General features: G+C 59.8%; 100 protein-coding genes and 1 riboswitch (1 of these 101 running past the window's edge). Of the genes, 48 read left to right on the forward strand and 52 right to left on the reverse strand.

The window, feature by feature from the left end; all coding sequences use genetic code 11:
• Positions 1 to 332 precede the first annotated feature (332 nt).
• Entirely contained in the window at positions 333 to 1586 is a 1254-nt protein-coding gene (gene glyA, locus ACJ8HA_RS16825; RefSeq protein WP_025303922.1) for a serine hydroxymethyltransferase, read from the forward strand.
• Positions 1587 to 1742: 156 nt separating this feature from the next.
• The gene (locus tag ACJ8HA_RS16830; protein ID WP_148123685.1) at positions 1743 to 2888 is read left to right on the forward strand and encodes a 3-phenylpropionate MFS transporter; all 1146 of its coding nucleotides are present in this window, start codon (positions 1743 to 1745) and stop codon (positions 2886 to 2888) included.
• On the opposite strand, the gene csiE is transcribed toward ACJ8HA_RS16830, so the two are convergent.
• A complete protein-coding gene (csiE, locus tag ACJ8HA_RS16835) occupies positions 2889 to 4154 on the reverse strand; it encodes a stationary phase inducible protein CsiE (protein WP_049209552.1) in 1266 nt (421 codons plus the stop codon).
• A gap of 182 nt (positions 4155 to 4336) precedes the next feature.
• On the opposite strand from csiE, the gene ACJ8HA_RS16840 reads away from it, so the two are divergent.
• Positions 4337 to 4972, forward strand: a complete 636-nt coding sequence (locus ACJ8HA_RS16840) for a DUF1007 family protein (protein ID WP_028127507.1) — start codon at positions 4337 to 4339, stop codon at positions 4970 to 4972.
• The gene (locus ACJ8HA_RS16845; protein ID WP_164099444.1) at positions 4963 to 5985 is read left to right on the forward strand and encodes a nickel/cobalt transporter; all 1023 of its coding nucleotides are present in this window, start codon (positions 4963 to 4965) and stop codon (positions 5983 to 5985) included. The genes ACJ8HA_RS16840 and ACJ8HA_RS16845 overlap by 10 nt, the downstream gene beginning before the upstream one ends.
• Positions 5986 to 6041: 56 nt before the next feature.
• Here the strand turns inward: ACJ8HA_RS16845 and suhB are convergent, their stop codons facing one another.
• Positions 6042 to 6845, reverse strand: coding sequence for an inositol-1-monophosphatase (suhB, locus tag ACJ8HA_RS16850; RefSeq protein ID WP_025303917.1), 804 nt, complete (start codon positions 6843 to 6845; stop codon positions 6042 to 6044).
• A gap of 119 nt (positions 6846 to 6964) precedes the next feature.
• Between suhB and trmJ the strand changes: the two genes are divergently transcribed.
• The 22 genes from trmJ (at position 6965) to ACJ8HA_RS16960 (ending at position 27058) form a co-directional block, all read left to right on the forward strand.
• Positions 6965 to 7699, forward strand: a complete 735-nt coding sequence (gene trmJ, locus ACJ8HA_RS16855) for a tRNA (cytosine(32)/uridine(32)-2'-O)-methyltransferase TrmJ (protein ID WP_025303916.1) — start codon at positions 6965 to 6967, stop codon at positions 7697 to 7699.
• 193 nt (positions 7700 to 7892) lie between these two features.
• Complete coding sequence (gene iscR, locus ACJ8HA_RS16860) at positions 7893 to 8387, forward strand: Fe-S cluster assembly transcriptional regulator IscR (protein WP_004941404.1); 495 nt, start codon at positions 7893 to 7895, stop codon at positions 8385 to 8387.
• 54 nt (positions 8388 to 8441) lie between these two features.
• Positions 8442 to 9656 (forward strand): cysteine desulfurase, encoded by a 1215-nt coding sequence (gene iscS / locus ACJ8HA_RS16865; RefSeq protein WP_016929764.1) that lies wholly within the window; start codon positions 8442 to 8444, stop codon positions 9654 to 9656.
• Positions 9657 to 9680: 24 nt separating this feature from the next.
• Positions 9681 to 10067: a Fe-S cluster assembly scaffold IscU gene (gene iscU / locus ACJ8HA_RS16870; RefSeq protein ID WP_004941408.1), complete on the forward strand. Its 387-nt coding sequence runs from the start codon at positions 9681 to 9683 to the stop codon at positions 10065 to 10067.
• 54 nt (positions 10068 to 10121) lie between these two features.
• Positions 10122 to 10445 (forward strand): iron-sulfur cluster assembly protein IscA, encoded by a 324-nt coding sequence (gene iscA, locus ACJ8HA_RS16875; RefSeq protein ID WP_004941410.1) that lies wholly within the window; start codon positions 10122 to 10124, stop codon positions 10443 to 10445.
• Positions 10446 to 10507: 62 nt separating this feature from the next.
• Complete coding sequence (gene hscB / locus ACJ8HA_RS16880; RefSeq protein ID WP_025303915.1) at positions 10508 to 11029, forward strand: co-chaperone HscB; 522 nt, start codon at positions 10508 to 10510, stop codon at positions 11027 to 11029.
• A gap of 32 nt (positions 11030 to 11061) precedes the next feature.
• Positions 11062 to 12912 carry a Fe-S protein assembly chaperone HscA gene (gene hscA, locus ACJ8HA_RS16885; RefSeq protein WP_442515404.1) on the forward strand — a complete coding sequence of 617 codons (1851 nt, stop codon included), beginning with the start codon at positions 11062 to 11064 and terminating at the stop codon, positions 12910 to 12912.
• A 2-nt stretch (positions 12913 to 12914) separates the two neighbouring features.
• The gene (gene fdx, locus ACJ8HA_RS16890; RefSeq protein ID WP_004941417.1) at positions 12915 to 13250 is read left to right on the forward strand and encodes an ISC system 2Fe-2S type ferredoxin; all 336 of its coding nucleotides are present in this window, start codon (positions 12915 to 12917) and stop codon (positions 13248 to 13250) included.
• Between the two features lie 32 nt (positions 13251 to 13282).
• Positions 13283 to 13483, forward strand: a complete 201-nt coding sequence (gene iscX / locus ACJ8HA_RS16895; RefSeq protein ID WP_006327336.1) for a Fe-S cluster assembly protein IscX — start codon at positions 13283 to 13285, stop codon at positions 13481 to 13483.
• An 83-nt stretch (positions 13484 to 13566) separates the two neighbouring features.
• The gene (gene pepB / locus ACJ8HA_RS16900; RefSeq protein WP_043138092.1) at positions 13567 to 14862 is read left to right on the forward strand and encodes an aminopeptidase PepB; all 1296 of its coding nucleotides are present in this window, start codon (positions 13567 to 13569) and stop codon (positions 14860 to 14862) included.
• Between the two features lie 88 nt (positions 14863 to 14950).
• Positions 14951 to 15781 carry an enhanced serine sensitivity protein SseB gene (gene sseB / locus ACJ8HA_RS16905; protein WP_049204939.1) on the forward strand — a complete coding sequence of 277 codons (831 nt, stop codon included), beginning with the start codon at positions 14951 to 14953 and terminating at the stop codon, positions 15779 to 15781.
• Between the two features lie 161 nt (positions 15782 to 15942).
• Positions 15943 to 16368, forward strand: a complete 426-nt coding sequence (gene ndk / locus ACJ8HA_RS16910; protein WP_004941424.1) for a nucleoside-diphosphate kinase — start codon at positions 15943 to 15945, stop codon at positions 16366 to 16368.
• A 236-nt stretch (positions 16369 to 16604) separates the two neighbouring features.
• The gene (locus ACJ8HA_RS16915; RefSeq protein ID WP_004941426.1) at positions 16605 to 17801 is read left to right on the forward strand and encodes a bifunctional tRNA (adenosine(37)-C2)-methyltransferase TrmG/ribosomal RNA large subunit methyltransferase RlmN; all 1197 of its coding nucleotides are present in this window, start codon (positions 16605 to 16607) and stop codon (positions 17799 to 17801) included.
• A 98-nt stretch (positions 17802 to 17899) separates the two neighbouring features.
• On the forward strand, positions 17900 to 18649 hold the full coding sequence (pilW, locus tag ACJ8HA_RS16920) for a type IV pilus biogenesis/stability protein PilW (RefSeq protein WP_049204938.1): 750 nt from the start codon (positions 17900 to 17902) through the stop codon (positions 18647 to 18649).
• Positions 18639 to 19613, forward strand: a complete 975-nt coding sequence (gene rodZ, locus ACJ8HA_RS16925) for a cytoskeleton protein RodZ (protein ID WP_025303910.1) — start codon at positions 18639 to 18641, stop codon at positions 19611 to 19613. Before pilW ends, rodZ begins: the two co-directional genes overlap by 11 nt.
• 45 nt (positions 19614 to 19658) lie before the next feature.
• Positions 19659 to 20780, forward strand: a complete 1122-nt coding sequence (gene ispG / locus ACJ8HA_RS16930) for a flavodoxin-dependent (E)-4-hydroxy-3-methylbut-2-enyl-diphosphate synthase (protein WP_016929756.1) — start codon at positions 19659 to 19661, stop codon at positions 20778 to 20780.
• A gap of 139 nt (positions 20781 to 20919) precedes the next feature.
• Entirely contained in the window at positions 20920 to 22194 is a 1275-nt protein-coding gene (gene hisS / locus ACJ8HA_RS16935) for a histidine--tRNA ligase (protein ID WP_025303909.1), read from the forward strand.
• Between the two features lie 13 nt (positions 22195 to 22207).
• A complete protein-coding gene (locus ACJ8HA_RS16940) occupies positions 22208 to 22828 on the forward strand; it encodes a YfgM family protein (protein WP_025303908.1) in 621 nt (206 codons plus the stop codon).
• 11 nt (positions 22829 to 22839) lie between these two features.
• The gene (bamB, locus tag ACJ8HA_RS16945) at positions 22840 to 24021 is read left to right on the forward strand and encodes an outer membrane protein assembly factor BamB (RefSeq protein WP_025303907.1); all 1182 of its coding nucleotides are present in this window, start codon (positions 22840 to 22842) and stop codon (positions 24019 to 24021) included.
• Positions 24022 to 24276: 255 nt separating this feature from the next.
• Positions 24277 to 25767, forward strand: coding sequence for a ribosome biogenesis GTPase Der (gene der / locus ACJ8HA_RS16950; protein WP_004941442.1), 1491 nt, complete (start codon positions 24277 to 24279; stop codon positions 25765 to 25767).
• 99 nt (positions 25768 to 25866) lie between these two features.
• Positions 25867 to 26823, forward strand: a complete 957-nt coding sequence (locus ACJ8HA_RS16955) for an AEC family transporter (RefSeq protein WP_025303906.1) — start codon at positions 25867 to 25869, stop codon at positions 26821 to 26823.
• A 13-nt stretch (positions 26824 to 26836) separates the two neighbouring features.
• Positions 26837 to 27058: a zinc ribbon domain-containing protein gene (locus ACJ8HA_RS16960; RefSeq protein ID WP_049296119.1), complete on the forward strand. Its 222-nt coding sequence runs from the start codon at positions 26837 to 26839 to the stop codon at positions 27056 to 27058.
• Between the two features lie 4 nt (positions 27059 to 27062).
• On the opposite strand, the gene ACJ8HA_RS16965 is transcribed toward ACJ8HA_RS16960, so the two are convergent.
• The 3 genes from ACJ8HA_RS16965 to ACJ8HA_RS16975 form a co-directional block, all read right to left on the reverse strand.
• Complete coding sequence (locus ACJ8HA_RS16965; protein WP_016929750.1) at positions 27063 to 27404, reverse strand: protealysin inhibitor emfourin; 342 nt, start codon at positions 27402 to 27404, stop codon at positions 27063 to 27065.
• The gene (locus ACJ8HA_RS16970) at positions 27404 to 28429 is read right to left on the reverse strand and encodes a M4 family metallopeptidase (protein WP_049296118.1); all 1026 of its coding nucleotides are present in this window, start codon (positions 28427 to 28429) and stop codon (positions 27404 to 27406) included. Before ACJ8HA_RS16970 ends, ACJ8HA_RS16965 begins: the two co-directional genes overlap by 1 nt.
• 62 nt (positions 28430 to 28491) lie before the next feature.
• A complete protein-coding gene (locus ACJ8HA_RS16975; RefSeq protein WP_442515405.1) occupies positions 28492 to 29562 on the reverse strand; it encodes a LacI family DNA-binding transcriptional regulator in 1071 nt (356 codons plus the stop codon).
• A 359-nt stretch (positions 29563 to 29921) separates the two neighbouring features.
• Between ACJ8HA_RS16975 and ACJ8HA_RS16980 the strand changes: the two genes are divergently transcribed.
• Together ACJ8HA_RS16980 and ACJ8HA_RS16985 are read left to right on the forward strand one after the other, a co-directional pair.
• Positions 29922 to 31232 carry an MFS transporter gene (locus ACJ8HA_RS16980; protein WP_063990531.1) on the forward strand — a complete coding sequence of 437 codons (1311 nt, stop codon included), beginning with the start codon at positions 29922 to 29924 and terminating at the stop codon, positions 31230 to 31232.
• A gap of 11 nt (positions 31233 to 31243) precedes the next feature.
• A complete protein-coding gene (locus ACJ8HA_RS16985; RefSeq protein ID WP_442515406.1) occupies positions 31244 to 33610 on the forward strand; it encodes a glycoside hydrolase family 31 protein in 2367 nt (788 codons plus the stop codon).
• A 4-nt stretch (positions 33611 to 33614) separates the two neighbouring features.
• Here ACJ8HA_RS16985 and xseA read toward each other — a convergent pair whose 3' ends face one another.
• Positions 33615 to 34991, reverse strand: coding sequence for an exodeoxyribonuclease VII large subunit (gene xseA / locus ACJ8HA_RS16990; RefSeq protein ID WP_043138416.1), 1377 nt, complete (start codon positions 34989 to 34991; stop codon positions 33615 to 33617).
• Between the two features lie 170 nt (positions 34992 to 35161).
• Between xseA and guaB the strand changes: the two genes are divergently transcribed.
• The 3 genes from guaB to ACJ8HA_RS17005 all read left to right on the forward strand — a co-directional run bounded on the left by guaB (position 35162) and on the right by ACJ8HA_RS17005 (position 38905).
• Entirely contained in the window at positions 35162 to 36625 is a 1464-nt protein-coding gene (guaB, locus tag ACJ8HA_RS16995) for an IMP dehydrogenase (protein WP_038629838.1), read from the forward strand.
• A 102-nt stretch (positions 36626 to 36727) separates the two neighbouring features.
• Entirely contained in the window at positions 36728 to 38305 is a 1578-nt protein-coding gene (gene guaA, locus ACJ8HA_RS17000) for a glutamine-hydrolyzing GMP synthase (RefSeq protein ID WP_197768745.1), read from the forward strand.
• A gap of 297 nt (positions 38306 to 38602) precedes the next feature.
• On the forward strand, positions 38603 to 38905 hold the full coding sequence (locus ACJ8HA_RS17005) for a 4-fold beta flower protein (RefSeq protein WP_072270945.1): 303 nt from the start codon (positions 38603 to 38605) through the stop codon (positions 38903 to 38905).
• On the opposite strand, the gene ACJ8HA_RS17010 is transcribed toward ACJ8HA_RS17005, so the two are convergent.
• From ACJ8HA_RS17010 to ACJ8HA_RS17025, 4 genes are all read right to left on the reverse strand, one after another.
• Positions 38888 to 39277, reverse strand: coding sequence for a hypothetical protein (locus ACJ8HA_RS17010; protein WP_060445262.1), 390 nt, complete (start codon positions 39275 to 39277; stop codon positions 38888 to 38890). The two genes, ACJ8HA_RS17005 and ACJ8HA_RS17010, sit on opposite strands and share 18 nt — an antisense overlap.
• 268 nt (positions 39278 to 39545) lie before the next feature.
• Positions 39546 to 41576 (reverse strand): UvrD-helicase domain-containing protein, encoded by a 2031-nt coding sequence (locus ACJ8HA_RS17015; protein WP_442515407.1) that lies wholly within the window; start codon positions 41574 to 41576, stop codon positions 39546 to 39548.
• Positions 41569 to 43704 carry an ATP-dependent nuclease gene (locus ACJ8HA_RS17020; RefSeq protein ID WP_072270946.1) on the reverse strand — a complete coding sequence of 712 codons (2136 nt, stop codon included), beginning with the start codon at positions 43702 to 43704 and terminating at the stop codon, positions 41569 to 41571. The genes ACJ8HA_RS17015 and ACJ8HA_RS17020 overlap by 8 nt, the downstream gene beginning before the upstream one ends.
• A 1112-nt stretch (positions 43705 to 44816) precedes the next feature.
• Positions 44817 to 45191, reverse strand: a complete 375-nt coding sequence (locus tag ACJ8HA_RS17025; protein WP_060445265.1) for a winged helix-turn-helix transcriptional regulator — start codon at positions 45189 to 45191, stop codon at positions 44817 to 44819.
• Positions 45192 to 45313: 122 nt separating this feature from the next.
• Here ACJ8HA_RS17025 and ACJ8HA_RS17030 point away from each other — a divergent pair, with 122 nt between their 5' ends.
• Positions 45314 to 46147: an enoyl-CoA hydratase/isomerase family protein gene (locus tag ACJ8HA_RS17030; RefSeq protein WP_169541290.1), complete on the forward strand. Its 834-nt coding sequence runs from the start codon at positions 45314 to 45316 to the stop codon at positions 46145 to 46147.
• Positions 46148 to 46161: 14 nt separating this feature from the next.
• Here the strand turns inward: ACJ8HA_RS17030 and ACJ8HA_RS17035 are convergent, their stop codons facing one another.
• Both ACJ8HA_RS17035 and ACJ8HA_RS17040 read right to left on the reverse strand, forming a co-directional pair.
• Positions 46162 to 47943: a hybrid sensor histidine kinase/response regulator gene (locus tag ACJ8HA_RS17035; RefSeq protein WP_025303893.1), complete on the reverse strand. Its 1782-nt coding sequence runs from the start codon at positions 47941 to 47943 to the stop codon at positions 46162 to 46164.
• A complete protein-coding gene (locus tag ACJ8HA_RS17040; protein WP_043138047.1) occupies positions 47940 to 48572 on the reverse strand; it encodes a response regulator transcription factor in 633 nt (210 codons plus the stop codon). The genes ACJ8HA_RS17035 and ACJ8HA_RS17040 overlap by 4 nt, the downstream gene beginning before the upstream one ends.
• Before the next feature lie 175 nt (positions 48573 to 48747).
• Between ACJ8HA_RS17040 and ACJ8HA_RS17045 the strand changes: the two genes are divergently transcribed.
• A complete protein-coding gene (locus tag ACJ8HA_RS17045) occupies positions 48748 to 49062 on the forward strand; it encodes a hypothetical protein (protein ID WP_025303891.1) in 315 nt (104 codons plus the stop codon).
• A gap of 195 nt (positions 49063 to 49257) precedes the next feature.
• Entirely contained in the window at positions 49258 to 52320 is a 3063-nt protein-coding gene (locus ACJ8HA_RS17050) for an autotransporter outer membrane beta-barrel domain-containing protein (RefSeq protein ID WP_435967818.1), read from the forward strand.
• Between the two features lie 141 nt (positions 52321 to 52461).
• Here ACJ8HA_RS17050 and rluF read toward each other — a convergent pair whose 3' ends face one another.
• Both rluF and ACJ8HA_RS17060 read right to left on the reverse strand, forming a co-directional pair.
• Entirely contained in the window at positions 52462 to 53331 is an 870-nt protein-coding gene (gene rluF, locus ACJ8HA_RS17055; protein ID WP_025303889.1) for a 23S rRNA pseudouridine(2604) synthase RluF, read from the reverse strand.
• A 105-nt stretch (positions 53332 to 53436) separates the two neighbouring features.
• Positions 53437 to 53877, reverse strand: a complete 441-nt coding sequence (locus tag ACJ8HA_RS17060) for a winged helix-turn-helix transcriptional regulator (RefSeq protein WP_025303888.1) — start codon at positions 53875 to 53877, stop codon at positions 53437 to 53439.
• 95 nt (positions 53878 to 53972) lie between these two features.
• Here ACJ8HA_RS17060 and ACJ8HA_RS17065 point away from each other — a divergent pair, with 95 nt between their 5' ends.
• Positions 53973 to 55196, forward strand: coding sequence for an MFS transporter (locus ACJ8HA_RS17065; RefSeq protein WP_442515408.1), 1224 nt, complete (start codon positions 53973 to 53975; stop codon positions 55194 to 55196).
• Here ACJ8HA_RS17065 and ACJ8HA_RS17070 read toward each other — a convergent pair.
• The 4 genes from ACJ8HA_RS17070 to ACJ8HA_RS17085 form a co-directional block, all read right to left on the reverse strand.
• Positions 55193 to 55618: a GNAT family N-acetyltransferase gene (locus tag ACJ8HA_RS17070; RefSeq protein WP_099816852.1), complete on the reverse strand. Its 426-nt coding sequence runs from the start codon at positions 55616 to 55618 to the stop codon at positions 55193 to 55195. The two genes, ACJ8HA_RS17065 and ACJ8HA_RS17070, sit on opposite strands and share 4 nt — an antisense overlap.
• Positions 55619 to 55688: 70 nt before the next feature.
• On the reverse strand, positions 55689 to 57653 hold the full coding sequence (locus tag ACJ8HA_RS17075) for an FUSC family protein (RefSeq protein ID WP_049204873.1): 1965 nt from the start codon (positions 57651 to 57653) through the stop codon (positions 55689 to 55691).
• 4 nt (positions 57654 to 57657) lie between these two features.
• The gene (gene mdtN / locus ACJ8HA_RS17080; RefSeq protein WP_442515409.1) at positions 57658 to 58695 is read right to left on the reverse strand and encodes a multidrug transporter subunit MdtN; all 1038 of its coding nucleotides are present in this window, start codon (positions 58693 to 58695) and stop codon (positions 57658 to 57660) included.
• Between the two features lie 10 nt (positions 58696 to 58705).
• The gene (locus tag ACJ8HA_RS17085; RefSeq protein WP_025303884.1) at positions 58706 to 58969 is read right to left on the reverse strand and encodes a YtcA family lipoprotein; all 264 of its coding nucleotides are present in this window, start codon (positions 58967 to 58969) and stop codon (positions 58706 to 58708) included.
• A 217-nt stretch (positions 58970 to 59186) separates the two neighbouring features.
• Here ACJ8HA_RS17085 and ACJ8HA_RS17090 point away from each other — a divergent pair, with 217 nt between their 5' ends.
• The 4 genes from ACJ8HA_RS17090 (at position 59187) to ACJ8HA_RS17105 (ending at position 62159) form a co-directional block, all read left to right on the forward strand.
• Positions 59187 to 59801, forward strand: coding sequence for a TetR/AcrR family transcriptional regulator (locus ACJ8HA_RS17090; RefSeq protein WP_025303883.1), 615 nt, complete (start codon positions 59187 to 59189; stop codon positions 59799 to 59801).
• Positions 59802 to 59892: 91 nt separating this feature from the next.
• Positions 59893 to 59989: riboswitch (TPP riboswitch) on the forward strand.
• A gap of 35 nt (positions 59990 to 60024) precedes the next feature.
• Positions 60025 to 60816 (forward strand): hydroxyethylthiazole kinase, encoded by a 792-nt coding sequence (gene thiM, locus ACJ8HA_RS17095; RefSeq protein ID WP_025303882.1) that lies wholly within the window; start codon positions 60025 to 60027, stop codon positions 60814 to 60816.
• Positions 60816 to 61616, forward strand: a complete 801-nt coding sequence (gene thiD / locus ACJ8HA_RS17100; RefSeq protein WP_025303881.1) for a bifunctional hydroxymethylpyrimidine kinase/phosphomethylpyrimidine kinase — start codon at positions 60816 to 60818, stop codon at positions 61614 to 61616. Before thiM ends, thiD begins: the two co-directional genes overlap by 1 nt.
• A gap of 84 nt (positions 61617 to 61700) precedes the next feature.
• Positions 61701 to 62159 carry an inhibitor of vertebrate lysozyme family protein gene (locus ACJ8HA_RS17105; RefSeq protein WP_025303880.1) on the forward strand — a complete coding sequence of 153 codons (459 nt, stop codon included), beginning with the start codon at positions 61701 to 61703 and terminating at the stop codon, positions 62157 to 62159.
• A 39-nt stretch (positions 62160 to 62198) separates the two neighbouring features.
• Here the strand turns inward: ACJ8HA_RS17105 and gutQ are convergent, their stop codons facing one another.
• The 16 genes from gutQ to yegS all read right to left on the reverse strand — a co-directional run bounded on the left by gutQ (position 62199) and on the right by yegS (position 77870).
• Positions 62199 to 63170, reverse strand: coding sequence for an arabinose-5-phosphate isomerase GutQ (gene gutQ, locus ACJ8HA_RS17110; RefSeq protein WP_016926691.1), 972 nt, complete (start codon positions 63168 to 63170; stop codon positions 62199 to 62201).
• Positions 63163 to 63936 (reverse strand): glucitol operon DNA-binding transcriptional repressor SrlR, encoded by a 774-nt coding sequence (gene srlR, locus ACJ8HA_RS17115; RefSeq protein ID WP_033635559.1) that lies wholly within the window; start codon positions 63934 to 63936, stop codon positions 63163 to 63165. Before srlR ends, gutQ begins: the two co-directional genes overlap by 8 nt.
• Positions 63937 to 64019: 83 nt before the next feature.
• Complete coding sequence (gutM, locus tag ACJ8HA_RS17120; RefSeq protein WP_325976876.1) at positions 64020 to 64376, reverse strand: transcriptional regulator GutM; 357 nt, start codon at positions 64374 to 64376, stop codon at positions 64020 to 64022.
• 46 nt (positions 64377 to 64422) lie between these two features.
• Positions 64423 to 65202, reverse strand: a complete 780-nt coding sequence (srlD, locus tag ACJ8HA_RS17125) for a sorbitol-6-phosphate dehydrogenase (protein ID WP_025303876.1) — start codon at positions 65200 to 65202, stop codon at positions 64423 to 64425.
• A gap of 10 nt (positions 65203 to 65212) precedes the next feature.
• Positions 65213 to 65575, reverse strand: a complete 363-nt coding sequence (srlB, locus tag ACJ8HA_RS17130; RefSeq protein WP_004941520.1) for a PTS glucitol/sorbitol transporter subunit IIA — start codon at positions 65573 to 65575, stop codon at positions 65213 to 65215.
• A gap of 22 nt (positions 65576 to 65597) precedes the next feature.
• Entirely contained in the window at positions 65598 to 66578 is a 981-nt protein-coding gene (gene srlE, locus ACJ8HA_RS17135) for a PTS glucitol/sorbitol transporter subunit IIB (RefSeq protein ID WP_025303875.1), read from the reverse strand.
• A gap of 15 nt (positions 66579 to 66593) precedes the next feature.
• Positions 66594 to 67142 carry a PTS glucitol/sorbitol transporter subunit IIC gene (gene srlA, locus ACJ8HA_RS17140; protein ID WP_004941528.1) on the reverse strand — a complete coding sequence of 183 codons (549 nt, stop codon included), beginning with the start codon at positions 67140 to 67142 and terminating at the stop codon, positions 66594 to 66596.
• Between the two features lie 260 nt (positions 67143 to 67402).
• Positions 67403 to 67930: a hypothetical protein gene (locus ACJ8HA_RS17145; RefSeq protein ID WP_025303874.1), complete on the reverse strand. Its 528-nt coding sequence runs from the start codon at positions 67928 to 67930 to the stop codon at positions 67403 to 67405.
• A gap of 337 nt (positions 67931 to 68267) precedes the next feature.
• A complete protein-coding gene (gene fbaB, locus ACJ8HA_RS17150; protein WP_043137996.1) occupies positions 68268 to 69317 on the reverse strand; it encodes a class I fructose-bisphosphate aldolase in 1050 nt (349 codons plus the stop codon).
• A 206-nt stretch (positions 69318 to 69523) separates the two neighbouring features.
• The gene (locus ACJ8HA_RS17155; protein ID WP_025303872.1) at positions 69524 to 70210 is read right to left on the reverse strand and encodes a GntR family transcriptional regulator; all 687 of its coding nucleotides are present in this window, start codon (positions 70208 to 70210) and stop codon (positions 69524 to 69526) included.
• 98 nt (positions 70211 to 70308) lie between these two features.
• Positions 70309 to 71640 carry an MFS transporter gene (locus tag ACJ8HA_RS17160; protein WP_060434399.1) on the reverse strand — a complete coding sequence of 444 codons (1332 nt, stop codon included), beginning with the start codon at positions 71638 to 71640 and terminating at the stop codon, positions 70309 to 70311.
• Positions 71621 to 73126 carry a mannitol dehydrogenase family protein gene (locus ACJ8HA_RS17165; RefSeq protein ID WP_426880395.1) on the reverse strand — a complete coding sequence of 502 codons (1506 nt, stop codon included), beginning with the start codon at positions 73124 to 73126 and terminating at the stop codon, positions 71621 to 71623. Before ACJ8HA_RS17165 ends, ACJ8HA_RS17160 begins: the two co-directional genes overlap by 20 nt.
• Positions 73127 to 73178: 52 nt before the next feature.
• Positions 73179 to 74468, reverse strand: coding sequence for an MFS transporter (locus ACJ8HA_RS17170; RefSeq protein ID WP_025303869.1), 1290 nt, complete (start codon positions 74466 to 74468; stop codon positions 73179 to 73181).
• A 91-nt stretch (positions 74469 to 74559) separates the two neighbouring features.
• Positions 74560 to 75576 (reverse strand): Zn-dependent oxidoreductase, encoded by a 1017-nt coding sequence (locus ACJ8HA_RS17175; protein WP_442515420.1) that lies wholly within the window; start codon positions 75574 to 75576, stop codon positions 74560 to 74562.
• Positions 75577 to 75581: 5 nt separating this feature from the next.
• Positions 75582 to 76796, reverse strand: a complete 1215-nt coding sequence (gene manD / locus ACJ8HA_RS17180; RefSeq protein ID WP_025303867.1) for a D-mannonate dehydratase ManD — start codon at positions 76794 to 76796, stop codon at positions 75582 to 75584.
• Between the two features lie 168 nt (positions 76797 to 76964).
• Positions 76965 to 77870 (reverse strand): lipid kinase YegS, encoded by a 906-nt coding sequence (gene yegS, locus ACJ8HA_RS17185; RefSeq protein ID WP_043137977.1) that lies wholly within the window; start codon positions 77868 to 77870, stop codon positions 76965 to 76967.
• Positions 77871 to 77899: 29 nt separating this feature from the next.
• Between yegS and ACJ8HA_RS17190 the strand changes: the two genes are divergently transcribed.
• Positions 77900 to 78121 carry a hypothetical protein gene (locus ACJ8HA_RS17190; RefSeq protein ID WP_141998673.1) on the forward strand — a complete coding sequence of 74 codons (222 nt, stop codon included), beginning with the start codon at positions 77900 to 77902 and terminating at the stop codon, positions 78119 to 78121.
• Between the two features lie 216 nt (positions 78122 to 78337).
• On the opposite strand, the gene trhP is transcribed toward ACJ8HA_RS17190, so the two are convergent.
• Both trhP and ACJ8HA_RS17200 read right to left on the reverse strand, forming a co-directional pair.
• Positions 78338 to 79690, reverse strand: coding sequence for a prephenate-dependent tRNA uridine(34) hydroxylase TrhP (trhP, locus tag ACJ8HA_RS17195; RefSeq protein WP_025303865.1), 1353 nt, complete (start codon positions 79688 to 79690; stop codon positions 78338 to 78340).
• 178 nt (positions 79691 to 79868) lie between these two features.
• Positions 79869 to 80207 carry a YegP family protein gene (locus ACJ8HA_RS17200; protein ID WP_016926703.1) on the reverse strand — a complete coding sequence of 113 codons (339 nt, stop codon included), beginning with the start codon at positions 80205 to 80207 and terminating at the stop codon, positions 79869 to 79871.
• A gap of 337 nt (positions 80208 to 80544) precedes the next feature.
• Here ACJ8HA_RS17200 and ACJ8HA_RS17205 point away from each other — a divergent pair, with 337 nt between their 5' ends.
• A complete protein-coding gene (locus tag ACJ8HA_RS17205) occupies positions 80545 to 80808 on the forward strand; it encodes an antitoxin (protein ID WP_004941563.1) in 264 nt (87 codons plus the stop codon).
• A 3-nt stretch (positions 80809 to 80811) separates the two neighbouring features.
• Positions 80812 to 81201: a type II toxin-antitoxin system VapC family toxin gene (locus ACJ8HA_RS17210; RefSeq protein WP_025303864.1), complete on the forward strand. Its 390-nt coding sequence runs from the start codon at positions 80812 to 80814 to the stop codon at positions 81199 to 81201.
• 7 nt (positions 81202 to 81208) lie between these two features.
• On the opposite strand, the gene baeR is transcribed toward ACJ8HA_RS17210, so the two are convergent.
• The 6 genes from baeR to ACJ8HA_RS17240 are packed head-to-tail and all read right to left on the reverse strand — an operon-like array spanning position 81209 to position 92194.
• Positions 81209 to 81925 carry a two-component system response regulator BaeR gene (gene baeR, locus ACJ8HA_RS17215; RefSeq protein ID WP_004941568.1) on the reverse strand — a complete coding sequence of 239 codons (717 nt, stop codon included), beginning with the start codon at positions 81923 to 81925 and terminating at the stop codon, positions 81209 to 81211.
• Positions 81925 to 83307, reverse strand: coding sequence for a two-component system sensor histidine kinase BaeS (gene baeS, locus ACJ8HA_RS17220; RefSeq protein WP_049204856.1), 1383 nt, complete (start codon positions 83305 to 83307; stop codon positions 81925 to 81927). Before baeS ends, baeR begins: the two co-directional genes overlap by 1 nt.
• Positions 83304 to 84734 (reverse strand): MFS transporter, encoded by a 1431-nt coding sequence (locus tag ACJ8HA_RS17225; protein WP_049204855.1) that lies wholly within the window; start codon positions 84732 to 84734, stop codon positions 83304 to 83306. The genes baeS and ACJ8HA_RS17225 overlap by 4 nt, the downstream gene beginning before the upstream one ends.
• A gap of 10 nt (positions 84735 to 84744) precedes the next feature.
• Positions 84745 to 87825, reverse strand: coding sequence for a multidrug efflux RND transporter permease subunit MdtC (gene mdtC, locus ACJ8HA_RS17230; protein WP_197826836.1), 3081 nt, complete (start codon positions 87823 to 87825; stop codon positions 84745 to 84747).
• Positions 87822 to 90941 carry an MdtB/MuxB family multidrug efflux RND transporter permease subunit gene (locus ACJ8HA_RS17235; RefSeq protein WP_442515410.1) on the reverse strand — a complete coding sequence of 1040 codons (3120 nt, stop codon included), beginning with the start codon at positions 90939 to 90941 and terminating at the stop codon, positions 87822 to 87824. Before ACJ8HA_RS17235 ends, mdtC begins: the two co-directional genes overlap by 4 nt.
• Positions 90941 to 92194 carry an MdtA/MuxA family multidrug efflux RND transporter periplasmic adaptor subunit gene (locus ACJ8HA_RS17240; protein WP_442515411.1) on the reverse strand — a complete coding sequence of 418 codons (1254 nt, stop codon included), beginning with the start codon at positions 92192 to 92194 and terminating at the stop codon, positions 90941 to 90943. The genes ACJ8HA_RS17235 and ACJ8HA_RS17240 overlap by 1 nt, the downstream gene beginning before the upstream one ends.
• 272 nt (positions 92195 to 92466) lie before the next feature.
• Here ACJ8HA_RS17240 and ACJ8HA_RS17245 point away from each other — a divergent pair, with 272 nt between their 5' ends.
• Entirely contained in the window at positions 92467 to 93420 is a 954-nt protein-coding gene (locus ACJ8HA_RS17245) for an aldo/keto reductase (protein WP_049204848.1), read from the forward strand.
• A 68-nt stretch (positions 93421 to 93488) separates the two neighbouring features.
• A complete protein-coding gene (locus ACJ8HA_RS17250; protein ID WP_025303857.1) occupies positions 93489 to 94106 on the forward strand; it encodes a pyridoxamine 5'-phosphate oxidase family protein in 618 nt (205 codons plus the stop codon).
• Here the strand turns inward: ACJ8HA_RS17250 and ACJ8HA_RS17255 are convergent.
• Entirely contained in the window at positions 94103 to 94669 is a 567-nt protein-coding gene (locus ACJ8HA_RS17255; RefSeq protein WP_025303856.1) for a GNAT family N-acetyltransferase, read from the reverse strand. The two genes, ACJ8HA_RS17250 and ACJ8HA_RS17255, sit on opposite strands and share 4 nt — an antisense overlap.
• A gap of 51 nt (positions 94670 to 94720) precedes the next feature.
• The gene (gene yegD, locus ACJ8HA_RS17260) at positions 94721 to 96073 is read right to left on the reverse strand and encodes a molecular chaperone (RefSeq protein ID WP_442515412.1); all 1353 of its coding nucleotides are present in this window, start codon (positions 96071 to 96073) and stop codon (positions 94721 to 94723) included.
• A gap of 164 nt (positions 96074 to 96237) precedes the next feature.
• Between yegD and alkA the strand changes: the two genes are divergently transcribed.
• Positions 96238 to 97728: a DNA-3-methyladenine glycosylase 2 gene (gene alkA / locus ACJ8HA_RS17265; RefSeq protein ID WP_025303854.1), complete on the forward strand. Its 1491-nt coding sequence runs from the start codon at positions 96238 to 96240 to the stop codon at positions 97726 to 97728.
• A 6-nt stretch (positions 97729 to 97734) separates the two neighbouring features.
• Here the strand turns inward: alkA and ACJ8HA_RS17270 are convergent, their stop codons facing one another.
• From ACJ8HA_RS17270 to ppk1, 6 genes are all read right to left on the reverse strand, one after another.
• Entirely contained in the window at positions 97735 to 98088 is a 354-nt protein-coding gene (locus ACJ8HA_RS17270; RefSeq protein WP_049209521.1) for a DNA-binding protein, read from the reverse strand.
• Positions 98089 to 98281: 193 nt separating this feature from the next.
• Positions 98282 to 101611 carry a diguanylate cyclase gene (locus tag ACJ8HA_RS17275; protein ID WP_442515413.1) on the reverse strand — a complete coding sequence of 1110 codons (3330 nt, stop codon included), beginning with the start codon at positions 101609 to 101611 and terminating at the stop codon, positions 98282 to 98284.
• A 185-nt stretch (positions 101612 to 101796) separates the two neighbouring features.
• Positions 101797 to 103230, reverse strand: a complete 1434-nt coding sequence (mgtE, locus tag ACJ8HA_RS17280; RefSeq protein WP_442515414.1) for a magnesium transporter — start codon at positions 103228 to 103230, stop codon at positions 101797 to 101799.
• Positions 103231 to 103333: 103 nt separating this feature from the next.
• A complete protein-coding gene (locus ACJ8HA_RS17285) occupies positions 103334 to 103516 on the reverse strand; it encodes a YfgG family protein (protein ID WP_197811300.1) in 183 nt (60 codons plus the stop codon).
• Positions 103517 to 103697: 181 nt separating this feature from the next.
• A complete protein-coding gene (gene ppx / locus ACJ8HA_RS17290) occupies positions 103698 to 105248 on the reverse strand; it encodes an exopolyphosphatase (protein WP_025303850.1) in 1551 nt (516 codons plus the stop codon).
• A gap of 10 nt (positions 105249 to 105258) precedes the next feature.
• Positions 105259 to 107322, reverse strand: a complete 2064-nt coding sequence (ppk1, locus tag ACJ8HA_RS17295) for a polyphosphate kinase 1 (RefSeq protein WP_264383679.1) — start codon at positions 107320 to 107322, stop codon at positions 105259 to 105261.
• 396 nt (positions 107323 to 107718) lie between these two features.
• Here ppk1 and ACJ8HA_RS17300 point away from each other — a divergent pair, with 396 nt between their 5' ends.
• Genes ACJ8HA_RS17300 through pstB form a run of 3 tightly spaced genes read left to right on the forward strand, consistent with a single transcriptional unit; the run spans position 107719 to position 112377 of the window.
• On the forward strand, positions 107719 to 109890 hold the full coding sequence (locus ACJ8HA_RS17300; protein ID WP_368908424.1) for an ABC transporter permease subunit: 2172 nt from the start codon (positions 107719 to 107721) through the stop codon (positions 109888 to 109890).
• Positions 109887 to 111536: a phosphate ABC transporter permease PstA gene (gene pstA, locus ACJ8HA_RS17305; protein ID WP_049204838.1), complete on the forward strand. Its 1650-nt coding sequence runs from the start codon at positions 109887 to 109889 to the stop codon at positions 111534 to 111536. Before ACJ8HA_RS17300 ends, pstA begins: the two co-directional genes overlap by 4 nt.
• 28 nt (positions 111537 to 111564) lie before the next feature.
• The gene (gene pstB, locus ACJ8HA_RS17310) at positions 111565 to 112377 is read left to right on the forward strand and encodes a phosphate ABC transporter ATP-binding protein PstB (RefSeq protein ID WP_019452422.1); all 813 of its coding nucleotides are present in this window, start codon (positions 111565 to 111567) and stop codon (positions 112375 to 112377) included.
• A 65-nt stretch (positions 112378 to 112442) separates the two neighbouring features.
• Here the strand turns inward: pstB and ACJ8HA_RS17315 are convergent, their stop codons facing one another.
• Positions 112443 to 112934, reverse strand: coding sequence for a TIR domain-containing protein (locus ACJ8HA_RS17315; RefSeq protein ID WP_049296092.1), 492 nt, complete (start codon positions 112932 to 112934; stop codon positions 112443 to 112445).
• On the reverse strand, positions 112931 to 114099 hold the 3' portion of the coding sequence (locus ACJ8HA_RS17320) for an SIR2 family protein (RefSeq protein ID WP_049296091.1). The gene runs 286 nt beyond the window's last position; the window shows 1169 of its 1455 coding nt (coding positions 287-1455); the start codon falls outside the window, past its right edge — the gene reads right to left on this strand; it ends in the stop codon at positions 112931 to 112933. The genes ACJ8HA_RS17315 and ACJ8HA_RS17320 overlap by 4 nt, the downstream gene beginning before the upstream one ends.

Below are 114099 nucleotides of genomic sequence, written 5' to 3' on the forward strand. Positions count from 1 at the left end.
TGACGATAATTGTAATGATGCATTTTAAATGCATCTTATTGGGTTCCGCGTCGCTTGTAAATACCCTTGTTTTCGTTGCGGTGTTCTTCGGGCGTCGATCGCGCTCACAGAACATGAAAAAAGCGCATCGTTCGCATGAGGAAATGTCCGTTGATAAACGACGGCATTTAGCGGATCAAAGCCTTGCGCCACCTTATGCCAATCGTTTGCGTAAAAACCTCTGTCAAGACCTATCTTCGGTGGGGCGAAACGGTTTACACTGTGGCCCAGAACCCAAACGGGTAGTTATTTGGTGATTTTTTAGTTAGCTGATTTAAGTCAGGAGATGCCGGATGTTAAAGCGTGAAATGAACATTGCCGATTACGATGCGGAACTGTGGCGTGCCATGGAGCAGGAAGTGGTGCGTCAGGAAGAGCACATCGAGCTGATCGCGTCTGAGAACTACACCAGCCCGCGCGTGATGCAGGCTCAGGGTTCCCAGCTGACCAACAAATACGCTGAAGGCTATCCGGGCAAGCGTTACTACGGCGGCTGCGAATACGTGGATATCGTTGAGCAGCTGGCTATCGATCGTGCCAAAGAATTGTTCGGCGCCGATTACGCCAACGTGCAGCCGCACTCCGGCTCCCAGGCTAACTTCGCCGTGTACACCGCGCTGCTGCAGCCGGGCGACACCATTCTGGGCATGAACCTGGCGCACGGCGGCCACCTGACCCACGGTTCCCCGGTTAACCTGTCCGGCAAACTGTATAACGTGGTGCCTTACGGCATCGACGACAAAGGCCAAATCGACTATGACGATCTGGCCAAACAGGCGCAAACCCACAAGCCGAAAATGATCATCGGCGGCTTCTCCGCTTACTCCGGCGTGGTTGACTGGGCCAAAATGCGCGAAATCGCCGACAGCATCGGCGCTTACCTGTTCGTCGACATGGCGCACGTGGCTGGCCTGATCGCCGCCGGCGTGTATCCGAACCCGGTACCGCACGCGCACATCGTCACTACCACCACCCACAAAACCCTGGCGGGTCCGCGCGGCGGCCTGATCCTGGCGAAGGGCGGCGACGAAGAGCTGTACAAGAAGCTGAACTCCGCCGTGTTCCCTGGCGGCCAGGGCGGCCCGCTGATGCACGTGATCGCCGGCAAGGCGGTGGCGCTGAAAGAAGCGATGGAGCCTGAGTTCAAGGTTTACCAGCAGCAAGTGGCGGTCAACGCCAAGGCGATGGTGGACGTGTTCCTGCAGCGCGGCTACAAAGTGGTCTCCGGCGGCACCCATAACCACCTGTTCCTGCTGGATCTGGTCGATAAAAACCTGACCGGTAAAGAAGCGGACGCCGCCCTGGGCCGCGCCAACATCACCGTCAACAAAAACAGCGTGCCGAACGATCCGAAGAGCCCGTTCGTCACCTCCGGCGTGCGTATCGGCACCCCGGCCGTGACCCGTCGCGGCTTCAAAGAAGCCGACGTGCGCGAACTGGCCGGTTGGATCTGCGATGTGCTGGACAACATCAACGATGAAGCCACCATCGAACGCACCAAGAAGAAAGTGCTGGATATCTGCGCCCGCCTGCCGGTTTACGCATAATCCCGCTTTTGCCTGATAAAACCCGCTGCGGCGGGTTTTTTTGTGGCCGCTCGCGGTAAACTGTGAGCTGTCTGGCACTCTAACGCATTGAAGCGGAATGAAGATTGCGGGGCGGTGTGAGCTCTGTCAAAGTATTGCCCTCACTCCGGAGGGATCATGGTTCTGCAATCCACGCGTTGGCTCGCGCTCAGCTATTTCACCTACTTCTTTTCCTATGGCATCTTCTTACCGTTCTGGGGCGTGTGGCTGAAAGGCGAAGGCATCGCGCCGGAAACCATCGGCATATTGCTCGGCGCCGGTTTGGTGGCCCGCTTCCTCGGCAGTTTACTGATTGCACCCCGCGTTAAAGATCCCTCTCATTTAGTCTCCGCCCTGCGCCTGCTGGCGCTGCTGACACTGGCTTTCGCGGTTGGCTTCTGTTTCGGCAACGGCTGGGGCTGGCTGATGCTGGTGATAGCGGGGTTCAACCTGTTCTTCTCGCCGCTGGTGCCGCTGACCGACGCGCTGGCCGCCACCTGGCAAAAGCAGATCCGTATGGACTACGGCCGGGTAAGGCTGTGGGGCTCGCTGGCGTTCGTCATCGGCTCGGCGCTGACCGGGCAGCTGGTGGCGGTGTGGGGCCATAACGCCATTCTCTACAGCCTGATCTTCAGCGTGCTGGCGATGCTGCTGGGCATGTTGCTGAAGCCGAGCGTCATGCCGCAGGGCGAAGCGCGTACGCACAGCGATACCGAACGTTCGCTGTGGGCACTGCTGAAAGAGGGGCCGGTCTGGCGCTTCCTGTTGTGCGTCACGCTGCTGCAGGGGGCGCACGCCGGCTACTACAGCTTCGGCTCCATTTACTGGCAGGAGGCGGGCTATTCGGCCTCGACCATCGGCTATCTGTGGTCGCTGGGCGTGGTGGCGGAGGTGATTATTTTCGCCAGCAGCAACGTGCTGTTCCGCCGCTGGAATGCGCGCAACCTGCTGTTGCTCTCCGCCTGCTGCGGCGTGTTGCGCTGGAGCCTGATGGCCTATAGCACCGAGCTGGGCTGGCTGCTGCTGATCCAGATCCTGCATTGCGGCACCTTCACCGTCTGCCATCTGGCGGCGATGCGCTTTATCGCCGCGCGCCAGGGGCAAGAGGTGATCCGGCTGCAGGCGGTGTATTCGGCGCTGGCGATGGGCGGCGGTATCGCCGTCATGACGGTCATTGCCGGGTTCCTGTTCGAATATTGGCAGGGCGGGGTTTTCTGGGTGATGGCGGCGGTCGCGGTGCCGGCCTTGTTCATCCGGCCGCCGGCGGTCAGCGTCAGCCGCTGATTAAGGCGCTTCCAGCAGCGCGCGGATGGCCTGGCGCTGCCGGGTTTCCAGCGGCAGTTCGGTATAGATCAACGGCGGGTGCGGATCGCTGTGCACCGCCGCATAAGGGGTGATCACCAGCATGACGCCCTGCGGCGCTCCGCCGCGCAGATAGTCGCTCAACGGCAGATACTTGATGTTCAGCGGCAGCAGCGTGAGCTCGCGGATCTGGTATTCCACTTCCTCTTCCAACTGCGGGTTATCCAGCGTCAGCAGCAGCACCTGTTTCTCCTGCAGCGCGTTGTCCTGCATCAGCCAGGCGCCGAAGCTGATGGCCACCAGGCCCGCCTCCTCGTTGGAAAAATGCACGCCGTATTCCTGTTCCAGCGGTATCAGCGCTTCCTGCGTGGTGCGCATCAGCCGCGGGTATTTGCGCACCACTTCTTCCAGCAGCATATTGTCGATGCCGATGGCGAAACGGCAGCGCTCCAGCGCCGGCGCCAGATGGGCGAACAGCTGGCTGACCAGCTCCGTCTTGCTGCTGAAGGCCATGCCGGAAAGCTGCTGGAAACGCTCGACCATGCTGTCGATCGCCGCCATCAATCTCTGCTCTTGCGCCGAGTCATTGCTGTGGTAGCTGTGATTTTTCAACATGGTGAAGGTCAGCGCCAAAAAATCGCGCTCGTCTGCCTGCGGCGGCTGGTTAAACAGCCGGTTGCAGGCCTGATGCAACCAAGCGGCGGCCTGCTGCTCCGGCTTTTGCCGCAGCCAGTCGCGTTGAACGGCGTCGAAATGCGGATGGCGCTGCAGGCGATTTTGCCAGGCGCAGTAGAGCAGGTAATGCTGCAGGAATTGGCGGTCGCGCGCGTCAAAGTGGCGGCTGAGCAGTGGCTCGCAGGCGTCGATCGCTTGAGCCAGCGCAGACGCTGGGGCGGCATCGGCCGCCAGCGCGTGCCGCAGGCGCGGGGCGAAATCGTCTTCGACGAACCGCGGGCTGCAGCGCAGGGCCCGTCGCAGCCAATGGATCAGACACAGGCGTTGGTTGAGCGCGCTGCCCCGCAGTTGGTAGCCATGGTCGGGATCGACGGCGATCTCCAGGTGATGGAAACGCTGGATTTCACTGGCCACCTCGGCTATATCTTGCCGGGTTATCGGGGGGGCGACGCCGTTGATTCGGCTTAGGGTCTCCAGCTGTAACTCGGGCTCCGGCGTGTACAGCATCAGCAGCAGATGGCAGCGCCGTTGTTGTCCGGAGAGCGCGGGCACGGGAGAGGTGTCCAGGCTCATTATCACCTTCCGGCATAAAAGGTTGAGATTATGCCTAAGCATAGCAAAAGGCTTTGTGCCGGCAGGGTTACCGCGCGGCTTTTACTTCGGCTTACAACTTTCGTCACAAATATCGCCGGGAGAGGCGGGCCGTTCGGCAGTTATTTGTGTTACGTTATAACAAATACAGGTAAGGCAGGATAATGATGAAGTTACGTCGTCTTTTGGCTGCTTTCGGCGCCGTGTTCAGCGCCGGTGCGATCGCGCATCCACACAGCTTTATCGACATGAATACCACCTTCGTCGCCAAAGACCAGCGGCTGGTCGGCCTGAAAATGGTGTGGGTGATGGATGAAATCACCTCGGCGGATCTGCTTTACGATGCGAAAAACGCCAAGAGCGATTCGGAAGTGTGGAAAAAGCTGGCGGCGGAAGTGATGGCCAACGTGCTGGGGCAGCACTATTTCACCGATCTTTACCGCGACGGCAAGCCGGTGAAATACCTGAACTTGCCCAGCGAATATCACCTGTCGCGCCAGGGCAATCAGGCGGTGCTGGAGTTCGTGCTGCCGTTGGCCGAACCGCAGCCGCTGGCGGGCAAGCCGTTCGAACTTTCTACTTACGATCCGACTTATTTCGTGGATATGACCTATAAAGACCAAAATGCACTGCATCTGCCGCCGGAGATGGCGCAGCAGTGCAGCTACAAGCTGATGACGCCGCAGCCGAATGCGTCGCTGCAGGCCTATGCGCTGTCGCTCGACAAGAACGACTCGCCCGGCGAAGACCTGGCGCTGGGGCAACAGTTCGCCCAGCGGGTGACGCTGCAATGTCGTTAAATCTCTCGCAACCGACGACGAGCCGGCGTCACTGGGCCTTCGGCCTGTGGCCGCTGCTGCCGTTCACACTGGTGCTGGCGGCCGCCGCGCTGCTGGCGTGGCACTATTGGCCGCAGCTGCTGATGCAGAGCGTGGTGTGGCAAAAAGCGCTGCACCAGCAGATGGCGGGGCTGTTGCAGCAGGTGAAAGCCGCGCCGCAGCAGACCGGGCTGGCGCTGATGCTGTTCAGCCTCGGCTATGGCGTCTTGCATGCGCTCGGCCCCGGCCACGGCAAAGTGGTGATCGCCACCTACCTGGCCACCCATCCGGCGCGGCTGAAAAGCAGCCTGAAGCTGACCTTCGCGGCTTCGCTGGTGCAGGGCGGGGTGGCGATCGCGCTGGTCACGCTGATGCTGGTGGTGTTACAGCTCTCTTCGCGCCAGCTGCACCAAAGCAGTTTCTGGCTGGAGAAGGGCAGCTTTATTCTGGTGATGCTGCTTGGCGTGCTGCTGAGTTGGCGCGCGCTGAAACGCCTGTTTGCGGCGATCAAGGCGCTGCGCCCGGCGCCGGCGCTGCGCATCAACAGCCTGACGCCATTGGCGGCGGATCATGTGCACAGCGCCAATTGCGGCTGCGGCCACCGGCATCTGCCGAGCGACAGCGAGCTGCAGGCGGGAAGCGACTGGCGCACTCAGGCCGCCATCGTGCTGGCGATGGGCATGCGTCCCTGTTCGGGGGCGATTTTAGTGCTGCTGTTCTCCAAGGTGATCGGCGTGTTCGGTTGGGGAGTGATCTCCGCGCTGGCGATGGCGTTCGGCACCTCGTTGACCATCTCCATGCTGGCGCTGCTGGTGCATTACAGCCGCCGGCTGGCGGTGCGCCTCAGCCGTTCGCGCGCGCCCGCCGCCTGGAGCGCGGTGGCTTGGGGCTCGCTGGCGCTGGCCGGCGGTCTGATCCTGTTGGCCGCCGGGCTGTTGCTGTACGTCAGCGCGCAGCCGGAATTCGGCGGCGGCATCCGCCCCTTCTCCCGCTAACGGGCATAAAAAAAGCGCTGCATCGGCAGCGCTTTTTTTCGATTCGCTTCTGGCGATTAACGCTTCAGCGCTTCGCTCAGTTCTTCACGCATGGTGGCCAGCATGGCTTTCACCACGCGCGGGTTACCTGCGACCAGGTTACCTGAGCTGAAGTGGTTGTGGCCGCCGACGAAGTCGGTCACCAGGCCGCCGGCTTCACGCACCAGCAGCTCGCCCGCGGCGAAGTCCCACGGCTTCAGGCCGATCTCGAAGAAACCGTCTACGCGGCCGGCGGCCACATAGGCCAGATCCAGCGCGGCGGAACCGGTGCGACGGAAGTCTGCGCACTGGGTGAACAGCTTGCCGACGATGTTGATGTAAGGCGTTGCGTGCTGTTTGACTTTGAACGGGAAGCCGGTCGCCAGGATGGTGCCATCCAGATCTTTGGCGTTGGTACCGCGCAGGCGGTAGCCGTTGAGCTGTGCGCCCTGACCGCGCGTGGCGGTGAACAGTTCGTTGCGCATCGGATCGTAAACCACGGCCACTTCAGTACGGCCTTTGATGCGTACGGCGATGGAAACGGAGAAATGAGGGAAACGTTTGATGAAGTTTGCAGTGCCATCCAGTGGATCGATCACCCATTGCACATCGCGATCTTCGCCGATCAGCTCACCGCGTTCTTCGCTCACGATACTGTGTTGCGGATAAGACTTGCGGATGACGTCGATGATCAGATGCTCTGCATCGCGATCGACGTTGGTGACGAAGTCATTGGTCCCTTTCTGGCTCGCTTCTACAGCGTCAGGGGTTTCGTAGTTTTTGGCAATCAGGTTACCGGCCTTGCGCGCAGCGCGCACGGCGATAGTCAGCATCGGATGCATGGGTATCTTCCAACTAGGATGTTAAAGAACAGGAAACGGCGCGAAGTATAGCAGCTGTTCGGCAAATTGCCTACGGCTGTGTTAAGATGCTGCGATTTTCCGCCACGCTCAGAGTTTGTATGCTGCACAATATCCGCATTGTTCTGGTAGAGACTTCACATACCGGCAACATGGGCTCGACCGCCAGAGCCATGAAAACCATGGGGTTAACCAACCTTTATCTGGTTAATCCGCTGATCAAACCCGATTCTCAGGCCATCGCCCTGGCTGCCGGCGCCAGCGACGTGATCGGCAACGCCACCATCGTCGATACCCTCGATGACGCCATCGCCGGCTGTAGCTTGGTGGTGGGCACCAGCGCACGTTCTCGCACCTTGCCGTGGCCGATGCTGGAGCCGCGTGAATGCGGCGTGCGCGCGGTGCACGAGGGCGAGCACGCGCCGGTGGCGCTGGTGTTCGGCCGCGAACGCGTCGGGCTGACCAACGATGAATTGCAGAAGTGCCACTACCACGTCGCCATTCCGGCCAACCCGGACTACAGCTCGCTGAACCTGGCGATGGCGGTGCAGATCCTGGCGTATGAAGTGCGCGTGGCTTACCTCGATCGCCAACAGGCGGGCGCGCCGCAGCTGGAAGAGACGCCGTATCCGCTGGTGGATGACCTCGAGCGTTTCTATCAGCACCTGGAGCAGACGCTGCAGCGCACCGGCTTTATTCGCCCGTCCCATCCGGGCCAGGTGATGAGCCGCCTGCGCCGGCTGTTCACCCGCGCGCGCCCGGAAGGGCAGGAGCTGAATATCCTGCGCGGCATGCTAACCTCGATCGAGAAACAGGATAAACATCAAGGTAATTAATTGATGTGGCATAACGGTGGGCGACAATAGTATTAGTTATCCAAAGGTTATAACATGTATTTTATATACCTTTGTTCTTGCTAAGTTCAAAACGTGCTAATACTTGAGTCAATTACTAGGTTAAATAGTTGACTGTTTTACTCAGGAATGTCAGACTTTCGGCCATATTTGACCAACAGGTAACCATTGAGCTATGAGACTGACATCCAAAGGCCGTTATGCCGTAACCGCTATGCTTGACGTAGCGCTGCATTCCCAGGAAGGGCCGGTGCCACTGGCGGACATTTCCGAACGCCAGGGTATTTCGCTCTCTTATCTGGAACAATTATTCTCCCGTCTGCGCAAGAATGGCCTGGTGGCCAGCGTGCGCGGTCCGGGCGGTGGTTATCTGCTGGGTAAAGACGCGGGTGAGATCGCCGTTGGCGCTGTCATCACTGCCGTCGATGAATCGGTAGATGCAACCCGTTGCCAGGGCAAAGAAGGCTGTCAGGGCGGCGATCGCTGCTTGACCCACGCCCTGTGGCGCGATCTGAGCGAGCGCATCAGCGGGTTCCTGAACAACATTACGCTGGCAGAACTGGTCAATAACCAGGAAGTGCTGGTGGTGGCGGATCGTCAAAACAACGATACGCGCCGCACGGCCAACGGTCGTCCGCAAGAAACTATCAACGTTAATCTGCGCGCATAAGCAGCTGGCGAAATTATTTTAGTTTTTGGAAGTGATGTACGGAGCACAAGAGCAATGAAATTACCGATTTATCTGGATTACTCAGCAACGACGCCGGTTGACCCGCGCGTTGCTGAGAAGATGATGCAGTTTTTGACCCTGGACGGCACTTTCGGCAACCCGGCTTCCCGTTCCCACCGTTTCGGTTGGCAGGCGGAAGAGGCGGTAGACATCGCCCGTAACCAAATCGCCGAACTGGTGGGCGCCGACCCACGCGAAATCGTCTTCACCTCCGGGGCGACCGAATCCGACAACCTGGCGATTAAAGGCGCTGCCAATTTCTACCAGAAAAAAGGCAAGCACATCATCACCAGCAAAACCGAACACAAAGCCGTGCTGGACACCTGCCGTCAACTGGAGCGCGAAGGGTTTGAAGTGACCTACCTGGCGCCACAGAGCAACGGTATCATCAGCCTGCAGGATCTCGAAGCGGCGCTGCGCGATGACACCATCCTGGTCTCCATCATGCACGTCAACAACGAAATCGGCGTGGTGCAGGACATCGAAGCGATCGGTGAAATGTGCCGTGCGCGCGGTATCATCTACCACGTTGACGCCACCCAGAGCGTGGGCAAACTGCCTATCGATCTGAGCAAGCTGAAAGTCGACCTGATGTCGTTCTCCGGCCACAAAATCTATGGTCCGAAAGGCATCGGCGCGCTGTACGTGCGTCGTAAGCCGCGCATCCGCATCGAAGCGCAGGTGCACGGCGGCGGTCACGAGCGCGGCATGCGTTCCGGTACCCTGCCTGTCCACCAGATCGTCGGCATGGGCGAAGCTTACCGCATCGCCAAAGAAGAGATGACCGAAGAGATGGCGCGTCTGCGCACCCTGCGCGATCGTCTGTGGAACGGCGTGAAAGATATGGAAGAAGTGTATCTGAACGGCGATCTGGAGCACGGCGCACCGAACATCCTGAACGTCAGCTTCAACTACGTTGAAGGCGAGTCGCTGATCATGGCGCTGAAAGACCTGGCCGTTTCTTCCGGTTCAGCCTGTACCTCCGCCAGCCTCGAGCCGTCCTACGTGCTGCGCGCGCTGGGCATGAGCGATGAATTGGCGCACAGCTCGATCCGTTTCTCCCTGGGGCGTTTCACCACGGAAGAAGAGATCGACTACACCATTCAACTGGTGCGTAAATCCATCGGCCGTCTGCGCGATCTGTCCCCACTGTGGGAGATGTTCAAGCAGGGCGTGGACATCAACAGCATCGAATGGGCGCATCATTAATTCTCAGGTTTCAGGAGCAAGGTCATGGCTTACAGCGAAAAAGTAATCGATCATTATGAAAACCCGCGTAACGTGGGTTCTTTCGACAACGAAGATCCTACCGTCGGCAGCGGCATGGTAGGGGCACCGGCTTGCGGCGACGTGATGAAGCTGCAAATCAAGGTTAACGATGAAGGCATCATCGAAGACGCGCGCTTTAAAACTTACGGCTGCGGTTCCGCCATCGCCTCCAGCTCGCTGGTGACCGAATGGATGAAAGGCAAGTCGCTCGATCAGGCTGAAGCGATCAAAAACACCCAGATCGCCGAAGAGCTGGAATTGCCGCCGGTCAAAATTCACTGCTCGATCCTGGCTGAAGACGCCATCAAAGCAGCGATTGCCGACTATAAGAGCAAGCATAGCGCCAAGTAATTTGTCTGAATCGGCCCGGCCGCGCCGGGCTTTGATGTGAAGTGTGAGGTTGTGATGTCTATTACCATGAGCGACAGCGCTGCGCAGCGTGTTCAGGCGTTTTTGACGAACCGCGGCAAGGGTCTCGGCCTGCGTCTGGGAGTGCGAACTTCCGGCTGCTCCGGGATGGCCTATGTGCTGGAATTTGTTGACGAAGCCAACGATGACGACATCGTGTTTGAAGACAAAGGCATCAAGGTGATCATCGACGGCAAGAGCCTGGTCTACCTTGACGGCACCGAGCTTGATTTCGTTAAGGAAGGCCTGAACGAAGGCTTCAAGTTCAACAACCCGAACGTCTCAAGCGAGTGCGGCTGCGGCGAGAGTTTCAACGTCTGACAGTCCATCGTGCTCCCCCGTTTCGGCGGGGGAACTTCATCCGCTAACGCCCAGAGCACGCTATGGATTACTTTACTTTATTCGGGCTGCCCGTTCGCTACACCGTGGACGGCAGCCTGCTTGCGTCCCGCTTCCAGGATCTGCAGCGCCAATTCCACCCCGATCGTTTCGCCAACCAGCCGGAGCGCGAACGCCTGATGGCGTTGCAGCAGGCGGCGACCATCAACGAAGCCTACCAGTCGCTGAAGCACCCGTTAAAACGCGCGGAGTATATGCTATCTTTGCACGGCTTCGATCTGGGCAACGAACAGCATACGATGCGCGACACCGCCTTTCTGATGGAACAGCTGGAGCTGCGTGAAGAGCTCGACGCCATTGAGCGCAAGCCGGAGGCGGAAAGCCTGCTGGCCGATTTCGGCGCGCGGCTGGCCTCCTCCATCAAGCAGCGCAGCGCGCTGATGCTGCAGCAGTTGGACAGTGAACAGTGGGCGGATGCCGCCGACACCGTGCGCAAGCTGCGCTTTTTGGACAAACTCCAGCAACAGGTTGAACAACTCGAAGAAAAACTGCTGGGTTTTGAGTAACACCTTCTGATTCTGATTGTGGAAGCTTCAACATGGCCTTATTACAAATTAGTGAGCCTGGCCTCAGCGCCGCGCCGCACCAGCGACGCCTGGCCGCCGGCATCGACTTAGGCACCACCAACTCGCTGGTCGCCACGGTGCGCAGCGGGCAAGCGGAAACGCTGGCCGACGATCAGGGACGCCATTTGCTGCCTTCGGTGGTGCATTATCAGGCGGACGCGCAGCGCGTCGGCTGGGATGCGCGCCAACAGGCGGCGCAGGATCCGGCCAATACCGTCAGCTCCATCAAACGCATGATGGGTCGTTCGTTGGCGGACGTGCAGCAACGTTACCCGAACCTGCCGTATCAATTTCAGGCCAGCGACAACGGCCTGCCGCTGATCGTCACCGCCGCCGGCCCGGTTAACCCGGTTGGCGTCTCCGCCGATATCCTGCGGGCTCTGTCCGCGCGCGCGCAAGCGGCGCTGGAAGGCGAGCTGGATGGCGTGGTGATTACCGTTCCCGCTTACTTCGACGACGCGCAGCGCCAGGGCACCAAAGACGCGGCGCGTCTGGCCGGCCTGCACGTCCTGCGCCTGCTGAACGAACCGACCGCGGCGGCGATCGCCTACGGGCTGGATTCCGGCCAGGAAGGGGTGATCGCGGTTTACGATCTGGGCGGTGGCACCTTTGATATCTCCATTCTGCGCCTCAGCCGCGGCGTGTTCGAAGTGCTGGCCACCGGCGGCGATTCCGCGCTGGGCGGCGACGATTTCGATCACCTGCTGGCCGACTGGCTGCGCGAGCAGGCCGGCGTGGCCGATCGCAGCGATCACGGTGTGCAGCGCCAACTGCTGGACGCCGCCATCGCCGCCAAAATCGCGTTGAGCGATGCCGACAGCGTGTGCGTTGAGGTAGCCGGCTGGCAGGGCGAGGTGACCCGCGCCCAGTTCGAAGCGCTGATCGCTCCGCTGGTGAAACGTACGTTGATGGCCTGCCGCCGCGCGCTGAAAGATGCCGGCGTCGCCGCCGACGAGGTGCTGGAAGCGGTGATGGTCGGCGGTTCCACCCGCGTGCCGCTGGTGCGTGAGCAGGTGGGGGCCTTCTTCGGCCGCACGCCGCTGACGTCGATCGATCCGGATAAAGTGGTCGCCATCGGCGCCGCGATCCAGGCCGACATCCTGGTGGGCAACAAGCCGGACAGCGACATGCTGCTGCTGGATGTGATCCCGCTGTCGCTGGGCCTGGAAACCATGGGCGGTCTGGTGGAGAAAGTGATCCCGCGCAACACCACCATTCCGGTGGCGCGCGCGCAGGAGTTCACCACCTTTAAAGATGGCCAGAGCGCGATGATGATCCACGTGCTGCAGGGCGAGCGCGAGCTGGTGCAGGATTGCCGTTCGCTGGCGCGCTTCACGCTGCGCGGCCTGCCGCCATTGCCTGCCGGGGGCGCGCACATTCGCGTCACCTTCCAGGTGGATGCCGATGGTCTGCTGAGCGTCACCGCGATGGAGAAATCCACCGGCGTTGAAGCCTCGATCCAGGTCAAGCCGTCATACGGTCTGTCGGACAGCGAAATCGCCGGCATGATCAAGGATTCGATGGCCAACGCGCAAAGCGACGTGGGCGCGCGCAAGCTGGCGGAGCAACGCGTGGAAGCCGCGCGGGTGCTGGAAAGCCTGCAGGGTGCGCTGGCCACCGACGCCGCGCTGCTGAGCGAGGCGGAAAGCCAGGCGATCGCCGCCGCGACCCAGGCGTTGCAGCAGGCGGCGCAGGGTGAAGATCCCGCCGCTATCGAAGACGCCATCAAAACATTAGATGCACAAACGCAAGATTTTGCCGCGCGCCGCATGGACGATTCCATTCGCCGCGCGCTGGCTGGCCATTCTGTGGATGAGGTTTAACCATGCCTAAAATTGTTTTCCTGCCCCATCAAGACCTTTGCCCGGAAGGGGCGGTTCTGGAAGCCGAAAAAGGGGAGTCGATCCTCAACGTTGCGCTGCGCAACGGCATTGAAATCGAGCACGCCTGCGAGAAATCCTGCGCCTGCACCACCTGCCACTGCATCGTGCGTGAAGGCTTCGATTCGCTGGAAGAGAGCAGCGAGCTGGAAGACGACATGCTGGACAAAGCCTGGGGGCTGGAGCCGGAAAGCCGTCTGAGCTGCCAGGCGCTGGTCGCCGACGAAGATCTGGTGGTCGAAATGCCGCGCTACACCGTCAACCACGCGCGTGAGCATTAATTGTTAGCCGCAGCGTCAACCCGGAGATCATAATGGGACTGAAGTGGACCGACAGCCGTGAAATCGGCGAAGCCCTGTACGACCAATACCCGGACACCGATCCGAAAACCGTGCGTTTTACCGACATGCATCAGTGGATCTGCGATCTCGAAGAGTTCGACGACGATCCGCAGGCTTCCAACGAAAAAATACTGGAAGCGATCCTGCTGGTCTGGTTAGATGAAGCGGAGTAAATAGCGTAACGGGCTGCCATGGGCGGCCCGTTTATTTTGTATCCGACAAGATTAATAAAAGAATAATCCGGAGTAAGAAGGCTATGACAACAGAATTCATGCAGGTCACGCTGTCGCAACAACCTGCCGACGCCCGCTGGGGCGAGAAAGCGCTGCTGAGCACCAACGGTGAAGGGATGACCATCCACCTGACCGGGGCCGACAAGCTGGGCGCGATCCAGCGCGCGGGCCGCAAAATTGATGGCCAGGGCATCAAAAACGTCAAGCTGGCCGGCGACGGTTGGGATTTGGAAAACAGCTGGGCGTTCTGGCAAGGCTATCGCGGGCCGAAAGGGCAGCGCAACGTCGAATGGGCTGAACTGCCGGAAGCCGCGCGTCAGGAGCTGGATAAGCGCCTGAAGATCGTCGACTGGGTGCGTGACACCATCAACATGCCGGCGGAAGAGCTGGGGCCGGAGCAACTGGCGACCCGCGCTGTCGATCTGATGTGCGACGTCGGCTGCGATGCCGTCAGCTACCGTATCACCAAGGGCGAAGATCTGCGCGAGCAGAACTATGCTGGCATCCACACCGTCGGCCGCGGTTCCGAACGCCCGCCGGTGCTGCTGGCGCTGGACTTCAACCCGACCGGTAACCCGGACGCGCCGGTGTTCGCTTGCCTGGTCGGCAAGGGCATCACCTTCGATACCGGCGGTTATAGCCTGAAACAGAGCGCCTTTATGGATTCGATGAAGGCTGACATGGGCGGTGCGGCCACCATCACCGGCGCCCTGGCGCTGGCGGCGGCGCGCGGCTTGAAGCAGCGCGTGAAGCTGTACCTGTGCTGCGCCGACAACATGGTCAGCGGCAACGCCTTCAAACTGGGTGACATCATTCGCTACCGCAACGGCAAAACCGTTGAGGTGATGAACACCGATGCGGAAGGGCGCCTGGTGCTGGCCGACGGCCTGATCGACGCTTCTGAGCAGGATCCGCAGCTGATTATCGACTGCGCCACCCTGACCGGCGCGGCCAAAACCGCAGTGGGCAACGACTACCACGCCCTGTTCAGCTTCGACGATGCGCTGGCGCAGGAACTGTTGAGCAGCGCCGCCGCCGAGCAAGAGCCGTTCTGGCGTTTGCCGCTGGCCGAGTTCCACCGTAGCCAGCTGCCGTCCAACTTCGCCGAGCTGAACAACGTAGCCGGCCCGGCCTACACCGCCGGCGCCAGCACCGCGGCGGCCTTCCTGTCGCACTTCGTCAAGAATTACCAACAGGGCTGGCTGCACATCGACTGCTCCGCCACCTACCGCAAAGGCGCGGTGGATCAGTGGTCGGCCGGCGCGACCGGTTTGGGCGTGCGTACCTTGGCCAACCTGCTGCTGAGCAAAGCCAAATAATTGAACGCCCGCCGCATCGGGCGCTAGAATGCGCATTATCTTCGGGGCCCAGCATGCTGGGCCTCGCTATTTGATCCTGGAGTTTGCCATGAGTGCCCATCATCACGATGCCGCCCCGAGCGAGAACGAACTTGAACGCCTGCTGAAGCTGGCGGTGACGGAGCCGGCCCACCGCCCGGCGTTCTTCCGTGAACTGCTCGAGGCCACGGTGCTGATCCTCGGCGACAGCGAACAGGTGCAGCAGGACGGCGACATCACGCTGAACGCGGATACGCCGGTCAATATCCAGCATTGGGAAAAGCAGGACGGCGGCAGCATCATTCCGTTCTTCACCTCGCTGGAAGCACTGCAGAAGGCCGTTGAGGACGAACAGCCATTCATCGCCATGCCGGCGCGGGTGCTGTTCGAAATCACCCAGGGCGCGGATCTGTTCCTCAACCCGAAGGCGGAGTACGGCAAGGAGTTCTACCCGGAAGAGGTGGCGATGCTGCTGGCGACCGGCGGCGTCGTCAAACCGGTGGAGCATTACGTCGATAAAGAGACCCAAATTCTGCTGGGGCAGCCCGAGGAGTACCCGTCGGCGATGGTGGATGCGTTGACCACGCTGTTCAGCCAGCGCAAACCGGTGCGCCGCGCGTTCCTGGCGCTGATGCACGACCAGGTGGCGGACGAGAAGCCGAATCTGCTGATCGGGCTGGAAGTGGACGCCGAGCCGGCGGAGATCGAGGCGTTGATCAACGAGGCCGGCAGCGTCGCCAGCGAAACGGCGCCAAACGACGAACCGGTGGATTTCTGCCTGGTGTCGGAGAACGAGCGCGGCATCAGCCACTATCTGATCGCCCATACGCAGCCATTTTACCAGCGCCGCTGGGGCAGCTGGCTGCGCAATTTGATCCCGTCTACCGACAAGACCCAGTAGCGCCGCCGCGTGGTTAAAATGACCCATGAAGATCATATTTTTTTAATGAAATGTTGATTTTCCCGTAGGCAAGCGTTAACGGCGCACATATAATCTGCGCCACTTGAGAAGGCCGGCAACATTGCAGACCGGCCTGTTTTGGAAGTCATACAGAGGCCATCATGACCGTAGAACGTACCTTTTCCATCGTTAAACCAAACGCAGTAGCCAACAACGACATCGGCGCTATCTACGCGCGTTTCGAGCGCGCCGGTTTCAAAATCATCGCCGCTAAAATGCTGCGTCTGACTCGCGAACAAGCTGAAGGCTTCTACGCTGAGCACAAAGGCCGCCCATTCTTCGACGGTCTGGTTGAGTTCATGACCTCCGGCCCGATCATGGTGCAGGTTCTGGAATCTGAAAACGCCGTGCAGCGCAACCGCGACATCATGGGCGCAACCAACCCGGACAACGCACTGGCCGGCACCCTGCGCGCCGACTACGCGGACAGCTTCACCGCTAACGCCGTTCACGGTTCCGACTCCGTTGAATCCGCACAGCGCGAAATCGCTTACTTCTTCAACGAAAGCGAAATCTGCGCACGTTAATCGTGCATTTCTGAGCTGATAGCCAGGCATTCACCGGCTGAAACAATAAAAATGCCCTGAATGCCTTTCAGCCGTAGCCACCCGCTACTAAAATTTGTACAATGCCGCGCCCCTGATAAGACGACTTGTCAGGGGCGTGTTTTTAGTGCCGCCACCCGAATCATGCGGGCTGAAATGCACAACTTACTGTCCATTCTTTAGCGCCATAACGTGTAATAACGAGGCCAGAGATCATTATGTTAGAACCCATCACGTCCGAGCACACCGTGTCTGAAAATAATTCGCTGACTACCCCCTCCGTTAACGTGGAGCAACCGGCTGCGGCCAAAATCAACCTGCTGGATCTGAACCGCCAGCAAATGCGCGAGTTCTTCGCCGAAATGGGCGAGAAGCCGTTCCGCGCCGATCAGGTGATGAAGTGGATTTACCACTACTGCTGCGACGATTTCGAGCAGATGACCGACATCAACAAAGTCCTGCGCGGCAAGCTGCAGCGCGTGGCGGAAATCCGCGCGCCGGAAGTGGCGGAAGAACAGCGTTCGGCCGACGGCACCATCAAGTGGGCGATTAAAGTCGGCGATCAGCAGGTCGAAACCGTGTACATCCCGGAAGCCGACCGCGCGACGCTGTGCGTCTCCTCGCAGGTAGGCTGCGCGCTGGAGTGCAAATTCTGTTCGACGGCGCAGCAGGGCTTCAACCGCAACCTGCGCGTGTCGGAAATCATTGGCCAGGTGTGGCGCGCGGCGAAAATCATCGGCGCGCTGAAGGTGACCGGCCAACGTCCGATCACCAACGTGGTGATGATGGGCATGGGCGAGCCGCTGCTCAACCTGAACAACGTGGTGCCGGCGATGGAAATCATGCTGGACGACTTCGGCTTTGGCCTGTCCAAACGCCGCGTGACCCTGTCTACTTCCGGCGTAGTGCCAGCGCTGGACAAGCTGGGCGACATGATCGACGTAGCGCTGGCTATTTCGCTGCACGCGCCGAACGACACCATCCGCGATGAGATCGTGCCGATCAACCGCAAATACAACATCGAGACCTTCCTGTCCGCAGTGCGTCGCTATCTGGAGAAGTCCAACGCCAACCAGGGCCGCGTGACCGTCGAGTACGTGATGTTGGATCATATCAACGACAGCACCGACGATGCGCATCAGCTGGCGGAAGTGCTGAAAGACACGCCGTGCAAGATTAACCTGATCCCATGGAACCCGTTCCCGGGCGCCCCCTACGGCCGCAGCTCCAACAGCCGGGTGGATCGTTTCTCCAAGGTGTTGATGGAATACGGCTTTACGACTATTGTTCGTAAAACCCGTGGTGACGATATCGACGCCGCCTGCGGGCAACTGGCGGGTGAAGTGATCGACCGTACCAAGCGTACCCTGAAGAAGAAAATGGCCGGGGAACCTATCAACGTACGGGCGGTCTGAATCCTATAGCACCATTTTTTGTTATCTAACAGCCTGTTATGCGCAAGCATGTCGCTGGCGGGCGTTAGCTGACGGCCGATAAGGAAATGAATGCGGGCATGAAGCTGAAACTGTGGGGTATGTGGCTGGCGGCCGGGTTGTTGGCCGGGTGTTCCGGTTCAGCGCCGGAAAAGGAAGCACAAGTCTCTGAGGCGGGCCAGACGCGGTTGCAACTGGGCCTGGAGTACCTGCAGCAAGGCGACATGGACGCCGCGCGCCAGAACCTGGAAAAGGCGCTGGACGCGGCCCCGCAGGATTACCGCACGCAGTTGGGCATGGCGCTCTACGCGCAGCGGAACGGTGAAAACGCCGAGGCCGAACAGCGTTATCGGCAAGCGCTCAAACTTGCGCCGGGCAATGGCACCGTATTGAATAATTACGGTGCGTTTCTTTGCGGTTTAGGGCAGTATGTACCGGCGCAACAGCAGTTTAGCGCTGCGGCGCTGGTGCCCGATTATGGCCAGGTCGCCGACAGCCTGGAAAACGCAGGTTACTGTTTTCTCAAGGCCGGACAAAACGATGAGGCGCGCACGCTGTTGAGCCGCGCGCTAAAAGTCGATCCGGACAAAGGCACTCCGCTGTTGGCGGAGGCCGAAAAGCAATTTGGAGAAGGGAAGCGCGCCCAGTCGCAACTTTTATTGGATGTTTATCAGCATGTTCTGCCGGCCAGCGCCAGCAGCTTATGGTTACAGATTCGTTTCGCCGCGTCAGCCGGCCGCCAGGATAGCGTTCAACGCTATGGCAAGCAGCTAGCGCGAAGTTTTCCACAATCCAAACAGTACCAGCAGTTCTTAGCTAATGAATACTGAAGCCTCCCAAGATAAAACCGTATCCATGACGACGGGCCAGCGCCTGCGTCAGGCCCGTGAGCAACTCGGGCTGAGCCAACAGACCGTTGCAGAACGCCTGTGTCTCAAAATGTCCACCGTGCGCGATATCGAGGAAGACAGCGTGTCTGCTGACCTCGCGTCCACCTTCGTGCGCGGCTACATCCGTTCCTACGCCAAGCTGGTGCATCTGCCGGAAGACGAACTGCTGCCGATGCTGGCCAAGCAGGCGCCGTTGAAGATGGCGAAAGTGGCGCCGATGCAAAGCTTCTCGCTGGGCAAGCGCCGCAAGAAACGCGACGGCTGGCTGATGAGCTTCACCTGGCTTATCGTGTTCGTGGTGATCGGCCTGACCGGCGCTTGGTGGTGGCAAAACCACAAGGCGCAGCAGGAAGAGATCGCCACCATGGCCGATCAATCCTCGGCGCAGCTTTCACAGAATAACGAAGGGCAGTCCGTGCCGCTGACCGACGGCAATGCCGACGCCGGCACCAACGTGCCGTTGGTCGACAACAGCGCTACGCCGGCTGATACCGGCGCAGCGGCTCAGACGCCTGCGGCGACCGCCCAGGCGCCGAGCGCGGCCCAGCAGCAGCCTGCCGTGGTGTCGCCAAGCCAGACCACCCTGCCGGAAACCGCGCCGGCGGCACAAGCGCCGTTGCCGACCGCCGATGCGGGCGTGGCTGCGCCGGCGGCCGATCCGAACGCGCTGGTGATGGATTTCTCCGCCGACTGCTGGCTGCAGGTGACCGACGCGAGCGGTAAAACGCTGTTCAGCGGCACCCAGAAGCAAGGTGGCAAGCTGAACCTGACCGGCACTGCGCCGTATAAACTGACCATCGGCGCGCCGGCGGCAGTTCAGATCCAGTATCAGGGTAAACCGGTTGATTTAAGCCGGTTCGTTAAGTCAAACCGTGTTGCTCGCCTGACCGTCGCCGCGCAGTAATCGCGCGGCTGGTCGTGATGTCAGAGCAGCAATGGAGAGTAAGTAATGCATAACCAAGCGCCCATCAACCGTCGAAAATCTACACGCATTTACGTCGGCAAGGTGCCTATTGGTGATGGCGCGCCGATTGCCGTGCAGTCGATGACCAACACCCGTACCACCGATGTTGAAGCAACGGTTAATCAGATCAAAGCGCTGGAGCGCGTGGGCGTCGACATCGTCCGCGTTTCGGTTCCTACCATGGACGCCGCCGAGGCGTTCAAACTGATCAAGCAGCAGGTCAACGTGCCGCTGGTCGCCGATATCCACTTCGATTATCGCATCGCGCTGCAGGTTGCCGAATATGGCGTAGACTGCCTGCGCATCAACCCGGGCAACATCGGCAACGAATCGCGCATTCGCTCGGTGGTGGACTGCGCCCGCGACAAGAACATCCCGATTCGCATCGGCGTCAACGGCGGCTCGCTGGAGAAAGACCTGCAGGAAAAGTACGGCGAACCTACGCCGGAAGCGCTGTTGGAATCCGCCATGCGCCACGTGGACATCCTCGATCGCCTCAACTTCGACCAGTTCAAGGTCAGCGTCAAGGCGTCGGACGTGTTCCTGGCGGTGCAATCCTACCGCTTGCTGGCGTCGCGCATCGATCAGCCGCTGCATCTGGGCATCACCGAAGCCGGCGGCGCGCGCAGCGGGTCGGTCAAATCGGCCATCGGCCTGGGCATGCTGCTGTCTGAAGGCATCGGCGACACCCTGCGCATCTCGCTGGCGGCGGATCCGGTTGAAGAAGTGAAGGTCGGTTTCGACATTCTGAAGTCGCTGCGCATCCGCGCGCGCGGCATCAACTTCATCGCCTGCCCGACCTGTTCGCGTCAGGAGTTCGATGTGATTGGCACGGTGAACGCGCTGGAGCAGCGCCTGGAAGACATCATCACGCCGATGGACGTCTCGATCATCGGTTGCGTGGTGAATGGCCCGGGCGAAGCGCTGGTGTCCACCATGGGCGTGACCGGCGGCCACAAGAAGAGCGGCTTCTATGAAGACGGCGTGCGCCAGAAAGAGCGTTTCGACAACGAACAGATGATCGACCAGCTGGAAGCGAAAATTCGCGCCAAGGCCGCGATGATGGACGAAAGCAACCGCATCACGGTCAACCTGCTGGAAAAATAAGCGTTATCGCTACACGGCGGGCCAGTTGGCCCGCTTGTTTATGAGCCTGAAGGGCAGAAAACCGCATCCGCGTTGAATACCGGGCGGCAAAGTCCCTATAATCGGGTTCATTTTTACAGACAACGGACAGAGAACTCACGTGGCAAAGAACATTCAAGCCATTCGCGGCATGAACGACTACCTGCCGGAAGAAACGGCATTATGGCAGCGTATTGAAGGCACCCTCAAGCAGGTGCTGGGCGGCTACGGTTACAGCGAAATCCGGTTGCCGATTGTAGAGCAGACCCCGTTATTCAAACGCGCGATCGGCGAAGTGACCGACGTCGTGGAAAAAGAGATGTATACCTTCGAAGACCGCAACGGCGAAAGCCTGACGCTGCGTCCGGAAGGGACGGCCGGCTGCGTGCGCGCCGGCATCGAACATGGTCTGCTGTACAATCAGGAACAGCGTCTGTGGTACATCGGCCCGATGTTCCGCTACGAGCGCCCGCAGAAGGGCCGCTATCGCCAGTTCCATCAGCTGGGCGCAGAAGTGTTCGGCCTGCAAGGCCCGGATATCGACGCCGAGTTGATCCTGCTGACCGCCCGCTGGTGGAAAGCGCTGGGCATCGCCGAGCACGTCAAGCTGGAGCTGAACTCCATCGGTTCGCTGGAGGCGCGCGCCAACTACCGCGACGCGCTGGTGGCGTTCCTGGAGCAGCACGTCGAGGTGCTGGACGAAGACTGCAAACGCCGCATGTACAGCAACCCGCTGCGCGTGCTGGACTCCAAGAATCCTGAGGTGCAGGCGCTGTTGAACGATGCGCCGCGCCTGTCCGAGTACCTGGATGAAGAATCCCGTGCTCACTTCGCCGGTCTGTGTGAACTTTTGGCGCAGGCAGGTATCCCATATACCGTTAACGAGCGCCTGGTGCGCGGTCTGGATTACTATAACCGCACCGTGTTTGAGTGGGTGACCACCAGCCTGGGCGCGCAGGGCACCGTCTGCGCGGGCGGCCGTTACGACGGCCTGGTCGAGCAATTGGGCGGCCGCGCCACCCCGGCGGTCGGTTTCGCCATGGGCCTCGAGCGTCTGGTGTTGCTGGTGCAGGCGGTTAACCCGGAATTCAAGGCGCCGTCGGCTATCGACGTGTACGTCATCTCTTCCGGCGCGGGCACCCAGAGCGCGGCAATGCAGCTGGCTGAACAGGTGCGCGACGCGGCGCCGCAGCTGAAGCTGATGACCAATTACGGCGGCGGCAACTTCAAGAAGCAGATCACCCGTGCGGACAAATGGGGCGCGCGCATCGCGCTGATCCTGGGTGAGAGCGAAGTGGCGGCGCAGCAGGTGGTGGTGAAAGACCTGCGCAGTGGTGAACAAGAAACGCTGGCGCAAAGCGAAGTCGCTGCGCGTCTGGCTTTGATGTTAGGTTAAGGAGAAGGACACCGTGGAAGTCTATACCACTGAAAACGAACAAGTCGACGCACTGCGTCGGTTCTTTGTCGAGAACGGCAAAGCGCTGGCGGTGGGCGTGGTGCTCGGAATTGGTGCCCTGGTTGGCTGGCGTTACTGGCAGAGCCATGAAAACTCCAACATGATGGCGGCATCGCAATCCTATCAGGAAGCCAGCGATCGTCTGGCGGCCGGCAAGCCGGATGACGTGGCTGCCGCAGAGAAATTTGTCCAGGCTAACGGCAACAGCTACGGCGTACTGGCCGCGCTGCAGTTGGCCAAGCACTTTGTCGAACAGAATGATTTCGCCAAGGCGGAACAGCAGCTGGTGCTGGCGCAGGGCCAGACCAAAGACGACAACCTGTTGGCGATGATCGACCTGCGTCTGGCGCGTGTCCAGCTGCAGGAGAAAAAGCTGGATGAAGCGCTGAAAACGCTGGATGGCGTGAAAGGCGAAGGCTGGGCGGCGATGATGCAGGATGTGCGCGGCGATGTATTGCTGGCCAAGGGCGACGCCAAGGGCGCGCGCGAAGCTTACAGCAAAGGCATTGAGTCCAATGCTTCTCAGGCGCTGCAGGTTCTGCTGCGCATGAAATTGAATAACTTGTCCAGCTAAGGGGAATTCCCATGCAATTGCGTAAAACACTCTTGGTCGGACTGGTTTCCGCTGCCTTGCTGAGTGGTTGCTCGCTGTTTAACAGCGAAGAAGACGTGGTTACCATGTCGCCGTTGCCGAAAGTTGAAAATCAGTTCACGCCGAGCAAGGCGTGGAGTACCTCGGTGGGCGACGGCATCGGTGAGTATTACTCCCACCTGCGTCCGGCCTATCAGGACAGCACCATTTACGCCGCCGATCGCTTTGGCATCGTGAAAGCGATGGACGCCGACAGCGGCAACGAGAAGTGGAAGGTCAACCTCTCCGAGAAGACCGGCTTCTTCTCCAGCAACCTGTCTGCGCTGCTGTCGGGCGGCCTGACGGTTGCGGGCGACAAGGTTTACGTCGGCAGCGAAAAAGCGGTGGTTTACGCATTGAACACCGCCGACGGCGCCATCGCCTGGCAGACCAAAGTGGCCGGCGAAGCGATTTCACGTCCGGTTATCAGCGACGGCATGGTGTTGGTGCACACCTCCAACGGCATGCTGCAGGCGCTGAACGAAGCCGACGGCGCGGTGAAGTGGACGGTTAACCTGGACATGCCTTCGCTGTCGCTGCGCGGTGAATCCGCGCCGGCCGTCGCCTTTGGCGCCGCCATCGTCGGCGGTGACAACGGCCGCGTCAGCGCCGTGCTGATGCAGCAGGGCCAACTGATCTGGCAACAGCGCATTTCTCAGCCGAGCGGCGCGACCGAAATCGATCGCCTGAACGACGTGGACACCACGCCGGTAATCGTTGACGGCGTGGTCTACGCGCTGGGTTACAACGGCAACCTGACGGCGCTGGATCTGCGTTCCGGTCAGATCATCTGGAAACGCGAGCTGGGTTCGGTGAATGATTTCATCGTCGACGCGGGCCGCATCTACCTGATCGACCAGAACGATCGCGTGGTGGCGCTCAGCACCGAAGGCGGCGTGACCGTGTGGACGCAAAGCGATCTGCTGCACCGCAACCTGACGCCGCCGGTGATGTATAATGGTTATCTGGTGACCGGTGACGCCGAAGGCTATCTGCACTGGGTCAACACCACCGATGGCCGTTTTGTCGCCCAGCAGGAAGTGGACAGCTCCGGCTTCCTGTCTGCGCCGATGGTGGCCGGCGACAAGCTGGTCATCCAGGCTCGCGGCGGGAAAGTTTACGCTTTCACCCGCTAACGCCGCTCGTCGTGATCCTTCTTGCGCCCGAAAGATTTCGGGTTGCAGCCAGGCGGCAAGCGCATGAGTCCTCGGGAGCTTAGTGAGCTAAGTGACCGAGGCGAAGGTGCGCAGACAACGCCGCTGTGGCGCGAAAGATGAAGGGGAAAACGGCTCCTGAATGTTCAGGGGCCGTTTCGTATTTTATAAGCTGCACCGCTGGTGTCTATCCACAGTGCAGTAACGCATTGATTATTAAGTAATGAGGCTTCAACAATGATACCTGTCGTCGCGCTGGTCGGGCGCCCGAATGTGGGTAAATCCACCTTGTTCAACCGTTTAACCCATACGCGTGATGCGCTGGTGGCGGATTTCCCGGGGCTGACGCGTGACCGCAAGTATGGTCGTGCTGAAATCGAAGGCAATGAATTCATCATCGTCGATACCGGCGGTATCGACGGCACCGAAGACGGCGTCGAAACGCGCATGGCCGGTCAGTCGCTGCTGGCGATCGAAGAAGCGGACATCGTGCTGTTCATGGTCGACGCCCGCGCCGGCCTGATGCCGGCGGATCAGGGCATCGCCCAGCACCTGCGCAGCCGCCAAAAGGCGACCTTCCTGGTGGCCAACAAGACCGACGGCCTGGACCCGGACACCGCCACCGCCGATTTCTACTCGCTCGGCCTGGGTGAAGTGTTCGCTATCGCCGCTTCTCACGGCCGTGGCGTGACCCAGCTGATTGAACACGTGCTGGTGCCGTTCGTGCCGGAAAAACCGGAAGACGTCGAGCTGACCGAGGAAGAGGCCAATGCCGCTTACTGGGCCGAGCAAAACGGTGAAACGCTGGAAGGCGAAGAAGACGAAGAGCCGGAAGAAGCGTTCAACCCGCAGGATCTGCCGATCAAACTGGCGATCGTCGGCCGCCCGAACGTTGGTAAGTCTACGCTGACTAACCGCATCCTCGGCGAGGAGCGCGTGGTGGTGTATGACATGCCGGGCACTACCCGCGACAGCATCTACATTCCGATGGTGCGCGACGAACGCGAATATGTGCTGATCGACACCGCCGGGGTGCGTAAACGCGGCAAGGTGACTGAAACCGTCGAGAAGTTCTCGGTGATCAAGACCCTGCAGGCGATTGAAGACGCCAACGTGGTGCTGCTGGTGATCGACGCGCGTGAAGGCATCTCCGATCAGGATCTCTCGCTGCTCGGCTTTATCCTCAACAGTGGGCGCTCACTGGTGATTGCGGTCAACAAGTGGGACGGCATGAGCGAAGAAGATCGCGAGCACGTGAAAGAGATGCTCGATCTGCGTCTGGGCTTCGTCGACTTCGCGCGCGTGCACTTTATTTCCGCCCTGCACGGCAGCGGTGTCGGCAACCTGTTCGAATCGGTACAGGAAGCCTACGAGTGCGCAACCCGTCGCGTAAACACCTCGATGCTGACCAAAATCATGCAGATGGCGGTTGACGATCACCAGCCGCCGTTGGTGCGCGGCCGCCGCGTGAAGCTGAAATATGCCCACGCCGGCGGTTACAACCCGCCGATCGTGGTGATCCACGGCAACCAGGTCAGCGATCTGGCCGATTCGTACAAACGCTATCTGATGAACTACTTCCGTCGCTCGCTGAACGTGATGGGGACGCCGATCCGCATCCAGTTCAAAGAGGGGGACAACCCGTTCGCCGGCAAGCGCAACCTGCTGACGCCAACCCAGATGCGTAAGCGCAAGCGCCTGATGAGCCACCTGAAAAAGAGCAAGTAATTGCCCATGAGGGGCGCGGCAGTGATGCCGCGCCCCTTTTTTATTGGCCCGAAATCGTTTTATTATCTGAAGATTACCTCGCCTGCCTGAAGGAACACCATGTCCTGGGAAACCTGGAGTTTTGCGTTCAACGTCACCGTGCCGAATCTGCTGATGATGCTGCTGGGGATCCTGCTGCGCCATTGGCGCCTGATGGATGACCGCTTTGTCGACGGCGCGACGCGCCTGGTGTTCAATCTGGCGCTGCCGTGCCTGCTGTTTTTCAGCATCGCCACCAACCACCCGCAGCTGCTCGGCAACCTGCCGCTGGTGCTGTTCGGCGCGGTCGGCACGCTGGCGACCTTCCTGCTCTTGGAGCTGGCGGCCAAGTGGCTGGTGAAAGAACCGCGTGAGCGCGGGGTGTTCGTGCAGGGCGGTTTCCGCGCCAATACCGCCATCGTCGGCCTGGCCTACGCCATGACCGCCTATGGCAGCGAAGGCATTGCGCTCGCCTCGCTGTACCTGACGGTGACGGTGATCCTGTTCAACATACTGTCGGTTATCACCCTCACGCGCAGCCTACAGGGTGGGCAGGGCAAGAAAATCAGCCACCTGTCGCTGCTGCGCAGCATCGTTACCAACCCGCTGATCATCGGCCTGGTGTGCGGGCTGCTGTATGCGCAAACCGGGCTGGGCATCCCGACCGTGATCCGCCAGACCGGCAGCTATATCTCCGCGCTGTCGCTGCCGCTGGCACTGCTGTGCACCGGCGCCAGCCTGGATTTTCGCGCCATGTTCCGCTCGTCCAACGTGGCGGCGCTGTCGTCGGCGGCCAAGCTGTTTCTGGTGCCGTTCCTGATGACGCTGGCCGGCTGGCTGTGCGGGTTTCAGGGGGCGGCGCTGGGCATTATCTTCCTGTTTTCCGCCACGCCGACCGCTTCGGGCAGCTATGTGATGACGCGCGCCATGGGCGGCAACGCCACGCTGGCGGCCAACATTATCGCCATCACCACCGTCGGTTCGTTCTTCACCACCGCGTTGGGGATCTATTTCTTGCGCTCATGGGGCGCGATTTAACCTGGGAGCCGTTATGGATGCGCATTGTCCGCACTGCCGTCAGACCATGAAGTGGGTAGCGGGTCATTACCATTGTGAAGCCTGCCTCTGCGATTATCGGCAGCTGGCGAGCTGCCCGGAGTGCGGGCAGCCGCTGCAAGAATTGAAAGCCTGCGGGGCGGTGGATTACCTGTGCCAGAACGGGCACGGGCTGATCTCCAAAAAACGGGTGAATTTCAGCTATCAGCCGCTGTAAGCCCTCACTCATCCACCTGGCCGGTTTTCCACAAATCCACCAGCGCCTGCGGCGCGCTGCTTTCCGGGATTAACAGCACGATCTCGGTGCTCAGGGTGGGGCTGGTGTAGTTGATCTGTACGCGGTAGTAGCGCTGGTCGCCGCAGCCGGGGGAGTTGGGTTGGCCCTCTTCCTGGGCGTACGGCAGCGTCTGATTCAGCAACTGATTCAGGCGCTGCCGTTGCTCCGGCGTGATATCGGCCAGCGCAATGCGGCGCTGGCCCGCCAGTTTGGGAATGTAGGCGAAGCCTCCCTCGCGCGCCAGCTCAATGACCGTATCCTGATTGAGCGTCGGCAGCGGTTTCATTACTCCACCCCCACCTGATGCCAGGCCTGTTGCACCTTGTCCGCCACGCTTTGATCGAAACGCGCTAGCGCATGTTTCACCGTGGCGCGGGCGAAGGTGGCGAAGTCGGCGTTTTGCGGCAGCGCTTTGTCGCACACCGTGTCATACCAGACGTAGCCGGCTTTTTCCCAGGCGAAGCCGCCCAGCGCGGTTGCCGCCAGGTAGAACGCGCGGTTAGGAATGCCGGAGTTGAGGTGTACGCCGCCGTTGTCTTCCTTGGTCTGGATATAATCCTTCATGCTGGCGGGCTGCGGGTCTTTGCCCAGCAGCGGATCGTCGTAGGCGGTGCCGGGTGCCGACATCGAGCGCAGCCCTTGGCCTTTGATGCCCTTGGCGAGCAGCCCGGCGCCGATCAGCCAGTCGGCTTTATCGGCGGTTTGCTGCAGGTGGAACTGCTTGACCAACGAACCGAACACGTCAGACAGCGATTCGTTGAGCGCGCCGGACTGCTGGTAGTAGATCAGCCCAGCCTCGCTCTCGGTCACGCCGTGCGCCAGCTCGTGGCCGACCACGTCGATGGCGATGGTGAAACGGTTGAAGATCTCGCCGTCGCCGTCGCCGAACACCATCTGCTGGCCGTTCCAGAAAGCGTTCTGGTACTCCTTGCCGTAGTGCACGCTGCCGACCAGCGGCAGCCCTTTATTATCCAGCGAATTGCGCCGGTAGGCCTGCCAGAAGAAATCGTAGGTGACGCCGAGATAGTCGTAGGCCTCGTCCACCGCCACGTCGTGGTTGCTGGGCTGGCCCTCCTTGCGCACCTGTTTGCCGGGCAGTTGGGTGCCGTTCTGGGCGTCGTAGATATCGCGGAGCGCTTCGCCGGCTCGGGCGTTTTTCTCGGTCGGTGAACGCAGCGGCTTGTTGCCGAGCAGGCTTTGCACGTGGTTCAGGGTGTGCAGCGCGCAGTCGCGCTGCGGGGCGTTACCGTGTTCAATAATGCGGCGCAGCATGTAGGGAGGAATGACGGAACGCATGCGCTGGGCTGGCATAGTGGCTCTCCTTAGGCAAAAAATTTACCTCATCGAATGAATGCACTGAGCCTAAGTGTAGTCTACTCGTCATAAAGCCTGTGGTTATGTGTGCTCACCGCCGGGGTGGTCTTGTGGGGACTGATGCGCCGCACCGAGGCGCGTACCGCCAACCGGCCATGCAGCAGCAGGTTGCACGGCGGCGCGTCGGCGCGCAACATGCGCCGCTGCAGCAGCTGGATCGCCTCGTAGCCCAGCTCATCACGCGGCACCTGTACCGAGGTCAGCGGCACGTCGTGTATTTCCGCCAGGTTGAAGCCATCGGTACTCATCACCGATACGTCGCCCGGTACGCTCAGCCCCAGCTTGTTGAGCGCCTTGACCGCCCCGACCGCCATGTAATCGCCGCCGGCCAGGATCGCCGTCGGCAGCGGGGCGCGGTTCAGGTAGGTGGTCAGCGCCTGTTCGGCCTCTTCGCTGCCGAAGCCGGAAGTGGTCACCAGATGGCGGCCGTCGTCGAACGGCAGATGATGCCGCGCGTAGGCCTGCCGGATACCCGCCAGCCGCAGCTCCATGGTGTGGCGGCGCAGACACTGCAGGTTGAGGATATGGCTGTGCCCCTGCTGGAACAGATAGCTGGCGGAATAGTCGCCGATCAGCTGATGATCCGGCGAGACGCTGTCCAGCCGCATCTGCTGATCGGTGCAGTTGATCAGCACGCAGGGCTTGGGCAGATCGGCCGCCAGGGTATGGATGTGTTCGTCGTCGATGCCGATGATCAGTGCCGCTTCGGTGTGCGGATCGCTCATTTTTTCCAGAAACAGCGCGCCGTCGCTGTGCTGCTCTTCCAGCCCGCAGTAGCGGATGCGCACCTCGTGCTCCATCAGCGCGGCGGTAATGCCCTGAATGACCTTGTAGTAGAAAATGTCAGTGCGCACGTCGAACGCGCGCTGCGGCGCGAACACCATCACGTTGTTCAGCATCAGCCGGCCGCTGGAAATGCCCTGCAGAATGCCGTTTTGCTGCGCGCATTCCAGCACCTTGCGGCGCGCTTCGGCGCTGGTGTTGGCCTTGCCCGCCAGCACGCGGGAAACGGTGCTGATCGACAGCCCGGTTTGGCGGGCGATCTCCTGGATTTTCAGCTTTCCGTTCATTCTGTGATCTCCTTCAAATTCGTCCATGAGAATATTTTCACCGCGGATTTTCAGCGTCTTGACCGGCTTTCATGCCCATTATGACTATTTTTTCACCCACCTGTGAAAATCTTTGCAAAAAACCCCGTTTCGCTGCGCGCTCTCGCTGAGTAGTCTGCATTGGTACACCAATTTTAACGACCTGTCAGTCCAATTTTAACGGTATGCAAAGAAGAAAACAAAAAATAAATCATGGGGTTGTGATTTTCTGTCGGCCGGCGATATGGCGCCGACCCGTTTTCACTGTCCCTTATTTGATAGCACAACGTACCCTACCAAAACGCGTGTCGCCATAGCCGGCGGCCGCGGGGAGAGAATCGATGAGTGTGGAGATCAATCAGGCGGTCGCGCAGAGCGGCCGGCGCAAGTTCAAATCGCTGCGCTGGTGGATGCTGGCGCTGTTCTTGCTGGGCGTCACGGTCAACTACATCACCCGCAACTCGCTGGGCATTCTGGCGCCGGAGCTGAAAACCAGCCTGAACATGAGCACCGAACAATATGCCTGGGTGGTGGCGTCGTTCCAGCTGGCCTACACGGTGTTCCAGCCGATCTGCGGCTGGCTGATCGACGTTATCGGCCTGAAGATGGGCTTTCTGATCTGCGCCGGCATTTGGGCGGTGGTATGCATGTTGCACGCCGGCGCCGGCAGCTGGCTGCAACTGGCCATTCTGCGCTTCTTCATGGGAGGCGCGGAGGCGGCGGCCACCCCGGCCAACGCCAAGGCGATCTCCGATTGGTTCCCGAAGAAGGAGCGGCCGATCGCTGCCGGCTGGGCGGGCGTCGGTTTCTCCATCGGCGCCATGCTGGCCCCGCCGATCATCGTCATCGCTCACGTCTCCTTCGGCTGGCAAGGCGCCTTCCTGTTCTCCGGCGGGCTGGCGCTGATCTGGGTGGTGCTGTGGTGGCTGTTCTACCACTCGCCGCAGCAGCACCCGAACCTCAGCCAGCAAGAGTTGGATCTGATCCGCGAAGACAACGAGCCGGTGTTGCCGAAGCTGCCGTTTCTCACCTCGCTGGCCAGCCTGTGCAAGAACAAGAAATTTTACGGCATCGCCATCCCGGCCTTTCTCGCCGAGCCGGCCTGGGCGGTCTTCAGCTTCTGGGTGCCGCTGTACCTGGCCACCGAACGCGGCATGGATCTGAAACAGATCGCGATGTTCGCCTGGCTGCCGTTCCTGGCGGCGGATATCGGCAGCGTCGCCAGCGGCTATCTCACCACTCTGTACCGCAAATGGTTCGGCTGCAGCCGCGTTAACTCGGTGGTCGCCAGCTCGGTGACCGGCGCTTTCCTGATGGTGTCGCTGGCGTTTGTCGCGATCACCCAAGATCCCTATGTGGCGATCGCGCTGATCTCGATCGGCGGCTTCGGCCATCAGGTGATCTCCTGCATGCTCAGCGCCCTGGTGGTGGAATCGTTCGATAAGAATCAAATGGCGACGGTGAACGGCATGCGCGGTTCCAGCGCCTGGATCGCCAGTTTCCTGTTCACGCTGCTGATCGGCGCGGTATCCGACACCATCGGCTTTAACCCGCTGTTTATCGCCATGGGCTTCTTCGATCTGATCGGCGCTGTGTTCCTGATTGCCCTGATCGCCGAGCGCGGCGGTAAGAAAACCCCTTCACACAGCTAAGTGGAATATTTATGAAAAGCTTAAAAAATTGGACATTGGCGGCGCAGCATGCGGACCACGTCGAGCTGCTGGTCGATGAACGCCACCGTTTCTGCCTGTACGTGCTGGAAGACGGTCTGTTCCGCGTGTTGATCAAACGTGAGGGCGAGCTGGCGCTGGATCGCACTTGGAGCATTGCGCCGCAAGAGGATGTGCCCTGGGAGGGGCGCGATCGGCTCAGCGTCGCCGGTTTCAGCCTGCCGGGCTATCAGCTGCGTCGGGAGGGCGATCGGCTGGTGGTCAGCACGCCGCTGCTGCGCGTGACGGTGCATCAGCCGCTGTGGCTGGCGTGGGAGTATTGCACCGCCGACGGCGAGTGGCGGCCGCTGGCGTCGGATCGGCCGACCAGCGCCTACCTGCTCAATGCGCACGGCGACGGCGTGGCGCATTACCAGCGGCGTTTCGCCGATGAGCGCTATTACGGCCTGGGGGAGAAGGCCGGCGATCTGGAACGCACCGGCCGCCGCTTTGAGATGCGCAATCTGGACGCCATGGGCTACAACGCCGCCAGCACCGATCCGCTGTACAAGCACATTCCGTTTACCATCACCCGCGGGCCGGAGGCGAGCTTCGGCCTGTTCTACGATAACCTGAGCAGCTGCTGGCTGGATCTGGGCAACGAGATAGACAACTACCACGCGGCCTACCGCCGCTATCAGGCCGAAGCGGGCGATCTGGATTACTACCTGTTCCTCGGGCCGAAGGTTTTGGACGTCACCAAGGCCTTCGTGCGCCTGACCGGCCGCACCCACTTCGGGCCGAAGTGGAGCCTGGGCTACAGCGGTTCGACCATGCACTACACCGACGCGCCGGACGCCCAGCAGCAGCTGCAGCAGTTCATCGCGCTGTGCCGCCAACACGCCATTCCTTGCGACTCTTTCCAGCTGTCGTCGGGCTACACCTCGATCAACAACAAGCGCTACGTGTTCAACTGGAATTACGACAAGGTGCCGCAGCCCAAGCTGCTCAGCCAGGCGTTTCACGACGCCGGCCTCAGGCTGGCGGCCAACATCAAGCCATGCCTGCTGCAGGATCACCCGCAGTATCAGGCGGTGGCTGCGCAGGGGCTGTTTATCCGCGATTCGCAAAGCGACGCGCCCGAACGTTCCAGCTTCTGGGACGACGAGGGATCGCACCTCGACTTCACTAACCCGGCGGCGGTGCGCTGGTGGCAGCACGGCGTCACGCAGCAGCTGCTGGAGATGGGCATCGACTCGACCTGGAACGACAACAACGAATACGAAGTGTGGGACGGCGAAGCGCGCTGCCACGGCTTCGGGCGGCCGATCGCCATCAAGCATATTCGCCCGGTGATGCCATTGCTGATGATGCGCGCCTCGATGGAGGCCCAGCAGCGCTTCGCGCCGCAGAAGCGGCCGTACCTGATCTCGCGCTCCGGCTGTGCCGGCATGCAGCGCTACGTGCAGACCTGGAGCGGCGACAACCGCACCAGCTGGCAGACGCTGCGCTACAACATCCGCATGGGGCTGGGCATGAGCCTGTCCGGGCTGTATAACCTCGGCCACGACGTCGGCGGCTTCTCCGGCGACAAACCGGACGCGGAGCTGCTGGTGCGCTGGGTGCAAAACGGCGTGATGCATCCGCGTTTCACTATCCACTCCTGGAACGACGACGCCACGGTCAACGAGCCCTGGATGTACCCGGCCGCCACCCCGGCGGTGCGCGAGGCGATCAATCTGCGTTACCGGCTGCTGCCGTATTTCTACACCCTGCTATGGCAGGCCTGCGCGGACGACGAGCCGATGCTGCGCCCGACCTTCCTCGATCACGAACAGGATGCGCGCACCTTTGGCGAGAACGACGATTTTCTGATTGGCCGCGATCTGCTGGTGGCCAGCGTGGTGGAACCGGCGCAGCGCCGGCGTTTGGTGTATTTGCCGGACAACGGCGAAGGCTGGTACTGCTTCTACAGCGGCCAGTGGTTCAGCGGCGGCCAGACGGTAACGCTGGCGGCGCCGCTGGAGCGTCTGCCGCTGCTGGTGCGCGCCGGGGCGGCGCTGCCGCTGTCGCAGCGGCTGGCGCATGTGGACGTGGCCGCCGACGATCGGCGCGAGCTGCGGCTGTTTCCGCTCAAGGGCTGCGGCGCAAGCAGTGGGTTGTTGTTTGAGGACGACGGTGAAAGCGACGGCTGGCGGCAGGGCGATGCGCTGTGGCTGCGCTGGGAAATGCGCTGCGACAATCAGCGCATCATGCTGGATATCACGACGGAAGGGCGTTTCTGCCCGGCCTGGCGCACGCTGGCGCTCAGCCTGCCGGAAGGCGAAACGCGCGCGCTGTGGGTGAACGGCGAACCGGGCGAGCGTTTTACGCTGGAGTAGGGGGTTACTCGGTCGCGCGCTTCTTGCGCGGCTTTTTGGCGACGGTGATGGTTTTCACCTCGCTTTCCACCCAGCCGTCCTGCAGGCGGGTTTTCAGCAGTTCGCCGACCTGTGCCTGTTTGGTGGTTTTCAGCAGCTCGCCGCGCGGGGTTTGCGTCACGCTGTAGCCGCGCGCCAGCGTCGCCAGCGGGCTGACGGTTTCCAGCTGGCTGCAGGCCACGCCGAAGCGCTGGCGGTAGGCGTTGAGCTGGCGCTCCATCGCCTGCTGCAGACGGTATTCCTGCTGCTGCACGCGTTGTTGGTAGCGGTGAATGCGGCCCTGCGGCTGCACCTGCGCCAGCCGCTGCTGGGCGCGTTCGCTGCGGCGGGCAGCCAGGCGCAGCTGCTGCTGCATGCCGTCTTCCATTCGGCGCTGCAGCTTGAACAGCAGCGTCTGCTGGCGCGCCAGGCGCAGATGCGGATGCTGCTGCTGTAAACGGTGGTGAATGCGGGTGAACTGCTGCTGGCGCTGCGCCAGATAGTAATCCATCGCCATCTCCAGCCGCTGCTGCTGCGACTGCAGCTGGCGCAACAGCTCAAGCTGATTGCGGCTGACCAGTTCGGCGGCGGCGGAAGGGGTCGGCGCGCGCAGATCGGCGACAAAGTCGGCGATGGTGACGTCGGTTTCATGGCCGACGGCGCTGACGATCGGAATGCGGCTGGCGAAGATCGCCCGCGCCACGCGTTCGTCGTTGAAGCTCCACAGATCTTCCAGCGAACCGCCGCCGCGGCCGACGATCAGCACGTCGCATTCATCGCGGCGGTTGGCGGTCTCGATGGCGCGCACGATTTGCATCGGCGCTTCCGCGCCCTGCACCGAGGTGGGGTAGATGACGATCGGCAGCGATGGATCGCGCCGCTGCAACACCTGCAGGATATCGTGCAGCGCCGCGCCGCTGGCGGAGGTGATCACCCCGACGCGTTTGGCCGGGGCGGGCAGCGGCTGCTTGAATTGCTGATCGAACAGCCCTTCGGCGCTCAGGCGCTGTTTCAACTGCTCGAACTGTTGCTGTAGCAGGCCGTCGCCGGCGGGCTGCATGCTCTCGGCGATCAGCTGGTAGTCGCCGCGCGGTTCATACAGCGTGATGCTGGCGCGCACCAAGACCTGCTGGCCGTTTTGCGGCCGGAAGGTGACGCGGCGGTTGCTGTTGCGGAACATCGCGCAGCGCACCTGGGCGCGGTCGTCTTTCAGCGTGAAATACCAGTGGCCGGAGGCGGGCTGGGAGAGGTTGGAGATCTCGGCGGAGAGCCAAATCTGCCCCATTTCCATTTCCAGCAGTTGGCGAACCGTCTGATTGAGGCGGCTTACGGTAAAAATGGAAGGCGAAACAGGTAGCGACATGTGACCCAGATCAAATTTCAAAACAATCACTTAATTGGTCGATACTACATGGCTGAAAAAGGTAATCAAGACTTTTTGTAAGAAAGTGCTGGAGGCAACCGATTCCGCTCTGTATAATGCCGCGGCAATATTTTATCTTTTTCACAGCCCACCCTGGTGAGATATTGCCCATGCTACGTATCGCTAAAGAAGCTCTGACGTTTGACGACGTCCTCCTGGTTCCAGCCCACTCCACGGTTCTGCCTAACACCGCAGAGCTCGGCACTCAACTGACCAAAACCATCCGCCTGAACATCCCTATGCTGTCCGCAGCCATGGATACCGTGACCGAATCCGGCCTGGCCATCGCGCTGGCGCAGGAAGGCGGCCTGGGCTTCATCCACAAAAACATGTCCATCGAGCGCCAGGCTGAAGAAGTCAGCCGCGTGAAGAAGCATGAAAGCGGCGTAGTTACCGACCCGCAGACCGTTACCCCGTCCACCACGCTGCAGGAAGTGAAAGAGCTAACCGCGCGCAACGGCTTCGCCGGTTACCCGGTCGTTACCGAAGACAACGAGCTGGTCGGCATCATCACCGGCCGTGACGTGCGCTTTGTGACCGATCTGTCTCAGCCGGTGACTGCGGTGATGACGCCGAAAGATCGCCTGGTCACCGTGAAAGAAGGTGAAGCGCGTGACGTGGTGCTGCAGAAGATGCACGAAAAGCGCGTAGAAAAAGCGCTGGTGGTGGACGACAGCTTCCACCTGCTGGGCATGATCACCGTTAAAGACTTCCAGAAAGCGGAACGTAAGCCGAACGCCTGTAAAGACGAGCACGGCCGTCTGCGCGTGGGCGCGGCGGTCGGCGCCGGCGCCGGCAACGAAGAGCGCGTTGACGCGCTGGTGGCGGCAGGCGTTGACGTCCTGCTGATCGACTCCTCGCACGGCCACTCCGAAGGCGTGTTGCAGCGCATCCGCGAAACTCGCGCCAAATACCCGGATCTGCAGATCGTCGGCGGCAACGTCGCGACCGCAGCGGGCGCCAAAGCACTGGCTGAAGCCGGCGTGAGCGCGGTGAAAGTGGGTATCGGCCCTGGCTCCATCTGCACCACCCGCATCGTGACCGGCGTGGGCGTACCGCAGATCACCGCCATCGCCGACGCGGTGGAAGCGCTGGAAGGCACCGGCATTCCGGTTATCGCCGACGGCGGCATCCGCTTCTCCGGCGACATCGCCAAAGCGATCGCCGCGGGCGCATCCTGCGTGATGGTCGGCTCCATGCTGGCGGGCACCGAAGAATCCCCGGGCGAAATCGAGCTGTATCAGGGCCGTTCGTTCAAATCTTACCGCGGCATGGGCTCGCTGGGCGCGATGTCCAAAGGTTCTTCCGACCGTTACTTCCAGACCGATAACGCCGCCGACAAACTGGTGCCGGAAGGTATCGAAGGCCGCGTCGCCTATAAAGGCATGCTGAAAGCCATCGTGCACCAGCAGATGGGCGGCCTGCGCTCCTGCATGGGCCTGACCGGCTGCGCCACCATCGACGATCTGCGCACCAAGGCGGAGTTCGTGCGCATCAGTGGCGCCGGCATTCAGGAAAGCCACGTGCACGACGTGACCATCACCAAAGAGTCGCCGAACTACCGCATGGGCTGATGCCTTAACCTCTCCTGAGTGAGAGGCCGGGGTGGGGCGCCAAGCCCCATCCCGAAACACACATTTTCGCTCTTTTTCTCTTGTTGCTGGAATTCGCCTCACATGACACAAAATATCCATAAGCATCGCATCCTGATACTGGACTTCGGTTCGCAATACACTCAACTGGTCGCCCGCCGCGTGCGCGAAATCGGCGTTTACTGCGAACTGTGGGCCTGGGACGTTAGCGAAGCGCAGATCCGCGAATTCAACCCAAGCGGCATCATCCTGTCCGGCGGCCCGGAAAGCACCACCGAAGCCGGCAGCCCGCGCGCCCCTGACTACGTGTTCAATGCCGGCGTGCCGGTGCTGGGCGTGTGCTACGGCATGCAGACCATGGCGATGCAGCTGGGTGGCCATGTGCAGGGTTCCAACGAACGCGAGTTCGGCTACGCGCAGGTGGAAATCGTCAAAGAGAGCGCGCTGCTGCGCGACATCGAAGACGCTATCAGCCCGGCCGGCAAACCGCTGCTGGACGTGTGGATGAGCCACGGCGACAAAGTGACCGCGATCCCGTCCGACTTCGTGACCATCGCCAGCACCGATACCTGCCCGTTCGCTATTATGGCCAACGAAGAAAAACGCTTCTACGGCGTGCAGTTCCACCCGGAAGTGACCCACACCCGCCAGGGCCAGCGCATGCTGGAGCGCTTCGTACTGGACATCTGCCAGTGTGAAGCCCTGTGGACGCCAGCCACCATCATCGAAGATGCGGTCGAGCGCATCCGCGAGCAGGTGGGTGAAGACCACGTGATCCTCGGCCTGTCCGGCGGCGTCGACTCCTCCGTGACCGCGATGCTGCTGCACCGGGCCATCGGCAAACGCCTGACCTGCGTGTTCGTCGACAACGGCCTGCTGCGCCTGAACGAAGCCAAGCAGGTGATGGAAATGTTCGGCGACCACTTCGGCCTGAACATCGTGCACGTTGAGGCGGAAAACCGCTTCCTGACCGCACTGGCGGGCGTGGACGAGCCGGAAGCCAAGCGTAAAATCATCGGTCGTGTGTTCGTTGAAGTGTTCGACGAAGAAGCCTGCAAGCAAGAGCAGGTGAAATGGCTGGCACAGGGCACCATCTACCCGGACGTGATCGAATCCGCCGCTTCCGCCACCGGCAAAGCGCACGTGATCAAGTCGCACCACAACGTGGGCGGCCTGCCGAAAGAGATGAAGCTGGGCCTGGTCGAGCCGCTGAAAGAGCTGTTCAAAGACGAAGTGCGCAAGATCGGCCTGGAGCTGGGCCTGCCGTACGACATGCTGTTCCGTCACCCGTTCCCGGGCCCGGGTCTGGGCGTGCGCGTGCTGGGCGAAGTGAAGAAAGAGTACTGCGATCTGCTGCGCCGCGCCGATGCCATCTTCATCGAAGAGCTGCACAAAGCTGACCTGTACAACAAAGTCAGCCAGGCGTTCACCGTATTCCTGCCGGTGCGTTCGGTCGGCGTGATGGGCGACGGCCGCAAATACGACTGGGTGGTCTCCCTGCGTGCGGTAGAAACCATCGACTTCATGACTGCGCACTGGGCGCACCTGCCGTATGACTTCCTCGGCCGCGTCTCCAACCGCATCATCAACGAAGTGAACGGCATCTCCCGCGTGGTGTACGACATCAGCGGCAAGCCGCCGGCGACGATTGAGTGGGAGTGATTTAACGTCTGGCAACAGCCTGCACGTAAAAGCAGTAAAGTACCTCTAAGCCCGCGTAACTGCGGGCTTTTTTGTATCGATATTGGGAGGAGTTCAAACAGACGAAGATCTTTGATTTAGCACAGCACTGATTTTGGGCCAAGGTTACTGACTGGATGTGGCGGTCTAAGGTGCAACGTCAATCAACTTTACACATTAGGTCAATTAATGACGCCTATCGCATGCTTTTGCGTGAGCATTGACCCTCCAATTTGGAAAGCCATAATAATGGAACACATCACTACTTGAGGAAAATGCATGAACGTATGGACTTGGAAGGGTAAATACTTTGGTTACATCGAAAGCGGACGTCTTTGGACAGCTGCCGGCAAACACGTTGGGAACGTTCGTGACGACATCATTTATGGGAAAAATGGGAACTATCTCGGTGAGGTAAGGAGTAACAATAGACTTATCACCCATCGTTCAAAAAAAAGTCGACGTGTATCCACTTTCACACCTCTAAGCAATCGCATCGGTCGGGGGCGCTATGCGAGTTATGTGGGTTATGTAATGATTTCCGGCTATGAGGATTTCCCTTCCTCAGAGTCGTTTTCCTAGTACACGGGCCATGTGGCCCGTTATGGGGTATTTGGCAGATTGAATCGCATACTGCTGGTCAAATTTGCTCTCCACGAACTTTGTGCAACTTTCTTCTCCACCAGTAACGTCTGCTTCTTTAAACGATTCAGCAACAGTAAACTCTGGACGGTAACCCCTGACTGTGTCGATGTCAGCGATATCCGTATTGGCATTGAGCTGGGTGCGTATCTCTTTTACCAACTCATCCCTCGGGGTGTTGTAGTTCTTATCGGAATGACAAAGCAGATCATCGATATAAAACTTTATAAAAGACTCCCTTTGTGCGTGAGTATCAGCCTGGGCCAAGGGTGCAAAAACGAGCATTGCCACAACTACTAATTGGCGATTCATCACAATCTCCCTATAAAATTAGTCTATCTAATATGAGTGAAATCTCTCATGGAATCAAAGAATATATCAGCCCTTACAGTTAGCTTGAAAGCCGGAAAGATTAAGGTCGATTGGATTTAGATTGGTCAGGAAATGGTTTATAAAACTGAAAAGGCGGAGCCTTTTTACCCAATGATAGAAGGAAATAGAAAGCATATCCCGTTGATTCATTTTAACAATTACGCCCCTGCATGCAGGGGCGTAATAGAAATAAAATTTCTCATTTTTATTACGTTTGAAAATCAACAGCGTTTTTAGAAAACAAAACTATACTAACATTCTTGATAGCACGTGAGACTGAAACATAAAAAATACGCCTGGCTCTCTCTAACTTGTCATTTAACGTTATGTTTAAATCTGAAGATAGAAGTTCAGAAAAAATGTTCTTATCATGTAACATTGAATCTTCGAGTAAAATCAGTACATTATCAAATTCTAATCCCTTTGATGAGTGGCATGTTAAATAATTTGTGCCTGAGTTTTTTTTCTCTCCGTGCAAGTAATTCATCCAATTCAAAAACTCATTGGTATTAACTTGAAGAAGTTCAGATAAAATTGGAGAACACTCAGAAACCCTCTTAAATCCAGACAATCCCAAAATAGTCGCTTCCAAACTCGAGTCAGCATTAACTAGTTCCGTCGGGAAATTACATCCTATTAGTTCTTTTATTTCACGGGGATATGTGCTGTTTAATTTGTTACGAATATTATCAATATATTCTAACAAAGAGCAATTAGATACACTTTTGAAGAATGATATAGCCTCACGTACCTCATTCAAATTATATTGTCCTTTGGAAATAACTGGGAAGACTTCATTTAAAGACAACCTGTCATTCTTAACAATAAAAAACAATGGAAGTAATATTTTGTGGAGGGTTATAGCCAACCGCCCTGCCTTCTTAATTTCTCTTACAACGAACTCCTCATTAACTTTATTGTGATAAGAGGAGTTTTCTGCCTGATAGAGTCTAGCAACTAAACTATAAACTTTTTCATAGTCACACAAGCTAGCAAGCATTTTATTTTTCAGGACTAGACATGCAAAAGAACTTTCTGATGATATATTCCACTCACGTACATGCTCAGCAATGATTTTTCTTATCAATGACTTTTCATTATATAGTTCGTCCAACCTTTGAAACTTAACCAAGCCACCTTTTTTATTTTTAAAAATAGAAGTCTGAATAATAGGCTGATGGTTTCCTCTGATTATATTTATACTATTTATGATTTCATCATAGGATCTCCTATTGAAATCCTTATTGATGACATTGAGCCTAGAATAGAAAGGAGTATGAACTATTTCTTTAGAGAAAATAGTTTGCATTGGATCGCCAAAAAATCCCAGAACAAAATCATCTTCAGATTGTTTGGAGTAGTCATATATTTCAGAAAAGAAATCTATAATGTCCGGGTTAGTATCCTGACATTCATCAATAAAAATATATGGATATGAGTCTATCACTAACTTTGATAAGCCTCGATTTTTCAGTAATAACATTTTTGCATATTTAAGCAATGTGTCATGACCTATGATGTTCCTATGAAGTATTTCAATGTTTTGATTGGAGTTATATATTATTTTCTTATATTCAAGGTGACCATTCTGAATTGATTCCAGACAAAATTTATAATTTATAATATTCATTAGGGATTTTATTACATCGCAAACATCTTGCTTGTTAGACTTGATTCTCTGTAATGTAGTTGTCCCCATTATAGACTCGAGATAATTCCAATATTCTTTAGCTGGCCCAAAGGCAACCTCATAATAATTGGTCTTGTCAATGTATATCTTTTCGATAGCAAACTCTAAGTCTGTAATGGTAATGTCTCTGAATTTTTTATATGAAGGTTTAGAATCAGGATTATGAAAAATCTCATCTTCTATATTTATTATCTCACTTTCAAGAAACGATACATGTACATCAATTAGTTCTTTATTATAATTTTTCAATAGCTCCCAAATAAAATAATGAATTGTTGATATATAATAGAGGTCTGATTTTGGCAGTCTCTCAACTATTTCACTGGTGGCATTGTTCGTGTATGTTATGCACAATATTTTTCTGAAACCATGGTTGTCCTTTATAAGATCTAATTTCCCTGAGTGTTTGATTGCCTTAACTAAAGCATATGTTTTTCCAGAGCCAGCACCAGATTGAAAGTAAAAAGATTCTTTTTTATTAATTAATGAATATATTCTTTCAATTATTTCTTCTTCTTTTTTGGCCTTGTTTTCATCTATTTCATACATGGTCAAATCCTTCCTTTTTTGTTTTTTGTCTCTCGAGCCAGGATAGTCCATCTAATATATATGATGGCAGTATAGGTTTGGTTTTGTTGCTCGTGATTAATTCAAAAATAATAGAATTAGCAAATGCACTTTTACAATCGGAAAGTTTCTTTTGTATTTTGAATGAGTTCGTCGCGAGAAGGTAATAATCATCCTGTTTCGTTGAAATTATATCTGAGTAATCCTTTCCAACAACTCTCAGCAATACTTCTCTCAATAAGTTATTTTTATAGTTTTTGAGGATAAATGCCTCTTCAAATGAAGTGGCATAAAAATGAGACTGTTTGGAACCAGGAATATCAATGGATATCCTTTCTAATTGATAAGATATATATATATTATCTGAGATATGATGTGTAGGATACTCTCCAACTTTCTTACTCCCTAAGAAATAGCTTAACGTTGAATTGGTTGTTTCAGTTGAATTGTCAATTTTCTCCATCTGTGGGAAATGCTCTGTAGTAACCTCCGAACCATCCTCCATTATAGTCACTTGTTTGAAGAGAGAACTATCTCTTTTGAAATCTATATCAGTTATTATTAGTGTGGGGATGTTTATTTTTTTCAGCAGGTTTGAATAAACCTTACCATGCGCTCCATCAATTCTAAATACTGAAATGTTTCTCCTGCTTAAAATATCGTTATTATCGATATGATAATTCAGGACGCGCTCTTCAGTAATACCTTCAACTAAAATTATTGCATCAGAAAAGAAAAGCTCAGGAACTTGGTGTTTAACGTGTTTTTTTATAAATTTAAAGTAGTCAAACTCCTTGCCACCATCACAAAGTTCATCATCATTCAGAACGATACATTCGCTATTCCGTTTGGAACTATTAATGTAATTTATCTCATTAAAAGTTCCACTGCCATGAATAATACTATTTAATATATGAGAGGAGTGAGTAGTAACTATTATTTGACTTTTAATAGAACTAATATCTTTAAAGTTAAGACCTAATATTTTCACTAGCGCCTCTTCAATATGGCGAATGAAATTAACTTGCATTTGAGGGTGCATGAAGACTTCAGGTTCCTCAATGCATAATAGTTGAATCTTTAGTTGTTTTTGTTCATGCAGACTCCTATTGGAATAATCAATTATCTCACTAATTATATTTATAAGATTTGCATACCCTAACCCAAACTGTCCTTCAGGAATTAAATTGTTACCATCTCGATGCTCATATGTTATAAGATCTCCCATCAATTTATCGAAAGTTAAGTTAGCTCTTAATTCAATACCTAAACTTTCATCAAGTATGATTGTGTTCAAGACTGACTCCACATTATCCTGATGACTTAGCTTGATCATTTCTGTAAGGCTATGATTATTGCCATCTACTAAATGCAAAATGCTTTTTAGTTCATCTTTATTTTTTTCATACATGAATTTTATGATGCGGTTAAAAGACTTAGCTAATAGTCTTTGGTCATGTATATTATTTGCTACCTTGATAACTCGAAGATCGATTATGTTTTTTATTCTAACCTTTTCAATTACTCTGTTGCTTTTATTTTTAATTACTCTTTTAAATTCTGTCATTGATATTAAATCTAAAAACCGCCTAAAAACCTCAGTGTCATTATAAGAATTTTCCTGCTTTTCTCGAATGAGATCTTTCATTTTATCCTGAAAAATTGATTCATCATTTATTTTAAAGGTTATTAATGCTAATGCTGTTGCAGCATTATTTTCTTCTCCAGGAGTACTACTTAGTGATGATATATCGATGAATGGTGCGAAGTTGCTAGTGCTATCATTATGAATGTCATCTAAGATAAATTCCATTTCGAACTTTATTTCTGGATACTTTGAGAAATCTGATGCCATCATAGAAGACAAAATCTTCCTCAAATAATTATGGTTAAAGTCATTTCCTGTTAATTTTTCAGTGTCAGAACATATCAAAGATAGTGAGTTTGTTATCGTAGTTTTACCTGAGTTATTTTTCCCAATAACAACTGTGGTTGATGCCGCCACTGGTGATTGTTCAGGTAATGTTTTACCAGCTTTAACAAAACATACTTTATTATTCACATCGCCAAATTTCCTAAAGTTATGAATAACTAAACTTTTTAGATACATACATTTATTTCCTTATAGCAAGCAAAATGAAAACGATGATTTTTTTTACCTTTTTTTTAAGCCGCCAACAAGGAATATTCAACCCGCTAAGCATAACCAATTGATAATGTTGGTATTTATTTTTAAACTCAATTTTGAGATTACGTGTGGATTTAGTTTATCAGTTAATTTATTTAAGAGGTTTCGACTTAATCATCTAGGCACTCTGCCAGATTAGTTATTTTGAGCGTCTTATGATTCCACTGGTCAAAGACATGACTCATGTTTTTTCTCCAAAATAAATTACATGCATTTTATTTTAATATTATTCAGCTCTCTATTTTTTCAGAAAAAGAGACATCACTTAACTTTAAAAATTCTGACACTTCTTATCTTAACAGTTAGATAAATGGTCACCGAAGCTGAAAACTTGAGATATGTTGAGCTAATGCACAACTTGAAGGGTTACATTCCACCTAAGCTTGAACCGATAACCACTATAGGTATTGAAGCCCGCAACGAACCCGAACGTCGCCACTAAGCCAAATTATGGGTAATGATCTGCCCCAGTATTAGACACAGTCACCAGTTAGTAATGTCGACTTTGATCCGCTCCCCGTATGTGGTCCATTCACAATCAGGAATAACCGGCTTCAGCCTGGCGGCAACAGGCAGATTTTTCAGCGAATTCAGAAGTAGTCATCTAGTCAGCGCAGAATGGGGACGACTCTGGTTATAGTGTATGCACTAGGTCTTGATTTTGCACTGTGCATCTTCCAAAAGCATGAATCAGCTTTAGTTGATGCATTCTTGCCACAACCTGCCATTGAAGGCCTCCACAGTAGCGTTTTCCGTCGGTGTTCTCGGACGTGAGAAATCGATCCTAATCATCCTTTCATACACCCAATTTTCGAGCATTTCTCCTTCAAATTTAGGGCTGTTATCAGTTTTAAACAGTGTAGGTAATGGTCTGTTTATCGCAATCCTATCCAGTATCCCGGCCATTTCAGTCAAACGTAGATTCTGTTCCACGCAGATCACTAGGCATTCGCCGATGTACAGGATAAAGCCCATCCCCAAATACAGTTCTTGTCTTCAATGGAACGCAGGGCATGCCTTATCAGTAGCCAGTCTCAATTCTCAACCTGTTGGCTCTCCTCATCATACTTACGTTGGCACTCCTGAATCGCCTCAATATTCCCCAGCGTCCAGTCGAACAGTATCGAGAACGGCCCCTGCAGGGATTTGCCGAGCGGCGTCAGCGAATACTCGACGCCAAGCACCCGCCCATCCAACACTTTACGATGCACCATGCCGTTGCGTTCCAGCTTGCGCAGGGTCTGGGTCAGCACGCGTTGCGTGACGCCATCCAAACGGCGTTTGATGGCGTTGAAGCGCTGCGGCTCACGCAGCACTTCCAGCACCATCATGGACCATTTATCGGCAATCTGATCGAGGACGATGCGGCTTGGGCAGTCGGCGCGGTAAACAAGGTCGGTCGTATCCATCGGTATCCTCCTGCATCCCTGGGATGCTTAAGGTGCGTAATTGACGCCAAGTATGCAAAGTATACCATTCGACACAGGGCGTGAAAAACCCGCACTTGTACCCCAGGTAAAAGGACATTGAGATGACAGATACAGATTTCAGCAAGCTCAGGCTGTCTCATGCGCACGGCGTGATGACGATCGCTATCGATAACCCACCGGTAAACGTGCTTGATGTGGCGCTGATGTCGGAAATCAGCCGTTTATTGCTCGCGGTGCGTGACGATCCGGATACGCGGGTGTTGGTGTTCCAGAGCGCGAACCCAGCGTTCTTTATTGCTCACGTCGACATGACCTTGATCGATGAGCCGCACGCTTTCGACGAACTGGCGAGCAACGCGCCGGAGGGGCTAAATCCGTTCCAGGCGTTTGGCGAGCTGCTGCGTAGCCAGCCGCAGGTCACTCTCGTTAAGCTGGCCGGGCTGGCGCGCGGCGGTGGCGCCGAGTTTGTGGCGGCGGCCGATATGGCTTTCGCGGCACGGGAAGCGGCGGGGCTGGCCCAGTGCGAGGCCTTGATGGGCATTACGCCCGGCGGCGGTGCGACGCAGTATCTGACGAGCCGAATGACGCGCGGCCGCGCTCTGGAAGTGATCCTGGGCGCCGATCTCATCGATGCCGCTACCGCAGAACGTTATGGCTGGATTAACCGCGCCTTGCCTGCCGCCGAGCTTGATGATTTCGTCGATCGGTTAGCGCGCAATATCGCGGCATTGCCTGCGGGGGTGATTGCGGCGGCCAAGCAGGCGATGCCTGCACCGGATCTGCAGGCCGGTTTTTATCGCGAGCACGACGCCTGGGCGGGATTGTTCGCACGCCCGGCCGCGGAGCGGTTGATCCGCGGTGGGCTGAAGGCCGGTGCGCAAACCCCGGAAGGGGAGCGCAACCTTGAAGGCCTGCTGCGGCATCTTGCCCGCTAAGGCACCGCCTCGCGCTAGCCCGCCCCCCACTGCGTCAGCAGCGCATGCAGCTTGGCCGGCTCCAGCGGCTTGCGCAGCACCAGATAGCCTTCCTGCTCGGCCTCTTGCAATATCTGTGAGTTGAACTCGCCGCTGACCATCGCGCCGCTCACGTCCGGCAGGCGCTCGAACAGCGCTTTCAGGATGTCGAAACCGCTCTCGCCGGAGCGCAGGCGCTGGTCGCACAGCACGGCGAACGGCGTAAAACCGTCCTCGACAATGGCGAAGGCCTCCTCGGCGGAGGCCGCGCAGCGCACGGTGATGCCCCAGGTGCTCATCAGGCTCTCCCAGGCGGAGGTCACCAAGGGATCGTCGTCCACCACCAGGCAGGCGCCGCGCAGCGGCGCATAGCGGATAGGCGTGGCGGTGTTGTCGTAGGCGGCCGCGGTGTCCGGCGCTTTGTCTTCGCCGCTGTATTGCGTGAAGCGCATCCAGAAGCGCGAACCTTTGCCTTCGACGGAGTGCATGCCGTACTTCACCTTCATCAGTTTGGCGCAGCGCGCCACCACCGCCAGCCCCAGCCCGTGGCCGGCGCTGTCGATTTTCCACGCCAGTTCAGGGCGGTAGTAAGGGGAGAAGATTTTGCTTTTCTCTTCGTCGGCGATGCCCACGCCGGTGTCCCACACTTCCACCAGGCACTCGGGGCCGCGTGGGCGGATGGCGATCAGCACGCCGCCCTGTTGCGTATAGCGCAGGGCGTTTTGGATCAGGTTGATCAGCGATTGCCGCACCAGCAGCGGATCGCCCATCACGCTGATACGCCGTCTAGGCCGCCAGGTGCGCAGCGCCAGGGCGCGGCTGTTGGCCTCTTCGCGGAACAGGGTGACTACCGAGTCGAGCAGGGCGCCGATATCCACATGGGTGGCGGCGGTGCGCACGTTGCCGGATTCGATCTTGCTGAGATCGAGCAGTGAATTGAACATCAAATGCACCGAACGCACGCTTTGTTGCAGATCCAGCAGCTGCGGCGTCAGGCTGTCGTCCCGGTTTTTGTGGATGATGGCTTCGATCAGAAAACCCATGGCGTGCACCGGCTGGCGCAGATCGTGGCTGGCGGTGGTCAGGAACTGGTTCTTGTCCAACAGCGCCTGTTCCGCCTCTTCTTTAGCCTGGCGGAACTGCTCCGCCAGGCGCGAGCTTTGCTCTTCGAGCAGCGCCTGCTGAATAAAGAACGCATGCGAGGTTAATGCGTGGCGGTAAATGGCAAAGCCGTACAACAAGTTCAGCATCAGCACGATGAACATCACGTCTTCCAGCCGCCAGATGATGCCGAGGTTCAGCAGCCCCCAGGAGGCGAAGAAAAAGCGGGTAAAGGTGCTGATGACGGGCGTCAGGTGCGTTGCGTTGGCGGCGACGATCGCGGCGATGCTGATATTGAGCAGCAGGAAAAAGTCAAAGTTATGGGTCTGCGGCGTAATTAAATAGAGTGATGAGATCCCCAACCCGTGAATAAACGCCACCTTATTAATGCGCGGCAGCCAGCGGCGCAGCACGGTGTCTTCATCATTTTCTTTGGCCTCATGCAGATAGCGACGATGTCCTATTCGGATCGCCACGGCGCATAGCAGGTAAACGATGATCCAGGTAATGGTTGGGCCGAGTTCATCACCCAGCAAATAAATCCAGATGGCGAACGGAATGCCGACGAAGGGCACGGCGGTGAAGCTGAACACCAGCCGCATGAAGGTGTTGTCCAGCAGGCGGATCTGTGCGCGTGGGGAGATGCCATCATTTTGTAAATGCTGGAAAAACCTCATGACGACGGATCCCGTTTGCCGTGCAACAGCGTGATGGCTTCCACTCGGCTGTTGACGCCGATCTTTTTCAATATATTGCTGATATGCTCTTTGACGGTCGGCTCGGAAATAGATAGTTGCGTCGCAATTCTTTTATTTGGCAGGCCGCGCAGCATCATAGTTAATACGTCTAATTGCCTCGGCGTTAAATTGAATTTATTTAAATGGTCATGGTTGTTTTTAATGGCGGCTTCATTGCCTTCCGGGAACCATTCCTGATTATTGTTCAGCGCAAAAACCGCCCTGGCGAATAATTCTGGCGGTTCATTTTTTAACACGAACCCATGCCCGCCGGCATTGTGCACTTTCTGCCAGATATTGTTATTCTCGTCGCCGCTGACCACCAAAATCCGCACCTGCGGATAACGTTGTTTTACTTCTTTGAGTAATTTCAACGCCGTACCGGAAGAGAGCCAAAAATCAATCACCAGTAAACGCGGTGGGCCATTTTCCCTAATATGGCGGTAGCAATTCTCTTCATTGGTCACCACATGCGCCTGTTTGAATCGGCAATGCGTGCTGAGAAAATTGGCGATGCCGCTTGCTACCAATGGATGGTCATCAACGACCAACGCATAATCCTGCCCCAAAGGATTCTCCTTTCGCCTTCAAATATCAGATAGGTCTGATGAATTATTATCAACCCTCCCTACTTTAGGAGGGTTTTTTCGTTTAGGAAAGGGAAATATATTATTCGAGGATTTGGATAAGAGAAAACATAAAGCTAATCGGTAATTTTAACTGATTGGTTATAAAGGATAATTTATGAAGAAACCACTTATCGCTTTAACCGTTACGATGATGATAGCCGGTTGTTCCACCCTGAAAACCGATCAGGCCATTCCATTACTGCAGGCGGAAACCGCCAAAATGCTGGGCCTGGGCTCATCGGACGAAATTACCGTGACCAATGTCAATGGCGCACAGCCAGATGCGCTGGGCGGCCAAAAACTTTCTTATCGCGCCACCACGGAAAAAGGCCGTATTTTTGATTGCTCGTCGCTGATGATGCCGGGAATTTTAGGTTCGTCGCCGTCGCTGAGCGCGCCGACCTGTACGCCGGTGGTCACGCATAAATAATTCGCTTCGGGGGCGGTATTGCCGCTTCCTGGTTTTCCATCGTCGGAGCGTCAGCGCCGGGGGGCAATAAGCTTTTGCTTCGACGATCACTAAACCGGCGTGCGCGAAATAACGCCTCACACCTCCTCTAGTGTATTGAGTTTTCCTATAACAATAAATTTCGCGACATCACGCTAACGAGTACGGAGATAGCCCGTGAATGACAAGACATCGCACCCTTTAGCGGTTAGTACACCGCTTTCCAAACTTTACCTCGCTCTATTTTCTGCGCCGCTGTTGATGCTGGCGCCCGCCGATATCGCTCGCGCAGACGATGCCATTTTTGACGGCGACTCAAAAATTACCGAATCATTGGCCTACACCGGGGACGTTTACGTCGGCCGCAATCAAAGCGGCAATCTGCTGATCGAGAATGGCAAGATCAGCGCCTATAACATCAATATTGGCCGGATGTTCAACGGCCAAATTCATGACAGCGTAGTCACGGTCCGCGGGCCGAACGCCGAGCTGAACGCGGTGAACGATCAGTTCGTGCTGCGTGGCGGCCTGAATCTGGGGCGGGGCACCTTGCGGGTTGAAGACGGTGCGCTGGCCAGCGCGAAAGAGATCGTGGTCGGCACCACCCGTGGCTATGACAGCCACCTTATCGCCACCGGCGCCGGTTCTCGCGTCACCAGCAATTTTCTCAGCGTCGGCACCGATTTAGGGGCACGATCCACGCTGGCGATTGAAGACGGCGCGGTGCTGAATACCGCCTTTGACGCACGCATCGGCAATGGCAGCGGGCCGGGCGAGAGCGATATGCTGAGCCCGAAAGCCACGGTCACGGGGGCTAATTCCCAATGGAACGTCGGCCGTGCGCTCACGCTTTACGGCGATCTGGACGTGCTGAACGGCGGCGTGGTCAACGTCGGTAATATTCAGGTGGCGGGCGTCTCCGGCGCGCGTAAAACCGCCGAGCTGACGATCGCCGGCAGCGGCTCACGGTTTACCAGCGGCAGCAGCGTCAACGTCGGCGATTACGGCAATGGCGTGTTGGCGGTCATGGACGGCGGGACATTCTCCGCCGGCGGCAACGAAGTGGTGCTGGGCAAGACCGGTTCCGGTTCTAACCGCGGCGCGCTGATTATCGGCAGCCGCGGCAACATGGATACCGGCACCGGGTTGACCGAGCCGACGCTCGGCGCGGCGGGCGCTGCTGGCACTATCGATGCCCAGACGGCGATCGCCCTGCGGGGCGGATTGTTCCGCAGCTATGTGTACTTTAACCATACCGACGGTAATTACGTCTTCAGCAACAAGATGAGCGGCGAAGGCGAGGTGATCAACACCGCCGGGCACACGACGCTGAACGGCGATCTCACTGGCCTGCAGGCAAACGTCACCGCGCGCGGCGGTAAGCTCATCATCGCCAGCGACATCAATACCCAGAAAGAAGACGACATTTTCGAGATCCAAACCCTCAGCGCCGAAAACGGCGGCACGCTGATCCTCAATGCGACGGCGGGTTCCGACGTCAATAACGGGCAGGGCTACAGCAGCGCCGCGTCGATCAAGGCCGGCGGCACGCTGGGCGGCAACGGCACGCTGGGCCAGACCGAGATCCTGTCCGGCGGCCATATCTCGCCCGGCGACGGCAATATCGGCACGCTGACGCTGAAACGCTACCTGAACTTTATCGGCGAATCCTTCTATGACGTCGATATCGCCGGCGACGGCCGCAGCGATCAACTGCTGGTGGCGGGCAAAACCACCATCAGCGATCAGGCCAAGGTGCAGGTTACGGCGCTGGATCCGCAAACCAGCTATAAAACCGGCCAAAGCTACCGCATTCTGACCTCGGACGGCGGCATTGACGGCCAGTTCGCGTCGGCGGTTTCCAAGTCCGCCTTCCTCGATGTGGCGTTGAACCACAGCGCCAACGCCGTGGATCTGACCATCGCGCAGAAAGACACGGGCGGTGAAAACCCTGGCGGCGAGAACCCGGGTGGGGAAAACCCAGGCGGTGAGAATCCAGGGGGCGAGAATCCGGGCGGGGAAAACCCAGGGGGCGAGAATCCAGGCGGCGAGAATCCGGGCGGAGAAAACCCAGGCGGTGAAAATCCGGGGGGCGAGAATCCAGGCAGCGGCAAACCGGGCATTTTCCAAACGGTGGCCGAGAGCGGCAACCAGTGGAATACCGCTGGCGCGCTCTCGACGCTGGCGCAGAGCGGCCCTTCGCTGGCGCTGTATAACTCGCTGCTGCTGCTGAGCGCGCCGGAAGCGCGCGAGGCGTTCAATCAGCTGTCCGGTGAAGTCTATCCGTCGATGCAGTCTAACCTGATCGCCGGCAGCACCCAGCTGTTCAACGTGCTGAACCAGCGCATGCTGCGCCTGTTCGACAATGACAGCCTGCCGATACCGCCGTTGGCGATGTCGCTGGTGCAACCGGCGCAGGCGCAAAACAGCGGCGTTTGGGGGCAAACCTTCAGTTCCTGGGGCAAAAACAGCGGCAACGGCAACGTGGGCAAGCTGGATGGCAACACCACCGGCTTCCTGTTGGGGGCGGATCGCAAGCTGGCGGACCATAACGTGCGCATCGGCGGCTACTTTGGTTACAGCCGCGGCGACTACGACGTCGACAGCCGCCGTTCCAAGGCCGATACCGACAACTACCACCTCGGCCTGTATGCGGCGGGGCAGCAGGATGCGTTCTCGCTGCGCGGCGCGCTGGGTTACACCTGGCATAAGATTGAAGGCAAGCGCAACGTCGATTTCAGCGGCTTCTCGGATCGGCTGAAGTCGGATTATGACGCGAACTCGCTGCTGGCGTTCACCGAAGCGGGTTACCGTTTCGGCCAGCCGGAGATGAACGTCGAACCGTTCATCAACCTGAGCTACATCCGCCTGCATACCGACAGCTTCCAGGAGTCGGGTGGCGCGGCGGCGCTGAGCGTGCGCAATGAAACGATGAACACCTTCTACTCTACGCTCGGGGTGCGCGGCGTGACCGAACTGCCGAAGAACGTCAGCCTTTACGGCTCACTCGGCTGGCAGCACGCCTACGGCGATAAGAACACTTCATCGCGCATGGCGTTTGCCGGCAGCGACGCGTTCGTCACGCAGGGCCAGGCCGTGGATGACAACGTGATGGTGGGCGATATCGGTGTGAGCGTGAAACTGTCGCACGCCGCGACACTGGATGTCGGCTATCAGGGGCAATTTGGCGCCGATACTCGCGTTAATTCGGTCAACGCCAACCTGCGCTGGTCGTTCTGATTTTTCCTCTAGACTTCTCTGGTACTTGCAGGCCCGCTTGATGCGGGCCTTTTTTATGGTGAGAACGCAGTGGCGGCCTGTGGCTGACTTTTATGATGAAAAAGCCCGCGCAAAGGCGGGCTGAGCGAGGGAGAAAGGGCGTTAACGCCCTTTTTTCTTGCGCCCTGGCTGGGTAAAGCGCTTGCGGCCGGCTGGCGCAGCGGCTTTGTCGGCGCCTTTCGGCCCGCCGGCGTTCGGTTTTTTCGCCGGGGCAGATTTGGCCGGGGCTTTCTTCGTCGGTTTAGCCTCGGACGAAGAGCCTTCAATCAGCTTGAACAGCTCAATCAGCTCGTCATCGGTCAGATCGCGCCACTCGCCCAGCGGCAACCCTTTCAGGCTGACGTTCATGATGCGCGTGCGTTCCAGCTTGGTGACCTCATAGCCGAAGTGTTCGCACATGCGGCGGATCTGGCGGTTCAGCCCCTGGACCAGCGTGATGCGGAACACGAACGGCGCCTCTTTCTTCACCTTGCACTTTTTGGTCACGGTGCCCAGCATCGGCACGCCGGCGCCCATGCCGCGAATAAACTCGTCGGTCACCGGCTTGTTGACCGTCACCAGATACTCTTTCTCATGATTGTTGCCGGCGCGCAGGATCTTGTTGACCAGGTCACCGTGGTTGGTCAGAAAGATCAGCCCCTGTGAATCCTTGTCCAAACGGCCGATCGGGAAGATGCGTTTGCTGTGGTTGACGAAGTCGGCGATGTTGTCGCGCTCGCCGTCCTCGGTGGTAGTGACGATGCCGACCGGTTTATTCAGCGCGATCAGCACCAGATCTTCTTCATTGCGCGGTTCGATCAGCTGACCGTTAACCTTTACCACATCGCCGGCAAATACCTGGGCGCCAACGGTGGCGCGTTTACCGTTGATGAAAACGTTGCCCTGTTCGATGTATCGATCGGCGTCGCGGCGTGAGCAGATACCGCTCTCGCTAATGTATTTGTTCAAACGAATGGATGAGTTAGTCAGCATGGGATCTCCGTAAAACGCGGACTATACATTACCCGCAGGGGATTGCGGAAGCTGTTCGATAATAGATGCAATAGCGCAAGGTGATGCAGGCCTTATTGAGACGCTTCATACCTTCACCACCCGGGTATTCAGCGGGGTGAGCGTCTGCCCGGCGCTGCCGATCGGCGTCAGGCGCGGGACGGGGCGGCCGCTGTCGCTTTCCACCAGCGTTGAGTGCGCTTCTCCCTCGGCGAACAGATGATCTTCCCCCCACTGGCGCAGGCCGACGATCACCGGAAACAGCGCGCGGCCTTTCTCGGTCAGCACATATTCCTGATAGGCGCTGCCGTCTGCGGCGGGCACGATCTCCAGCACGCCGTGCGTCACCAGCGCGCGCAGGCGGGTGGCAAGGATGTTCTTCGCCATCCCCAGCCCTTTTTGAAATTCGCTAAAGCGGGTGACGCCATCGAAGGCGTCGCGCACGATCAGCAGCGACCACCAGTCGCCAATCACATCCAGCGTGCGCGCCACCGGGCACGGCGCGTCTTCCAGGCTTTTACGTTTCACGGCGGTTATCTCCAGCTGCACATTCTGGTTGCATTATAAAACCTCTGCGCCTAAAGTTCATTGGGTTTAATAATGAAACCAGATTGAGGTGTGTAATGAGCGACAAACTGCTGGATCCCCCCTGTGCGGTGCTAGGGCGCCTGCCGGCCACCCTGGTGCTGCTGCTGGCTGCCGCCAGCGCATTTAGCGTGGCCAACGTTTATTATGCGCAGCCGTTGCTGGACGCTATCGCCCATGATTTTTCCATCAGCCTGGCGGCGGTCGGCATGGTGATCACCGTGACTCAGTTGGGCTGCGCGCTGGCGTTGCTGTTGGTGGTGCCGCTGGGGGATCGGCTGAACCGGCATCGGTTGCTGGCGGGACAACAGCTGGGGCTGATCGGCGCGCTGCTATTGGTGGGCTGGGCGCACAGCGCGCCCTGGCTGCTGGTAGGGATGTTGCTGGTAGGCTTATTGGGCACCGCCATGACGCAGGGGCTGATCGCTTACGCCGCAGCCCTGGCGGCGCCGCAGGAGCGCGGGCGGGTGGTTGGTGCGGCGCAGGGCGGAGTGGTGCTGGGATTGCTGCTGGCGCGCACTCTGTCCGGCGTGCTGGCGGACGTTGGCGGTTGGCGCACGGTGTATTTCTTCTCTGCCGGAGTGACGCTGGTATTGCTGCCGATCCTGTCGCGGCTGCTGCCTGCGCCGCACACCGCTCCCAGCACGCTGAGTTATCCCGCGCTGCTGCGTTCGATGCTGAGCCTGTTGCTGCATGACCGCACGCTGCAAATTCGCGGCATGCTGGCGCTGCTGATGTTCGGCGCTTTCAGCCTCTTTTGGAGTTCGCTGGTGTTGCCGCTGAGCCAGGCGCCGTTCAACTTCAGCCATGCCGCGGTGGGGGCGTTCGGCCTGGTCGGCGCGGTGGGCGCACTGGCGGCGGTGCGCGCCGGGCATCTGGCGGATCGCGGGCTGGGGCAGGCGGCCAGCGGCGCGTGTCTGCTGCTGTTGACGCTGGCCTGGCTGCCGCTTGGTTTGCTCGGCAGCGGCCTGGTTTGGCTGGTGGCGGGCATCGTGCTGCTGGATCTGGCGGGCCAGGCGATCCACGTGCTGAACCAGAGCATGATCTTCAGCGCGCACCCGCAGTCGCACAGCAGGCTGGTGGGCTGCTATATGCTGTTTTACGCCGTCGGCAGCGGTCTGGGCGCCTTTGCCGGCACCCATATGTACGCCTGGGCGGGCTGGAGCGGCGTCTGCTGGCTGGGGGCGGGCGTCAGCCTGAGCGCGCTGCTATTTTGGCGGCTGACGCTGCGCGGCATGCCGGATGCGGCGGGTAAGAGCTAGCGGGCCGGCGAATGCATCAGGTAATAATCTTCTTCGCCGTCGTTACCGGTAGAGATGATGCGCCAACCGTGTTTGCGGTAGAACGCCAGCGCCTTTTCATTCTTCACCAGGCATTTCAGCGAGCCGGTGGCGGTGAAGGTGGCTTGCGCTGCCTGCAGTAGCGCACTGCCGACGCCGCGCGGCGGCTGATGGGGATCGACATACAGGTTATGAATGAAGTTATCTTCGCGGTAGACGGAGACGAATCCCAGCAGCGTGCCGCCGTCTTCCGCCACCCAAATCGCTTCGCCCAGCGTCGCGCCGTCGAAATCTTCCAACTGATAGTTTGAGGTATCGCGCCAGCCGAACGCCGCCTTGCGCGACGCCAGGTACAGCGTGCGCAGGAAGGGGCGATCGGTCTCTTGGTAGGGTCTTATCTGCATGGCATCTCCCGGTGGTTTGTGCTCACTATAGCGCATTGCACCGGGCGTGCACGGCCACAAACGGAAAATGCTAGGCGTCGCCCCAGGCGGGCAGGCGATTGAGCCCGTCGCTCAACTCCTGAGCCAGGTGGCGCACGGTGTCGGCATGCAGGGCGGCCAGCGGTGGATGAAAGTCGGGCGTCCGCAGCGCTTGCGGCGCGCTGGCAAGCTGCGCCGCATACTCGGCGAGAACGCGCCCGCCCTGGCGTTGCACCTCGATCAGCGCCTGGCGTTCGTGCACGGACAGCGCCGCGCCGCCGCCTGCCAGATAGGTGTTGAGCTTTTCGCTGGTCAGCAACAGGCTGCGCGTCTGGTTAAAGATCAGTTGGATGTGCCGGGTGAAGCTTTCATGGTTATCATCTGCCAACTGCCAGGTAGGCTCCAGCGTCACCCGGGCCACCACCGCTTCGCAGCCCTCGATTTTTTGCCAGATGCCGATGGCGTTTGTGTTCTCGCCGCCGAGGAAGCGCGCCAGTTCCCGCAGCACGTTGGCAACCTGCTGCCGCAGCGACTCCCCTTCGTATTCCGGCCACAGCGTGGCGTGAATGAAAGTGGCGAACCCTACCCCCAGCACGATGCCGATCAGGCGATCGCGGATCTCGGTCAGCTCGGTGACCGGGCCAAAGCTTTCCAGCAGCGCCAGGGAAAAGGTGAACAGGATCTGTACCCCTGCATAGCTTATCTTCTCGGAGCCGGCGGCGATCCAGGCGGAGAGGGCGATCACCGGCAGCGTCAGCAGCAGTAAGCCGACGAGGCTGTCGAGCTGAGGCATGATCCACACCACCGAGATCAGCGCCAGCAGGCTGCCGATCGCCGCGCCGCCGAGACGCAGCCGCGCCCGCCGCTGTGTGGCGCCAAGGCTGGGCTGGGCCACGATCAGGCAGCTCAGCATGATGGTATGAATGCCGGGCCAATCGACGGCGGTATAAAACACGTAGGCGACCAGCACGGTCAGCAGCGTTTTCAACGAAAACTGGATGTAAACCGGGTTGGTCAGGGCATCGGGGGTAAAGAAAGGCACTTTTGGCGGTGGCGCGGCCTGCAGGGCGTTGGCGTAGTCGCTGCGGTTGGTGTAGACCTGCAGGAGGCCGGCCATTTCATTGAGCGGCGCCGGCACCTGCGGATCGTCGCTGCCGGCGATCGCGACGGAAAATCGCAGCGCGCTGTCGTGGCTGATCGCGGTTTGCAGCGCGCGGCAGGCGGCGTCTATCTCTTGCGCCAATTGACGCGCGGCCGCGCCGAAGGCCGGCGGCAGCTGATAGGCCAGAATATTCAGCTGCAACACCAGGGTGATCAGCGCCAGGTAACCGGGCTCGCTGGCGCGGCAGCGATCGCTGCGCATCACCGAAAAGCGCAGCAGCTTATGCAGCTCGGTGGCGTGCTGCGAGATGGCGCTCAGATCGCGCGTCTCGCCGCCGTTGGCCAACATAGCGCGGGTTTCGTCCAACACCGCGTTCATCCGGCCCTTTAGCTGCTTCAGCGGTTCGGCCGGCAGCAGCAGGGTATTGACGATCAGGGTGAGCAGGATGGCGTAATTGATCGCCACCCATACCCACAGCACCAGCCGTATCACCACTTCCGCCTGCGGAGTGAGATCGACAAAGCTTTGCGTGTATATCACCACCAGCGCCATCAGGAAGAACAGTACCCCAACCTTGGTCACCCGCATCAGGAACACGCTGAGGAAAAACAGCGCGCTGGAGAGCAGGATGCGCAGCATCGGGTAGTCGTAGGTGAACTTCAGTACCAGGATAGCGGCGCCGATCGCCAGCGTGGAGCTGACGAAAAACAGGATGCCGATCGTGCGGGTGATAACGATATTGGACTGTGTGATAAAGAAGACAGCGATCAGCGACAGCGCCAGCCACGGCACCTGCAGCGTCTGCGAGATCACGATGGCGATCGCGCTGGAGAGCAGAGCACGGATCATCAGGTTGATGCGGCTGTCCGAAGGGCGCAGCTCGTCGATCAACGGGGACAGCCAGCCGCGAGACATCGTTTTATTCTTCATGGCGCAGGTTCAGCTTGGCCACCGCCGAAGCGCCCACGCGGAACAGCGCCGGGTTGGGGGCCTCGACCGCGATCTTGACCGGGAAGCGCTGCGAAACGTGTACCCAGTTGATGTTGCGCGACACGTTGGGTAGCCCGCCCAGCACGGTGCCGCCGTCGTCGGGCTGCACGCCGTAGCTGATCGATTCCACCTTGCCGCTGAAGGTCTGGCCGGCGTCGCTCATTAAATACAGCGTGGCCGGCACGCCGGGATGCACGTCTTTCAGGTCGGTTTCGCGGAAGTTGGCGACCACGTACCAGTGGCGGGTGTCGATCAGCGTGAACACCGGTTTGGCGCTGGAGGCATATTGGCCGACGGTGGTTTTCAGGGAGGCGATGCGGCCGTCGAACGGCGCTCTCACCTCGGTGAACTCCAGGTTCAGTTTGGCGATGGCGATGTCGGCCTGCACTTCGGCGCGCTGTGCGACCAGGGCTTCGACGCCGCTGACGGCGGCTTCTGCCTGTTTCGCCTGCAGCAATGCGGCCTGCAATTCCGCCTGCGCCGAGCGCTGGGAGGTGCGGGCGGTTTCCACTTCTTCCGCCGAAACGTAGTTCTTGCCGAGCAGCTTTTGCCGGCGGTTAAGGGTGTCGGTCGCCTGCGCCACCAGCGCCTGTGAGCGTTTGACGATGGCGTTCATCGATTCGGCGTTGTACTGCTGTGCGTTGACCGAACGCTGCGTCAGCTTGATCTGTTCATTCAGCGTGATCAGGCGCGCTTCGCTGGCCGCCAGCGCGTCCTGGTAAGGGCGCGGATCGATGCGGAACAGCAGATCGCCTTGCCGCACTTCCTGGTTGTCGCGGATCGGCATCTCGACGATGCGACCGTTCACCTCCGGCACCACGTCGATGGTGTCGGCATAGGCGTAGGCATCGTCGGTACTGGGGGCGTTTTCCACCCGCCAGACGACGACGGCGGCCACGATGAATGTCAACGCCAGGATGGTAAGCACCAGCAGTCTGCGCCGGTTTGGGGTGTGTGGTTGGGTCATGGCGTCAGTCTCAGTGGGGGAAAACCAGTAACCAGATCAGCATGGCGATCAGCGCGGTCAGCGCCGGATACGTCAGCAGCTGCGGCGCCAGCCAGGCGCGTTTTTCCGGGGTGCGCAGCAGCAGGTGGATCGCCACCATACCCGCCACGCCGCCGCACAGGCAAAACAGCCAGTCGGGGAACGAAGCGCCGAACACCACTATCGACGGTGCCGGCGAGCACCCGGTGAGCAACAGCGCGGTCAGGCAGGTGATAAGCAGTTTTTTGTCGGGCATAGGGCATTCTCTGACGATTGGCTTGGGCGACGGGCCGAATGAAATGACTCTTTTTCAGTGAGTGAGGTCACTGTTTGTCTTCCCCACGCTTGCGTCAGGGTAAACTAGAATAAATACTCTACTCTAAACTAGAGGGATTAATCTAGTTTTTTGTGTCGCCCTGCCTTCGTAGCGGCAAATGGGTATAATGCGTTGATGACAGCGGGCAGAAACGAATATGCAAATCGACGAAAACATCACCGGGCGAGAGCCACAGCAGGAAAGAGGGCGGCAACGCGTACAAACCATTCTGGATTCGGCGGCGGCGATCGTGGCGCAGGACGGCCTGGCGGCGCTCAGCATGCAGCGGCTCGCCAAGCACGCCAAAACCTCCATCGGTTCGATGTATCACTTTTTTCCCGATCGCCACGCGGTGATCAAGGCGCTGGCAGATCGGCATACCGAGTCGATTGAGGCGCTGGTGCGCGACATGGCGTTGGCCAGTGACGATGAGTGGCGGCGCCTCTCCGCTGAAGCGGTGATCCAGCGGCTGTTTTCACCCTATGCGCAGTACCTGCGTGAGCATGCCGACTACCTGCCAGTGATGCGGGAAATGAACCTGCCGGATGAAAAGTCCAGCTTCCTGACGCTGATCGCCAGCGTGTTGCAGCTGCGCCGCCCCGAGACCGCCGAAGCGGAGATCCTGCAGCAAACCCGGCTGTTGCAAAGCCTGGTGGCCGGTACGCTGCACCATATCTTCAAGACGGCGCCGCAGAGCGTGGCGTTCACGCTGGCGGAGCTGCCCGGCGTGCTGAGCCTGTATCTGGCGGGAAAAGAGGGAAACATCGCTTAGGCGCGAGTCAATTTATTCGCTTGTTTGTCCGCGCCGCCGCTGGCATGATCCCCTGCAGGGATTAACGCAACGTTGATCACAACCTATTGATTTTCATGACTCGGGGTGCCCTTCTACGTGAAGGCTGAGAAATACCCGTATTACCTGATCTGGATAATGCCAGCGTAGGGAAGTCACGGCCGCCCAGCCGGCGCCGCCTTCTTGAACGCCGGTTGGGAGGAATATGATCGCTCGACCTGATGCACTACCCGGCGCCCGCGCCGCGGCCTGTCTGACCCAATTCCAACAGCGGCCTCCGCTGATCCACTGCTTGACCAACGAAGTGGTGCAATCGCTGACCGCCAACGTGTTGCTGGCGCTCGGCGCTTCCCCGGCGATGGTGGTGGAGCCGCAAGAGGCGGCGCAGTTCAGCGCGCTGGCCGACGGCCTGCTGATCAACGTCGGCACCCTCAACGCGCTGCGTGCCGAATCGATGCGGGCGGCGGTGGCCGCCGCCAATCGGGCCGGCAAGCCCTGGACGCTGGATCCGGTGGCGGTCGGTGCGCTCTCCTACCGCACCGCCTTCGCCAAACAGCTGCTGGACGAGAAACCGGCGGCGATACGCGGCAACGCTTCGGAAATCATGGCGCTCAGTGGGTTGCTGGCCAGCGGCCGTGGCGTGGACAGCGGCGACGATTCCTTGGCGGCATTGCCCGCCGCGCGTGAGCTGGCGCGGCGCAGCGGCGCGGTGGTGGCGGTCACCGGCGCGGTGGATTACGTCACCGACGGCCAGCGCGACTGGGCGATCGAAGGCGGTTCCCCGCTGATGACGCGGGTGGTGGGCACCGGCTGCGCGCTGTCGGCGGTGGCGGCGGCGTTTTGCGCCCTGCCGGGCGATCGCCTGGACAACGTGGCGACGGCTTGCCGGGTGATGTCCCACTGCGGCGGCCTCGCGGCCAGGCAGGCCGCCGGGCCGGGCAGCTTTACGCCGGCGTTCCTCGACGCGCTGTATCAACTGCGCGGGGAGGATCTGTGATGAAACGCATTAACGCGCTGACCATCGCCGGCACCGATCCCAGCGGCGGCGCCGGCATTCAGGCCGATTTGAAAGCTTTCTCGGCGCTCGGCGCCTACGGCACCTCGGTGATCACCGCGCTGGTGGCGCAGAATACCCGCGGCGTGCAGTCGGTGTATTACATCGATCCGGCGTTCGTCGCCGCGCAGCTGGACTCGGTATTCAGCGACGTGCGCATCGACAGCGTCAAGATCGGCATGCTGGCCAACGCTGACATCGTGCAGGCGGTGGCCGAACGGCTGCGCCATTACCGGCCGGAATTCGTGGTGCTGGACACCGTGATGCTGGCGAAAAGCGGCGATCCGTTGCTGGCGCCGGAGGCGGTAGCGTCTATTCGGCGCGAGCTGTTGCCGCTGGTGTCGATCATTACGCCGAACCTGCCGGAAGCGGCGGCGCTGCTGGCGTGCGCGCCGGCGGAAGATGAAGCGCAGATGCGTGAGCAGGGGCGGGCGCTGCTGGCGATGGGCTGCCGGGCGGTGCTGATGAAGGGCGGCCACCTGAGCGAAAGTGAGAGCCCGGACTGGCTGTTTACCGCCGAAGGCGAGCAGCGCTTTACCGCGCCGCGCGTCGCCACCCGCCACACCCACGGCACCGGTTGCACGCTCTCGGCCGCGCTGGCGGCACTGCGCCCGCGCCATGCCGACTGGGCGGCGACGGTGGCCGCCGCCAAGGACTACCTGCAACACGCGCTGCAACAGGCGGACACCCTGGAAGTGGGGCACGGCATCGGGCCGGTGCATCATTTTCACGCCTGGTGGTGAGTCAACTTTTTGCCGCAACCGTGGTCTGACTAGTTCAGGCCCGGTTTGACGGGCGAAACCTGATTTAACCTAGGGAGAAGGACTATGACGGGACACCAGGCGCTGCGTTGCGCCCTCTTCGGCGCACTGCTCAGCTTCAGCGCGGGCAGCTTTGCCCAGCAGATCGTCACCACGTCGGATTTGATTCAGCAGCCGGGGTACCAGGCCAGCTGGCAAAACATGGTGAAAGGCCAGGCGCGGATGCCGGGCTGGGCGCGCAAGGGCGTCGGCACCTCTACGCCGGCGCAGAATCTGAACTGGAAGGGCAAAGAGTATCTGGTCGGCAACCTGTGCAAGCCGCACGACTGCGGCAACAACTTTTTGATTGTGGCGTTCAGCGCGGACAAATCCCAGGCCTGGGGCGTGCGGGTGGAAGTGGAAGATCGGCCGGAAGCCGTCGATCATCCGAAGAAGTATGCCAAGTACCAGTGGCTCGGCAAGCCGGATGACGACATGAAGGCGCTGCTGAAGCAGCAGTTCGAGAACAATCCCGACTGGAAATGATCTGACCGGGGGCGCCGGTGATGGCGCCCCCGGCGTTGATCAGCCGATGCCGGCCTGATGCAGATCGTGCAGGTTGAGCGCCCCCACCAGCACGCCGTCCATATCGACCACCGGGGCCGCGCTGATGTGCTGTTCGTGCAGCGCTTCCAGCGCCTCGCCGGCGCGCCACTGCTCCGGCAGCCGATAGCCGGGGCGGGTGATCGCCGGGCTGAGCGGATCCTGCAGGCTGTTGCCCTTCACCAGCCAGCGGCGCAGGTCGCCGTCGGTAAATACGCCCACCACCCGCTGCTGCGCGTCGCAGACCGCCACCAACCCGAGCCCGGTGCGGCTCAGTTCCAGCATCGCTTCCATCACGTTGGCGCTTTCGCTCACGCGCGGCAGGCGATCGCCGGTGCGCATCAGGTGATGCACGCGGTTCAGCAGGCGCGCGCCCAGACTGCCGCCCGGGTGCGAGCGGGCGAAGTCTTCCGCGTTGAAACCGCGCTGGCGCATCAGCGCCATCGCCAGGGCATCGCCCATCATCAGGGTGTTGACCGCGCTGGAGGTGGGCGCCAGCCCCATTGGGCAGGCTTCTCGCTCGACGCCGATATCCAACACGCAGGCCGCGGCCTGCGCCAGCGGCGACTCTTTGCCGCCGGTAACGGCGATCACCGGAATACCGTTCTCCGCCAGCAGCGGCAGGATCAGGTCCAGCTCTTTGGCGCGGCCGGAGTAGGAGATGAACACCACCACGTCGTCGGCGCCGATCATGCCGAGATCGCCGTGCAGTGCCTCCGCCGGGTGCACGAAGAACGACGGCGTGCCGGTGCTGGCCAGCGACGCGGCGATCTTCTTGCCGATATGGCCGGACTTGCCGATGCCGGAAATCACCGCTTTGCCACGGCAGTTCAGCAGCAGTTCGCAGGCGCAGACGAAGTTGTCGTCCAGGCGCGCCAGCAGGCGCTGCGCTTCGGTCAGCTCGATCTCCAGCGTTTCGCGGGCGAAGGCGAGCAGGGCGTTGGCGTTACTCATCGGGGTCTCCTACCAGAAGGATATTGATGCCTTTCGCCTGCAGGGCGGCGAGGTAATCGGGGTTGATGTCTCGGTCGGTGATCAGCGTGTCGACGGCGCTGAGTTCGCACACCACGTTCGGGCTCTTACGGCCGAATTTCGAGGAGTCGACCAACAGAATAATGCGGCCGGCGGCTTCGCACATCGCTTTGCTGACGTTGTGCACTTCGTTGAAGGTGGTGACGCCGGCGTTGAGATCGACGCCGTCCGCGCCGATAAACAGCTTGTCGAAGCTGAACTGCTGGAACGCCGATTCGGCCAGGCTGCCGTGGAACGAGGCCGATTTTTTGCGGTAGGTGCCGCCTGGCATCAGGATGGTCTGATCGTTGTCCAGCTCCACCAGCGCGTTGACGATGGTCAGGCTATTGGTCATCACCGTGATGTTATTGAACTGCGCCAGGTGCGGCACCATCTGCAGCACCGTGCTGCCGGCGTCGAAGATCAGCGAGTCGCCGTCGGCGATCAGCGCCACAGCGGCGCTGGCGATGTGGCGCTTTTTCTCGGTATTGATATGGGTTTTGCGGTCGATCGGCTGATCGCCGTCGTCGCGGCTGAGCACCACGCCGCCGTAGGTGCGGATCACCTCGCCTTCTTCTTCCAGCAGGGTGAGATCCTTGCGGATGGTGGTGCCGGTGGTGGAGAAATGCTCGGCCAGGGCGTCCACTGCCGTTTTGCCATGCCGCTGCAGATATTCAAGGATAGCGGCCTGCCGCTGCTTTGGTTTCATCGCGATTCCCGTTCACAAGAGTGGGGCATTTCCCCTCGCTGAATAATTCACTATGAAAGGTAATGCCTTTTAATGTGAAAATATCACGATTTGGGTTCAATCGCTAACGATAGTGCAGACTGGCATGCGCGATCCTCGGGGAAGATCACATCCGGGCGCAAATCCCGCTGATGCAAACCGTGTAATCGAGGCAGCGGGCGGGGCTGGGCGAAAACGGTCAGGCCGCGTAGCAACAGGCTGCCGCACACCCGCCGATCGGCATCGAAGGCCAGCGCCAGCACCACCCGCGGGCGGAAACGGCCGCCGGAACGGCCGACGCCGATGGCGCCCAGTTGGCACAGGCCGTCGAAGGCGCGGTTGAAGCGCTGCAGTTGCCACCAGCCGAAGGCGATTTGCAGCAGCCAGGCCAGCAGTGCGAAGGCGATCAGAGCTTGTGTCATGGGGTTCTCCTTAGGCCCCCTTCCGCGGAAGGGGGCGTCGGTGGCGTCAGAACATCACCTGGCCGCCGGTGATGTTGATCGACTGGCCGGTGCAGTAAGAGGCCTTCTCGCTGGCGTAGAACAGCAGGGTGTTCAGCACGTCCTGATAGTCGCAACCGCGTTTCAGCGGCACCTTGTCGATGTAGTACTGCTCCACTTGCTCCGGTGCGATGCCCAGTTTTTGCGCGTATTGCGGCAGCAGCGACTGGAACATCGGCGACTTCAGCAGGTTGCCGAGCATCAGCGAATGCACGGTGATGCCGTATTCCGCCAGATCGAGCGCCAGCGACTGCGTCAGCCCCACGCCGCCGAACTTGGCGGCGCTGTAGCCGGAGTTGTGCTTGCTGCCGACCTTGCCGGACTTGGAGTTGATCTGAATGATGCGCCCGGCGATGCCGTCGCGGATCATCAGGCGCGAGAACTCGCGGGCGCAGAGGAAATAGCCCACCAGGTTCACCTGCAGCGAGCGGTCGAAGTCGCCCAGCGGGAAGTCGGTGATCGGCGCCGCCTTGGCGATGCCGGCGCTGTACACCAGCAGGTTGGTTTGGCCAAATTCCCGGTCAACCGCCGCTGCCAACGCGATCACGCTCTGCTCGTCGGTGGCGTCGGCCTGAAAACCGCAGGCGCTGCCTGCGCCAAACGCTTCGTTGATCTGCTGTGCCACCCGATTGGCATTGTCGGCGTTCAGATCGGCCACCGCCACCCGATAACCGGCCTGCGCCAGCCCGTGGGACAAAAAGGCGCCTAACGTTTGGCCGCCGCCAATCACTACAGCTACTTCAGACATGGTCTACTCCTTATGCGATAAATGACAGCGTGCTGCCCAACGGGATATCGGTCGGCGTCGGGCCGGATACGTGGATCGATCCGGGGAATTCGGCTTCGGCTTCGCCGTCGAAGCGCACGGTGATGTGGCCCAGTTCGCGCAGATTCTGCGTGGCGACGCTGCCGACGGCGGTGATGGCGTAGCGCTGCTGCGCCAGTTCCATCACGCCGCCGACCTGCAGCTCACCGGCGGTCGCGCCGTGGCGGTGGATGAAGCAGAACTCTTCGATATCCGCCGGCGCGCCTTCACGGAAGGTGATCAGCATGTTGTCCAGCAACGCGTCGCGGGCGCAGCCGCCGATCTGTGTGATGGTGGTATGAAAAATGGTGTGCATAAATGTCTCCCTGTGAATCAAATTATTGATAAATGAAGGCCGAGGCGGCCCAGGCGATCAACACCGTCGGCGCGCCGGTCAGGAAGCGGCCGACCAGCACCGAGGGCACGCCGACTCGCACGGTGTCCTGCTTGGCTTCCGCCAGCGACAGGCCGACCGGAATGAAGTCGCAGGCGGCCTGCGCGTTGATGGCGAACAGTGCGGGCAGCGCCAGCTGCGGCGGAATATGGCCGAGGCCGATCTGCACCCCGACCAGCACGCCGATCACCTGGGCGATGACCGCGCCGGGGCCGAGGAACGGCGACAGCAGCGGGAATGAGCAGATCAGCGCCAGCGTTACCAGGCCGATCGGGCTATTGGCCAGCGGCGTCAGGCCGTGAGCGATAAAGTCCCCGAGGCCGGAGGCCATGATGATGCCGATCAAGGCCGAGACGAACGCCATAAACGGCAGGATGGTCTTCAGCACGGTGTCGATGGTGTCGCGCCCGGCCTGGAAGAACACCGCCACCACCGATCCCATGCCCATGCCGACCTTCGCCAACAGCCCGTCGCTTTGCTCGGTGATTTTCTTGCTGGTGTCGTAGTCGCGCGCCTTGGGCGGCGCTGCAACGGCGGCGGCGGGTTGGCTATCTGCCGCTTCGATTCGGCTGATGTTGTGGTCACGCACGCCGGAGACATAGATGTCTTCGAGGATAAACTGCGCCAGCGGGCCGGACTGGCCGGTGGCGTGGATGTTGACTGTCGGAATGCGGCGTTTCGGGTACAGGCCGCAGCGCAGGGTGCCGCCGCAGTCTATCACCGCCACGCCGATCTCTTCCGCCGGCGGCTCGCCCTCTTTGAAGCCGTCGACGGCCGGCCAGCCGGTCAATTCGCTGAGGCGATCGACGATGGAAGGTCGGGTGCCGGCGGTGATGTACACCACTTTTTTACCGGGTTCGATCGGCAATTCCAGGGGGCCGCCCCAGCCGCTGGCGCCTTTTTCAATACGGATATAAGCACTCATGCTGCACTCCACGAATTAAAGTTGCACCTGGCGATCCAGACGGATGCCCATCTTGCGTTCAAACAGGCTGGTGGTCAGATCGGTGACCCAGCCGCGGAAGAAGTTGGTGAACAGCCCCACCAGGAAATAGCTCACCGCCAGCGGGCCGAGCGGCAGACCGAGGGTGGTCAGGCCGCTGGCGATGCCGAGATAAACGAACAGTTCGCCGGGGTTGATGTGCGGAAACAGGCCGTTCATCGAGTGGCAGCTGTAGGAGGCCGCCGCGTAGTAGCTCGGCTTGTATTTCTCCGGCATGAAGCGCCCCAGGCTGAGGGTCATCGGGTTGCAGAAGACAAAGGTGCCAATCAGCGGCAGCAGCAGATAACGCGAAACGGGGTTGCCCGCGCAGCGCTGCGCCAATCGTTCGATACGTTCCTGGCCAACAAATTTGATCAGCGCGTTCATGATAACCAACAGGCTGATCAACAAAGGTAAAATGCCGGTCACCATGCCGACAAACACTTCACCGCCTTTCTGAAACAGGCCGATAAACCACTCGGCGCCGTGGGTGATTAGCTCAATCATTATGTTCTCCTGTAATGGACTGATATGGCCTGGAGCGAACGGCGGCTCTGTCGCCATGGGCCTTACAGTAGTCACTTTGGTGGGCTATTTGTTTTAAATAGATCACAATTTGAAAGATAAATATTTTATTTTGAAAGTTTAAGGTGAAAGAAAGAGAAGGTTGACGGCGTCGGGTTTAGGGGTACGGGCACAAAAAAGCCCGGCGAACCGGGCTTTGGGTAGGGTGATATACGGAAATCGCCGTTGTTAGCTTGTTTCTGTTACTGTTCGAGAATCTTTTGTATTGTCTGTACGGAAGCACCGTTTCTTTCGGCCGTTTGGGCCAGCTCTTGCTTTTGTTTGTCTTTTTCAGCGATTGCCATATCTTTGGCGGCGGCTATCGCGGCCAGGAAAATTTCTTTTTCCGTAGCGGTGAGCGGGCCTTGTAGCCTGGCTTCGCAGACGCGATACAACGTATCACGGATAAAATTTACCGTGGTGGTGCGCCGAGCCAGATCGACTACGGCGGTGCTGAACCCTGCATCTCCACTGACTTTTTGAATTTGTTCCGTGCTCATTTCAGCTTTCAGCGCGGCAATAACGGACTGCGCGACATCAGGTGGGGGAGCCACGCAGTACTTGATATTTGAGTCTGCGGGAATATAAATGGCGCTGCTTCTTGTTGAGTCATAGTCAAACCAATACGTTTCTCCCGGTTTCAACTCATGCTTAGAGGCCGGAGATTTAAATAGCGCGCAAGACGATAGCGAAAGGATGAGCAGGGAGATGATGACAATATTGACTTTCATGATAGCACCACCATAAAAGTGTGGATTAATTAGCGTAAAATTTAGTCAAAAGTCCATAAATAACAATGAACTATAATAATTATTAATGCGCTAACTTTTTGTGTTTTTGGAAAAGGTGGGAAATTTGAAATTTGATAAGGTTAACTTTCAATCTTTAATGATTTATGTCGTTCTCTTTCGCATATTTGGAATAAAAAAAGCCCAAGGATAGTAAATAAAAACTAATTCTTATTTTTGCTTATAAAATACATTCGGTTGCATTATTTCCTTGTCAAGACCTCCCTCGATGCACAAAAAAGCCCGGCGAGCCGGGCTTTGGGACAGGCGGTCTGTCACATCAGGCGATGGTGACCTTCTTGTCCAGGTAGGCGTCTTGCACGGCGTTGATCAGCGCCACGCCGTCTTTCATCGATTTCTTGAAGGCTTTACGCCCCAGGATCAGGCCCATGCCGCCGGCGCGTTTGTTGATCACCGCGGTGCGCACCGATTCCTGCAGGTCGTTCTCACCGGCGGCGCCACCGGAGTTGATCAGCCCGGCGCGGCCCATGTAGCAGTTGGCCAGCTGGTAGCGCACCAGATCGATAGGGTGATCGGTGGTGAGTTTGTTGTAGACGCGATCGTCGGTATAGCCGAATTTCACCGCACGGTAGCCGCCGTTGTTTTCCGCCATTTTCTGTTTGACGATGTCGGCGCCGATGGTGGCGGCGATGTGGTTAGCCTGGCCGGTCAGATCGGCGCTGGAGTGGTAGTCCACGCCGTCCTTGGTGAACGCCGGGTTACGCAGATAGGCCCACAACACGGTGACCATGCCCAGCTCATGCGCGCGCTCGAAGGCGATCGAGATCTCTTCGATCTGGCGGCGCGACTGCTCGGAGCCGAAGTAAATGGTGGCGCCGACCGCCACCGCGCCCATGTTGAACGCCTGCTCGACGCTGGCGTACAGGGTCTGGTCGTACTGGGTCGGGTAGCTCAGCGTTTCGTTGTGGTTGAGTTTGACCAGGAACGGGATCTTGTGCGCGTAGCGGCGCGATACCGACGCCAGCACGCCGTAGGTGGAGGCGACGCAGTTACAGCCGGCTTCAATCGCCAGCTCGACGATGTTCTTCGGATCGAAATACAGCGGGTTGGCGGCGAACGAGGCGGCGGCGGAGTGCTCTATGCCCTGATCGACCGGCAGGATAGACAGGTAGCCGGTGCCGGCCAGGCGGCCGTGGTTGAACAGGGTTTGCATCGAACGTAGCACGCTGTTGGGGCGGTTGTTATCGATCATTACGCGGTCGACGAAGTCGGCGCCCGGCAGGTAGAGATTCTCGGCGGGGATAGTGGTACAGCGGTGTTGCAGCAGATCTTCCGCTTCCTTTCCTAGCAACTGCACAATATCAGTCATGATTCACTCCCGATTAAGCTTCTTCATACACCGGCAATGCAAGGGTTTTTGACCACCGGCGCAGTAAAAAAGCGGTGATTGAAGCTGTAAAGCGATGCTACCGAACTTGATCCGGCAAGGACAAACAATAGATGCGATTGAGAGGAAATGCCATTGGCGTGGCCAAATACGCGGGGGCGATCGCCCCCGGCGCGCTAAGCGATTGATTATTCGATCTCGAACCACTCGGTGTTCTGCAGGGCGATCGGGGTGATGGAGTAGATCATCTCCTGCAGGTGATCGTGGATGGCGCGCTCCGCCGCCTCGGCATCGCGCGCTTTCAGCGCCTCGTAGATGCGGTAGTGCTGCTTGATCAGGCTCTCCGGCGGCGAGACTTCGCTCAGGCTGAGGAAACGCACTCGATCCATGGTGGCCTTGATGGTTTCGATGGTCTCCCACGCCAGCGGGCAGTCGGCAAACTGGGTCAGCAGTTGGTGGAATTCGTCGTCCAGCGCCAAAAACTCGCGCGTTTGCCCGTTCTGCGCCGCCAGCGCCTGGCGGTGCAGATTATGCTCCAGCGTCATCAGCTGCGCCGGGGTGGCGCGCTCGGCCGCGCGGCGCACGATGGCGCATTCCACCGCCTGACGGATAAAGCGCCCGTCGGCCACGCGCTTGGCGGAAATCTTCATCACGAAGGTGCCGCGCTGCGGCAGGATCTGCACCAGGCCGGCCTCCGCCAGCTTGATGAAGGCTTCGCGCACCGGCTGGCGCGAAACGCAAAAGCGGGTAGAAATCTCTTTCTCGGACAGCAGGGTGCCGGGGGGGATGGTGCAGTCGACGATATCCTTGCGCAGGAAGCGATAGATCTGTTGGTTGACCGGGACGTTGTTGGTGAGGCTGTACGTTTCAGACATGGCGACAATCAGGCATCTGGCTGGAATTCGAATGCCACCATACTAGCAGATTATTGGTTAAGGGCGGGGGGATAAATCCACCCGCCGAGCAGGGTAACTCAGTGATGCCAATCCTGATATTCCTGCTTGCGCCGCGCTGGCGCGGTTTCCGGCATCAGGCTCAGGCCGATGGCCGACACCACGCCCAGCACCATCATGTACCCCGCCAGCCCGTAGTAGTGGCCGCCGGTCACCTGCAGGATCTTCACCGCCAACAGCCCGAGAATGCCGCTGCCGATCAGCGAGCCGATCTGCCAGATCAGCGCGATGCCGCTGCAGCGCACGCGGGTGGGGAACAGCTCCGGGAAGTAGGAGGCCTGCGGCGCGTAGCACATGCTGTGGCCGAAGGTCAGCACCACGATCATGGCGATCTGCGTCACCCAGAAGCTATCGAGGTTGATCGCCATAAAGAACGGCACGATGCACACCACCTGCAGCAGCGCGCCGGCGATGTACACCGGTTTGCGCCCCAGCCGATCGGAGAGGCGGCCCATCAGCGGAATGGCGAAAATCTCCAGCAGCACCGCCACGATCATCGCCTCCAGCAGAATGGTTTCGTTGAGGTGGTTGGCCTTGCCGTAGGCCAATACGATCACCGTGAACATGGCGAAGGCGCAGGCTTCGATCAGCTTGGCACATACCCCTTTGCCGATAAGGCCGGGATAGCGGCGGGCCACTTCCACCACCGGCCGGCTCTCCACCGCTTTGGTGGCGCGGATCTGGGTAAACACCGGCGATTCGTCGATCCTCAGGCGAATAAACAGCCCGACCAGCACCAGCAGCAGGCTGAGCAGGAACGGAATGCGCCAGCCCCAGTCCAGCATCTGCGCCGGCGACAGCACGGCGGTCAGCAGCGCGAACAGCCCGGACGGCAGCAGGAAGCCGGCGGGCGCGCCGATTTGCACCCAACTGGCGTAGAAGCCACGCTGGGGCGGCGGCGCATATTCGGCGGTCATCAGCACCGCGCCTGCCTGTTCGCCGCCGACGCCGAAGCCCTGCAGCACGCGGATAAAGATCAGCGCGAGCGGCGCCCAGATGCCGATCTGCTCATAGGTGGGCAGCAGGCCGATGCAGAAGGTGCCGAGGCCGACGATCAGGATGGTGATCACCAGCGCCTTCTTGCGGCCGACCTTGTCGCCGATATGGCCGAACACGATGCCGCCCAGCGGGCGCGCCAGGAAACCGACCGCGTAGGTGGCGAAGGCCGCCAGCGTGCTGATCAGCGGATCGGCGCTGGGGAAAAACAGCTGGCCGAAGAACAGCACCGCGGCGGTGCCGTATGCGAAGAAATCATAGTATTCGGCGGCGGTGCCGATGGCGGAAGCGCTGGCGACGCGCCGCAGCAGCGGTTGATTGCCGGTATTGACGGCGTTATGCGTGGTGACGGTCATCGGAAACCTCCCGGGCGGTAAGCGGCAGAGCGGCGACGGCGGCTTTGGCCCCCTGGCTCAGCAGTTGATGATAAGCGTGGCTGACGGCGCGGACGAAGTCAGGCGAATCGGGCAGATCGTGGCCGAAGACGCTGTCGAGTTGCAGCAGCGCCAGGACGCGGGGCCGGCCTTCCTCGCTGCCGGCGACCAACGCGGCGAGGCGCTCGCGCAGCGGGTCGCTGATGGCGATCGGCTCGCCTTGTTCATCGCGGCCGCCGACGTAGCGCATCCAGCCGGCGACGCCCAGCGCCAGGCAGTCGAAGCGGCTGCCACGCGCCAGATGCCAGCGGATCGCGTCCAGCAGCCGCTGCGGCAGCTTCTGCGTGCCGTCCATGGCGATCTGCGCGGTGCGGTGTTTCAGCGCGCGGTTGCGGTAACGCTGCAGCAGCGAGTCGGCATACAGCGCCAAATCGACGTTCGGCACCTGCAGGGTCGGCGCCTGTTCCGCCAGCATCAGGTGACGGGCGGCGCGGACAAAATCCGCATCCTGCATACAGTCGCCGACGTGCTGATAACCGGCCAGGTAGCCGAGGTAGGCGAGGAAGGAATGGCTGCCGTTCAGCATGCGCAGCTTCATCTCCTCGTACGGCAGCACGTCGCTCACCAGTTCGGCGCCGGCCTTTTCCCAGGCCGGGCGCCCCTGAGGAAATCGGTCCTCAATGACCCACTGGCTGAACGGCTCGCAGGCCACGCCGACGTCATCCTCGACGCCGCCCAGCCAGGTGCGCAACTGCCGGCGGGCCTCCGGCGTTACCGCCGGCACGATGCGATCCACCATGGTGGAAGGGAAGGCGACCTCTTGACGCACCCAGTCGGCCAACGCCGGATCCTGCCGCTGCGCCAGTTCGACCAGCACCTGGCGCGTGACCCGGCCGTTAGCCGGCATGTTATCGCAGGACATCACGGCGAACGGCAGCAGCCCGAGTTCACGGCGCAGGCGCAGCGCCGCCAGCAGCAGCCCCGGCGCCGACTGCGGCTGTGCCGGGTGAGCGATATCGTGCGCGATCGCCGGGTGTTCCTCCATCAGCCGACCGCTGGCGGGGTGGTAGCAATAGCCCTTTTCGCTGATGGTCAGCGAGACGATGGCGATCTCAGGCTGTGTCAGGGCCGCCAGCACCGCCGCCAGCCCGTCGGTTTGCAAGTGCAGCGCCTGGCGAACCACGCCGATGACCCGGCCCCGCCAGCCGTCGTCGTCCATCTCCGCCACCGAGAACAGCAGGTCCTGTTGCCGTAGGTCGGCGATCTTTTGCTGGCCGTGCTGCATGCTGATTTCGCAGTAGCCCCAGTCACTGCCGTGCTCGCTGGCCAGCCTGTCGGCGTACATCGCCTGGTGCGCGCGGTGAAACGCGCCGAAGCCGATATGTGCCATGCGCGGTTTCACGCGCTCACGTGCGTAGCCGGGCCGGATAACGGCGGCCGGCAGCGCGCTGTGGTCGGAAAGTCTCATGTTCAATGTCCCTGGAGAGGTAAGCAAAGGGGCGAAGCCGCCCCGTCTGGCGTTAGGGTTTTAAGATTTGCACGCCCGCCGTTGCGCGCGGCGCCTTGATCACCAGCAGCACCAGCAGCGCGCCCAGCGCGGCGACGCCGCCCGCCAGCATAAAGGCGCTGTCGAATTTGCCGGTGTTCTGCACGATGTAGCCGGTGACGATGGGCCCGATGATGCCGGAGACGCTGCCGATCAAATGAATGAACCCGCTGGCGCCGCCGACCCGGGATTTATGCACCACGTCCTGGATAATCGCCCAGTAGAGAGCGCCGGTAATGTAGAGGAAGAAGATCGACACCGACATCAGCATCACCGCCGGCACCACGCTGCTGACGGTGCCCGCCAACGCCACGCACACCGCCGCCGCCAGCAGGCTGGTGACCAGCACGATCTTGCGCGACAGCAGCAATTTGCCGGTGATGTTGAAGATCTTGTCGGAAATATAGCCCCCGAGCGCCAGCCCGACGAAGCCGACGATCCACGGGATCATCGTGGTCAGGCTCATCTCTTTGATGTTCAGGTTGTGCGCCTGCACCAGATACGAGGGGAACCAGCTCAGGAAGAAGAACAGGATGTAGTTGTAGCAGAAGAAGGCGAAGGCGGTGACCAGAATGATCGGCTGCTTCAGGTAGTAACCCAGCCCGTGCGCGGCGTCGCTCAAGGCGCTTTCCTCGCCGAGATTTTCCTGTTTCAACTGTGCGATCAGCGCCCGTTCTTCGTTGCTGACGCGTTGGCTTTTCGCCGGGTTATCCGCCACCACGAAGAACCACACCAGCATCCAGACGATGCCGATGGCGCAGATGATCATAAACGCCGGCCGCCAGCCGAACGCCAGCGCCAGATAGCCGACGATCGGCCCGGCCACCGCGCCGCCCAACGGTGAACCGGCGCTGAGCAGGCCCATAGCGGTCGCCGCCTGTTTCTTCGGGAACCAGCCGTTGATCATCTTGTTGGCCGAGGCGCAGATCGGCCCTTCGGCCATGCCGAACAGGACGCGCAGGATCAGCATTGAGTAAAAGCCGGTGGCGATCGCCGTCATGCCGCAGAAGATGGACCACAGGCCGACCGCCACGCCCAGCACCAGCGTCGGGCCGAAGCGGTCGACCGCCAGCCCGCCGACGAAGTTGAAGATGGCGTAGCCGAAGAAGAAGCTGCCGAAGATCAGGCCGAACTGTTCGGCGTTCAGCATCAGATCCTGTTCGATCATCGGCACGGTGATCGACAGCGCCACGCGATCGAGGTAGTTGATCATGTAGACCATGAACAGCAGGAACACGATGGTCCAACGCAGGTTTTTAAACATAAAGCACTCCACTGGGTGTCGTTTTAATCGTGATGCTTCGTTGTTTGCACGGGCGGCGGGTGCCGCCCCATGCCCCGATGCTGCCGTGACGTTACTCGAACTGCAGCAGTACCTTGCAGCAGGTGCGCTGATCCCGCTCGAACATCTGCATTGCCCGTTCGACGTCGCCGGCGGGCACGCAGTGGGTGAGTAGCCGCTGCGGGTCTAGCTTGCCGTCCGCCATCCAGGCGATCACCTGCGGGAAGCGCGCGCTGTTCAGGCGCGAGGAGAAGATCGACAGCTCCTTGCTGGTGATGCTCTGCTGGGTCAGGGTGCAAGCGTCGCCGGAAAAGCCCATGATGCCGATGCGCGCCGCCGGCGAAGCCAGCGCGATCGCCTCCGGAAAAATGGCGGGGTGGCAGGCGGCATCGACGATCAGCGTCGGCTGAACGCCGCGCTGCTGCAGCGCCTGCGGCAATGCGGCCTCGGCGTTGTTGAATACTTCGTCGGCACCGTTGGCGCGTGCCATGTCCAGCCGTTCGGCGATGCGATCGACGACCCACACCTGCTTGACGCCGTACACGCCTTTCAGCGTCTGGATCACCGTGAGCCCCATCGGCCCGGCGCCGTAGATCAGCGCGATGTCGTCGGGGCGTGGTTGCAGATGGGCGGTAATGTTGGCGGCGATAGTGAAGGGTTCGATCATCGCGGCGTGGCGATCGCTGATGGCGGCCGGAACCGGATAGGCGTTGCGTGCCGGCACGCAGGCGTAGTCGCTGAAGCCGCCGTCGCGGTGCACGCCGATCACCTGCAGCGAGGTGCAGACGTTGGGGCGGCCGACCGAACAGGGATAGCAGTGGCCGCAGCTCACCACCGGGTCTACCGAGACGCGTTCGCCGAGGCGCGCCGGATCGACGCCTTCGCCCAGCGCATCGATCAGGCCGAAGAACTCGTGGCCGATCACCCGCGGGTAGCGGGCGAACGGGTTATGGCCGTGATAGATATGGACGTCGGAGCCGCAGATGCCGGCGAATTTCACCTTGACCCGCACCTCGCCGGCCGCCGGCTGTGGCAGCGCGCGCGTCTGCAGCGCCAGGCGCCCGGGCTGTTCGATCACGACGCTGCGCATGGTGTTTACCAGTTCCATAAGGTGCCATCCTCCAGACGCGCGACCGGCAGGTAGGCCGGTTCATAGGGGTAACGGGCCGCCAGCTTCTCATCGAACTCGATGCCGATGCCCGGCTTGTCGCCCGGATGCATATAGCCGTCGTCGAACGTCCAGCTGTGCGGGAACACCTCGAGCATTTGCTCGGAATAGCCCATGTATTCCTGCACGCCGAAGTTTGGCACCCACAGATCGAAGTGCAGCGCCGCCGCCATGCAGATCGGCGACAGATCGGAAGGGCCGTGAGAACCGGTGCGCACCTGATACAGCGAGGCGAAGTCGGCGATGCGCCGCATGCCGGTAATGCCGCCCGCGTGCGTCAGGGTGGTGCGGATGTAGTCGATCAGCTGTTCTTCGATCAGCTGTTTGCAGTCCCAGATGCTGTTGAACACCTCGCCGACGGCGATCGGCGTGACGGTATGCTGGCGGATCAGGCGGAAACAGGCCTGATTTTCCGCCGGCGTCGGATCCTCCATCCAGAACAGGCGATACGGCTCGGCGCTTTTACCAAAGCGCGCCGCTTCAATTGGCGTCAGGCGGTGGTGCATGTCGTGCAGCAGGTGCTCGTTGAAGCCGAACCTGTTGCGCACCGCGTCGAACAGTTTGGGGGTGAAATCGAGGTATTTTTCCGTCGACCACAGCTGCTCTTCCGGCCAGTCACCCTTGGTGGCCGGCTCATAGGCCTGGCCTTTGCCCTTGGCCATGCCGTAGGTGGTTTTCATGCCGGGCACGCCGCATTGCACGCGGATCGCCTTGAAGCCTTGTTCTTTATGTTTGGCGTAGTCGTCGAGCACCTCGTCGATCGAGTGGCCGGTGGTATGGCAATACACCATCACTCCCGAACGTGAGGCGCCGCCCAACAGCTGATACAGCGGCATGTTGGCGGCCTTGGCCTTGATGTCCCACAGCGCCATGTCGACGGCGGAAATGGCGGACATGGTCACCGGGCCGCGCCGCCAGTAAGCGCCTTTGTAGAAGAATTGCCAGAGGTCTTCGATCCGCTGCGCGTCGCGGCCGATCAACTGCGGGCAGAGGTGATCTTTCAGGTAAGAGGCCACCGGCAATTCGCGCCCGTTCAGCGTGGCGTCACCGAGGCCGATGATGCCGTCATCGGTGGTGATTTTCAGCGTGACAAAGTTGCGCCCCGGGCAGGTGACGAACACCTCGGCGTTGACGATTTTCATAACCTTCACATCCTGTAGCTGCGGAGAGATAGCGCGAAAATAAGTCATGAACTAACTACCATACAAGTATGAATTGATGAATTTGCCGGAGAGGATCACATTTGATCGCGAGTGGAAGCGGATGAACGGAGGGGAAGAAGTGGGGCGCAGCGGCTGCGCCCGACAAGGTCAGCCCAGCAGGGCGCAGTTAGGCGGCAGGCGGCATTCGATGGCCTGCGGCAACACTTCGATGCGGAAATGGCGGCCTTTGAGCGGTTCGCCGTCGAGGTTGAAGGTCATCTCATGCGGCGCGTCGATCTCGAGCCACGGCAGCGCCGCGCTGAGGATGCTGTTGCTCTCTTCGTCGTTGAACAGGGCGGCGACCAACGCCGGCAGCAGTTCATCGGCGATCAGCAGGCGCAGCTGCAGCAGGCCGTCGTTGATCAGCGCGCTGGGGCACAGTTCCTGGCCGCCGCCGGCCTGCTTGCCGTTGCCGATGCCGATCACCAATGCTTCGCCGGCCCAGCGGAAGTCCGGCCCGCGGATTTCACAGCGGTCGGCCTGCAGCGTATCCATGCGCAGCAAGCCGTGCACGAAGTAGGACACGCCGCCCAAGGCCGCCTTCAACTTCTCCGGTGTCTCGGTGGTGATGCGGGTGCCGAAGCCGCCGGTGGCCATGTTGATGAAGTAGCGCTCGCCGTTGACCTTCGCCAGATCGATCGGCACCGAGCGGCCCTTGATCGCCAGCTGCAGCGCCAGTTCGGGGGATGGGGGGATATTGCACGCCATGGCGAAGTCGTTGGCGGTGCCGAGCGGCAGAATGCCCAGCGCCGGCCGGTTATGCGCCGGCAGCTGCACCAGCGCGGCGGCCACTTCGTTGATGGTGCCGTCACCGCCGCCGGCGACGACGGTGCCGACGCCGAGTTGTGCAGCTTCCGCGACGTAGCGCGCGGCGTCGCCGTGCTCCCAGGTCACGCGCACGTACAGCGTGATTTGCTCTTCGCGCAGCCGTGTGACCGCCTGACGCAGTTCTTCGTTGCCGGCGCCCTTGCCGTTGAGAATAAGCAGGGCGGCTGCATGTGAGTGTTGAGGCATTACCGATCTCCTCCGGCGGAAAACCAAGAATGCCTCAAGATAAACCAGCCTACGCCGCCAAGCCATCAGAATATTCAGCTAATTCCGGTTATTTCCTATTGTGCCGTGAATATGAAGACGATGCGAATTTATCTGAATTTAACCTGACAATAAGCGGGATTTTAATGGCGGCAGGATTAATCGCTATAGCGTTATTTATATATCGATGTGGCGTTATTATTTTTATTAAAATGGATAACGGGAAAACGTAATGAAAAATAGGCGCACCGGCGGCAATGGCGGACCCATAAAGAAAAAGCCAGCCCAAGGGAGATTGGGCCGGCTAAGGAGGTGGTTCCTAGTATTGCTATGCAAATATTTTCGTTGTTCGTTTTAAGCAGCGTGATAGTAACCAAGCTGCGGGCACATTGATGTGATCCAATTCTAATATTTGCTAAAAATCGCCGCCGAATGACGGCGATTGATTGTTAGGCTCCGGCGCTATTTTCTTCCGCCAAATTGCGGATCAGCAATGCATAATTGAGATCAATATCCTGCGGGATCGGCAAATAAACGATATGGCCGTTGCCCGGCGCGACCTCAATCGGCTCGCCTTTCTTATTTTGCATGCTTTCGAGGGTGAACAGCACGTTGCCGCCCGGCGTCATCATCTCGACGCTGTCGCCGAGTGAGAATTTATTCTTCACGTCGACTTCCGCCCAGCCTTCGCGGCGCACGCCGGTGAACTCGCCGACGAACTGCTGGCGCTCGGAGAGCGAAGAGCCGTATTCGTAATTCTGCTGCGCTTCGTGCACGTGGCGGCGCAGGAAGCCTTCGGTATAGCCGCGGTGCGCCAGGCCTTCCAGCGTGGTGAGCAGGGTCGGATCGAACGGTTTGCCGGCAACGGCGTCGTCGATGGCGCGGCGGTAGACCTGGGCGGTGCGGGCGCAGTAGTAGAAGGACTTGGTGCGCCCTTCGATCTTCAGCGAATGCACGCCGAGCTGCGTCAGACGCTCCACGTGCTGGATGGCGCGCAGATCCTTGGAGTTCATGATATAGGTGCCGTGTTCGTCTTCGAAGGCGCTCATATATTCACCTGGCTTTTGCGCTTCAGACAGCATGAACACCTTGTCGGTCGGCGCGCCGATGCCCAGCGTCGGCTCGACGGTCTGCACCGGGATCGGTTCGTGCAGGTGCACGATATTGCCGGTGTCGTCCTCTTTGCCTTCCTCCGCTTTGTACTGCCAGCGGCAGGCATTGGTGCATGTACCCTGATTGGGATCGCGTTTGTTGATGTAGCCGGACAGCAGGCAGCGGCCGGAGTAGGCCATGCACAGCGCGCCGTGGACGAAGATCTCCAGCTCCATGTCCGGCACTTCGGCGCGGATCTCGGCAATCTCTTCCAGCGACAGTTCGCGCGACAGGATCACGCGGGTCAGGCCCATTTGCTTCCAGAACTTCACCGTCGCCCAGTTAACGGCATTGGCCTGCACCGACAGGTGGATGTCCATCTGCGGGAAGGCTTCGCGCACCATCATGATAAGGCCAGGATCGGACATGATCAGCGCATCCGGGCCCATATCGATAACCGGCTTCAGATCGCGCAAGAAGGTTTTCAGCTTGGCGTTGTGCGGGGCGATGTTCACCACCACGTAGAATTTTTTGCCCAGCGCATGCGCTTCGTTGATGCCCTGCGCCAGATTCTCGTGGTTGAACTCGTTGTTGCGTACCCGCAGGCTGTAGCGCGGCTGGCCGGCGTAAACCGCATCGGCGCCGTAGGCAAAGGCGTAACGCATGTTTTTCAGCGTTCCGGCCGGGGAGAGAAGTTCCGGTGTAAACATAGTGTGTCTCGGTCTGATTTCAGGTCAGCACCACGCCACCTGATGGCGCAGTAAAAGCGGGGGATTGTAGCCGCAGCGCGGCAAGAAATCAGCAGTTAACCGGATTTATTCAAGGGAGATTGATCCCGGTCAAACGGAAAACGCGCGGTGGCGGCCACCGCGCGGGCGAAAGGGGGGATCAGGCGCTCAAATCGCGGATATCGGTGGTCGGGCCGTTTTTCGTCACCGACTGGATACCGTTTTTGGCCGCGCTTTCGGAGCTGTACATTTCGCTGACGCCGATCACCTGATGGTTCTTGGCCTTCAGCACAAAATAGGGCTGATTGCTGGCGCTGTGCTTCAGTTCGTACTGCGCTTCGTGCGGTGAATTGGTCTGCACCGAGGCGATGCCGTTCTCCGCCGAGGCTTTGCTGGCATACATCTCGCTGGCCAGAATAATTTCGCCGTTACTGGCTTTCAGGTTGAAGTGGTACTGTCCGTTCTTTGCTTTTTTCAGCTCGTAATGACCGATTGCCATGGTTCTTCTCCTGTAGGTTCCGATTCGTGATGTAAGTGTAGCCAATCGCTTGAAAATCGGCGGCTAAACCTCACAGCAGCTTAGTCGAAAAAATGCGCAGTTTTTTTGCGCCGGCGCGGAGTTTTCATTCGGTGAGCCCGGCGCCGCACGGGAAGCTAAGGAAAGGCGCGGTGATTGCGCAGTGCGCCGCATAATGACAATTACGTGGTTTCATCGAGCAGCATTGCGCGTTACCGTTTGCCCGCTACGTAAAGGTGAGTGAAAAGTGAGCGATAGATCTTGGCATCGACGCGCTGCAGGCATATGCTTTGGCCTATGCCTGCTGTGGAGTGTCGAGATGGAAAGAATCGCCAAGCTGTTTAAAAACGGTAGAAATCAGGCGGTGAGGTTACCGGTGGAATTTGAATTTGATACGGATCGTGTGTATATCCGTCGCGATCGGGAGGGAAACGTGATTTTATCCAAATATCCGGCAAAGCCGGACAGCTGGGCACCGCTGCTGAGCATTATCGCCCAAACGCCGGTGCCGCAAGAGTTTCTTGGCGCGGAAGATCGTCAGCAAGGGGTTGCAGACCGCGATCCATTCTCAGAGGAAGAGTAGGCGATGTACATGTTTGATACCAACACCGTCAGCCACTTGTTTCGGCAGCATCCGCAGGTGCTTAACGTCATGCAAAAGCTCCCGCCTTCTGCCGTATGTATTTCCAGCGTCACGGAGGCGGAACTGCTTTACGGTGTGGCCAAACGGCGGAACAAAGCGTTGCAAAGCATGGTCGAGGCCTTTCTTGCTGCGGTGACGGTCTATGCATGGGATCGCGAGGCCGCCCGCTGCTACGGTGAAATGCGGGCAAACATGGGGAGAAAGGGCAAAATCATGGGCGCGATGGATCAACTGATCGCCGCTCACGCGCAGAGCCGTGGCGCGACGCTGGTGACCAACGATCGCGCATTCGCCATGGTGCCCGGGTTGGCGGTTGAAGACTGGACGCGCTGATTTCCCTCTAAACCCCATTCATCAACCGGCAGGGCTCGGCTTCCCAGCGGTAGCCCACACCGTATACCGAGCGAATAAAGGATTTTTCCCCGTCGATCAGTTCCAGCTTGCGGCGCAGGTTTTTGATGTGGCTGTCGATGGTGCGGTCGGTGACCACCCGGTAGTCGTCGTACAGGTTGTTCAGCAGCTGCTCGCGAGAAAACACGTTGCCTGGCTGGCTGGCCAGCGTTTTCAGCAGGCGGAACTCCGCCGGCGTCAGATCCAGCAACTGCCCCTGATAGCTGGCCTGGAAGCGCGGTTCATCGATGTGCAGCAGATCATCTTCCCGCGCGTTCTCCTGCGGCCGATAGCTGCGGCGCAGGATGGTTTTCACTCGCGCCACCACTTCACGCGGGCTGTAGGGTTTGCAGATGTAATCGTCGGCGCCGATCTCCAATCCCAACAGGCGGTCAATCTCTTCGATTTTCGCCGTCACCATGACGATAGGCACGTCGCTGAAGCGGCGCAGCTCGCGGCACACCGTCAGGCCGTCGGCCCCTGGCAACATCAGGTCGAGTAAGATCAGCGCCGGCGGATGCTGGTGCACGGTCGGCACCACTTCATTACCGTTGGTCAGCCAGCGGGTGGCGTAGCCCGCCGCCTGCAGATAATCCACCAGCAGCTGGCCCAGCTTGGGCTCATCTTCAACAATCATGATCTGCACGGGTTGATTCTGAATGTCCATCAGGGCGCCTTATTTTTTATCGGGGTAGCAAATTCTACTGTAATGCGCACGCCGCCTAAAGGCGAATGCTCGGCGCGGATTTTCCCGTCGTGCGCTTCCACGATGTTGTGGCAGATCGCCAACCCCAGCCCTGAGCCGCCGCTGGCGCGGTTGCGTGAACCTTCCGCCCGATAGAAGCGTTCGAAAATGCGCGTCAGTTGCTGATCGCTGATGCCCGGCGCGCTGTCCTGCCAGCAGAGGATCAGTCTCCCCGGCTGCAGCTCGGCGCCGATCTCCAGCCGGCCACCGACGTCGGTGTAACGCAGGCTGTTTTCCAACAGGTTATTGAACAGCTGGTTCAGGCGATCGGGATCGCCGAACAGCGGCGCCTGGGCCGGCAGATGGGTGACGATCTCCAGCCCTTTGGCGCGGAAGCGTTCGCGGAAGGCGGCGACGGCGATCTGCACCAGGTGCACGCAGTCCACCTGCGCCTTGCGATAGGCCAGCGCGCCGAGATCGGAGAGCGACAGCTGGTGCAGGTCGTCGACCAGTTTGGTCAAGGTGGATACCTCAGCCTGCAGCGAGCTGAGCGACGCCGGCGTCGGCTGGCGCACGCCGTCCTGCAGCGCCTCCAGCTCGCCGCGCAGCACCGCCAGCGGCGTGCGTAGCTCGTGCGACACGTCGGCCATAAAGGCGCGACGCATCTGCTCGTTTTTTTCCAGCGAGGTGGCCAACTGGTTGAAGTCGTGCGCCAGCCTGCCCAGTTCATCCTGGCTGCTGACCGCCACGCGGGTGGTGAAATCGCCCGCCGCCAGGCGGTGGGTGCCCGCCACCAGGCGCTTGACCGGGGCCAGCATGCCGCGCGACAGCAGCCAGGTCACCGCCGCTGCCAACAGGGTGGAGAGCGCGACGATAATCCAACTGGTGCGCCGCTGCTGGCGATCGAAGTTGATGTCCGTATTGCGCGTCAGGCGCTCGACCGGGGTGGTGAGCACCCAGCCGACGATCTCGTTGTTATAGCGGATTGGATGGCGCGGCCCCTCTTTCGGCAACGGGCCGGAATGCCCGACCAGCCGATTGAACTGGCTGTCCACCACCCAAAACTGGGTGCGCCAGCCCTTGGGCGGCAGATTGTGGCTGCTGTCGCTGTTCTGCTCGAACGAACGCATGATTTGGTAGACCACCTGATCGTTGTTGCGCAGGAATATCCAATTGCCATGATGGCTGTACTGTTCCTCCAGCGCTTCGCTCAGCATGTTGATGCGCTGCTCGTTGCTGCTCTTGATGTAATCGATAAAGCCGCGCTCAAAGCTGACGCGCACCCCCCAATGCATGGTGATCAACACCAGCATGCAGGTAGCGAAAATGGCCAGGAACAGCTTCCCGGTAATGCCTATCCTCATTGCAACCTCGTTGAGCCGGTACCCGGCTCTTTGGTCAGCGTGCGGTTGGGCGCGCTATCGGCCGGCACGCGCGCGAAGGCGAGCGCGGGCAGGGCGATAATCAACGCCATACAGCAGTAGCTGTAAATAAATGCGCTGTGAATGGCTGGGCTATCGGCCACCACCTGGTGATGGGCGAAGCTGCCGATCAAGATGCCGGCGACGCTGACGCCGAGGCTCATCGACAGCTGCATGACCATCGACAGCAGGCTGTTGCCGCTGCTGGCCAGCCGGTCCGGCAGATCTTTCAGCGTCAGGGTGTTCATCGCCGAGAAGCGCAGCGAGTTGACCATCCCCTGGAAGAACAGCACCACCGGCAGCAGCCACAGCCAGCCGAGCATCGCCGCCAGCAGGAAACTCAGGCTGACCAGCGCCAGCAGCAGCGTGGCGGCCACCAGCACGTTGCGGTAGCCGAAGCGGTTGACCACCTGCACCACGATGCGCTTCATGCCCATGCTGCCGATGATCATCGGGATCATCATCAGCCCGGCGTGGAACGGCGAGAAGCCCATGCCCACCTGCAGAAACAGCGGCGTCATGAACGGCAGCATGCCGCTGCCGATGCGCCCCAGCAGGCTGGCCAGCAGTCCGATCTTGTAAGTCGGGGTGCGCAGCAGCCGCAGCGAGAACAGGGCGCGGCTATTGCCGTATGCATGCCAAACATACCCCAACAGCGCCGCCACGCCCAGCGCCACCAGGCCGGCGATGGCGCTGCCGGACAGCCCCATGCCTTTGTGGCCGTCGAGCGCCAGCGTCAGCGACGCCATGCCGATCGCCAGCAGGAGAAAGCCGCTGACGTCGAAGCGGCGGGTCTGCATTTGGTAGTTGGGCATCAGCAGCAGTGTAGCGATGGCGCCCACGATGCCCACCGGAATATTGATCAGGAAAATCCAATGCCAGCTGGCGTATTGCACCAGGAAGCCACCCAGCGCCGGCCCCATCAGCGGGCCGATTTGGCCTGGCAGCGTTACGAAGGTCATCGCCGCCATGTACTGCTCGCGCGGCACGATTTTCATCACCGTCAGGCGGCCGACCGGCACCATCATCGCGCCGCCGACGCCCTGAAGCACGCGCGAGGCGATCAGTTCGTTCAGGGTTTCCGAGCGGGCGCAGAGGAGGGAGCCGAGGGTGAACAGCACGATGGCGCTGAAAAACACCCGCTGTACGCCGACCTTGTCCGCCAGCCAGCCGCTGGCCGGCAGCGTCACCGCCACCGTCAGCACATAGGAGACGATCACCGACTGCATGCGCAGCGGGTTCTCCCCCAGGCTGGCGGCCATCGAGGGCAGGGCGGTGTTGACGATAGTGGTATCCAGCGTCTGCATAAAGAAGCCGAATGCCACTATCCAGAGTTGCCAGCGTACTGTGGCGGTGTGTTTCATCAGCATCGGTCGGCCATTAATGGGGCAGCGGGGCCAGTTGCTTGTTGCGGCGGAACTTCGCCTGCAGCCGGTCGAAGTAAAGGTAGACCACCGGGGTGGTGTACAGCGTCAGCAGCTGGCTCATCACCAGGCCGCCGGCGATGGTGATGCCGAGCGGCTGGCGCAGCTCCGCGCCGTCGCCGCGGGTCAGCACCAGCGGCAGCGCGCCGAACAACGCCGCCAGCGTGGTCATCATGATCGGCCGGAAACGCAGCAGGCTGGCCTGGAAAATCGCCTCGCGGGCGCTGATGCCGCCATTGCGCTGCGCTTCGAGCGCGAAGTCGACCATCATGATGGCATTTTTCTTCACGATACCGATCAACAGCATGATGCCGATCAGCGCGATCAGGCTGAACGGTGCGCCGAACAGCTCGAGCGCCAGCAGCGCCCCCACGCCGGCGGAAGGCAGCGTGGAAAGGATGGTCAGCGGATGGATATAGCTCTCATACAGCACGCCGAGCACGATATACACCGTGGCGATCGCTGCCAGGATCAGGATGAGCTGCGACTTCAGGGTGTCCTGGAATACCTGGGCGGTGCCGGCGAACGCGCCGCGCACCGTGGACGGCACGCCGAGCTGAGTCATGGTGCGCTCTACCGCCGCGGTGGCGTCCGACAGGCTGCCGCCGTCCGGCAGGTTAAAGGAGATGGTCGAGGCGGCGGACAGCCCCTGATGGTTGACCGACAGCGGCGCGTTGGCCGGTCGCCAACTGGCGAAGTAGGAGAGCGGTATCGCCTTGCCTTCGTTGTTGATGATGAACATTTTGTCCAACGAGCTCACGTCCTGAGTGTAGGGCGGCGCCACTTCCATCACGACTTTGTATTGGTTGAGCGGTTGATAGATGGTCGAAATCTGTCGCTGGCCGAAGGCGTTGTTCAACAGGTTGTTGGCGTCGGACACCGAAATGCCGAGGCGCGCCATGGTTTCGCGATCGTAGACCAGATCCATCTCCGAGCCTTTATCCTGCTGATCCGAGTTGACGTCCGCCAGCTCGGGCAATGCGGCCAGCGCGGTGCGGATCTTCGGCTCCCATTCGCGCAGCGCGGAGAGATCGTCCGCCAGCAGCGTATATTGGTAGCTGGCGTTGGCCTGCCGGCCGCCGACGCGGATATCCTGTACCGCCATCAGAAACAGGCTGGCGCCCGGTTCTTTGGCCAGGCGGGCACGCAGGCGGGCGATCACTTTCTGCGCGTCGTCGCTGCGTACCGACAGGGGTTTCAGTGAGATGAACATCGAACCGCTGTTGGTGCGCGAGCCGCCGGTAAAACCGGTGACGTTTTCCACGTCCGGATCTTCGCGCACGATTTTCATGAAGTCTTCCAGTTTGCCGCGCATCGCCTGGAACGAAATGCTTTGGTCGGCCTGGATAAAGCCCATCAGACGCCCGGTATCCTGTTCAGGGAAGAAGGTTTTCGGGATGCTGATATACAGCCAGACGTTGAGCGCAACGGTGGCGAGGAACACCGCCAGCACCCAGCGCGAGTGGCCGAGCACCCAGTTCAGCGAGCGTCCGTAACCCTGCTGCAGCGCCAGCAGCATTTTGCCGAAGCCGCGCGCGCGCCGCTGCGAACGCGCCGGCTGGTGGCGCAGCAAATAGGCACACATCATCGGCGTGAGCGTCAGCGAGACGATGAGCGACAGCCCGATCGATACCGACAGGGTGACGGCGAACTCGCGGAATAGCCGGCCGGGCAGGCCTTCCATCAGCAGCAGCGGGATAAACACCGCCACCAGCGAAACGCTCATCGACAGCACGGTGAAGCCGACTTCCCGCGCGCCCAGCAGCGCGGCGTTGATCGGTTTCATGCCGGCCTCGACGTGGCGGGAAATGTTTTCCAGCACCACGATGGCGTCGTCCACCACAAAGCCGGTGGCGATGGTCAGCGCCATCAGCGACAGGTTGTTGAGGCTGAAGCCGCACAGATACATGGCGGCGAACGAGCCGATCAGCGACACCGGCACGGCGACCGCCGGGATCAGCGTGGCGCGCCCGGAGCGCAGGAAGATGAACACCACCAGGATCACCAGCCCGATGGCGATCGCCAGCGACTGTTCCACCTCGGCCAGCGACGCGCGGATGGTTGGCGAACGATCCTGCGCGACGTTGAGTTGAATCGAGGCCGGGATATTCTCCTGCAGGGCGGGCAGCTCGGCGCGAATGCGATCGACGGTTTCGATGATGTTGGCGTCCGGCGCGCGGCTGATGGCCAGAATGATCGCCGGTTTGGCGTCGGTCATCCCGGCGTTACGCACGTCTTGCACCGAGTCTTTGACCTCGGCCACGTCGGCTAAACGCACCGCCGAGCCGTTGTTGTAATGAATGATCAGCGGACGATAAGCATCGGCGGTTTTCAGCGCGTCGTTGGCCTGGATCTGCCAGCGCTGCTGCGGGTTTTCCACGGCGCCCTGCGGACGGCGCACGTTGGCGTTGGCGATGGCCTGCCGCACGCTGTCCAGCGACACGCCCTGATTGAACAGCGCCGAAGGGTTCAGCTCCACCCGCACCGCCGGCAGCGAGCTGCCGCCTACGGAAACGTCGCCGACGCCCTCGGTCTGGCTGATCTTCTGCGCCAGCTGGGTGGAGGCGAAATCGTAAAGCTGCCCCTGACTGTAGGTGTCCGAGGTCAGCGTCAGGATCATGATCGGCGCGTCGGAAGGGTTGACCTTACGGTAGCTGGGGCGGCTCGGCATGCCGGTCGGCAGCAGGCTTTGCGCGGCGTTGATCGCCGCCTGCACGTCGCGCGCGGCGCCGTTGATGTCGCGATCGAGATCGAACTGCAAAATGACGCGGGTACTGCCGAGCGAACTCATCGAGGTCATTTCGTTAACCCCGGCGATGCGGCCCAGCGCGCGCTCCAGCGGCGTCGCCACCGAGGACGCCATGGTTTCCGGCGAGGCGCCCGGCAGCGACGCGCTGATCGAAATCACCGGAAAATCCACCTGCGGCAGCGGCGACACCGGCAGCAGGCGAAAGCCGATCGCGCCGCTGATGGCGATGGCCAGCGTCAGCAGGGTGGTGGCCACCGGCCGGTGAATGAACAGGGCGAAGAATTTCACGGCAGCTCCTGCGTATCCAGCTGGCGATGCGTGTTGCGCGCCAGCTTGTCAAACAGCAGGTAGATCACCGGCGTGGTGAACAGCGTCAGGATCTGGCTCATGATCAAACCACCGACCATACAGACGCCGAGCGGATGCCGCAGCTCCGCGCCGACGCCGGTGCTCAGCATCAGCGGCAGCGCGCCGAGCAAGGCCGCCAGCGTGGTCATCAAGATCGGCCGGAAACGCAGCAGACAGGCCTGATAGATGGCGTCGCGCGGCGATAAACCCTGCTCGCGTTCCGCCGCCAGCGCGAAGTCGATCATCATGATGGCGTTCTTCTTCACAATGCCGATCAGCAGGATGATGCCGATGATGGCGATCACGTCCAGCTCGCTGCCGGCCAACATCAGCGCCAACAGGGCGCCGACCCCGGCGGTCGGCAGGGTGGAGAGGATGGTGACCGGATGAATGAAGCTTTCATACAGCACGCCCAGCACGATGTACATCGCCACCACCGCCGCCAAAATCAGCCACAGCGTGCTGCCGAGCGCCGCCTGGAAGGCCAGGGTCGCCCCCTGGAATTGGGTGGTGATGTCCCTTGGCATATTGAGATTTTTTTCCACCTGGGTGACCGCGTCGACCGCCTCGCCGAGCGAGTAGCCGTCGGCGACGTTGAACGAAACGGTGGCCGACGGGAACTGGTCGAGATGGTTCACCGACAGCGGGCCGAAGCGCTCTTCGATTTTGGCGATGGCGCTCAGCGGCACCACGGCGCCGTCGTTGCCGCTCAGACGGATCTCATTGAGCGCCGCCAACCCCGGTGTCGCGCTGACGTCGTGCTCCAGCACCACGCGGTATTGATTGGCCTGGGTGTAGATGGTGGAGATCAGGCGCTGGCCGAACGCGTTGTACAGCGCATTGTCCACGTCGCTCATGGTGACGCCGAGGCGGGAGGCCGAATCGCGATCGACGTTGACATAGGCCACCAGCCCCTGATCCTGCCAGTCGCTGGTGACGTCCGCCAGCTGCGGGGTTTGCTTCAGCGCATCCATCAGCTGCGGCACCCACAGGCTGAGATCGTCCAGCGACATCGCCTGCAGGGTGAACTGGTACTGGGTGCGGCTGACCTGGGTATCGATGGTCAGATCCTGCACCGGTTGCAGATACAGCTTCACGCCGGGGAACTGCGCCGTTTGCTGCTGCAGGCGGCTGATGATCGCCGGAATGCGCTCGCTGCGTTCGCTCAGCGGCTTCAGGTTGATCTGCAGCCGGCCGCTGTTGAGCGTGGCGTTGCTGCCGTCGACGCCGACGAACGAGGTCAGGCTCTCCACCGCCGGATCTTTGAGGATCTGCGCCGCGACCTGCTGCTGGCGCTCGGCCATGTTGCTGAACGAGACGCTCTGCGGCGCCTCCAGCGTGCCCTGAATGATGCCGTTGTCCTGCACCGGGAAGAAACCTTTCGGGATCAGCAGGTACAGCAATACCGTCAGCGCCAGCGTGCCCACGGCCACGCCGAGCGTCAGCCAGGGATGGTTAAGCACCGTTTTCAGCCACTTGCCATATTGCGCGATCACCCGGTCGAAAAAGCGTTCGGAGGCGGCGGAAAAACGGTTCTGCTTGCGCAGCGATTCGTGGCTGAGCATGCGTGCGCACATCATCGGCGTCAGCGTCAGCGACACCACGGCGGAGATCAAAATTGCCACCGCCAGCGTGACGGCGAACTCGCGGAACAGGCGGCCGACGATGTCGCCCATGAACAGCAGCGGGATCAGCACCGCCACCAGCGAGAAGGTCAGAGAGATGATGGTGAAGCCGATCTCGCCGGCCCCTTTCAACGCGGCGTCGAGCGGTTTTTCCCCTTTCTCGATGTAGCGCGAGATGTTCTCGATCACCACGATGGCGTCGTCCACCACGAAGCCGGTGGCGATGGTCAGCGCCATCAGCGTCAGGTTGTTGATGGAGAAGCCAAGGAAGTACATGGCGGCGAAGGTGCCCACCAGCGACAGCGGCACCGCCACGCTGGGGATAATGGTCGCCGGCACGTTGCGCAGGAACACGTAGATCACCATCACCACCAGCGCGATCGCCAGCAGCAGCTCGAACTGCACGTCGCTAACCGAGGCGCGGATGGTGGTGGTGCGATCGGTCAACACCTTGACGTCGACTGACTTGGGCAGGCTTTTAATCAGCGTCGGCAGCATTTCGCGGATGCTGTCGGCGGTGGTGATGACGTTGACGCCGGGCTGGCGTTGGATGTTCAGCACGATCGCCTGTTGCTTGTTGGCCCAGGCCGCCAGTCGGGTATTTTCCGCCCCTTGTTCGATGGTGGCGATATCCTGCAGGCGGATCGCCGCGCCGTTCTGATAGGCGACGATCAGCTGGCGATAGTCGTCGGCAGATTTCATTTGGTCGTTGGCGGAGAGGGTGACCGATCGGGTCGGGCCGTCAAGGCTGCCTTTCGCCGAGTTGACGTTGGCGTTGCTGATGGCGGCGCGAATGGTTTCACTGTTCAGGCCATAGGCGGCGACCGCCGCCGCGTTCAATTTTACGCGCACTGCCGGGCGTTGACCGCCGGCCAGCGTCACCAGGCCGACGCCGGTCACCTGAGAAATTTTTTGCGCCACGCGGGTTTCCACCATGTCTTCCACCTGCGTCATCGGCATGGCGGTGGAGGTCACGGCCAGCGTCAGGATCGGCGGATCGGCGGGGTTAACCTTGCTGTAGATCGGCGGGTAAGGCAAATCGGTCGGCAGCAGGTTGGTGGCGGAGTTGATCGCCGCCTGCACTTCCTGCTCCGCGACGTCGAGCGGCAGCGCCAACTGGAACTGCAGTGTGACCACCGAGGCGCCGCCGGAGCTTTGCGACGCCATTTGCTTCAGGCCGGACATCTGGCCGAACTGGCGTTCCAGCGGCGCGGTAATGGCAGAGGTCACCACGTCCGGGCTGGCGCCGGGGTACAGCGTCACCACCTGGATAGTGGGGTAATCCACCTCCGGCAGGGCGGACACCGGCAGCGCGCGATAACCGATAATCCCCGCCAGCAATATTGCCACCATCAGCAGCGTGGTGGCGACCGGACGCAGAATAAACAGGCGGGACGGACCGCCGCCGGCGTTGGGAGGCATCACCTGCATCAGGACTTCCTCTGAACGTCAGGTTCGCGCTTGGCGTTGGCCGCCGCCGGCGCTTCGCTCGGCGCGAGCACTTCCACCTGCATGCCTTCGGTCAGGCGATCGATGCCGTCGGTCACCACCCGATCGCCGGCGTTGAGACCGGCGCTGATCACCACCTGTCGGCTGTCCTGCACGCCGGCGGTGACCCGATGTTTGCTGACCTTGTTGTCTTCGCCGAGCGTCCAAACGAAGTTGCCCTCGTTGCCCATCTGCAGCGCAGCGGTCGGGATCACCACCGCATCGTGCAGGGTATCCACCTGCAGCCGCGCGTTGACGAACTGATTGGGGAACAGCGCGTCATCTTCGTTGGCGAAGCGCGCTTTCAGCTTGATGGTGCCGGTGGCGGTATCAATCTGGTTGTCCAGGCTCAGCAGCGAACCGGTCGTCAGCTTGTTCTGGTTGGTGCGATCCCAGGCTTCGACGCTCACCGGCCCGGCTTTTTGCGCCTTGAGCAGATCGGCGATGTTGCCTTCGGGCAGCGTGAACACCACGTCGATCGGGTGCGTCTGCGTGATCACCACCAGACCGGTGGTGCTGCCGCTGGTAACGTAGTTGCCGACGTCGACCAGTTTCAGGCCGACGCGGCCGTCGATTGGCGCAGTGATGCGGCTGTAGGTGATCTGCAGTTTGGCGCTGTCGACCGCGCCCTGATCGGCCTTGATCGCGCCTTCGGTCTGCTGCACCAGCGAGGCCTGCGTATCCAGCTCCTGACGGGACACCAGATTGGTTTTCACCAGCTGCTGATAGCGCGCCAAATCGCGTCGGGCGTTGGCCAGCGTGGCCTGATCTTTTGCCAACTGCCCCTGAGCCTGGGTCAACTGAACCTGGAATGGCCGGGGATCGATTTCCGCCAGCAGATCGCCGGCTTTGACCTGCTGGCCTTCGGTAAAGTGGATCGCCATCAGTTGGCCATCGACCCGGCTGGTGACGGTCACGGTATTGGCGGCGGTGGCGGTGCCCAAGCCGGAAAGATAGCGTGGCACCGTCTGTTGCGTGGCGGTCGCCGCTTGCACCGGCGACATCGGCGCGCCGCGTCTGCCGCCCGCCGCGCGGCCCGCTCCCGTTTTACCGGCGGCCTGGTGCGCGCCCGGCGTCGTCCCAGCGGTCGGTTGGGTGGCGCTGAAATGGCGCCAGGCCAGAACGGCGACGATGATCGCAATCGCCGCAACCAGCAGGCGCAGCAGCAGGGAACGACGTTGGGGTTTTGCATTCATGGTGGTGAAAATTCTCTCCAAAAGGCAGGGGCGCGGGCACTCATTGCCACAAAAATGACACTCCTTACAGGATACTAGTTTAGCCAGCGAAGACGGCATAAAAATGAAGGAAATATGGAGGAACCGTCAGCATTGTCTTAATAAGTGGGTGATTTGCGCGTGCTATGTTTATAAGTGATTTATTCCGGCTTATAGCCAATACGTTTTAACGATTTCCTGTATTTGGCGCTAATAATTAACAGGCAAATCATTTAACCCATGGAGCCTTTGTGATGAGCAAGAAACAACTGGGTCGTTCAGGCATTCAGGTGCCGGCGTTAACCTTCGGTGGCAACGTGTTCGGCTGGACGGCGGATCAAGCGACCTCGTTCAGCCTGCTGGATGCGCTGGTGGACAATCAGCTCAACTTTATCGATACCGCCGACGTTTATTCCAGCTGGGCGCCGGGCAACCGGGGCGGCGAATCGGAAACCGTCATCGGCGAATGGCTGAAGAAGAGCGGCAAGCGCGACCAGGTGATCATCGCCACCAAGGTGGGCAAACCGATGGGCGAAGGCAAGCAGGGGCTGTCGCCGCGCTATATTCAGCAGGCGGTGGAGGACTCGCTGCGTCGCCTGCAAACCGATTATATCGATCTTTATCAGTCGCACGACGATGACCGCGATACGCCGCTGGAAGAGACGCTGGCGGCGTTCGATGCGCTGATCAAGGCCGGCAAGGTGCGGGCGATCGGCGCCTCCAACTATCAGGCGGATCGCCTGGAAGAAGCGCTGCGGGTGAGCGAGAGCAACGGATTGGCGCGCTACGAAACCCTGCAGCCGGAATATAACCTGTATGCGCGCGAAGGGTATGAAGCCGAGCTGGAAGGCGTGGCGCAGCGCCATGGCCTCGGGGTGATCAACTTCTTCGCGCTGGCCAGTGGTTTTCTGACCGGCAAATACCGCAGCAAAGCGGACGAGGGCAAAAGCCAGCGCGGCGATCGCATCGTCGAACGCTACCTGAACCCGCGCGGTTTCCGCATTCTGGCGGCGCTGGATCAGGTGGCGGGCAAACACGGCAGCTCCCCGGCGCAGGTTTCGCTGGCCTGGCTGATAGCGCGCCCGAGCATCACCGCGCCGATCGTCAGTGCGACCTCGTTGCCGCAGCTGGATGAGTTGGTCAGCGCCACCCGCCTGACGCTGGATGCGGACGACATTCAGGCGCTGAACGACGCCAGCGCCGAGTAGGGGGCGTTACTCGGCGGCGATTTTGCTCTATGCTGAAGAGGTTAACATGGCCCATTCAGGAACCCGCAATGTCTGGTGATACCATCAACGACCTCGCGACGCTGGAACAGCTGTACGGCAAACCCGCCGCGCCCTCGGTTTTTAAAGAAGTCAGCTATATTCACCCGGCGTACCGCCCGTTTATCGAGGCGGCGCCGTTTGCCGCGCTCTCGACGGTCGGGCCGGACGGCATGGATGTCTCTCCGCGCGGCGATCCGGCCGGTTTTATCCATATCGAAGACGAGAAAACCCTGCTGCTGCCGGACCGTCGCGGCAATAACCGCATCGACAGCCTGCGCAATATCCTGCACGACAACCGGGTGGCGCTGCTGTTGCTGATCCCCGGCATCGGCGAAACGCTGCGGATTAACGGGCGGGCGGAAATCGTGGTGGCGCCGGCGATGCTGCAGCGCTTCGTCCACCGCAACCAGCTGCCGCGTTCGGTGCTGCGCATTCGGGTGGAGGCGGTGTTCTTCCAGTGCAGCCGGGCGATCTTGCGTTCGGGATTGTGGGAAGAGGGCAGCCGCCTCGAACGTTCGGCGCTGCCCAGCCCCGGCCATATTTTGGCCGCGGTGAGCCAAACGCGCTTCGACGGTGAGGAGTACGACAGCGCGCTGCCGCAGCGACTGAAGGATACGCTGTATTAATCGCCGTGGCGTTCGCGCCACATTTGCCGGTTCAGCCGATACAAGACGTGCTTTTGCAGCGGATGGCCCGTCGGCAGGCGCGGATGCAGGAAGGTTTCGCCGTCAAACTGCATGCCGATGCGCGTCATCACCCGGCGCGACGGCTGGTTATTTTCGGCGGTGAAGGACACCACTTCCGGCAAGCGCAGCGTGTCGAAGGCGTACGCCAGCGCGGCGCGCGCCGCTTCAGCGGCGTAGCCGTTGCCCCAGTGAGCCGCCGCCAGCCGCCAGCCAATCTCCACGCAGGGGGCACAAGGCAGATCGTCGCCCGGCCGCGCCAGCCCGACAAAACCGATAAAAGGCGCGCCGCCTTTCACTTCCACCGCCCATAGCCCCCAGCTATGTTGTTGCATGAAGGCGCGGATGCGTTCGGCCTGCGCGTGGCTTTCCTCGGCCGTCATCGTCGCCGGGAAATAGCGCATCACCTGCGGATCGGCGTTAAGCGCGGCGAAGGCCGGCAGATCGTCGTCGCGCCAGGCGCGCAGCCGCAGCCTGGCGCTGTCGAGGGTAAGGATGGTCGACATGATGCATAGCCTCCAATGAACAAGGGCGCGGCGAGCCGCGCCCTTGGGCTGTCAACGGAACAGCGTTTGCGCCCAGAGCGCCAGCCCGGCGGTGACCGAGCCGAAGTCGTTGCCGCCGACGATCGGAATGCCCGGCAGCTGCTGTTGCAGCGCGGCGCGCAGCAGGGGTGAGCGTGCGCTGCCGCCGGTCAGGTAGATCACCTGCGGCGCGGTCTGGCTGCTGGCCAGCGCGGCGCTGACCTGCTCCTGAATGCGCATCAACGGCTGCGAAATGGCGTCGGCGAGCTGAGCCTGGCTGATGCTCTCCGCCAGATCGGCCTGCACGAAATTGAGCGGCGCGCTGATGGCCGTTTGGCCGGACAGGGCGATCTTACTCTCTTCGGCCGCCCGCACCAATCGGTAGCTCAGGCGCTGTTGGTACACTTTCAGCAGGCGTTTGACCTTTTCCGGCTCCGCCGCGTCGAGGATCAGATCGCGCAGGACGCGGCCGTTGGCGGCGCTGTAGAAGTCATTTTGCGCCGGCACGTCGTTGGTCGCCACCGCGTTCCAGTAAGGCAGCGCCGGCAGGGCGATGCCCTTCGCGGTTTCGCCGCCCAGGCCGAACAGCGGCATCAGCTGTTTGAAGGCCAGCATGATGTCCAGATCGTTACCGCCGACCCGGCAGCCGCTGTGGCCCAGCAGGCTCTGCTGGCGATCGGCGCGGTCGCGCCACTGCGGCCCCATCAGCAGCACCGAGCAGTCGGTGGTGCCGCCGCCGATGTCTACCACCAGCACGGTTTGCTCTTCGCTCAGCGTCGCCTCGAAGTCCAGCCCCGCCGCCACCGGCTCGAACTGGAATTCAATGTCCTTGAAACCGGCACGTTCGGCGGCGCGCTGCAAAATGCCTTGCGCCTGCCGGTTGGCTTCGTCGCCGCCGATGCCCTGGAAGTTGATCGGCCGGCCGATCACCGCCTGATCGATGCCGGTCTGCAGCACGTTTTCCGCCTGGCGTTTGATGTGGAACATCATGGCGCACACCAGGTCTTCGAACAGCGCGATCTGCTGCGGTTTCAGGCCGTTGGCGCCGAGGAAGGACTTCGGCGAGCGCACGAAGTACACCTCTTCGGGATCTTCCATATAGTGCGCCAGCGCCTGCAGGCCGAACAGCACGCTGTCGCCGTTGACCGGAATGTCTTCTTCGCGGTTGTAACTGATGGCGCGGCGCAGCAGCTGCTGGTTTTCTTCGCTGCCGGTCGGCACCTGCCAATGGCGGTGCAGGCATTCGCTCACCGCTTCGCGGGTCGGCGCGCACAGCATCGAAGGCAGATACGGCTCGTTGTTTTCCAGCGTCAACAGCTCGGGGCCGTGGTCGCGCATCACTGCAACGGAACAGTTGGCTGTCCCGTAATCGAATCCAATAAACATCTCTTTTTTGTCCCCATGCCAATGAAGGGGGGCGACTTTACCCGAGACGGGGCCGGCGGGCAATGCACCAATGCGCGAGTGTCGAAAAATTTAGCGGGCGCGGCGGCGGCGTGCTTAACTTAATGTCCGAATTCCGCACGTCAGCGCGTCAGGCGAGCCCCATAATGCAGAAAAAACCGAACCCGAGCGTTGCCATGAATACTCAACAGCAAGCGTTGTACGACGCGCTGCGCGCGCGTGACCGCAAATTCGACGGCCGTTTTTTCGTCGGCGTCTCTTCCACCGGCATCTATTGTCGCCCGGTGTGCAGCGCCCGCACGCCGAAGCGGGAAAACTGCACCTTTTATCCGAGCGCGGCGGCGGCTGAACTGGCGGGGTTTCGCCCCTGCCTCAAATGCCGACCGGAACTGGCCCCTGGCCTGGCGCTGATCGATCTGGGCAACCGCTATGCCCAGGTGGCGGTGCAGCTCATCGAGCAAGGTTATCTGTCCGAGCACAGCTGCGAAGCGCTGGCGGCGCGGCTGGGCATTTCCGATCGCCACCTGCGGCGTATCTTCGCCGAACAGTTTGGCGCTTCGCCGATCGATTACGCGCAGTCACACCGGTTGCTACAGGCCAAGCGTCTGCTGGCGGATACCGACCTGCCGCTCAGCGAGGTGGCGTTCGCCGCCGGTTTCGGCAGCCTGCGGCGTTTCAACGAGCTGTTCAAGGCGCGCTACCGCCTGATCCCGTCGGCGCTGCGCAGCGGCGGCGCGCGCGGTGAACGGGCGGCCGCCAGCGGGTTGGTGTTTCACCTGGGCTATCGGCCGCCCTATGACTGGGCGCGCATGCTGAATTTCTTGCAGGCGCGCGCCGTGCAGGGCGTGGAGCGGGTCGAGGGGCGCCGCTACCTGCGCTCGATCGCCGTCAGCCAGGGTGGCACTGAACACCGCGGCTGGTTCAGCGTGCAGCCGGAAGAGGCGCGCAATCGGGTTCGGGTCGAGATCGCGCCGACGCTCAGTCTGGTGACGACGGAGGTGTTGCGCCGGGTCCGCTTGCTGTTTGATCTGGACGCCGCGCCGGATCGCATTAATGAGGCGCTGGGCTCGCTGGCGGCCGATGCGCCGGGATTGCGCCTGCCGGGCTGCGTGAACAGTTTCGAGCAGGCGACGCGTGCGGTGCTGGGGCAACTGGTCAGCGTGAAAATGGCGGCGACCTTCGCCGGGCGGATGGCCGAACGTTGGGGCGAAGCGCTGGCGACGCCGCATGAGGGCATCACCCACGTTTTCCCCACCGCAGAACGGGTGGCGCAGCTGCAGCCCGAAGAACTGCGCCCGCTCGGGGTGCAGGTGAAGCGTGCGGCGGCGCTGATCGAGATCGCCCGCGCGCTAGGCGAAGGACGGCTGCAGCTCGATAACGTGCTGGATATCGAACAGGGCATCAAGGCGCTGACCGCGCTGCCGGGCATCGGCAGTTGGACCGCCAGCTATATCGCGATGCGCGCCTGGTCGTGGCCGGACGTGTTCCTGGCCGGCGACTACCTGATCAAACAACGTTTCCCTGGCATGACGCCGCGCCAGATTGAACGCTACGCCGAGCGCTGGCGCCCGTGGCGCTCTTACGCCACGCTGCACCTGTGGCACAACGGCGGCTGGGCGCCGGAAGGGGAGAGTTGAACGTGGCTAGCGGGGGGCGTCGATCAGCTGCAGCAGGCGGCTCATGCCTTCACGCATCAGGAACGCCAGCAGCTTTTCCCGTTCGGCCGGCGTCAGGTGATAGTAATACTCGATCCAGACCCGTATTGGATCCTGGCGTTTGACGTCGTAGTCCGGATGATCGGCCTCGTGCAACGCCGAGAGGCTGCGCGCGCCGAATGGCAGGCTGTCGATATGGTATTCCAGCGCTTTGCCCTGTACGCCGCTGCGGCGGCGACTGACCCAGCCTTCTCGCCGGGCCATCAAATTGACTCCTTGTGGGGTTGAGGGCAACCCCGCCTTCCCCATCAGTTCCCTGGCGGAAAACCATTTCTTTTCCATAGTCCCTTATCCTGAGTCATCACATGTCGAGGAAAATCAACGGATACGCTGATACTCGCATGGGCGATTCATCTTACTTAATCGTTTAAGCCTAAGGTGTTATTTATATCACTAATCTCGTATGGGTTAACACAATGTGAAATACGGGGGAGTGCGGCGGCGCCCGTGCGACAGCGCCGGTGAGGAAGAGGGATTAGCGAATGCCGAAATAACCGTCGCTGAGCAACACCGCCAGCGGCTGCTCCAGCGCCACCTGATCGCCGTCCGCCAGATCGATGCCGATATCGCGCAGCGCCTGCAGCGTCACCGGCTGGTGGGCCGGCCCGGCGAGCGTCTGCGCCTTGATTCGATGCGCCGCGCCGTTGAGCATCGCGACCATCAGCTCGTCCATCTGGTTGCAGTGCACGTTGGTGATAAAGCGCTCATCGATGCGAATGATGTCGATTCTCTGGTCGCTGAGCTCATCGAACGCATTGATGTTATGCCCGAAGCCGTTGACGATCAGCCGGCAGCCCTGCTGCTGCAGTTCGCGGAGAAATGCCCGACACTGCGCGGCGTGTTCCAGTATCGCGGCCTCGTCGACGCTGAACAGCAGCGCCTGCGGCGGCAGCGAGGAAGCGCGCACCGTTTCCGTCAGCTCGCGCTGGAAGTCGGCGCTGAGCAGACTGTCGATAGCCAGCGGCAGCGCGAGCGACAGCCCTTTGCGTTTGATGTCGTCGGCATATTTCACCAGCAGTTGCGCCGCCGTCCAACGGTCGATGTCCGGCATCAGGCCGTACAGCTGCGCGGCGGCGATGAACGCCTCGTGCGACAGCGGGCACTCGTCCGGCGCCATCACCTGCAGCTTCACCTGGTGAAACGCGGCCGACAGCGGCGTCGCCGGCGGCGCGACCGCGTGAGTCAGCAGCCGCAGTTGCCCCTCGCTGATGATCGTCTGCACTTCCTGCAGGCTCAGCACCTCGTGCTGCCGCTCCAGCCGTTGTTTCTGCCGCGTTTCGTACAGATAAACCTGACCGCGCCCCTGGTGCTTGGCGGTGTAGCAGGCGATATCGGCCTGCGCCAGCAGTTCGCTGCTTTTGGCGTCGGCGCTGATGCGTGTGATGCCGGCGCTGGCGCCGACGCGGTAAATCTTCCCTTCCCAGTAGAACGGGTGCTGGCTGATTTGATTAACCACTTGCTGCACCAGCGACTTGGCCTGTTCCAGCCGGCAGTCGTACAGGATCAGCCCGAACTCGTCGCCGCCCAGCCGGGCCAGGCAGTCGCTATGGCGCAGCTGATGCTGCATCAGCTGGGCGATGTCCCGCAGCAGGGCATCGCCCGCCGCATGGCCGGCGGTGTCGTTCACCGCCTTGAACCGATCCAGATCGAGGAACACCAGCGAATGCGGCGACGACGGTTCCCCGCCGGCGACGATCGCCGCTTTCAGCTGTTTCTCGAAGCGGGTGCGGTTCGGCAACCCGGTCAGCGCATCGTGCGAGGCGCTGTAGCTGAGTTTTTTCATCAGTTCGCGCGAAGCGGTGACGTCCTGCAGCACCATCACCGCACCCATGGTTTCCCCGTCGAGGGTTTTCAGCGGTGAGACCGACTGCTGCACGTCGAAATAACGCCCGTCGCGGCTGTGCAGCACCAGCGCATAATCCGCCGGCCACTGCCGTGGGTATTGCGTGAGGTTTTCGATTTCCGGGCCGTCTTTGCCGTTGGTCAGGCGCACCACGCCGGCGACGGGCATACCGATCGCCAGTTCGAGCGGCCAGCCGCACATCTGTTCCGCCACCGGGTTCATAAAGGTGATACGCAGGTGGCTGTCGGTGGAGATCACCCCTTCGCCGATGGCGTCGAGAGTGATGTGCAGGCGCTCCTTTTCTTCGTGCAGCGCCTCGGCGAGGCTCTTGAGCTCGGTCATGTCGATATTGGTGCCGATCAGGCGCAGCGGCCGACTCTGATCGTCGAGGATCACGTTGCCCTGGCCGCGGATATGGCGCACTTTGCCGCCGCGCGTCGTGATGCGAAACTCCATGATGAATGGCCGCGGCTGCGCCAGGATCTCGGCCAGTTCGCGATCGGTGCGCTCGCGATCTTCCGGCACCAGCAGGGTGCGCCACAACGCCAGCGTCGGCGTTTGGTCGGGGGTGAGATCGTAGAGTTCGAACATGCGCTGATCCCAGGTGAAGTTTTCCTGGCCCATCACCCATTCCCAGATGCCGACGCCGCCCACCTGGTTGGCCAGCGTGATGCGCTCCACCAACCGGTTGTTCTCCGCCTCGCTGCGCTTAAGGTCGCTGATGTCCTCCACCTGAGAGATGAAGTACAACGGCCGGCCTTCGCCGTCGCGCACCAGCGAGACCGCCAGCAGCGCCCAGACCGTCTGGCCGTCGCTGCGGATATAGCGCTTCTCTAGGGTGTAGCTGCTGATATGGCCGTCGAGCAGTTCGTGCAGTTGGGATAGGTCGGCGTTCAGATCGTCCGGGTGGGTGATCTCTTGAAAGGTCAGGCGATAAAGTCTTTCGGGCGGATAGCCGAGCAGCTTGCACAGCGCCTGGTTAACCTGCAGCCATTTGCCCTCCGGCGACACCAGCGCCATGCCGATGGCGGAATACTCCAGCGCGCTGCGAAAGCGGCTTTCGCTCTCGACGATATGTTGCTTTTCCACCCGGAATGTGTGCATCACCATCGCCATGGCGTGCGCCGGGATCAGGATCAGCAACATCGGCAGATAGAGGCCGAGTTCGCCCAGGAAAGTGTGCCGGGAAGACGTAAGGCGCATCAGGCCCAGCGACAGCAGGACGGTGATCAGCAGGATTGTACAGAAACAGACGGTGAAGGTTTCGAAGCGCGACAGGGCGATAGCCGCCCACAGCAGCGGCAGGATGACGAAGGTAAAGGGGAAGGGCAGATGCGTCAGCGCCAGATAGCTGAAGGCCAGCGATCCCATCAGGGTCAACAGCAGCGGATACGGATTCAGCCCAGCCAACAGGCGGCGGTGATAGGTGAGCCCGAGCGGCGCCAGCGACAGCACCCCTATCGCCTCAGCGATGAACCAGGTGCCGAACGATTGCCAAAACGTCTGGTCCGGCGTGGGGGTCAGTCCGGCGGCCAGCAGCGCGCTGAACAATGGGGTAAATATCACCGCGCAGACCACGAAGCGCAGCCAACAGCCCAGATCGCTCAGCGGATCGATCGCCGGCAGCGTGCGGCGCAGCAGCAGAGCGCACACTGCCGCTTCCAGCTGGTTGATGGCGGCCAGCTTGACGGGAATGGCGCTGAGGCCGAACAGCAGGAAGCTGGCGAGCACGATGCCTGTGCCGCTGGCCAGTAGCGGCAAACCCCAATGACGCGGGGGATGGCGATACAGCACGGCGATCGCGGCGGCGGTCGGGAACCACAGCGGCGTGAAGTGATGAGCCTCACTGGATAACGACAGGCTCAGCAAGGCGAGCAAAAACGTCGCCAGCGCCACGAACAGGGAATGCGTCAGCACGACGCCTTTGTGTGTGCCGAACGTGTTCGGCGCGCTGATCTCCATAGACACCCTTACCAATGGCCTCTGCCTGTGATTGAATTCATGACGTGAATGAATTAAGACGATTTATTGGCAAAGGGTAGTACAGCGTGAGAGGAAAACCTACCGGGAGGGCCGACTTTACTGCATTAGCGCAGGCCCGGCGACAGAATGACGAGAAAGCCGGCGCGGGGCCGGCTTTGAGCGTCTTACAGCAGGAACAGGGTGGCGAGGCTGAGGAAGATGAAGAAGCCGCCGGTGTCGGTCAGCGCGGTGATGAGCACGCTGGAGCCGACCGCCGGATCGCGGCCCAGTTTGAGCATGGTCATCGGGATCACCACGCCCATCAGCGCCGCCAGCAGCAGGTTGAGCAGCATCGCCAGCGTCATCACCCCGCCCATCGCCGCGTCGCCGTACAGCAGCCAGGTGATCACGCCCATGATGCCGCCCCACACCACGCCGTTGATGATGGCGACGCCCAGCTCCCTGAGCATCAGGCGCGAGATGTTGCCGACTTCAATCTGGTGCAGTGCCAGTGCGCGCACAATCATGGTGATGGTTTGGTTGCCGGTGTTGCCGCCGATGCCGGCGACGATCGGCATCAGCGCCGCCAGCGCCACCAGCTGGGAAATGGTGTGTTCGAACAGGCCAATCACGCGGGAGGCGATGAATGCGGTGCAGAGGTTGATCGCCAGCCAGGCCCAGCGGGTTTTGACCGCTTTGCTGACCGGGGCGAACACGTCTTCTTCCGGGCTTAAACCGCCCATGCGGCGCAGGTTGGTGTCGCTCTCTTCGTTGACGGCGTCGACGATCTCTTCGATGGTCAGGCGGCCCATCAGTTTGCCTTTGGCATCAACCACCGGGGCGCTGATCAGGTCATAACGTTCGAAGGCGCCGGCCGCATCATCGGCCTTGTCCTCAGGCTGAAAGGTGGCGGGATCGCTGTCCATCACGTCGCGCACCGGGATCTCCGGATCGTTCAGCAGCACCGCGGTCAGCGGCAGCTCGCCCAGCAGGGTGTTTTTGCGGTCGGTGACGAACAGTTTATCGGTGGCGTCGGGAATGGTTTTGCGCATGCGCAAAAAGCGGTGCACCGCGCCGAGCGTGACGTCCGGCCGCACCGTCACCAGTTCGAAATCCATCATCCAGCCGACGCTGTCTTTGGCGTATTGGCTCATCTCGCGCACCTGGGCGCGCTGCTCCGGCTCCAGCGAGGTCAGCAACCGGCCCATCAGGTTACGCGGCAGGTATTGCGCCAGGTAGGCCTGTTCGTCGACATCCAGCGTTTTGATCGCCTTGAGCAGGTCTTTGTCGCTCATTTCCTCGATCAGGCTGTCCCAGACCGGCTCGGCGACTTCCACCAGCGTCTGGCCGCGCTTGCTGTTGCCCACCAGCCGCCACAGCGCCATGCGTTCGTCCTGCGGCAGCGCTTCCAGCAGGTCCGCCAGGTCGGCGGCGTGCATATCGTCCAACAGGCCGGTGATTTCCGCCGTTTGGTTCAGCCGTTCGCTTTGGCTGAGGGCGTGTTCATCGCCTGGCCGGCCGAGAATGCCGTCGACCAATTCCTTATTGTTCAACAGCAGAGTGAGAATGCGCTGGCGGTGTTCAGCGACTTTTTTGACGTTATGGGTTGCGGCTGACATGGTGTTCCTTAACGGGCGCTCGGCGTTCCTGACGCAGGCTCATTAAAAGATAGAGCATAGCGGGTGCCGGAGTCATTTTTATGAAACGGACGGGGCGCGGCGGTTATTCAGAGGTGGCGTCCTGTTGCGGCGCGCTGACTTCGGCGGCGTTTTGCGCAGCGGCCTGCTTTTTTTCCTGATGATGAGGCACCGCCACCACGGCGGCGTACAGCAGTCGGCCGACTAAAATGATAAAGCTGATAAACAACACTATCTTCGTCATCTGTCCGGTGGTTTTCTTGCGCATATATCACCCGGTATGCCGGTGTCCTGTGTTATTCGCTCGAGAATTTGTAACCGGATTTTAGGCGCTGATGACAAAAGTTGTCCATTTTTTTCCGGCGGGCGGCGCGCCGTATTAGGGTTTCGTTTAGATTGGCGGAGCGGGGGCGGAAAGAAAAACCCCCTGGCTGGCAGGGGGCGGAGGATCAGGCGGAGCGTTGTTCGTCTTGCGAGCCTTCTTCGTCGATCAGCAGCTTCCAGCCGACGACGTCGTTCCAGTAGGCCTGCTCGCGCTCGAAGTCCAACTGCACCAGGTTGTTTTGCGCCAGGTAGCCGGCCGGGAAACGCAGCGTCCAGTGGTTGTCGTCGGTGGTCAGGCGCAGCGTTTCCGGCGTGGTGGTCGACTGGCGCTGGTTGTTGAGCAGGGTGCTCAGACGCAGCAGCTGGATCAGCGGCAGGTAGTGTTTCTTTTTGAACAGGTTGAGGCGCGGCAGCTCTTCCAGCTTGATCGCCTTGCGGTGGAAACGCACCAACGCCGCCAACAGCAGCTGCTGTTCCTGGTTAAAGCCAGGCAGATTGGAGTTTTGCAGAATGTAGGCCGAATGGCGGTGCATGCCGCTGTGGTTGATGCTCAGCCCCACTTCGTGCAGCATGGCGGCCCATTTCAGCAGGGCCTCCAGCTGCGGATGCGCCAGCTTGGTGTTTTGCGCCATCCACTGCGAGTAGAGCAGTTCGGTGGTTTCCAGCACCCGCTTGGCCTGTTCGCGGTCGATGTTGTAGTGATCGGCCAGACTCTTGGCGGTGCGGCTGCGGATGTCCTGGTGGCGGAAACGGCCTTCCATTTCATACAGCACGCCTTCGCGCAGCGCGCCGTCGGACAAGCGCAGATCGCGGATCGCCAGCGCGTCGAACACGCCGCACAGGATAGCCAACCCCGGCACGAATACCGATTGGCGGTCTTCCGACAGCCCCGGCAGGCTCAGCGAGCCGAAGCTTTTGAACTGCAGCACCTGTTCGGCGAGCATTTCCAGGCGTTCGAGGGTGATCAGACCGTCTTTTTCGCCCATCGCCACCAGCACTTCGTGGGCGGCCTTGATGGTGCCCGAGGCGCCCAGCGCGTACTGCCAGCCCTGAATGCGGTACTGCCAGGCCAGCGTTTCCAGCTTCTGTGCCGCCGCCAGCCGCGCGCGGCGGAAGTTGTTTTTGCTGATCTCTCCGCCCGGGAAGAACAGCTGGGCGAAGCTGACGCAGCCCATGCGGCGGCTTTCCGCCAGCAGCGGCTCGAAGTCTTCGCCGATCACCAGCTCGGTGGAGCCGCCGCCGATGTCGATCACCAGCTTGCGGCCTTTCTCCGGCTGGGTGTGTTCCACGCCCATGAAGATCAGGCGCGCCTCTTCCTGGCCGGCGATGATTTCGATCGGGTAGGGGATCACTTTGGCGGCGCGCTTGAGGAACACTTCGGCGTTCACCGCCTGACGCAGGGTGTGGGTCCCGACGATGGTGACGTTATCCGCCGGGAAGCCCTGCAGCCGTTCGGCAAACAGCGCCAGGCAGGCCAGGCCGCGTTCTATCGCCTCTTCACTGAGTACGTTGTTGCTGTCCAATCCGTCGGCGAGATGTACCCGTTGTTTCAAACGGCCCAATACCTGTAAAGCGCCGTTGACGACGCGGGCGATCACCATGTGGAAGCTGTTCGACCCGAGGTCGATGGCGGCGATTTCCTGCGGTTTGTTCGATGCAGTGTTTTTTAGCGGCATAGTTGCTGGCCTACTGTCCTGGTTGTTCCAGAGCTTTTAAATACTCGTAAATAGCCACCTGGGCGCGCACTTTGCGGCGGTTGCCGCGCGGCACGTACTGGTTGCTCAGTTCTTTATCCACATAACGGGCCTTGACCGTATCGCTGAACAGGATCTCCAGAATGTCCAGAACGCGCTGTTTCAGCGCCGGATCCAGCAGCGATACCGCCACTTCGATACGGTAATCTATGTTGCGGGTCATCCAGTCGGCGGAGGACAGATACACCCGTTTGTCACCTTTATTGTCGAAAACGTAAACCCGATCGTGTTCCAAAAAGCGATCGACGATGCTGATCACCTGAATATTGTCGCTGATCCCCGGCAGGTTGGGAATCAGGGAACACATGCCCCGCACCAGCAGGCGGATCTTCACGCCGGCGCCGGACGCGGTATATAACCGATCTACCAGTCCTTTATCCACCAGATTATTTATTTTCAACATAATGCCGGCCTGTTCCCCGGCCTGCGCGTTGGCGATTTCGTTGTCGATCAGCTCATACAGCTTCAGGCGCGAGTTCTGCGGCGACACCATCAGGTTGTCGAAGGTGACCGGCCGGTAGGGGTTCTCGATAAAGTTGAATACCCGGCGCACCTCGTTGGTGATGCGTGAATCGGCGGTCAACAGCGAATAGTCGGTGTAGATGCGCGCGGTTTTTTCGTTAAAGTTGCCGGTGCCGATATGAGCATAGCGCACAATTTGATCGCCTTCACGGCGCGAAATCAGGAACAGTTTGGCGTGGATTTTCAGCCCCGGCGCGGAGAAGATCACGTGTACGCCGGCTTCGGTCAGGCGCTTCGCCCAGTGAATGTTGGCCTCTTCGTCGAAGCGCGCCTGCAGCTCGACCACCACCGTGACCTTCTTGCCGTTGTGCGCGGCGTGGATCATCGATTCGATGATGCGCGAATCTTTCGCCACTCGGTAGATGTTGATTTTGATCGCCAACACGCTCGGATCGAACGACGCCTGGCGCAGCAGCTCCAGCACGTGCTCGAAGGTGTGGTACGGGTAGTAGAGCAGCACGTCTTTTTCACGAATGGCGTCGAAGCCGTTGCGGAAACCGTCGAACCAGATGTGGCGCAGGCGCGGCAGCGGCTTGTTGACCAGATTGGCCTTGCCGACGTTCGGGAAACTGATGAAATCTTTGAAGTTGTGGTAGCGGCCACCGGCGATCACCGAATCGTAGTTGGAGATGCCCAGCTTGCCGCGCAGCAGTTCCACCATTTCGTTCGGCATGTCGCGCTGATAAACAAAGCGCACCGGCTCGGCGGTCAGGCGCTGTTTCAGGCTGGAGGACATCAGTTCCAGCAGGCTGGATTCCATTTCGGTGACCAGATCGTACTCCGCGTCGCGGGTCATTTTCATCGAATAGGCGTTGAGCGCATCGTAGTCGAAGAAGCCTTTGAAGATTTCATCCAGGCAGTAACGCAGGATGTTGTCCAGCAGGATCATCGGCTTGCGGCGGCGCGGCGCTTCCGGCGGCAGATTGACGAAGCGCGGCACTTTGTCCGAGGGGATCTCCAGCAGCGCATAGTCGGTGCGGGCGCCGCGGATGATCTCCACCGCCAGATAGGTGTAGTCGTCTTTCAGGAACTGCACCAGGTTGGTGTCGTGGTTGATCAGGATCGGCGTGATGTGCTGGCGCAGATGTTGTTTGAAATATTGCCGCAGCCAGATTTGCTGGTTCTCGGACACCTGGCGTTCGTTGATCAGGAAGATCTGGTTGCGGGCCATTTCCAGCAGCAGATCGTTGTACAGGCCGTCGAACTCCTGATCGGTTTTCAGCACCTTGGCCTGGATCTTTTTCAGCAGGTGGCGCGAGGAACCGGCGGAGCCTTGCTCTTCGCTGATCAGGATGCGCCGTTTGAGATCGGCGAAGCGGACTTTATAGAACTCGTCGAGGTTGTTGGAGTAAATGCCCAGAAAACGCATACGTTCAATCAGGGGATTGCTCTTATCTGCGGCTTCCTGCAACACGCGTTCATTAAAGGATAACCAGCTTAGTTCTTTTTCGATGTAGAGCTTTTCCTGACCCATTGCCACTCCAGTTCAAATTTAGAATAGGATCCGGGACGCAGCGCCCGGATGCCGCTCTAGTGTCCTTCATCATTATTGCGAGAGATTGACAGGAAAGTCCAACATATCCATTGCGTTGGCGCGCGGCGTTTTTCGGCGGCAATAAATTTTCCCCGCGGCGGGATGCTCGGCAGTAAAACGATCAGCATGAAATGACGGCTAGCAGGCTTATTCTTGGCGTTATAAAGCGTGTTTATGGTCATTTTTCAGCAATATATCAAATTCATATTGTCTGTTGGCAGTGTAAAAAACCTGGGTTGAGTCGGGTAACTTTGTCATGCAAACGTCATAAAACTGACATAAGATGCCCGGTTATCTTACGGCGTAAGCCCGATTACATCAGCGACAGCGAGACACATGACACAGACGACGGCCAATCAACATCCCCGAGATCGCATGCGCGGGCGCATCGACCGCGGCGTGCAGGCGGCAGTGACCGCCAGCGGGCTGATGGTGCTGATGACGTTGATGCTGATCTTCGTTTATCTGCTGTTTGCGGTGCTGCCGCTGTTCAAACCGGCCTCGCTTGGGCAGGCTCAGCCGCTGCCGATCGCGGTGTCGGCCCCGGCGCTGGCGCTGGGCATGGACGTGCAGCAGCGCGTGGGTTATCGCATCGACGCGCAGGGCACGGGGCAATTTTATCGTCTGACGCCGGCGCCGAGCGGCCAGGCCCAGACGCCGCTGGTGCAGCAGACGCTGCTGGCCAAACCGGCGCTGCTCGCGCAGGCTGCCGGAGAGCGCGATCTGTTTGCGCTGGCGCAGGCCAACGGCCGGTTGGTGGTGGCACGCGCGGACTTCGCGACGGCGGAAAACGGCCGGCCGCAGTGGCAGTTCCCGCTTGGGCAACAGCCATTGGCGCTGGATCCGCAGAACAAACCGCTGAAACTGCTGTCGTTGGCGGATGCGCATCGCGGGCAGTATCTGTTGGCCGGGGTGACCGACGATCGGCGCCTGGTGTTCGGTCGCTTCAGCCCCGACCGGCCGCCGCAGTTCAGCGAGCGTCCGCTGGAGCACGACGGGGAGCAACTGGTGCTGACGCCGGATGGCCGCCAGCTTTACCTGCTGACCGGCAACCGGCTGGCGCGTTATCAGATCGACGGCGCGCAGCTGCAGCTGCGTGAAACGCGTACCCTTGGCGAACATGCCCCGTATCAGATGACGGCGCTGCCCGGCGGCAGCGCGCTGCTGATCAAGGGCGCCGACGGCAATCTGCGCGAGTGGTTCGAGGTGGAAAAAGATCGGCGCTGGCGCCTGACGCCGGTGCAGCATTTCGATCACGGTGCTGACGGGCAGGAGCTGACGGTGGCCGAGCCTTACCGCCGTGTGTTCGCCACTCTGCGGCCCGATGGCGGCTTCTCGTTATTTTCCGCCATTCAACCGCAGCCGCTGCTGAATACCCGTTTGGGTGCCGAGGTGCGGCAGATGGCGTTCGCGCCGCGCGGCGATGGTCTGCTGCTGGAGAGCGCGCAGGGCTGGCAGCGCTATGCGCTCGACAACCCGTATCCGGACGTCACCTGGCGTTCGCTGTGGGGCAAGGTGTGGTATGAGAACTACCCGCAGCCGGCCTACGTCTGGCAGTCCACCTCCGGCGAAGACAGCTACCAACCCAAATTCAGCCTGATGCCGGTGATCTTCGGCACCTTCAAGGCGGCGGCTTACGCGATGCTGTTCGCCATACCCTTGGCCTTGGCCGGCGCCATCTATACCGCTTACTTTATGACGGCGGGGCTACGGCGGGTGATCAAACCGGCTATCGAAGTGATGGGCGCGCTGCCGACGGTGGTGATCGGGCTGGTGGCAGGCATCTGGCTGGCGCCGATCATCGAGCAGTATCTGTTGGCGGTGCTGGCGTTGCCGCTGTTGCTGGCGGCGGCGGTGTTGCTGTGCGGCGCGTTGACCCATCGTTTTATGCCGCGCTGCCGGCCGGGCGTCGATCTGCTGTTGCTGTTGCCGCTGCTGGCATTGACGGTATGGCTGGCGTTCAGCCTGGGGCCGTGGCTGGAGGTGGCGCTGTTTGGTGAGCCGTTGCATTTCTGGCTGGGGGATAATTATGACCAGCGTAATGCGCTGGTGGTGGGCGTGGCGATGGGCTTCGCGCTGGTGCCGATCATCTTCTCGCTGGCGGAGGACGCGCTGTTCAGCGTGCCGGCCACCCTGAGCCAGGGCTCTTTGGCGCTGGGCGCCACCCAATGGCAGACGGTGATCAAAGTGGTGCTGCCTTCCGCCAGCGCTGGCATTTTCTCCGCGCTGATGATCGGCTTTGGCCGCGCGGTGGGGGAAACCATGATCGTGCTGATGGCTACCGGCAACACGCCGATTATCGACGGCAGCCTGTTCCAGGGGCTGCGCGCGCTGGCGGCCAACATCGCCATTGAAATGCCGGAGGCGGTTTCCGGCAGCAGCCATTACCGCGTGCTGTTCCTGACTGCGCTGGTGCTGTTTGTCTTCACCTTCGTGTTCAACACGCTGGCGGAGGCGGTGCGCCTGCGGTTGCGTAAGCGTTACACGCCGAATCAGGAGGCGCCATGAAGAGCTGGGTGAAGAGCGGGTCGCCGTGGGTGTGGCTGACCGCCGGTTCGGTGGCCGTCAGCCTGTTGGCGCTGATCGGCATTCTGTTGCTGCTGGCCGGGCAGGGGATGCGCTATTTCTGGCCGAGCCCGGTTTATCAGTTCGAACTGAATCAGAACGGTGCCGGGCCGGTGACGGTGATCGGTGAGTTGTACCAGCAACAAAGCATTTCCCGGCGCCAGTTGGCCGAGGCGGGCGTCACGCCGCCGGGCGAGGCGCAGAACGTCGAACGTTATCTGATTAAGGTCGGCAACCGCGAGCGCGAGGGGCAGGATTTCCGCACCTTGCTGGCCAGCGATATCCGCAGTCAAAGCACGCCGCGCAGCCTGCTGGTGCTGGAACGCGACAGCCATGGCACCGCTTACGGCTATCTGGCGGGGCTGCTGGAAGACGGGCAACCGCTGACCGGCCGCAATCTGGGGCAGGCGTTGCAGCAGCGCCTGCCGCAAATCGCCGCGCTCTCGCGCCAGGCGCACGACATTCAATTCCGCGACATGGCGCGCATCAATCAGCAGTTTGACGCGCTGCGGCTGCGGGAAAAGCGCCTGCAGCGCGACGATAAGCTGGACGCCCGCGCACAGGACGCCATCAAGGCCGAACGGCTGGAGCTGCAGCGGCAGTATCAGCTGTTGTCCGAACGTCTGGCGGGGCTGAACCGCGATCGCCAGCGCGACGCGTTGCTGCTGCGCGACATGCACGGGCAGACGTTGACCATTCCGCTCAGCCAGGTGCGCGATGCCTGGTACCCGAACGCCATGAGCACCACCGAGAAGCTGACGCACTGGGGCGAGCAGGTGAAGAAGTTTCTCACCGACAGCCCGCGCGAGGCGAATACCGAAGGCGGAGTGTTCCCGGCCATTTTCGGTACGGTGTTGATGGTGATCCTGATGTCGATCGTGGTGATGCCGTTTGGCGTGATCGCGGCGGTGTATCTGCACGAATATGCCGGCAACAATCTGCTGACGCGAGTGATCCGCATCGCGGTGGTCAATCTGGCCGGCGTGCCCTCGATCGTCTACGGCGTCTTCGGCCTCGGCTTTTTTGTTTATATGATCGGCGGCACGCTCGATCAGCTGTTCTATCCTGAATCTTTGCCCAACCCGACCTTCGGCACGCCCGGCGTGCTGTGGGCGGCGCTGACGCTGGCGCTGCTGACGCTGCCGGTGGTGATCGTCGCCACCGAGGAAGGGCTGTCGCGCATTCCCGCCTCGCTGCGGCAGGGCTCGATGGCGCTGGGCGCCAGCCGGGCCGAGACGCTGTGGCGCATCGTGCTGCCGATGGCGGCGCCGGCGATGATGACCGGCCTGATCCTGGCGGTGGCGCGCGCCGCCGGGGAGACCGCGCCGCTGATGCTGGTGGGGGTCGTGAAATCGGTGCCGGTGCTGCCGGTGGACGAGATTTTCCCGTATCTGCACCTGGAGCGGAAGTTCATGCATTTGAGCTTCCAGATCTACGATATGGCATTCCAGAGCCCGAGCGTGGAGGCGGCGCGGCCGCTGGTGTTCGCCACCGCCTTCTTGCTGGTGACGATCGTGGTGAGTTTGAATCTGGCGGCGATGGGCATCCGCCATTCGTTGAGGGAGCGGTACCGAGCATGGTCGCAGTAACAATGACGCTATTTTTGGGGAGTGCGTAATGGGTTTGATGACGCCAGGCAGTTTGCCCCGGCTGGATGTCCAGCATCTCGACGATGAACAGACCGCGCTGGCGGTCAACGGCCTGAACCTGTTTTATGGTGACAAACAGGTGCTGCACGATATTTCGCTGCGTATCCCGAAACATCGGGTGACGGCCCTGATCGGCCCTTCGGGCTGCGGCAAATCGACGCTGCTGCGCTGTTTCAATCGCATGAACGATCTGGTGGACAACTGCCGCATTGAGGGCGATCTGCAACTGAACGGCGCGGCGATCTCCGGCGCGCAGATCGACGTGGCGGCGCTGCGGCGGCGGGTGGGCATGGTGTTCCAACGGCCGAACCCGTTCCCGAAATCGATCTATGAAAACGTGGTGTACGGCCTGCGGCTGCAGGGCGTGCGCGACCGGCGCTTGCTGGATGAAGCGGTGGAGCGTTCACTGCGCGCCGCCGCGTTGTGGCATGAGGTAAAAGACCGGCTGCGCGAAAATGCGTTCCGCTTGTCCAGCGGCCAGCAGCAGCGCCTGGTGATCGCGCGCGCCATCGCCATCGAGCCGGAAGTATTGCTGCTCGACGAGCCGACCTCGGCGCTCGATCCGATCTCCACGCTGACCATCGAAGAGCTGATTTCCGCGCTGAAACAGCGCTATAGCGTGGTGCTGGTGACGCACAACATGCAGCAGGCGGCGCGCGTCTCCGACTACACCGCCTTTATTCATCAGGGGCGGCTGGTGGAATACAACGACACCGACGCCATTTTCACGTCGCCGCGCCAGCGCCGCACCGAGGATTATATTACCGGGCGGTATGGGTGAGGCCGTTTGGGCTATGAACAAACGAAAGGCTGCACAACCGTGCAGCCTTTTGTCTATCAGGGGCGTCAGTAATTTTTACGAATGCGGATCGCTTCTTCTACCCATTCAGCCAAATTGTCTTTTATATGGTTATAGACATTGGTGCTGGTCGAATAAGGCGGATCATAGGCTTTGGCGATTGTGGAAAGCTTTGCGTCACCCAGCTTGATGTGATCCAACGGGTTTTTACCTTTCGTGGTTTGGTCGCCGGCGCTGTCTTTCAAATTGTGTATATACACCACCAGCACGCCCATGCCTTTTTTCCAAGCCTCGCATATTTCGAAATTAATCCATTTGCGATCAGCGGTATCTTTACCGGCGAGAATCACGGCGCAGCTGCGATTGTCCAACTGGCCCTTGATCCAAGCGGCGATGGCGGCGTCACCGCCTTTTTTCACTTCCTCCCAATCGTTATCCGTGGCTGGCCGGTTACCTTCCAGCGAGCCCATTTCGCGTACCTGAGAAGCGCGCCAGTTGTCCGGCTCATAATGGAAACTGTAAAAACATTTTCTGGTCATCGGGGGTTATCCTTAGTAATGATATCGATAAGCGCCAACAGGCTTTTTTTCTTCTCCGCCAGGCTGCCCGGTTCGTTAAGCTGATCCAGCAGATTCATGGCGGCGGGGTTGCGGTAGTAGAGGGTTTCTTTCATCTCCTCCTTGATTTTTCGGTAGATCTCGGCAGATGCGCTGCCGGTACAACCGATAGGAATGCAGACGCAGCCTTGTTCCGTGGCGATCTGGAACTCTTTCAATAAACCGTCGGCCAGCACGTATTCGCCTTCGGCGTTGCGTTTGTTGCCGAACAAAAAGATTGCGATGCCGCTGAGCGAAATCATGTTCTGACGGTATTCGTGCCAAAGTGCCGGTAGGGTAATGCCGCCGCTGGCGAATTGGGGGAAAGGACGCAGCACCAGCTGGCTTTCGCTGATTTTTCCTTGGCTGTCGTAAATGGCTTCCAATGCGCCGTTGATCACCGCTGTGCCTACGCCCCAGCCGAAACCGTTGACGATGCGATACTGTTTGTGGATAAGCAGGCGCGCCAGACGATGTATGAACTGGATGGACTCTTCACGGGCATAGGGCTGGTAGTTGTCGGCGCTGCCGGAGATAAACACCGTGCTTTTCTTGAACTGCGTTTCGATGGCATACAGCAGGTCAGTGATTTGCCGATAGTCATCCACCAACAGCGTTTGAATGCCGTAACGGCGCAGATCGTTAATCATCAAGCCTTGTTTGCGGCTGTTGTAATCGCAAGACGCCTGATCCTCGCTGCCGCTGTCGCCGAGCTGGACGCGCCGCATGATGCAGTAGTGGTTTCTCTGCCCTTCGCCGTACTGTGCGTAAAGGCGGCTCAATACATATTGCAGGTTGGGGTCTTCAAAGCTGAAACCGATAAACAGGAAGGTTTTGGCAGTCAGCTCCGCCATCAGCATGTTGATAAAAGGAAGGTGTGTACGGGAGTAAGTTTCGTATTGTTCGCGGGTGATAATCGCCTGGTTGGGATTTCTATAGTCACCATGCATTTTATATAAAACAACATCACGTTTATGAATGTTATTGGTCAGGCTTTCCGGCGTGGTTTTGACGTCGCAGACGCGATTATAACGGGCATAGGTTTTTTCAATCAGGTCGTCGTAGTTAGTGGTCCAAAGTGACGCTATCGGTAATCTGGCGATAATCC

The organism is Serratia sp. CY33802, assembly GCF_052169095.1.
GTDB classification, from domain to species: domain Bacteria; phylum Pseudomonadota; class Gammaproteobacteria; order Enterobacterales; family Enterobacteriaceae; genus Serratia; species Serratia bockelmannii.

Bases quoted from the DNA above. Each gene is read 5' to 3' on its own strand.
- glyA (WP_025303922.1), top strand. From the start codon at position 333: ATGTTAAAGCGTGAAATGAACATTGCCGATTACGATGCGGAACTGTGG.
- ACJ8HA_RS16830 (WP_148123685.1), top strand. From the start codon at position 1,743: ATGGTTCTGCAATCCACGCGTTGGCTCGCGCTCAGCTATTTCACCTAC.
- csiE (WP_049209552.1), bottom strand. From the start codon at position 4,154: ATGAGCCTGGACACCTCTCCCGTGCCCGCGCTCTCCGGACAACAACGG.
- ACJ8HA_RS16840 (WP_028127507.1), top strand. From the start codon at position 4,337: ATGATGAAGTTACGTCGTCTTTTGGCTGCTTTCGGCGCCGTGTTCAGC.
- ACJ8HA_RS16845 (WP_164099444.1), top strand. From the start codon at position 4,963: ATGTCGTTAAATCTCTCGCAACCGACGACGAGCCGGCGTCACTGGGCC.
- suhB (WP_025303917.1), bottom strand. From the start codon at position 6,845: ATGCATCCGATGCTGACTATCGCCGTGCGCGCTGCGCGCAAGGCCGGT.
- trmJ (WP_025303916.1), top strand. From the start codon at position 6,965: ATGCTGCACAATATCCGCATTGTTCTGGTAGAGACTTCACATACCGGC.
- iscR (WP_004941404.1), top strand. From the start codon at position 7,893: ATGAGACTGACATCCAAAGGCCGTTATGCCGTAACCGCTATGCTTGAC.
- iscS (WP_016929764.1), top strand. From the start codon at position 8,442: ATGAAATTACCGATTTATCTGGATTACTCAGCAACGACGCCGGTTGAC.
- iscU (WP_004941408.1), top strand. From the start codon at position 9,681: ATGGCTTACAGCGAAAAAGTAATCGATCATTATGAAAACCCGCGTAAC.
- iscA (WP_004941410.1), top strand. From the start codon at position 10,122: ATGTCTATTACCATGAGCGACAGCGCTGCGCAGCGTGTTCAGGCGTTT.
- hscB (WP_025303915.1), top strand. From the start codon at position 10,508: ATGGATTACTTTACTTTATTCGGGCTGCCCGTTCGCTACACCGTGGAC.
- hscA (WP_442515404.1), top strand. From the start codon at position 11,062: ATGGCCTTATTACAAATTAGTGAGCCTGGCCTCAGCGCCGCGCCGCAC.
- fdx (WP_004941417.1), top strand. From the start codon at position 12,915: ATGCCTAAAATTGTTTTCCTGCCCCATCAAGACCTTTGCCCGGAAGGG.
- iscX (WP_006327336.1), top strand. From the start codon at position 13,283: ATGGGACTGAAGTGGACCGACAGCCGTGAAATCGGCGAAGCCCTGTAC.
- pepB (WP_043138092.1), top strand. From the start codon at position 13,567: ATGACAACAGAATTCATGCAGGTCACGCTGTCGCAACAACCTGCCGAC.
- sseB (WP_049204939.1), top strand. From the start codon at position 14,951: ATGAGTGCCCATCATCACGATGCCGCCCCGAGCGAGAACGAACTTGAA.
- ndk (WP_004941424.1), top strand. From the start codon at position 15,943: ATGACCGTAGAACGTACCTTTTCCATCGTTAAACCAAACGCAGTAGCC.
- ACJ8HA_RS16915 (WP_004941426.1), top strand. From the start codon at position 16,605: ATGTTAGAACCCATCACGTCCGAGCACACCGTGTCTGAAAATAATTCG.
- pilW (WP_049204938.1), top strand. From the start codon at position 17,900: ATGAAGCTGAAACTGTGGGGTATGTGGCTGGCGGCCGGGTTGTTGGCC.
- rodZ (WP_025303910.1), top strand. From the start codon at position 18,639: ATGAATACTGAAGCCTCCCAAGATAAAACCGTATCCATGACGACGGGC.
- ispG (WP_016929756.1), top strand. From the start codon at position 19,659: ATGCATAACCAAGCGCCCATCAACCGTCGAAAATCTACACGCATTTAC.
- bamB (WP_025303907.1), top strand. From the start codon at position 22,840: ATGCAATTGCGTAAAACACTCTTGGTCGGACTGGTTTCCGCTGCCTTG.
- der (WP_004941442.1), top strand. From the start codon at position 24,277: ATGATACCTGTCGTCGCGCTGGTCGGGCGCCCGAATGTGGGTAAATCC.
- ACJ8HA_RS16955 (WP_025303906.1), top strand. From the start codon at position 25,867: ATGTCCTGGGAAACCTGGAGTTTTGCGTTCAACGTCACCGTGCCGAAT.
- ACJ8HA_RS16960 (WP_049296119.1), top strand. From the start codon at position 26,837: ATGGATGCGCATTGTCCGCACTGCCGTCAGACCATGAAGTGGGTAGCG.
- ACJ8HA_RS16965 (WP_016929750.1), bottom strand. From the start codon at position 27,404: ATGAAACCGCTGCCGACGCTCAATCAGGATACGGTCATTGAGCTGGCG.
- ACJ8HA_RS16970 (WP_049296118.1), bottom strand. From the start codon at position 28,429: ATGCCAGCCCAGCGCATGCGTTCCGTCATTCCTCCCTACATGCTGCGC.
- ACJ8HA_RS16975 (WP_442515405.1), bottom strand. From the start codon at position 29,562: ATGAACGGAAAGCTGAAAATCCAGGAGATCGCCCGCCAAACCGGGCTG.
- ACJ8HA_RS16980 (WP_063990531.1), top strand. From the start codon at position 29,922: ATGAGTGTGGAGATCAATCAGGCGGTCGCGCAGAGCGGCCGGCGCAAG.
- ACJ8HA_RS16985 (WP_442515406.1), top strand. From the start codon at position 31,244: ATGAAAAGCTTAAAAAATTGGACATTGGCGGCGCAGCATGCGGACCAC.
- xseA (WP_043138416.1), bottom strand. From the start codon at position 34,991: ATGTCGCTACCTGTTTCGCCTTCCATTTTTACCGTAAGCCGCCTCAAT.
- guaB (WP_038629838.1), top strand. From the start codon at position 35,162: ATGCTACGTATCGCTAAAGAAGCTCTGACGTTTGACGACGTCCTCCTG.
- guaA (WP_197768745.1), top strand. From the start codon at position 36,728: ATGACACAAAATATCCATAAGCATCGCATCCTGATACTGGACTTCGGT.
- ACJ8HA_RS17005 (WP_072270945.1), top strand. From the start codon at position 38,603: ATGAACGTATGGACTTGGAAGGGTAAATACTTTGGTTACATCGAAAGC.
- ACJ8HA_RS17010 (WP_060445262.1), bottom strand. From the start codon at position 39,277: ATGAATCGCCAATTAGTAGTTGTGGCAATGCTCGTTTTTGCACCCTTG.
- ACJ8HA_RS17015 (WP_442515407.1), bottom strand. From the start codon at position 41,576: ATGTATGAAATAGATGAAAACAAGGCCAAAAAAGAAGAAGAAATAATT.
- ACJ8HA_RS17020 (WP_072270946.1), bottom strand. From the start codon at position 43,704: ATGTATCTAAAAAGTTTAGTTATTCATAACTTTAGGAAATTTGGCGAT.
- ACJ8HA_RS17025 (WP_060445265.1), bottom strand. From the start codon at position 45,191: ATGGATACGACCGACCTTGTTTACCGCGCCGACTGCCCAAGCCGCATC.
- ACJ8HA_RS17030 (WP_169541290.1), top strand. From the start codon at position 45,314: ATGACAGATACAGATTTCAGCAAGCTCAGGCTGTCTCATGCGCACGGC.
- ACJ8HA_RS17035 (WP_025303893.1), bottom strand. From the start codon at position 47,943: ATGAGGTTTTTCCAGCATTTACAAAATGATGGCATCTCCCCACGCGCA.
- ACJ8HA_RS17045 (WP_025303891.1), top strand. From the start codon at position 48,748: ATGAAGAAACCACTTATCGCTTTAACCGTTACGATGATGATAGCCGGT.
- rluF (WP_025303889.1), bottom strand. From the start codon at position 53,331: ATGCTGACTAACTCATCCATTCGTTTGAACAAATACATTAGCGAGAGC.
- ACJ8HA_RS17065 (WP_442515408.1), top strand. From the start codon at position 53,973: ATGAGCGACAAACTGCTGGATCCCCCCTGTGCGGTGCTAGGGCGCCTG.
- ACJ8HA_RS17070 (WP_099816852.1), bottom strand. From the start codon at position 55,618: ATGCAGATAAGACCCTACCAAGAGACCGATCGCCCCTTCCTGCGCACG.
- ACJ8HA_RS17075 (WP_049204873.1), bottom strand. From the start codon at position 57,653: ATGTCTCGCGGCTGGCTGTCCCCGTTGATCGACGAGCTGCGCCCTTCG.
- mdtN (WP_442515409.1), bottom strand. From the start codon at position 58,695: ATGACCCAACCACACACCCCAAACCGGCGCAGACTGCTGGTGCTTACC.
- ACJ8HA_RS17085 (WP_025303884.1), bottom strand. From the start codon at position 58,969: ATGCCCGACAAAAAACTGCTTATCACCTGCCTGACCGCGCTGTTGCTC.
- ACJ8HA_RS17090 (WP_025303883.1), top strand. From the start codon at position 59,187: ATGCAAATCGACGAAAACATCACCGGGCGAGAGCCACAGCAGGAAAGA.
- thiM (WP_025303882.1), top strand. From the start codon at position 60,025: ATGATCGCTCGACCTGATGCACTACCCGGCGCCCGCGCCGCGGCCTGT.
- thiD (WP_025303881.1), top strand. From the start codon at position 60,816: ATGAAACGCATTAACGCGCTGACCATCGCCGGCACCGATCCCAGCGGC.
- ACJ8HA_RS17105 (WP_025303880.1), top strand. From the start codon at position 61,701: ATGACGGGACACCAGGCGCTGCGTTGCGCCCTCTTCGGCGCACTGCTC.
- gutQ (WP_016926691.1), bottom strand. From the start codon at position 63,170: ATGAGTAACGCCAACGCCCTGCTCGCCTTCGCCCGCGAAACGCTGGAG.
- srlR (WP_033635559.1), bottom strand. From the start codon at position 63,936: ATGAAACCAAAGCAGCGGCAGGCCGCTATCCTTGAATATCTGCAGCGG.
- gutM (WP_325976876.1), bottom strand. From the start codon at position 64,376: ATGACACAAGCTCTGATCGCCTTCGCACTGCTGGCCTGGCTGCTGCAA.
- srlD (WP_025303876.1), bottom strand. From the start codon at position 65,202: ATGTCTGAAGTAGCTGTAGTGATTGGCGGCGGCCAAACGTTAGGCGCC.
- srlB (WP_004941520.1), bottom strand. From the start codon at position 65,575: ATGCACACCATTTTTCATACCACCATCACACAGATCGGCGGCTGCGCC.
- srlE (WP_025303875.1), bottom strand. From the start codon at position 66,578: ATGAGTGCTTATATCCGTATTGAAAAAGGCGCCAGCGGCTGGGGCGGC.
- srlA (WP_004941528.1), bottom strand. From the start codon at position 67,142: ATGATTGAGCTAATCACCCACGGCGCCGAGTGGTTTATCGGCCTGTTT.
- ACJ8HA_RS17145 (WP_025303874.1), bottom strand. From the start codon at position 67,930: ATGAAAGTCAATATTGTCATCATCTCCCTGCTCATCCTTTCGCTATCG.
- fbaB (WP_043137996.1), bottom strand. From the start codon at position 69,317: ATGACTGATATTGTGCAGTTGCTAGGAAAGGAAGCGGAAGATCTGCTG.
- ACJ8HA_RS17155 (WP_025303872.1), bottom strand. From the start codon at position 70,210: ATGTCTGAAACGTACAGCCTCACCAACAACGTCCCGGTCAACCAACAG.
- ACJ8HA_RS17160 (WP_060434399.1), bottom strand. From the start codon at position 71,640: ATGACCGTCACCACGCATAACGCCGTCAATACCGGCAATCAACCGCTG.
- ACJ8HA_RS17165 (WP_426880395.1), bottom strand. From the start codon at position 73,126: ATGAGACTTTCCGACCACAGCGCGCTGCCGGCCGCCGTTATCCGGCCC.
- ACJ8HA_RS17170 (WP_025303869.1), bottom strand. From the start codon at position 74,468: ATGTTTAAAAACCTGCGTTGGACCATCGTGTTCCTGCTGTTCATGGTC.
- ACJ8HA_RS17175 (WP_442515420.1), bottom strand. From the start codon at position 75,576: ATGCGCAGCGTCGTGATCGAACAGCCCGGGCGCCTGGCGCTGCAGACG.
- manD (WP_025303867.1), bottom strand. From the start codon at position 76,796: ATGAAAATCGTCAACGCCGAGGTGTTCGTCACCTGCCCGGGGCGCAAC.
- yegS (WP_043137977.1), bottom strand. From the start codon at position 77,870: ATGCCTCAACACTCACATGCAGCCGCCCTGCTTATTCTCAACGGCAAG.
- ACJ8HA_RS17190 (WP_141998673.1), top strand. From the start codon at position 77,900: ATGCCTCAAGATAAACCAGCCTACGCCGCCAAGCCATCAGAATATTCA.
- trhP (WP_025303865.1), bottom strand. From the start codon at position 79,690: ATGTTTACACCGGAACTTCTCTCCCCGGCCGGAACGCTGAAAAACATG.
- ACJ8HA_RS17200 (WP_016926703.1), bottom strand. From the start codon at position 80,207: ATGGCAATCGGTCATTACGAGCTGAAAAAAGCAAAGAACGGACAGTAC.
- ACJ8HA_RS17205 (WP_004941563.1), top strand. From the start codon at position 80,545: ATGGAAAGAATCGCCAAGCTGTTTAAAAACGGTAGAAATCAGGCGGTG.
- ACJ8HA_RS17210 (WP_025303864.1), top strand. From the start codon at position 80,812: ATGTACATGTTTGATACCAACACCGTCAGCCACTTGTTTCGGCAGCAT.
- baeR (WP_004941568.1), bottom strand. From the start codon at position 81,925: ATGGACATTCAGAATCAACCCGTGCAGATCATGATTGTTGAAGATGAG.
- baeS (WP_049204856.1), bottom strand. From the start codon at position 83,307: ATGAGGATAGGCATTACCGGGAAGCTGTTCCTGGCCATTTTCGCTACC.
- ACJ8HA_RS17225 (WP_049204855.1), bottom strand. From the start codon at position 84,734: ATGCTGATGAAACACACCGCCACAGTACGCTGGCAACTCTGGATAGTG.
- ACJ8HA_RS17235 (WP_442515410.1), bottom strand. From the start codon at position 90,941: ATGCAGGTGATGCCTCCCAACGCCGGCGGCGGTCCGTCCCGCCTGTTT.
- ACJ8HA_RS17240 (WP_442515411.1), bottom strand. From the start codon at position 92,194: ATGAATGCAAAACCCCAACGTCGTTCCCTGCTGCTGCGCCTGCTGGTT.
- ACJ8HA_RS17245 (WP_049204848.1), top strand. From the start codon at position 92,467: ATGAGCAAGAAACAACTGGGTCGTTCAGGCATTCAGGTGCCGGCGTTA.
- ACJ8HA_RS17250 (WP_025303857.1), top strand. From the start codon at position 93,489: ATGTCTGGTGATACCATCAACGACCTCGCGACGCTGGAACAGCTGTAC.
- ACJ8HA_RS17255 (WP_025303856.1), bottom strand. From the start codon at position 94,669: ATGTCGACCATCCTTACCCTCGACAGCGCCAGGCTGCGGCTGCGCGCC.
- yegD (WP_442515412.1), bottom strand. From the start codon at position 96,073: ATGTTTATTGGATTCGATTACGGGACAGCCAACTGTTCCGTTGCAGTG.
- alkA (WP_025303854.1), top strand. From the start codon at position 96,238: ATGCAGAAAAAACCGAACCCGAGCGTTGCCATGAATACTCAACAGCAA.
- ACJ8HA_RS17270 (WP_049209521.1), bottom strand. From the start codon at position 98,088: ATGGAAAAGAAATGGTTTTCCGCCAGGGAACTGATGGGGAAGGCGGGG.
- ACJ8HA_RS17275 (WP_442515413.1), bottom strand. From the start codon at position 101,611: ATGGAGATCAGCGCGCCGAACACGTTCGGCACACACAAAGGCGTCGTG.
- mgtE (WP_442515414.1), bottom strand. From the start codon at position 103,230: ATGTCAGCCGCAACCCATAACGTCAAAAAAGTCGCTGAACACCGCCAG.
- ACJ8HA_RS17285 (WP_197811300.1), bottom strand. From the start codon at position 103,516: ATGCGCAAGAAAACCACCGGACAGATGACGAAGATAGTGTTGTTTATC.
- ppx (WP_025303850.1), bottom strand. From the start codon at position 105,248: ATGCCGCTAAAAAACACTGCATCGAACAAACCGCAGGAAATCGCCGCC.
- ppk1 (WP_264383679.1), bottom strand. From the start codon at position 107,322: ATGGGTCAGGAAAAGCTCTACATCGAAAAAGAACTAAGCTGGTTATCC.
- ACJ8HA_RS17300 (WP_368908424.1), top strand. From the start codon at position 107,719: ATGACACAGACGACGGCCAATCAACATCCCCGAGATCGCATGCGCGGG.
- pstA (WP_049204838.1), top strand. From the start codon at position 109,887: ATGAAGAGCTGGGTGAAGAGCGGGTCGCCGTGGGTGTGGCTGACCGCC.
- pstB (WP_019452422.1), top strand. From the start codon at position 111,565: ATGGGTTTGATGACGCCAGGCAGTTTGCCCCGGCTGGATGTCCAGCAT.
- ACJ8HA_RS17315 (WP_049296092.1), bottom strand. From the start codon at position 112,934: ATGACCAGAAAATGTTTTTACAGTTTCCATTATGAGCCGGACAACTGG.